Source organism: Paenibacillus plantarum, from assembly GCF_013141695.1.
GTDB lineage: Bacteria > Bacillota > Bacilli > Paenibacillales > NBRC-103111 > Paenibacillus_E > Paenibacillus_E plantarum.
Genome location: NZ_WHNY01000067.1, coordinates 115,344 through 230,686 on the forward strand (window position 1 = coordinate 115,344; position 115,343 = coordinate 230,686).

The 115,343-nt window shown below is 44.9% G+C and carries 84 protein-coding genes and 2 pseudogenes (2 of these 86 cut by a window edge); 74 read left to right on the forward strand and 12 right to left on the reverse strand.

Going from position 1 to position 115,343, the window contains the following annotated elements:
• Both GC096_RS23695 and GC096_RS23700 read left to right on the forward strand, forming a co-directional pair.
• Positions 1–1,505, forward strand: partial view of a TOMM precursor leader peptide-binding protein gene (locus tag GC096_RS23695; protein WP_171633714.1) — the 3' portion only. 439 nt of this gene lie to the left of the window's left edge; the window shows 1,505 of its 1,944 coding nt (coding positions 440–1,944); its start codon lies beyond the left edge, outside the window; the stop codon is at positions 1,503–1,505.
• Between the two features lie 66 nt (positions 1,506–1,571).
• On the forward strand, positions 1,572–3,122 hold the full coding sequence (locus GC096_RS23700; RefSeq protein WP_171633715.1) for a SagB family peptide dehydrogenase: 1,551 nt from the start codon (positions 1,572–1,574) through the stop codon (positions 3,120–3,122).
• A 396-nt stretch (positions 3,123–3,518) separates the two neighbouring features.
• Here the strand turns inward: GC096_RS23700 and GC096_RS23705 are convergent, their stop codons facing one another.
• Complete coding sequence (locus GC096_RS23705; protein WP_171633717.1) at positions 3,519–4,163, reverse strand: DUF1796 family putative cysteine peptidase; 645 nt, start codon at positions 4,161–4,163, stop codon at positions 3,519–3,521.
• 206 nt (positions 4,164–4,369) lie between these two features.
• Here GC096_RS23705 and GC096_RS23710 point away from each other — a divergent pair, with 206 nt between their 5' ends.
• The 7 genes from GC096_RS23710 to GC096_RS23740 all read left to right on the forward strand — a co-directional run bounded on the left by GC096_RS23710 (position 4,370) and on the right by GC096_RS23740 (position 10,345).
• Positions 4,370–4,756 carry a MarR family winged helix-turn-helix transcriptional regulator gene (locus tag GC096_RS23710; protein WP_171634293.1) on the forward strand — a complete coding sequence of 129 codons (387 nt, stop codon included), beginning with the start codon at positions 4,370–4,372 and terminating at the stop codon, positions 4,754–4,756.
• A 37-nt stretch (positions 4,757–4,793) separates the two neighbouring features.
• A complete protein-coding gene (locus GC096_RS23715) occupies positions 4,794–5,402 on the forward strand; it encodes a hypothetical protein (protein ID WP_171633719.1) in 609 nt (202 codons plus the stop codon).
• Positions 5,372–6,328: a hypothetical protein gene (locus GC096_RS23720; RefSeq protein ID WP_171633720.1), complete on the forward strand. Its 957-nt coding sequence runs from the start codon at positions 5,372–5,374 to the stop codon at positions 6,326–6,328. Before GC096_RS23715 ends, GC096_RS23720 begins: the two co-directional genes overlap by 31 nt.
• A gap of 348 nt (positions 6,329–6,676) precedes the next feature.
• On the forward strand, positions 6,677–7,246 hold the full coding sequence (locus GC096_RS23725; protein ID WP_171633722.1) for a dihydrofolate reductase family protein: 570 nt from the start codon (positions 6,677–6,679) through the stop codon (positions 7,244–7,246).
• Positions 7,247–7,504: 258 nt separating this feature from the next.
• Complete coding sequence (locus GC096_RS23730; RefSeq protein WP_171633724.1) at positions 7,505–8,539, forward strand: aminoglycoside phosphotransferase family protein; 1,035 nt, start codon at positions 7,505–7,507, stop codon at positions 8,537–8,539.
• A gap of 223 nt (positions 8,540–8,762) precedes the next feature.
• Positions 8,763–9,647 carry a phosphotransferase enzyme family protein gene (locus GC096_RS23735; protein WP_171633725.1) on the forward strand — a complete coding sequence of 295 codons (885 nt, stop codon included), beginning with the start codon at positions 8,763–8,765 and terminating at the stop codon, positions 9,645–9,647.
• 158 nt (positions 9,648–9,805) lie between these two features.
• Entirely contained in the window at positions 9,806–10,345 is a 540-nt protein-coding gene (locus tag GC096_RS23740) for a GNAT family N-acetyltransferase (RefSeq protein ID WP_171633727.1), read from the forward strand.
• Positions 10,346–10,585: 240 nt separating this feature from the next.
• Here the strand turns inward: GC096_RS23740 and GC096_RS23745 are convergent, their stop codons facing one another.
• On the reverse strand, positions 10,586–11,167 hold the full coding sequence (locus tag GC096_RS23745; RefSeq protein ID WP_171633729.1) for a TetR/AcrR family transcriptional regulator: 582 nt from the start codon (positions 11,165–11,167) through the stop codon (positions 10,586–10,588).
• A gap of 214 nt (positions 11,168–11,381) precedes the next feature.
• Between GC096_RS23745 and GC096_RS23750 the strand changes: the two genes are divergently transcribed.
• The 6 genes from GC096_RS23750 to GC096_RS23775 all read left to right on the forward strand — a co-directional run bounded on the left by GC096_RS23750 (position 11,382) and on the right by GC096_RS23775 (position 15,710).
• Positions 11,382–12,662, forward strand: a complete 1,281-nt coding sequence (locus tag GC096_RS23750; protein ID WP_171633730.1) for an MFS transporter — start codon at positions 11,382–11,384, stop codon at positions 12,660–12,662.
• A gap of 162 nt (positions 12,663–12,824) precedes the next feature.
• On the forward strand, positions 12,825–13,091 hold the full coding sequence (locus GC096_RS23755; RefSeq protein ID WP_171633732.1) for a hypothetical protein: 267 nt from the start codon (positions 12,825–12,827) through the stop codon (positions 13,089–13,091).
• A 566-nt stretch (positions 13,092–13,657) separates the two neighbouring features.
• Positions 13,658–14,080: a hypothetical protein gene (locus GC096_RS23760; protein ID WP_171633734.1), complete on the forward strand. Its 423-nt coding sequence runs from the start codon at positions 13,658–13,660 to the stop codon at positions 14,078–14,080.
• 331 nt (positions 14,081–14,411) lie between these two features.
• Positions 14,412–14,723 carry a hypothetical protein gene (locus GC096_RS23765; protein WP_171633736.1) on the forward strand — a complete coding sequence of 104 codons (312 nt, stop codon included), beginning with the start codon at positions 14,412–14,414 and terminating at the stop codon, positions 14,721–14,723.
• Positions 14,724–14,877: 154 nt separating this feature from the next.
• Positions 14,878–15,396, forward strand: coding sequence for a DUF4275 family protein (locus tag GC096_RS23770; RefSeq protein WP_171633737.1), 519 nt, complete (start codon positions 14,878–14,880; stop codon positions 15,394–15,396).
• A 128-nt stretch (positions 15,397–15,524) separates the two neighbouring features.
• The gene (locus tag GC096_RS23775; protein ID WP_171633739.1) at positions 15,525–15,710 is read left to right on the forward strand and encodes a hypothetical protein; all 186 of its coding nucleotides are present in this window, start codon (positions 15,525–15,527) and stop codon (positions 15,708–15,710) included.
• 132 nt (positions 15,711–15,842) lie between these two features.
• Here the strand turns inward: GC096_RS23775 and GC096_RS23780 are convergent, their stop codons facing one another.
• On the reverse strand, positions 15,843–16,016 hold the full coding sequence (locus GC096_RS23780; protein WP_171633740.1) for a hypothetical protein: 174 nt from the start codon (positions 16,014–16,016) through the stop codon (positions 15,843–15,845).
• Between the two features lie 494 nt (positions 16,017–16,510).
• Between GC096_RS23780 and GC096_RS38845 the strand changes: the two genes are divergently transcribed.
• On the forward strand, positions 16,511–18,049 hold the full coding sequence (locus GC096_RS38845) for an MFS transporter (protein WP_246302921.1): 1,539 nt from the start codon (positions 16,511–16,513) through the stop codon (positions 18,047–18,049).
• Between the two features lie 116 nt (positions 18,050–18,165).
• Here the strand turns inward: GC096_RS38845 and GC096_RS39670 are convergent.
• A pseudogene (locus GC096_RS39670) lies at positions 18,166–18,309 on the reverse strand (transposase); the annotation flags it as partial.
• A gap of 230 nt (positions 18,310–18,539) precedes the next feature.
• Here GC096_RS39670 and GC096_RS23795 point away from each other — a divergent pair.
• A complete protein-coding gene (locus GC096_RS23795; protein ID WP_171633742.1) occupies positions 18,540–18,956 on the forward strand; it encodes a VOC family protein in 417 nt (138 codons plus the stop codon).
• A gap of 450 nt (positions 18,957–19,406) precedes the next feature.
• A complete protein-coding gene (locus tag GC096_RS23800) occupies positions 19,407–19,952 on the forward strand; it encodes an ATP-binding protein (protein ID WP_171633743.1) in 546 nt (181 codons plus the stop codon).
• Between the two features lie 208 nt (positions 19,953–20,160).
• Here GC096_RS23800 and GC096_RS23805 read toward each other — a convergent pair whose 3' ends face one another.
• Both GC096_RS23805 and GC096_RS23810 read right to left on the reverse strand, forming a co-directional pair.
• The gene (locus GC096_RS23805; RefSeq protein ID WP_171633745.1) at positions 20,161–21,363 is read right to left on the reverse strand and encodes an MFS transporter; all 1,203 of its coding nucleotides are present in this window, start codon (positions 21,361–21,363) and stop codon (positions 20,161–20,163) included.
• A gap of 83 nt (positions 21,364–21,446) precedes the next feature.
• The gene (locus GC096_RS23810; RefSeq protein WP_028554769.1) at positions 21,447–21,728 is read right to left on the reverse strand and encodes an ArsR/SmtB family transcription factor; all 282 of its coding nucleotides are present in this window, start codon (positions 21,726–21,728) and stop codon (positions 21,447–21,449) included.
• A 379-nt stretch (positions 21,729–22,107) separates the two neighbouring features.
• Here GC096_RS23810 and GC096_RS23815 point away from each other — a divergent pair, with 379 nt between their 5' ends.
• From GC096_RS23815 to GC096_RS23840, 6 genes are all read left to right on the forward strand, one after another.
• Entirely contained in the window at positions 22,108–22,599 is a 492-nt protein-coding gene (locus tag GC096_RS23815; RefSeq protein WP_171633746.1) for a GyrI-like domain-containing protein, read from the forward strand.
• A gap of 50 nt (positions 22,600–22,649) precedes the next feature.
• Positions 22,650–22,904 carry an NUDIX domain-containing protein gene (locus GC096_RS23820; protein ID WP_171633748.1) on the forward strand — a complete coding sequence of 85 codons (255 nt, stop codon included), beginning with the start codon at positions 22,650–22,652 and terminating at the stop codon, positions 22,902–22,904.
• A gap of 130 nt (positions 22,905–23,034) precedes the next feature.
• The gene (locus GC096_RS23825; protein ID WP_171633750.1) at positions 23,035–23,661 is read left to right on the forward strand and encodes a stalk domain-containing protein; all 627 of its coding nucleotides are present in this window, start codon (positions 23,035–23,037) and stop codon (positions 23,659–23,661) included.
• A gap of 570 nt (positions 23,662–24,231) precedes the next feature.
• Positions 24,232–24,981, forward strand: coding sequence for a class I SAM-dependent methyltransferase (locus GC096_RS23830; RefSeq protein WP_171633751.1), 750 nt, complete (start codon positions 24,232–24,234; stop codon positions 24,979–24,981).
• Positions 24,982–25,278: 297 nt separating this feature from the next.
• Complete coding sequence (locus GC096_RS23835) at positions 25,279–26,085, forward strand: DUF4362 domain-containing protein (RefSeq protein ID WP_171633753.1); 807 nt, start codon at positions 25,279–25,281, stop codon at positions 26,083–26,085.
• 82 nt (positions 26,086–26,167) lie between these two features.
• Positions 26,168–26,647, forward strand: coding sequence for a hypothetical protein (locus GC096_RS23840; protein WP_246302924.1), 480 nt, complete (start codon positions 26,168–26,170; stop codon positions 26,645–26,647).
• 450 nt (positions 26,648–27,097) lie between these two features.
• Here the strand turns inward: GC096_RS23840 and GC096_RS23845 are convergent, their stop codons facing one another.
• Positions 27,098–28,888, reverse strand: coding sequence for a cache domain-containing sensor histidine kinase (locus GC096_RS23845; RefSeq protein WP_171633755.1), 1,791 nt, complete (start codon positions 28,886–28,888; stop codon positions 27,098–27,100).
• Positions 28,881–30,431 (reverse strand): response regulator, encoded by a 1,551-nt coding sequence (locus GC096_RS23850; protein ID WP_171633756.1) that lies wholly within the window; start codon positions 30,429–30,431, stop codon positions 28,881–28,883. Before GC096_RS23850 ends, GC096_RS23845 begins: the two co-directional genes overlap by 8 nt.
• Positions 30,432–30,608: 177 nt before the next feature.
• Here GC096_RS23850 and GC096_RS23855 point away from each other — a divergent pair, with 177 nt between their 5' ends.
• The 17 genes from GC096_RS23855 to GC096_RS39590 all read left to right on the forward strand — a co-directional run bounded on the left by GC096_RS23855 (position 30,609) and on the right by GC096_RS39590 (position 52,387).
• Positions 30,609–31,526: an ABC transporter permease gene (locus GC096_RS23855; RefSeq protein WP_171633758.1), complete on the forward strand. Its 918-nt coding sequence runs from the start codon at positions 30,609–30,611 to the stop codon at positions 31,524–31,526.
• Between the two features lie 70 nt (positions 31,527–31,596).
• The gene (locus tag GC096_RS23860) at positions 31,597–32,487 is read left to right on the forward strand and encodes a carbohydrate ABC transporter permease (RefSeq protein WP_171634296.1); all 891 of its coding nucleotides are present in this window, start codon (positions 31,597–31,599) and stop codon (positions 32,485–32,487) included.
• Positions 32,488–32,538: 51 nt separating this feature from the next.
• Entirely contained in the window at positions 32,539–34,131 is a 1,593-nt protein-coding gene (locus GC096_RS23865; protein WP_171633759.1) for an ABC transporter substrate-binding protein, read from the forward strand.
• A gap of 148 nt (positions 34,132–34,279) precedes the next feature.
• On the forward strand, positions 34,280–38,443 hold the full coding sequence (locus GC096_RS23870; RefSeq protein WP_171633761.1) for a stalk domain-containing protein: 4,164 nt from the start codon (positions 34,280–34,282) through the stop codon (positions 38,441–38,443).
• A gap of 106 nt (positions 38,444–38,549) precedes the next feature.
• Positions 38,550–42,275, forward strand: coding sequence for a stalk domain-containing protein (locus tag GC096_RS23875; protein WP_171633763.1), 3,726 nt, complete (start codon positions 38,550–38,552; stop codon positions 42,273–42,275).
• Positions 42,276–42,505: 230 nt separating this feature from the next.
• Positions 42,506–43,618 (forward strand): o-succinylbenzoate synthase, encoded by a 1,113-nt coding sequence (gene menC, locus GC096_RS23880; RefSeq protein WP_171633765.1) that lies wholly within the window; start codon positions 42,506–42,508, stop codon positions 43,616–43,618.
• 26 nt (positions 43,619–43,644) lie between these two features.
• Entirely contained in the window at positions 43,645–44,598 is a 954-nt protein-coding gene (locus GC096_RS23885; RefSeq protein ID WP_171633766.1) for a carbon-nitrogen hydrolase family protein, read from the forward strand.
• Positions 44,599–44,627: 29 nt separating this feature from the next.
• Positions 44,628–45,455: a GNAT family N-acetyltransferase gene (locus tag GC096_RS23890; protein WP_171633768.1), complete on the forward strand. Its 828-nt coding sequence runs from the start codon at positions 44,628–44,630 to the stop codon at positions 45,453–45,455.
• Between the two features lie 47 nt (positions 45,456–45,502).
• Entirely contained in the window at positions 45,503–46,627 is a 1,125-nt protein-coding gene (locus GC096_RS23895) for an amidohydrolase (RefSeq protein WP_246302925.1), read from the forward strand.
• A 469-nt stretch (positions 46,628–47,096) separates the two neighbouring features.
• On the forward strand, positions 47,097–48,113 hold the full coding sequence (locus GC096_RS23900) for a phosphotransferase enzyme family protein (RefSeq protein ID WP_171633771.1): 1,017 nt from the start codon (positions 47,097–47,099) through the stop codon (positions 48,111–48,113).
• A gap of 197 nt (positions 48,114–48,310) precedes the next feature.
• Complete coding sequence (locus GC096_RS39160; RefSeq protein WP_281366835.1) at positions 48,311–48,442, forward strand: hypothetical protein; 132 nt, start codon at positions 48,311–48,313, stop codon at positions 48,440–48,442.
• 376 nt (positions 48,443–48,818) lie between these two features.
• Positions 48,819–49,508, forward strand: a complete 690-nt coding sequence (locus tag GC096_RS23905; RefSeq protein WP_171633773.1) for an HAD family hydrolase — start codon at positions 48,819–48,821, stop codon at positions 49,506–49,508.
• 184 nt (positions 49,509–49,692) lie between these two features.
• Positions 49,693–50,358: a VOC family protein gene (locus GC096_RS23910; RefSeq protein ID WP_171633774.1), complete on the forward strand. Its 666-nt coding sequence runs from the start codon at positions 49,693–49,695 to the stop codon at positions 50,356–50,358.
• 209 nt (positions 50,359–50,567) lie between these two features.
• Positions 50,568–50,849 carry a YjcN family protein gene (locus tag GC096_RS23915; RefSeq protein ID WP_171633776.1) on the forward strand — a complete coding sequence of 94 codons (282 nt, stop codon included), beginning with the start codon at positions 50,568–50,570 and terminating at the stop codon, positions 50,847–50,849.
• A 330-nt stretch (positions 50,850–51,179) separates the two neighbouring features.
• Complete coding sequence (locus GC096_RS23920; protein ID WP_171633778.1) at positions 51,180–51,590, forward strand: DUF5412 domain-containing protein; 411 nt, start codon at positions 51,180–51,182, stop codon at positions 51,588–51,590.
• A 135-nt stretch (positions 51,591–51,725) separates the two neighbouring features.
• A complete protein-coding gene (locus tag GC096_RS23925) occupies positions 51,726–52,181 on the forward strand; it encodes a methyltransferase (protein WP_171633779.1) in 456 nt (151 codons plus the stop codon).
• Positions 52,182–52,198: 17 nt separating this feature from the next.
• Positions 52,199–52,387, forward strand: coding sequence for a GNAT family N-acetyltransferase (locus GC096_RS39590; RefSeq protein ID WP_376769521.1), 189 nt, complete (start codon positions 52,199–52,201; stop codon positions 52,385–52,387).
• A gap of 60 nt (positions 52,388–52,447) precedes the next feature.
• On the opposite strand, the gene GC096_RS23935 is transcribed toward GC096_RS39590, so the two are convergent.
• Positions 52,448–53,353, reverse strand: a complete 906-nt coding sequence (locus GC096_RS23935; protein WP_171633782.1) for a hypothetical protein — start codon at positions 53,351–53,353, stop codon at positions 52,448–52,450.
• Between the two features lie 211 nt (positions 53,354–53,564).
• Between GC096_RS23935 and GC096_RS23940 the strand changes: the two genes are divergently transcribed.
• Positions 53,565–54,815 carry a hypothetical protein gene (locus tag GC096_RS23940; RefSeq protein ID WP_171633784.1) on the forward strand — a complete coding sequence of 417 codons (1,251 nt, stop codon included), beginning with the start codon at positions 53,565–53,567 and terminating at the stop codon, positions 54,813–54,815.
• Positions 54,816–54,937: 122 nt separating this feature from the next.
• Here the strand turns inward: GC096_RS23940 and GC096_RS23945 are convergent, their stop codons facing one another.
• Positions 54,938–55,855, reverse strand: a complete 918-nt coding sequence (locus GC096_RS23945) for an AraC family transcriptional regulator (RefSeq protein ID WP_171633786.1) — start codon at positions 55,853–55,855, stop codon at positions 54,938–54,940.
• A 120-nt stretch (positions 55,856–55,975) separates the two neighbouring features.
• On the opposite strand from GC096_RS23945, the gene GC096_RS23950 reads away from it, so the two are divergent.
• From GC096_RS23950 to GC096_RS24050, 21 genes and pseudogenes are all read left to right on the forward strand, one after another.
• Positions 55,976–56,809, forward strand: coding sequence for a sugar phosphate isomerase/epimerase family protein (locus GC096_RS23950; RefSeq protein ID WP_171633788.1), 834 nt, complete (start codon positions 55,976–55,978; stop codon positions 56,807–56,809).
• 14 nt (positions 56,810–56,823) lie between these two features.
• Positions 56,824–57,825, forward strand: a complete 1,002-nt coding sequence (locus tag GC096_RS23955; protein ID WP_171633790.1) for a hydroxyacid dehydrogenase — start codon at positions 56,824–56,826, stop codon at positions 57,823–57,825.
• A 264-nt stretch (positions 57,826–58,089) separates the two neighbouring features.
• Complete coding sequence (locus GC096_RS23960; protein WP_171633792.1) at positions 58,090–58,317, forward strand: hypothetical protein; 228 nt, start codon at positions 58,090–58,092, stop codon at positions 58,315–58,317.
• Positions 58,318–58,507: 190 nt separating this feature from the next.
• Positions 58,508–61,813 carry a glycosyl hydrolase gene (locus tag GC096_RS23965; RefSeq protein ID WP_171633793.1) on the forward strand — a complete coding sequence of 1,102 codons (3,306 nt, stop codon included), beginning with the start codon at positions 58,508–58,510 and terminating at the stop codon, positions 61,811–61,813.
• 7 nt (positions 61,814–61,820) lie between these two features.
• Positions 61,821–63,353 (forward strand): sulfatase family protein, encoded by a 1,533-nt coding sequence (locus GC096_RS23970; protein ID WP_171633795.1) that lies wholly within the window; start codon positions 61,821–61,823, stop codon positions 63,351–63,353.
• A 329-nt stretch (positions 63,354–63,682) separates the two neighbouring features.
• On the forward strand, positions 63,683–64,651 hold the full coding sequence (locus tag GC096_RS23975) for an ABC transporter permease (RefSeq protein WP_216626247.1): 969 nt from the start codon (positions 63,683–63,685) through the stop codon (positions 64,649–64,651).
• Between the two features lie 56 nt (positions 64,652–64,707).
• Positions 64,708–65,574, forward strand: coding sequence for a carbohydrate ABC transporter permease (locus GC096_RS23980; RefSeq protein WP_056623712.1), 867 nt, complete (start codon positions 64,708–64,710; stop codon positions 65,572–65,574).
• Between the two features lie 72 nt (positions 65,575–65,646).
• Complete coding sequence (locus tag GC096_RS23985) at positions 65,647–68,007, forward strand: helix-turn-helix domain-containing protein (RefSeq protein ID WP_171633797.1); 2,361 nt, start codon at positions 65,647–65,649, stop codon at positions 68,005–68,007.
• Positions 68,008–68,187: 180 nt separating this feature from the next.
• The gene (locus GC096_RS23990; RefSeq protein ID WP_171633798.1) at positions 68,188–69,744 is read left to right on the forward strand and encodes a type 2 periplasmic-binding domain-containing protein; all 1,557 of its coding nucleotides are present in this window, start codon (positions 68,188–68,190) and stop codon (positions 69,742–69,744) included.
• Positions 69,745–69,825: 81 nt separating this feature from the next.
• Positions 69,826–71,994: a glycoside hydrolase family 88/105 protein gene (locus tag GC096_RS23995; protein ID WP_171633800.1), complete on the forward strand. Its 2,169-nt coding sequence runs from the start codon at positions 69,826–69,828 to the stop codon at positions 71,992–71,994.
• A gap of 265 nt (positions 71,995–72,259) precedes the next feature.
• Positions 72,260–80,932: a cadherin-like beta sandwich domain-containing protein gene (locus tag GC096_RS24000; RefSeq protein WP_171633801.1), complete on the forward strand. Its 8,673-nt coding sequence runs from the start codon at positions 72,260–72,262 to the stop codon at positions 80,930–80,932.
• Between the two features lie 273 nt (positions 80,933–81,205).
• Positions 81,206–84,298, forward strand: a complete 3,093-nt coding sequence (locus GC096_RS24005) for an ATP-binding protein (RefSeq protein WP_171633803.1) — start codon at positions 81,206–81,208, stop codon at positions 84,296–84,298.
• Positions 84,299–84,301: 3 nt separating this feature from the next.
• Positions 84,302–85,399 carry a BTAD domain-containing putative transcriptional regulator gene (locus GC096_RS24010; RefSeq protein WP_171633805.1) on the forward strand — a complete coding sequence of 366 codons (1,098 nt, stop codon included), beginning with the start codon at positions 84,302–84,304 and terminating at the stop codon, positions 85,397–85,399.
• Positions 85,400–85,773: 374 nt separating this feature from the next.
• Positions 85,774–86,162 (forward strand): annotated as a pseudogene (locus GC096_RS24015) ((R)-mandelonitrile lyase).
• Positions 86,163–86,378: 216 nt separating this feature from the next.
• Positions 86,379–87,164: an SDR family oxidoreductase gene (locus GC096_RS24020; RefSeq protein WP_171634299.1), complete on the forward strand. Its 786-nt coding sequence runs from the start codon at positions 86,379–86,381 to the stop codon at positions 87,162–87,164.
• A gap of 154 nt (positions 87,165–87,318) precedes the next feature.
• Positions 87,319–89,223, forward strand: coding sequence for a 1,4-alpha-glucan branching protein GlgB (glgB, locus tag GC096_RS24025; protein WP_171633806.1), 1,905 nt, complete (start codon positions 87,319–87,321; stop codon positions 89,221–89,223).
• 7 nt (positions 89,224–89,230) lie between these two features.
• Complete coding sequence (locus tag GC096_RS24030; RefSeq protein ID WP_312886332.1) at positions 89,231–90,412, forward strand: glucose-1-phosphate adenylyltransferase; 1,182 nt, start codon at positions 89,231–89,233, stop codon at positions 90,410–90,412.
• Between the two features lie 18 nt (positions 90,413–90,430).
• On the forward strand, positions 90,431–91,564 hold the full coding sequence (gene glgD, locus GC096_RS24035) for a glucose-1-phosphate adenylyltransferase subunit GlgD (RefSeq protein WP_171633810.1): 1,134 nt from the start codon (positions 90,431–90,433) through the stop codon (positions 91,562–91,564).
• Between the two features lie 23 nt (positions 91,565–91,587).
• Entirely contained in the window at positions 91,588–92,403 is an 816-nt protein-coding gene (locus GC096_RS24040) for a PPK2 family polyphosphate kinase (protein ID WP_171633811.1), read from the forward strand.
• Positions 92,404–92,432: 29 nt separating this feature from the next.
• On the forward strand, positions 92,433–92,963 hold the full coding sequence (locus GC096_RS24045; protein WP_216626248.1) for a DUF1003 domain-containing protein: 531 nt from the start codon (positions 92,433–92,435) through the stop codon (positions 92,961–92,963).
• Between the two features lie 249 nt (positions 92,964–93,212).
• Positions 93,213–95,492: an FAD-dependent oxidoreductase gene (locus GC096_RS24050; RefSeq protein ID WP_171633813.1), complete on the forward strand. Its 2,280-nt coding sequence runs from the start codon at positions 93,213–93,215 to the stop codon at positions 95,490–95,492.
• A gap of 45 nt (positions 95,493–95,537) precedes the next feature.
• Here the strand turns inward: GC096_RS24050 and GC096_RS24055 are convergent, their stop codons facing one another.
• Positions 95,538–97,778 (reverse strand): helix-turn-helix domain-containing protein, encoded by a 2,241-nt coding sequence (locus GC096_RS24055; RefSeq protein ID WP_171633815.1) that lies wholly within the window; start codon positions 97,776–97,778, stop codon positions 95,538–95,540.
• Between the two features lie 257 nt (positions 97,779–98,035).
• Between GC096_RS24055 and GC096_RS24060 the strand changes: the two genes are divergently transcribed.
• The 11 genes from GC096_RS24060 (at position 98,036) to GC096_RS24110 (ending at position 114,610) form a co-directional block, all read left to right on the forward strand.
• Complete coding sequence (locus GC096_RS24060) at positions 98,036–98,935, forward strand: ABC transporter permease (protein WP_171633816.1); 900 nt, start codon at positions 98,036–98,038, stop codon at positions 98,933–98,935.
• On the forward strand, positions 98,929–99,789 hold the full coding sequence (locus GC096_RS24065) for a carbohydrate ABC transporter permease (RefSeq protein ID WP_171633818.1): 861 nt from the start codon (positions 98,929–98,931) through the stop codon (positions 99,787–99,789). Before GC096_RS24060 ends, GC096_RS24065 begins: the two co-directional genes overlap by 7 nt.
• 40 nt (positions 99,790–99,829) lie before the next feature.
• The gene (locus GC096_RS24070) at positions 99,830–101,389 is read left to right on the forward strand and encodes an extracellular solute-binding protein (RefSeq protein ID WP_171633820.1); all 1,560 of its coding nucleotides are present in this window, start codon (positions 99,830–99,832) and stop codon (positions 101,387–101,389) included.
• Positions 101,390–101,497: 108 nt separating this feature from the next.
• Positions 101,498–103,261 carry a sensor histidine kinase gene (locus GC096_RS24075; RefSeq protein ID WP_171633822.1) on the forward strand — a complete coding sequence of 588 codons (1,764 nt, stop codon included), beginning with the start codon at positions 101,498–101,500 and terminating at the stop codon, positions 103,259–103,261.
• Positions 103,254–104,876 carry a response regulator transcription factor gene (locus GC096_RS24080; protein WP_171633823.1) on the forward strand — a complete coding sequence of 541 codons (1,623 nt, stop codon included), beginning with the start codon at positions 103,254–103,256 and terminating at the stop codon, positions 104,874–104,876. Before GC096_RS24075 ends, GC096_RS24080 begins: the two co-directional genes overlap by 8 nt.
• A 101-nt stretch (positions 104,877–104,977) precedes the next feature.
• On the forward strand, positions 104,978–105,889 hold the full coding sequence (locus GC096_RS24085) for an ABC transporter permease (protein ID WP_376769519.1): 912 nt from the start codon (positions 104,978–104,980) through the stop codon (positions 105,887–105,889).
• 24 nt (positions 105,890–105,913) lie between these two features.
• Complete coding sequence (locus GC096_RS24090) at positions 105,914–106,852, forward strand: carbohydrate ABC transporter permease (RefSeq protein ID WP_312886345.1); 939 nt, start codon at positions 105,914–105,916, stop codon at positions 106,850–106,852.
• A gap of 59 nt (positions 106,853–106,911) precedes the next feature.
• Positions 106,912–108,447, forward strand: coding sequence for an ABC transporter substrate-binding protein (locus GC096_RS24095; protein WP_171633825.1), 1,536 nt, complete (start codon positions 106,912–106,914; stop codon positions 108,445–108,447).
• Positions 108,448–108,499: 52 nt separating this feature from the next.
• The gene (locus tag GC096_RS24100; RefSeq protein WP_171633827.1) at positions 108,500–109,915 is read left to right on the forward strand and encodes an FAD-dependent oxidoreductase; all 1,416 of its coding nucleotides are present in this window, start codon (positions 108,500–108,502) and stop codon (positions 109,913–109,915) included.
• Between the two features lie 47 nt (positions 109,916–109,962).
• Positions 109,963–111,024 (forward strand): SGNH/GDSL hydrolase family protein, encoded by a 1,062-nt coding sequence (locus tag GC096_RS24105; RefSeq protein ID WP_171633829.1) that lies wholly within the window; start codon positions 109,963–109,965, stop codon positions 111,022–111,024.
• A 76-nt stretch (positions 111,025–111,100) separates the two neighbouring features.
• Entirely contained in the window at positions 111,101–114,610 is a 3,510-nt protein-coding gene (locus GC096_RS24110) for a 3-keto-alpha-glucoside-1,2-lyase-like domain-containing protein (RefSeq protein ID WP_171633830.1), read from the forward strand.
• Between the two features lie 87 nt (positions 114,611–114,697).
• On the opposite strand, the gene GC096_RS24115 is transcribed toward GC096_RS24110, so the two are convergent.
• Positions 114,698–115,343 carry the 3' portion of an AraC family transcriptional regulator gene (locus GC096_RS24115; RefSeq protein WP_171633832.1) on the reverse strand. The gene runs 245 nt beyond the window's last position, so only the last 646 of its 891 coding nucleotides appear in the window; its start codon lies beyond the right edge, outside the window; the stop codon is at positions 114,698–114,700.

Genomic DNA, 115,343 nt, shown 5'->3' on the forward strand with positions numbered 1-115,343 from the left:
GGAACGTGCTGCGGAGCATCCGCTCCCGCACGGAAGAGCATGTGGTTTTGGTCAACCTAAAGACGTTGAATTGCTCAAGCCATTTTTTCTTACCGGACCCGATGTGTCCCATATGCGGGAGTCTCCCCGAAGATTCGCGGGATGCTGCCCGGATATCGCTCAGGCCGTCTCCGAAAGTCGGAGAAAACATCTACCGCAGCCGATCGCTCCAAGAGCTGAAAGCTTTTCTGGCACGGGACTATCTCGATTACAAGATCGGATTTCTGAACGGAAAAATGCTGGATCTGATTTCGCCCTTGGCCGATGCGACCGTGAATCTTCCCATGTTAGAGCAGGATGAGGTGACGGCGGGCAGGACGAACTGCTACGCGGATAGCGAGCTGTCGGCTATTCTGGAGGGCTTGGAGCGTTATTGTGGTATGGCGCCGCGCGGCAAACGGCCGGTTGTTCGCGGCAGCTACCGTCAACTGGCGGATGAAGCGCTCGATCCCGTGACGGTCGGGCTTTATGGGAAAGAGCAATATGAGCTGCCTGGATTTCCTTTTAAACCGTTCGATCCAGATGCCGAGACCGATTGGGCCTGGGGGTACTCGTTTGCGCAAGGACGACCGATATTGGTGCCGCAGTGGCTAGCGTATTACAGCTCCCCGTGTCAGCAAGGCTTCGTATACGAGACTTCCAACGGCTGCGCCCTGGGCGGAAGCTTGGAGGAAGCGATCATGTACGGGATGCTGGAGGTCGTGGAGCGTGATTCGTTCTTGCTGACATGGTACGCACAGCTGCCGCTTCCCCGTATAGACCCACAATCCGCCGGAGACCGCGATCTTAAGCTCATGGTTGACCGGCTGCGGGCCGTTGCTGGTTTTGACGTGCTCTTGTTTAACGCGACGATGGAAAATGGCATTCCCAGCATTTGGGCAGTGGCCAAAAATAGAAAGCCTAATGGAGTGAATCTTATTTGTGCAGCCGGAGCACACCCGGACCCGGTACGGGCAGCGAAAGGAGCGGTTCACGAGTTGTCGGGGATGATGCTTACACTAGACCACAAATTCGAGGCGAACCGAGAGGACTATGTACGGATGTTCCACAATCCTTCCTTGGTTCGAGGCATGGAGGACCATTCCTTGCTGTACAGCCTGCCGGAGGCGGAGCCGCGGTTGCGCTTTTTGCTGGAGGAAAACCGGCCGATGCGAGCATTCGCTCAAGAATTTGGGGTCACTCCGAAACACCGGGATTTGACCGAAGACCTGAAGGCGATGATCGGTAAGTTCCTCCAGCTAAATATGGATGTGATCGTGGTTGACCAGTCGACACCGGAACTGAGGCGTAACGGGCTGCACTGCGTGAAAGTGCTAATGCCCGGCATGCTGCCGATGACGTTCGGTTACCAGTTTACACGGTTGGCGGGACTGGAAAGGGCGCTTCGAGTGCCGGCCGAGTTAGGGTACACGGAGCGCCCATTGCGTCCGGAGGAGCTCAATGTTCATCCGCATCCGTTCCCATAAATGAACTGGGTCAATACGGATAATGCCAAATCGCGGTATCACTATAGAGCGATTGGGGGAAGTAGAATGAGTCTGGAAGCGTTTATTCGCCAGCTTCATGCCGACGGCAACGGGGGCGGGCCGCCCGGCTGGGAGGTCGACTGGGACGATGCGCCGCTTGCCTATAAACTATATCGCGGCCTGCCTACTCATACGCTGTCCTCGGATATCCCGATGACGCTGGAAGCTCGGACAACGGCTGTTGAACCGAGCCTGAAAGACATCGGTCATTTTCTTTGGTATGTCTACGGGCTGACGCAAGTAAGCTATTCTCCTGCGGTTCCGATGGAGACGTACCGCAGATTCGTTCCTTCGGGCGGAGGGCGGTACCCGAGTGAATTGTACGTATATCTCCGCACAGAAGCCGGCGTTCCCGGACTGTACCATTACGATGCAGCACATCATCGCCTGGTGCTGCTGCGCGAAGGCAATTACGATTCGTACTTGGCCCGGGCCCTTGGCAACCGCTGTGATCTATCCTCATGCTTCAGCGTTGCCTTTGTATCGACGATGGGTTGGAAAAATGCTTTCAAATACAACACCTTTGCCTATCGTCTGCAAGGGCTCGATTCAGGCGTGCTGCTAGGGCAGCTGCAGGAAACTGCGAAACGGTTCGGTTATGCATCAAGAGTGCATTTCCGGTTTCTGGATCGAGCCGTGGGCCATCTGCTCGGGCTATCCGGCTCAGAGGAGAACGTTTATGCGGTCATACCTCTTTCAGTGCAGAGCGACATCGTTTTGATAGACGATGCCGAAGGTACACCTCAAGTCGCCGCGGATGAGCTGTGCCGCGAGCTTCCGGCGGTGCAGCATGATTATTACATGCGTTCGAGATCCGTCAAGGAGATTCCGCAGCTGACTCAGATGAATGAAGCGGCGGCGCTCAATACGTTATCGCCGTTTCGCCGTTTCGAGCCCCACAATAAAGCGGAAAACGAACTTCAGACTGTTTATTTACCAGTGGTGAAGCGGCTGAGTTACGATCTGGCGGCGACCAGCCGAGCACGGTATTCGCCCGAAAGCGAATTCATCTTGAGTCGTGTAACGGTGCAGCAGTTAGCCTCCCTGCTGCAGGAAGCTTTTGCTTCCTTTGCGTATCGCAACGATTTGGACGGCGTGGTGGAGACTCCTCCGATTCGTGTCGCGTTATACGGGTGTTTCTATAACGTCGAAGGCGTACCGGACGGTGCTTATCGCTATGACGCAGCCGCCCACGCGCTCCGGCGCGAGCTTGCAGGTGATCATCGGCTCTGGTTGCAGCAGGGGATGACCCTGCACAACGTCAATTTGTTTCAAGTACCGATCTGTCTGCACATCGCCGGCGACGACGATCACCTGATTCCCCAATTGGGGTATAGAGGCTACCGCATCCAGCAGATGGAAGCCGGGATGCTCCTGCAGCGCCTGCTGCTGGCGGCGTCCGCTCTCGGCTTGGGAGGGCGTCCGCTGCTTGGCTTTCAGGCCAGATCGTGCGACGAGCTCTACCGGATGTCCATGCATGGACGAATCAGCCTTGTCCAAATCCCGATCGGTCGATGCCTTCCCCGTCCCCGGTTTGAGGGAGGTTTGCACAGCTAGTATATACTGGATATCTCCGAGATGCGGATACGGGAAAAGCTAAAATCAATGAAGCTAATTCAATGGAATTCATTGTTTACCAAGATCGAAGATCAAAGAAAAGAATTCTATGGTGTGGTTTGGGGTGCAAATATGATATAAGTTCTTGTAGTCACCCTCATTAAAACAAAGAAAAAAACGGTCTGTATTTGCATCTACTTCGCGATAGGACCGTTTAGTTTTTTCTATACTAGTGTTGGATTTGCAAACACAAGTTACTGACAAGAGGATTACCAAACACAAGTTACGCATTCCCCTCAAGTAAATTTTCATTACGGTATAATCATACGCTCGGTACATAGTGATTGATTGGACATATGTCAGGTTTCATTGCTCCGAAAAGGACACATTGCAGGGTTAAACTCGACGATGGGACGAAGCTTTCAATTTGAAGCCGTTCATACACGTATCCCAAGCTTGGTTAAATCCTCTCCAGTCTTCTCCTTTGGGTAGGAGAACCGAGCTTATTCCACTCAGCCCCCAGTCCTCGTAAGTCACGACTTTGCTATCTTCCTGGTGGTTATTCACGATCAGAAGGTGGAACTTTCCATGCACCAGCCTTTTTAATGCTGCGTGTATCTCCTGCGCTTCTTTTCTATTAGAATTGGTTCTAATAAAAAGAATTGGTTGACCTTGAATAGTTATCAAAAACCGATCTACGCGTCGATTAAGTTTTTGTTTAAACGCTGGATAAGCTTCCCACCATCGCCCCGCAGTGAGAGAAAGAGGAAAGTCATGGAAAGATATAACGTCATTTGCGTTATCTCTTACAACAAAGCATTCATTGGTAGTGCCAATGAGTTCAAGCTGGCTAAGTTCCATAAATCCGTTGAAACGATGATCTATCAAACGAACTACTCCCCCGATCGAATCGGAAACAAACCAATCTAAGGGACCCGCAAATTTTCGTAAGCCCAGTCTTTTAAGCTGATAGGCTGTTTGACATGTAGAACCCAGACTAATGTAGGCCTTATAACCACCTAGGGAATCGCGCCATTTCATAACTTTCACTCCCGTTTCAACAACCGATCTCCACCACAATGACGAGTAGAATTAAAGTATGCAAAATATTAAAATTGCGCTTGGGCGAATATACGGCGTAATCCGAGAGCTTGACGAATTATGGTTTAGTTGCTAAACTAAAAAACATGGAAAAACAAAAAGCGAATAAACCAAAATCAAGTATCCGAAATTTGAATTCATTTATTATGCAGCTTCAACGGCTGGAAAAAAATCCTCGAACGTTTGGGGATGCAGGTCCTTTGACCCCGAGCGAGATTCATACGATTGACGCGATTGGCATTGAAAGGGGCGTTCTTATGAGCGAATTGGCCAATCGACTCCAAATTACGAAAGGTGCCGTTACTCAACTTATTGTACGCTTGGAAGACAAAAATCTGGTGAAACGAACCCCCAACCCGAGCGATTCAAGAAGCGTCATCGTTTCCTTAACGGATATGGGAAAGAGTGCTTTTCGGGCTCATGAAGAGATACATTCTAATTTTTACAGGGAATTAAGTTCTCAATTAGATGAAAAAGAGATAGAAATTTTCGAGATGTGCCTTGCAAAATTAAGTAGCTATTTACAGAAGTAAGTCGCATCCGTATTTATATTTCGATCAAGAGTGGGTAGTGCGGTTTCGGCTGCAACTTCAGCTGGATGAGCATCTGGCGCGGGAATGGCAGGCTTATGTGGCTAAGGCTGATCGGATGCTGGAGGAATCCTTTACAGATGAGGCGGAGGCGGACGGGGAAGATTCCCAACACGGACGCTACGGGCCGCCGAGCGAGCAGGTTGCCAAGATGGGCACGATACTTGGCCTTGTGTATCAGGTAACGGGGCAGCGGCACTATGGAGAGAAGCTTAGGGATGCGCTTCTTCATTACAGTGGCTATCAGAAATGGTATGGGAAAGGTCTACTGCGAAACGATCCGCCGTGGCATTCAGAGTTGAATACGTCCCGGTTCTGCCACGGATTTGCCGTCGGCTACGACTGTATCTACGATCTGCTTAGCCCTGAAGAACGGACGACCGTTCGCCGGGGACTGCAGGAGCTCGGTATACTACCGACGCTAAACGATTGGGTTTTTGCCGACACACGTATCCATGCACTCGATTCGATGGGTCATAATTGGTGGGCGGTGATGATCGGACTGGCAGGCGTCGGTGTCCTTATCTCCAATATTATGTGCAGAGCGAAGCGCATAACGTGGTGCTGTTTAATGGCGAAGGGCAGCTGAAGTCAGATGTGCCTCGGGGTGTGAAGGAGCCTGGAGAAGTGTACCATCTGGTGGATCACGCCGGCCTTCGTTATGTATACGCGGACGCAACCGGCCCGATGTCACCGCATTTCTCGCGGAATTTCCGTCATTTCCTCTGGGTCGACGGTGTCATCGTTATCATTGACGATGTGCGAGCGCATGAGAAGGGGAACCTGCAGTGGCTGCTTCACTATGAAGGGGAAACGGACATTGCGGAGAATGGCTCTGTGCGGGTAACGAACGGTGATGCTAGTGTGATCGTTAAACATCTGTTCCTGCAGAACCTGACGATTCAGGAAAAAGAGGGCCTTGCCGATCATGCTCCGGATACCAAGGTGACGTATTTGTCATTTGAAACTAGCGAATCGCTTAATGAGGCTAAATTTATTACCGCTGTGATACCGGTGGAGCCGGAGTTTTCACTTCCAGAAGTGACTGCTCTGGAAGGACACGACATGCTCGGTGTGCGTATTCGATCAGGCGGCAAGCAGACGGATGTGTACTTGAACCTCCGGGCAGACGGTCGAATCATGCATCAGAATTGCATCCGTAAGTTGAATGGCTGGGAGACGGATGCCTATCTTGTCGCCGTCACCCGACCTGAAGGCGCCGACGATGAAGACTGGACAAACGTCGAACGCTGCTTTATCGGCTACGGAAGCGTGCTCCGCCATAGCGGGCATACGTTATTCGCTTCGATGTCCAGGGCGACGGCCTGTCTGGAGCTAAGCCCGGCGGAGCTTTCTGTCGCGCTGCGTGGCCAGCCTTATCTTCGCGCAGAGGTACGACCAGCGGTTATGCCGCAGCGCGTGACTGCTGAAGGGAACGCGGAGGTCATTTCGAGTGACAACGGCGTCATCACCGTTGTTCAATCCAGCTCCATGGCGACGCGTCGTCCTGGTTAAGGCATGACGAATGACATAGGATACATGCCAAAACAGCTGATCTTCTTGGGAAGATCAGCTGTTTTTGTCTACCTATAGGAGTGCATAAGAATAGGTTGACAAGAACTTGATCCAATTCCCGACTTGTGACAAGAACGTTGTCCGATTGGCAACATGCAGTAGACTGGCCTGTAACTTACTAAACTAACGGGAGGATTCGCGCAACATTGTTGTCTTCGAAGAAAATTCAGATTTCCACTTGATCCTTACGTAACGTAATGATTTAAAGTGAACGTAAGAGCAGGACAAAACACAGGCCTACTGCCAAAAAATCGAACAACTAAAATCGAAATCGGAGGAGAAGCAAACATGAGAAAACTCGTATTGTTCATGCATGTGTCGCTGGACGGGTATGCGTCGGATTCGAACGGAGGACTAGATTGGATTCCGTACAACGAGGAATTAGAGAAATATGCCGAGGAGGTCGTAGCCGAAGTCGGCTCTCCCGTATACGGACGCACGACGTATCGGATGATGGAGAGTTACTGGCCCACGGTGCTGGACAATCCGAATGCGTCGAGGCACAGTATGGAGCATGCCAAATGGATACAGGATGTTGAGAAGATCGTCATTTCCGGCTCGATGGACGCTGTGGAATGGAACAATACGGAACTGATCAAGGACAATATCGCAGAGGAATTTAAGGTGCTCAAAGAGCAGCCTGGCAAAAATCTCGTTATCTTCGGCAGCCCGGGGGCGGCGAAGACGTTGCTTGAGCTCGGCCTGATCGACGAATTCCGGCTGACGATTTGTCCGGTCATCTTGGGCGGCGGAAAATCAGTATTCCACGGCGACGCTGAGAAAATCAGGCTCAAGCTGCTGTCCAGCCGAACACTCAAGTCGGGCATTATCGCGGCCCGCTATGAGTTGGAGAAATAGTCGTGCCGTACAAAGTGTTCCACTAACGCGAAACTATAGCTCAATAAACGTCAAGAGTAGGCTGCCGACAGCAATGAACGGCAGCCTTCTTAGCTCCCGGGCAGAATAGTTATAACTAAAGTCTTCCCAAAATAAGGGATTACATTTGATATACTCATCTAAGATGCTGGTATAACTCCTGTCGTTTCTCAATACTTGGGTTGTATATCCAGGATAATACGCGCTACCTCATCGACAAAGATGAAAATGGAGGAATAAATGAATATTGAACTTGAAAAGCTCATTTATGCTTTAAAGCAACGGTTCAAGACGAATATCATCTCCACCGACTGCCAAACTATGCCGTTACAGGGCGGAACTGTGGGAAATGTGCACCTAGTAACGGGGATCGCCGAAAGCGTGGATGGCGACAAATTGCCTTACCGTATAGTGCTGAAAATCCAGAATAAATGGGAGCGTTATAGTGATCCGGGCTCATGGCGTCGGGAATATGATCTCTATTCTTCTGACTTGGGAGTGACGTTCTCGCAAGCCCTCCGCTGGCCGATATGTTATCACGCTGAGCTCAATGCCGAAGAAAATGAATACCAGCTGTGGCTGGAATATATCGATGGCGTAACCGGTTTAGACTTGACCGGTGACATGTATGAAAAGGCCGCGTTGGAGTTAGGGCGCTTTCAAGGCAAGATGTATGCGGCGCAGCCCGCCGTGCTGCAAAGTCTGACCAACCTGAGCCATGCGGATCTCATGAAGAATACGTACCTGCATTATCGGTCATGGCCGGTCGTCTACGATTATATACGCTCGGAGGACTGCGGATTGCCTCTGCACGTGCGCCAAATGCTCATCGACATCGATGACCAAGCAGACGAGATATTCGCTCGTATCGAAAAATTGCCCCTCGTGCTATGTCACCGGGACTTCTGGGTAACCAATCTTATCTATGCTGACGGGAATTTCGCGCTTATCGATTGGGATACCAGCGGATGGGGCTACCTAGGCGAGGATCTCGCAAGCCTGATCGCGGATGAACCGGATATCGATCACATGGTCGAACACTACCAGCGATGTATCCCTGCGTATTACAAAGGTTTTTCGGAGTATGCGGATGTATCCCGAATCGCCGATCATTGTGTTTACGAGATTATCCTTCTCGTATTCGGGTACAGGCTTGTGGAGGGGTATCTCCACACAGAGGCAGATGACAAGAAGACGAAGCGTGCCCATACTCTCCAAAAAATCTATGAAATGAAGTCCATAGCCTTGATGGACACATCTGGTTACATAGCCTAAACTAACAGTGAAGTAAGAACAAATAACCAATTCATTATTAATTTGTTATTATTTTGAAAAGGGTATTTAAAAATGAGGATTGTAATCGCTACAGATTTTTGGAGGAGATTCCTATCGAAAGTTCTATTAAAGATAAATTTACAAAAGAAATTTTTTAGAGGCAGCAGGTCGGTTTGGCATTAACTTTACAGATACGATAGAACTTGACGGTTTTCAAAATTTTGTGTTTTTAGGGAAACGTGAATCCATAAATGTGATACTAAGGATTGCTCATAGCACACATAGAAGTAAGGATATAACGCTAGCTGAGATCGAGTTTATTTCTTATCTAGCCGATTCCGGAATGACTGTATCGAAAGCTTTGCTTTCTAATCAAGGTGAATATGCTGAAATTATTGAACATGCTGATAACTGTTTTATTGCGACTGCTTTTGAATTCGCTCCTGGCAGAAGGGCTGAAATTTGCATTGAAAGTGATATCTTTTATGAACGAATCGGCAGGTTTACTGGGAAGATGCATAAGTTATCAAAACAGTTTTCTCCTATTCATAAAAGGTATGATTGGAATGACAATGCAGCTATTACAAAATTTCATAATTATGTACCTTTTGAGATTCTTCAACAGAAACTTGAGTTAATAACAAGTCAAATTCAATCATTGTCAAGAGACAGAGATTCGTTTGGGCTTATTCATGGAGACATTAGCCCGGGGAATTACCTGAATCATGAAGATCACCCGAGCATCATTGACTTCGATCAATGCGAGTACAGTTGGTTTGCTTCTGAAATTGCAACATCGATATTCCATGAAACTCCAATTCCATTTATTATTACAGACGCAAATAGACGCAAGACAATAACAAAACGATTTTTTTTAAACTTTTTCCAAGGATACTCTAAGGAAAATATATTAAGCCGTAGTTCACTAAATGCCATTCCATTATTTATAAATTTAAGACAAGCTATCGTTATCGGTCTCATATACCGTAGTTCTGATATGGGGAACTTCGATAATTGGAGTGATTGGAATAAAGAAGCATTAACTTTTTATATTAATAATATAAAAAATGATATTCCTTATATTGACTTGGATTTCACAAGTCTATGATGTAAATACCCAGTAGAACAGGGTCTATGGTGAGATAAAGAGAGTGACAATGATTATTTTTACACAACATCCATATAGAATTAATTAAATCCGCGAAGTCCTTTTATATACTTATATTGTTTGATATAGCGAAATAAAAGGACTAGGCGGTAGATGTAATGTTAAAAAAACGTGACTTGCACGAATGCCATTTACTGTATAACTTAATGACGGATCCTGCAGTTTTTCCATACGTTCGATCTAAATGCCAATTCTATGAACAATATTTATTCCTAACCAAACAGTTGATCGTTGAAGAAGAGCAAGAGACATGTATTTCTAGAACAATTCTTAACGAGATTGGACATCCCATTGGTACGATTGATTTATATGATATTGTAAATAAAACAGGCTTCTTAGCCACATGGATTGGAACTCCTTATTTTGGAAAAGGTTATAACCAGCGAGCGAAGGAATCCTTTTTTACTGAACTTTTTCTTGAACATAATATTGAAACGGTATTCTTGAAAATCCGAAAACAAAATATTCGATCGAAGAAGGCGGTAGAAAAACTACCGTATGCCAAATTAGCAAATGATATCAACCATCAAATATATAAATCGATAAATCATGCGCAAGAGATCTATGATTTGTATCAAGTGGAGCGGTTAGACTTTTTAGAATGCAGTAAAATCATGCAACATGAGATGGCTACGTAGCAAACTGTGAAAGAACTGACTGTTCGCTAAACTCTATCTAGAAACGATAGCACAAATCAGTATTAAACTATACGATTCTAATCAACAAACACCTAGTCAAAACACCAAAATAAAGTGTTGGACCGGGTGTTTGTTGATTGTACTCTTGTTTCCCGCTAGCACTTCTAGGCATCACGCCCGTTATGCTTTCTTTAAAACTCTGTTTAAGTTCAGGATAGATTATTTAGAACTACCCAACATCTACTTAAGCAATAGAAGTATAATCTCAACGGAATTATCAATAAATGATCGTTCTGGCCGAGATTTCATCATTACGGTAAGTCCGATTAACGATACAACAAGTGTCTGTGCTAATGCTTTTGCGTTCATGTCGGTTTCAAGCTCACCTGATCGTACACCTCGTTCAATCGCTTCTTGAAATATGGCCGAAAGATACATCTGATGTTCTCTTGTAAGAATTTCAAATTTCTCATCATGAGGAGCAAGTTCTACCATCGTATTAATGCAAAAGCATCCCCGATTGCAACTTTCAGAATATCCTTCTTCCACAATACCCTCAAATAAAGTGCGAAATCCTTCTTTTACAGATGAACGATTCTGAAGTTTAGCTCGGATATTGGAAGAGTGATAGTTTGTATATTTCCGCAGCGCGGCTTCAAATAATTCTTTCTTGTCACCAAAGGCGGAGTATATGCTTGGCCGCTGAATGCCCATTCTGGATGTTAAATCACTTAAAGAGGTAGCTTCGAATCCCTTCTCCCAAAATATTTGCATAGCTGCATCTAATGCAATGTCCACATCAAATTCCCGTTGCCGAACCATGAAAGTACCCCTTTCCATATCGTTCAGTATGTTATGATTGTAAGCTTTGAAGGATATGCTGTCAAATCAAAGCCTTCACACAATTATTTTGACAACCATCTCTTGACAGTATGTATTTGTGGCGAGTAATATTTACACAGCATCATAACATACTGATGAGTATAATATATTGATCGGTATGATATCAATTTCAAGAAGAATGGATGTGTGAACAATGGAGACGCTAGAAGAAAAAGCGGCAGTTATTGCCGGAAATGATTGCGATAGAGTAGAGGATACAGCACAAGAAGCATACACAGTATCCGATTCCGTTCCTGTCCCTAAGATCTCTCGATATGTGGCTCTGTTATTTGCAACCGCCTGCGGGCTGGCTGTCGCCAATATCTACTACGCTCAACCGCTGCTGGACGCCCTGGCGAGCGAGTTCAGTATTGCCCATTCATCCGTTGGCATTGTCATTACCATTACACAGATTTGTTATGCACTGGGACTGCTGCTGTTGGTACCTCTCGGCGATCTGCTGAATCGACGTCGGCTGATCCCGGGTCTAATGCTATTATCCGTGTTGGCACTTATTGCGGTTGGCATCGCGCCAAACAGCACGGTGCTGCTCACAGGCTTGGCTGCGGTTGGACTGCTCGCTGTAGTAACGCAGGTTCTCGTGGCGTTTGCGGCGACTTTGGCTGCTCCTGTCGAGCGCGGACGAATAGTCGGCTTGGTGATAAGCGGAGTAGTGATCGGCATTCTGCTTGCGCGAACCTTCGCTGGTGTATTAACCGATCTCGCCGGTTGGCGTTCAGTTTATCTCGTCTCAGCGGCGTTGATGCTCGTCATGGCAGGTGTGTTGTTCCGTGTGCTGCCGCATGATGAACGCGAAAGAGCGTCACTAACTTACCCGCAGTTGCTTCGTTCGGTACTCGCTTTGTTCTTGCAAGAAAGAATCTTACGCGTTCGCGCCGTACTGGCTTTGCTGATTTTTACCGCGTTCAGCACATTGTGGACTTCGCTGGTGTTACCTCTAAGCAGCCCGCCGCTGTCGCTTTCGCATACCGCAATTGGCGCGTTTGGTCTCGCTGGTGCTGCCGGAGCGTTAGCAGCATCTCGGGCAGGGTGGCTCGCCGATCGAGGTTTAGGACAGAGGACTACCGGAGTCGCGCTGACCTTGTTGCTGGTATCATGGTTACCAATCAGCTATACCGAACACTCGCTGCTTGCATTGATCGTTGGAATACTCCTTCTTGATGTGGCGGTGCAAGCCGTACACGTCACGAACCAGAGTTTGATCTATAACGTACGCCCAGAGGCAAGCAGTCGACTCACTGCCGGCTATATGATTTTCTATTCGATAGGAAGCGCCACCGGTTCAATTGCTTCGACCAGTATCTACGCTTACGCTGGCTGGAACGGAGTATGTGTGTTAGGTGCCGCTGTCAGTGCTTTGGCCCTCTTATTCTGGGGATTGACCTGCCGTCCACGGTCTGTTAAATCGAAATAATGATCGTGCCTCGCCTTAGCCCATCTGTTAGTTCACACAATTACGACGACTATGCAGTAGGCGCATTGTGTAGTTGAATAAGTATTTATAACAGAAACTTTTTGGGGATTAGCAACGTCTTAAAGTTAAACTTTATGGTCGCTCATTAAACCGTTTATTTGTGTGGCTAAAGATGAAGAAGGGGCGCAATATGCAGTTGTATTTCGTTCTGCTGAAAAAGTGGATACGACGAAGTTGCCTGTTTCATACGAAAGTATTCTTGCCCGAGTTAAAGAAGAAGTACAACGAGATATATTAAAAGAAAATTTACATGTATTCGAAATAAATAATAAGCTAGTTTGGTCATTTAACGATGGAATGGGGACTATGTATATGGATCTTAAAGGGGAAGTATTAGCCGATCCTTTTACAACAAACCACATAAACTGAAATGAGAGAATGATTTTATTGAGGGGATATTCTTTACAGTATTTTTATGATTTGTGGAATGATAAAGACTAATTTTTAATGGGAAAATACAATGCAAATTCTGTATTTCAAAGGGGAGATTTAAATTTGAAAAAAATTAAGCTTTCCTTTTATTGTTGATTTGTATTGTTCTCGTTTCACTATCCGCGTGTTCTAAAAATAACGTACTACTCCAATCTTCAAATAACACCCAACAACAGATGCTGAAAACAAATAGTCCTGCAACTGAACCTGTCGTTGTCAGTACTTCTAAAACAACAACACCAATACAGACTCCAATACCAACACTTACTGACAATGAAGTAAAAGGAATTCTCAAAGAGCTTATACCAAAGGCAGTAAATGTTTACGGAATATTTAACGGAACTGACGCGCTTAAATTCGATGAAACGAAAACAAACACGAGAAGGCTGCCGACGATTATTGTTCGGCAGCCTTCTCAGCAAACGGGCAAATTAATGGAATGCAACGTTTTTATACACGATACGTCTATATTGTAATACCTATGAAGAAGGGAGATACCCCAATTGTCTAAGAAATATTTCATTGTACTTGCGATATTGATGTTTGCTGTTCTATTGTTCTTTCTCGGGAACACCATAATAAATTCAAGGTTCTACTTACCTGATTTACCAGTCGAGGGCATAACGAAGAAGGCAGCGTACGAGAAGATATCAAATCAACATAATGATATCAGGTATCTTACTAATAATGACAATTTTAATTGGTATATTTATCAAGGAAGTCAAGAAACTTTTGGGAATGAACTCAAAAAACAGTTCAATACATTAGGTGGATTTACTTTTTTAGAGCAAATCGGCTCTGGATATGTATTTGAATCAAAGGGAACAGGAGATAAGCTCATTATTGAATCACAAATGTGGACTGCTAATTACATTATCTTTAAGTTGCCTGTTGAAGTGAGGTTAGAGCATGTAGTATTAAAATGATATGATAGTTATTTCAGTAAGAAGAACAAATTCCTGAGCCTGGTGATATGACCCTTGGGGATTGGGATTTAAGTACTCCGAGATCTTCTAGGGTAAGAGTGTGACTAAAAGGTTGGGAAGATGAAGTAACTTTTACGAACAAATGACCAATGTATATCTTATAACTAACGAATTACGCTAAAGGGAAACGATAGTTGAGCAGAACCATGGGGTAGCTATGGATATTGAATTATTTGATCTGGATACAGATTAAAGATAAATGAAAAAGAGTCATCTCTTGGTTGTACACGACATATTGTTAAGTGTACTTGCTGTTTAGGGGGGGCTCTGAGTGAGATTGCTAATTCTTGTGATGGGTATAATCTTACTAACACTCCTTTGGACTAATCCGGATAACTCCGATTTTAAAAAATGGGTCCTTAAGAAAGAACTCACCAATTCTCAAACATTTAACTCAACGCCAGTTCGTTTTCGTAGCAAGAATTATCTGTTTTTCTCATTGCATGAACTTTCAATTACTAGGAAACAATATGCTGATTTAATTATCGAACAAGAATACTACGCAGGAATAGGGATTCTGGGAATGATATTTCCAATTTCAATTCCAGGAATTGATGATAAACAGTCCCCAATAATTAAATAGTTGGAAAACTCCAATGTACTAAATGGAATATATGACGAGACTGCCGATTTCTATCGGCAGTCTTTTTGAAGTAACGGGCAGTTTGGCGCAACCATTTCTTCCTAGTTTCGTATATATAATTTTCAATTATAGGCTAGCGAAGAGAGGTATTGTAATGGATTTTAGTATGTATAGACAAGAAATTAATCAAATGATAGACAGTTTACCTGATGGAGAATTAGGAAAAGTTTACTGGTCCGTTGAAGTTATCCGCCGAAAATATCTCTTTACTAAAAACATGCTTGATAAAGGGGTAGTTATTTTAACCTTACTGGAAAAAGAACATGGAATTATGGGCCTATGGGATAGCTCATTTGCAAAGAACATTAGCGACGAGACCAAAAGTAAAATTCATTATAATCAGTATAAGTGGCATATTTTTAGTTATAAGAAGCAAGAATGTTTTGAAAAAGAAGAAGCGAGAAACGCATTTGATGCTATGACGAAAAATGAATTATATGTCATGTATCAAAACCTTCCTGATATTGTATTTGAATATAATAACGCTACTGATATTGTTGCATCCGATTTTGATTATGAACAAGATATATATATATTTGATATGAATTTCACGTGGACGTACGTATATACTCATGAATCAATGTGCGGACCATACTTTTATAAAAATGTCTAGGCGTAGTTAAGCTTTTCAAAAAACGGAAATGGGCAAGTTTGTTTAATAAATGGTCAAATGGAAATGTACAAGCTAAATAATGGAAGCAAAGAATTAAATTAGCAGACACATAAGAAAGGGTGGCACATATGAAAAAGTACAATATTATTCGTCCGATCATGCTGATTGTGGTTGCACTCTTAACGAAAAGCTTGGTTACCAATCTTTGCATGTTGCTGGGAATGGAATCCGAGTCAGCCAAAACCATGGGGTTCGGTGCGATGGTAATCGCGGCGCTCGTGGTCTTTTCTAGAAACCGAAGAAGCCCGAAATAGGATTTACACCGCGCTTGGCATTTCGCCCAGGGTGTTCGGGAAATATGTCCCCTCGTTGATGGTTTTAGAATTACTTTTAAGAGCGACTTTCAGAGAAGTATGAGTTTTATGTTTTATTTACTGAACTGGAATTTATTCGTCAGAACCTTTACGGACGACTGTAATGAGTACAGAGGATCGGTTTTCCTCCTCCATCTGCTGAATAATCTCAAGCAAATAAATGGCAGCACTATAGTTTGCCCGATCGATGCATTCGCGGATGAGTTCAATAACGTCTTGCTTGGATGCTAAATAGTATAGTTGCAAAGGACCACTTCCCTGAATGAGTACTTGCAAGATAATTTATGCAAAGCATTCAATCCGGGAATGGGCATCGGCTGACTAAATTTTTAAAAAGCTGAATAATTAGTTACTCAAGTGGTGCCCCTCATGTTATTGAACGTGGAGGGCTCCTTTTGATGTTATGACGATAAACTTCTTCTCACAACATTGAGAGTATTCCGCTAGAATAAGTGTTCTTACCAAACAAATGACTTATCATCAAAAAAAGCCCGTTTTCATTTGAAAACGGGTTTTTTACGTATATGTTTCATTCCGTACGGATTCTGGCTGTGGACATGCCTGAAGTTACATGAGCAGTTTTTTAGCATGTTGGTACTATTTTACGAAATCATAAAAGAACTAAATGTTCGTAGGTTTCTGATTATATACGCCTTTCGAAAAGGGCTCTAAACTTAAGTTCAGTAGAGAGTTGAAAACTAAAGATCATTTAGGTCAGTTCAACAACGGAGGTCATAGGAATGAAAATTTCAGGAGTGCAAAATAGCCAGTTAACAAGGGAAGAGCCAGCTAGTTACGACCTGCTAAGAGCAAAATTTAAGAATCCTCCAGTGGAACATCGCTCCGTGCCGTTCTGGTCGTGGAACGGAATGCTTGCGCAGGACGAATTGGACGCACAGATTGAAGGATTCAAGAAACAGGGAATGGGCGGCTTTATGATCCACGTACGGGAAGGGTTGGAAACGCCATACTTAGGTGATGAATTCATAGAACGGGTTAAAGAGACTGTTGCAAAAGCAAAGAAGGAAGGTGTTGCTGCGTGGTTGTATGATGAAGACCGCTATTCTTCAGGAATGGGCGGTGGCAGGGTGTCCCGATTAGGCGGCGATGCGGTGCGGGCTAAAGCTTTATCATTAACGATTTGCCGCAATTATGAACCCGACGATACCATTCAGGCCGTTTATCAAGCGAGTATTCTCGGTAACGAGTTGTTTAGTTGCAAAAGAATACGCAACTGGAAAAGTCCCTCTAGTTTGCTAGAGGGGGAGGAAGTATATTTGGTCATGCGTCGTCACATCGCTTCGCCAAATGAGTGGTGTCACGGTGATACCTATCCGGACAATATGAATCCCCTGTCGGCCAAATTATTTATCGAGACGACATATGATCGCTATAAGGAAGCCGTGGGAGAGGAGTTTGGGCGAACGGTTCCTGGGATTTTTACGGATGAACCAACCATTCGGGGGTTTCAGGAGCAGTTGAATGAACCAAGGCTGACTTGGATATCTTGGTCGGATCTCTTACCCCAAGCTTTTGCAGATAAGAATGGATATGAGATTTGGGATACACTCCCTTATTTCTTTTTCCATGGCCCCTTCTCCTCGAAGATCCGCCATGACTATTGGAAGACGGTCACCGAAATGTTCTGCGAAGCCTACACGAAGCAGATCGGCAACTGGTGTGGAATCAACGGTCTTTCCTTTGCTGGACATCTCTGTGAGGAAGGAGATATCGTTGACGCGGCTAGGCACTGCGGAGCCGTCATGCCTCATTACCGTTATATGGATGTCCCCGGGATCGATACATTATGTGAGAAAACGGATGAAAGTCTGACAATCAAGCAGGTATCCAGCGTCGCGAATCAATATGGAAAGAAAAAGGTCATTACGGAAACATATGGCGTCATTACAACCATTTTGCTTTTGACGGGAACGATTGGACTTCTTTACGGAAGCACCAATATGATTCTGTTGTGGATCATCATGCTCGGAATTGGTGGAGGCTTCGCCTTTAGTTTGTCCATGATGTTTTTCGGGTTACGTACTGAAAATGCGCATCAAGCAGCGAAACTGTCTGGCATGGCGCAATCGATCGGATATCTTTTTGCCGCAGTCGGTCCTGCTCTTATAGGATATCTGCATGATGCGACCAATAGTTGGAACCTGCCACTTTTCATTCTGCTTGGCGCTGCGATCTTGCTCTTTTTAGTCGGTATAGGAGCAGCAAGAGACCGTTTTGTAGGTAGCCGAAATAGTTACGAGCTGGCACGGAAAGGATGATAAATATGTTTGACGTAATTATGGTGACCATTGATAAAGCTGAAATAACGAACAAACTCCTCGATGCAACCATTGAAATAGCCCGAAACAAATAAACTCAAGTTATCTTGGTTAATATGTACATGAAAGCGATCCGAGATTCGAATCGCGGCAGGAAAGCATTCGCTGATCCAGGTATGATAAACCTGATCCAAGTCCATCACGACCGCCTTGGGGCACAAATGACGGAAGTCTGGGTGTGCGGCGGCGTAGGATCGCAAAGTCATCGACGCCGATTACCAATTCTGGCGTACGCGTAACTCTGGTATGTTGAGAAGTTCGTTGATATACTGGGTTTGCATCTGCTTATTCCTTTTGTTGTGGTTGGGGAATTACAACAATACAGGAGTGGCAGGAATTAAGTAGACCGATGAATTCCCGGATCGGCTTTCGTCTAAATAAACGAAGGCATCAATGACAACAAACCAATTTGACGATGAGGTGTTTAAAAATGGCATTAATGTCCACATTCACGAGCTTCAATCTGCCTGTAAACAACGTAGAACAATCGAAGGCGTTCTTCACCGGACTCGGATTCGAGCTCAACCCGCAATTCCCCGAGAATGAGAAGTCGGTAGCCATCATGCTCGGCGACAACCTGCAGGTCATGCTGCTCACCAAAGAACTTTTAAAGTCGCTCACGCAGAAGGAAACCGTTGATACGGAAAAGTATGCGCAAATGACGATCGCATTGGCCTTCGAGAGCCGAGAAAAGGTGGACGAAATCGTGAATACTGCGGTCTCCTTGGGCGGGAAATCGTACGAAGAACCTGAGGATTATGGATTCATGTATCATTGGGCCTTCGAGGACTTGGACGGCCATATGTGGGCAATCAACTACATGAACACGGATGCAGCTCAAGGTTAAGGATAACGGAGAGCGCACTCATACTTGGATTAACAAGGGAAGACGCCGGGCACTTTCCCGGCGTCTTCTTCGCGATGATTAGTTTTGTTCGGTATTAGACATATATTACTCATTTCCTGATGGTGAATCGGTTCCAAACGAGTGGAAAAGATTAAGGTACATGAAATAGCAGTATGGATTGGAGGTTCCGAATGAAAGACCGTGATTTTGTGGAAATTCAGACAGATAACATCAATCCTAATATTTCAGGGTTTCATTGGCGTAGTCATGGTCGAGGTGTAAACATTTACTTCGTGGAAATGTAAATCTATAGTAATAATATACGATGAGATTAGTCGACTGGTTAGAAATTAATATCGTTCCTCGCATACACTTCGGGATGGAGGAGTTACGACTTTCTGAATATCCGTTATCTGAAAGTAAGACCAAAAACATAAAGGAGCGATTAATATGGACCGCCTGGTAATTATGACGGTTGGAATAACGCATAGTGGAAAAACTACATTCGCTAAAGAATTAGAATCTGTCTTACAACAGGCTATAGTCATAGATCAGGATAATCATGCTGAATTTATTAATAGTCACTATAAGAAACTTCTCCCTATAGAAGGACCCAACACACTAAAATTCTCTATTACCAATGCGATTGTTGAATATGCAGCAGTGCAAAGTAATTTTCATATCATCTTAAGCAATTGTAATTTAAATAAATCAGGACGAACGAATGTACTTAGATATTTTCATGAAAAGGGATTTAAAAGTATTATTGTTTACTTTAATTTATCTATTGAAATACTGAGAGCACGAGTTGAACAAACACAAAGAAGTAAAGCTATTTTCAGAAGTGCATCGAGCTTTTTAGAAGTGTTGGAACGACAAGGAAATTCAGGAGTAATACCGCCTAGTAAAGACGAAGCTAATTATCTATTTGAAATAAAAGATCCCAATAATATCACAGAAATAATACAACAAATCAAGCAATCCTTGATCAACTGAAGCATTTAGCAACTCAGGATTAAACTAACACAGAACGTTTGTTGAATACTCATAGCGGCGCGAATCTAAGGCTAGGTCATGATGGCTGAAGCATGTTTGCGAAAAGAAGCCTAAAGCCTACTAGTCAAAGTGGGACATGAAGGCTTCTTTTCGTTTTGCTGGGGTCTGGCACGTTAGGCGCTGCCCGGTTGACGTGAAAGAGAAATGCTTATGAGTTGATCTTCCCTGCGCGAGCCTCTTTGTGTGCTGCCCGGGAAGCCGCGCCGATGCGGAAGTAACCGAAAGCTGCGGCCGACATGAGCGCGGCGACGGCGACGCCTGCGGCGCCGATCCAGGTGACGGCGGTCAGCGAAGATCCTTCCACGACGATGCCGCCGATGCCCGCACCGGCAGCCATAGCTAGCTGCACAACGGAGCTGTTCAGGCTAAGCATGATGCTTGTCGCTTCTGGTGCGAGCGAGATTAGATGGTACTGCTGCGTCGGACCGGACGACCAGGCGGAGAAGGACCAGAGCATGAGCAGAGGGAACATCAGCCCCGGCGAATGGGCGGCGAACGAAATCACGACCAGCCAGGTTGCGTGGAACAGCATGCCGGTCACCAGAGTGCGCTTGAATCCCCAACGGTCGGTGCTGAACCCGCCAAGCTTGGAGCCGATCAGACTGGCAATACCAAACGCGAGCAGGGCGATGCTGACGAATTTTTCGCTCATGCCCGTAATATCGAGCAGAAAGGGGGAAATATACGTGTAGGTGATGGAATAACCGCCTAGCCAGAAGAACGTAATGATGAGCGCGATGACAATTTTCGGATTCTTGAGTAGTTTCAGTTGGTCGCGCAGCGGTACAGGCTGCTCGCCGTCCGTCTTCGGAATCGTGGATGCGATGAGCAGCAACGCCAGTAGTCCGAGCACTCCGATGCCACCGAAAACCACCTTCCAGTCATAGGCGGAAGCGACTAGCCGGCCAAGCGGTACACCGACGATAAGTGACGTACTGAAGCCCATGACGAGCGTGGCAATGGCACTGCCCTGCTTCTCCACTGGTGCGAGTTTCGCAGCGACCGTGAGCGCCGTGACAACGAATACGCCGCTGCTGAGCGCTACGATAACGCGAGAAACGATGAGTGCTCCGAAGCCAGAGAACAAGTAGGCTGCGGCATTGCCGACGATGAATATCGAGAGCGCGTATAGCATCAGCTTTTTGCGGTCAACTTTGGCAGCGGCCGCCATCAGGAAAGGCGTCCCGAACCCGTATGCAAGTGAGAACACGGTGATCAGCTGGCCTGCTGCTGCGACCGAGACGCCGATATCGTCAGATACTTTATCCAGAATACCGGCAATGATGAATTCGGACGTACCGACGAGAAAGCTGACTAAAGCAAGCATATAAATTTTCAAATTGTAAGACAATCGTTCCAGCTCCTTATCCAATTCTCTCTATATAATATTTTTATATTTCTAAATATATCGAAATATAAGGCAAAAAAAATCGGCTACCCCAGTAGATATGGGGCGTACTTTCGGGCGACTTCTTTATTGACGCTGTAATAAATGTACGTTCCGTCTTTGCGCAGCGTGAGCAGACCGCATTCCGTAAGCTGTTTCAAGTGATGCGACAGTGTGGAACCGGCAACGGACTCGAGCTTGCTACTGATGTCGGAGCAGCAAAGATTCATCTCTTCCGTAAGAAGCATCGCTATTTTGATCCGGGTCGGCTCTCCGAGTGCTTTGTAGACTTTCACTGCCTGTTTGACTTCCTCGTTGTCCTCGACCATGGGTTCTCACCGCCTTTTCAAATGTATTTCGAAAACTATAGAAACAAGAGTAACACAACTAGGCAGCCGTTGTAAATGGGCGATTTGACGAATGGATGGGGTTAGACCCTGAAGTAGAGTTGATAGCTGGAAAGGTAATCGGTTGCCGCGGTTTGTTACGTTAACACAGAACTAAAGTTTAATCACGATATGACGGCAGCTGGCATACATTGGGCTGCCGTTGTTCGTTAATGTAACGGGCAGATTTACTCAAATAAAACTCATTTGAATAAAGGTGAAATATGTATATATGTGGAAGTGAAATTAAAATTAATCATGTCATGGAGGTCATAGGATGGCTATAAAAATCATTGAAAGAGAATAAACCCGTATCATAGGAATGAAACTGGAAACATTACTGCAAGATACTAGAGAGCAAATGATTATTCCAAAACTCCAACAATCTTTCAATGAAAGATTAGAAGAGGTAAGTGGTGCCGTACGATTTCCGATTACATATGGAGTTTTCATTGACCCGCCAAATTACAATCCTAATACTGATCTGTTTACATGGATAGCTGGCGTTGAAGTTAAACATGATGTAGAACCGCCAGTAGATATGATTTCATACGAACTACCTAAAGCGACCTATGCTGTTTTAGAATACCAAGGAGACATTGACAGAGCTGGTGATGCGTATGGGGAGTTGTATGAATGGATAAAGAATTCAGAGTATGAACAAGAAGGAGCTTATGGGTTCGAGATGTATTCGAAGGTACATTCACCATTAGAAAGAGGAAATGCGGATTTTTTGTTACATTTTCCAATAAAGAGGAAGTATTCGACTACTTCCAAGGTCAAATTCATTACGCTAACTTGGAACAATAGCTGAATAACGAGACGAAGGCAACTGGCGGTCAAATGAGAACAGATGTGAACTAGATGGAAAAAATGCGACTTCGTGCGTGTGCATTGATTATTAAGGATGGAGCCATCTTACTTATCGAATACGAAAATGATAATGATAATGGTGTCCATAACAATCTTCCCGCAGGTGGTGTAGAGTCAGGGGCAACCTTTGTTGAAGCTGTGGTAAGGGAAGCAAAAGAAGAAGCGTGTGTCGACGTGGAAGTTTACTCTTCACCCACAGCTCGTAGCTGTGGGTCTCCTTTTGTAATCAAAGGACTGTTTAATTGAATTCTGTGGTATAAAAGTTTTGTAATAGAATTGGAATGATAAGAGCAACTTTTACTTCATCGTACCGTCTAAAATTTATATTGGTAAATAAAGGGTGAGTTTGAATTTTGAAAACGGGGAGTTGAGATTTTTGAGGAAATTTATTCTTGGAATAGTTGTAGGAATGTTTTTATCCATCTCTACTGCGGTGTTTGCTTCAGAATCAGTTCAAACATATTTGTTTCCAGCATTTTTCAAAATCAATGGTCAAAATGTCCCTTTAGATGACAAAGAGTATGCGGTACTTAATTATCAAGGGCACGCTTACGTTCCTGTCCGATTTATAGCTGAACAGTTAGGGGCTTTTGTAGATTACACAGACGAAGGTACATACAAGGACATTACAATTAATCATTTCCCTTCAAATGTCCCCATACTTGAAGATGATAAATATGCCAATATTCACTTTGGTTTGCTCGATTTATACTTAGATGGCGGATATACGGGTATTCGAGGGTTATTAGCTCTAGATCATGACAAGGATTCGATTACCGAACATGACAAGGATTCGATTACCGAACATGACATTGAGTTTAAATTGCATTTTTATGATGCGAACGATAAGCTGATTGGGACGGCATCAGGCACGTCCAAACCTAGTAGCTCTGTCCAAAAGCAGACCATAAGCACGGGGGAAATTAAGTATGTTTCGGCTGGCGAAGTCGGGGATTTCTCTAAATATGCAAAAGTGGATTTTGAAGTCACAGCCTATAAATAATCCTCGTAGGAGGCAACGGCTTTAAGTTCTGTTAATAGAAAAAGTCGTAATATGTGATTTGAAAGGATAGTAAAAATGACAACTATAACCGAAGAAACTTTACATACTGCTTGTTACAATCAGAATATGGTTTTGGTTGAAAAGATATTAATTAATGTTAAGCCTAAAATACTTAATAAAAAACTGACGGATTACTCAAACCCAAAACGGATCTTGATGGAGGAAATTTAGACGCAGCCTGTTGGACTAACACGAAACTTGAATACAGGATGAACAACATTTACAATTGAATTATCTTCCAAATGAGGTGAAATGGATGTCATTCCGTATCGTTCGAAGTAATTAGTTTGCGGGCTGGGTAAAACGCGTACCAGCTACCAAAGGGGATTTTCTGTCCTTTTGGTCTCATGAAACTAATGCTTGAACGGTGTCGGGCTGATATCCAACATATTTATGCCAAGGGCACTTGAAATGATTGAATGACGGAACAAATGAATTTTCGTTTGCTCCTATTCAATCACAACCAGCTCTTGGCTTTTTATTATCTCATTTTAAGATGGAGGACATAGTATGAACAGGTCTGAGTATAAGGATTTTTATGACAAGGTTGGAAAAATAAACGGTTGGGACTTTAGTAAATTAAGAACTACTTCTGAAGGAGAGCAGTGGGATTTTCTTTATGAAGTTACTCAGAGGTGCCAAAAGTCCGATGTATTACTTGATATTGGTACAGGTGGTGGAGAAGCTTTACTATCTATTGCCGATGCTGCATTACTTCTTGTTGGCATTGATCATTCAGAAGGGATGATACAGTCAGCTACTAAAAACTTAAAAAAATCAAATAAAAGTAATATTCGTTTCTTACAAATGGAAGCTGAAGTTATTACTTTTCCTATGTCCTTTTTTAATGTGGTTTCCTGTCGGCACAGTGAGTTTTATGTAAATGAAATTTCAAAAGTGTTAGCGAATGATGGTATATTCTTAACGCAGCAGGTAAGCGAAAGAGATAAATTAAACATTAAAGAAGCTTTTGGCAGAGGACAGGGTTTTGGAACTGATGAAGGGTTCTTAAAAAATAAATATCTTACTGAGTTAGCTGAAGCTGGTTTTTCCGATATTCAGTCGTTTGAATATGATGCAACGCAGTATTTCCAAACTTATGAGGATTTGGTCTTCTTTTTAAAATATACTCCTGTTATTCCTACCTTTGGGCAAACTGATTATGATTTCGAAATACTTCAAAAGTTTATTGAAGCAAATCAAACGGAGAAGGGAATCAAAACCAATACCAAACGCTTCATGATAATGGCAAGGAAATAAATGGGTTGTTAGGCTAGCGGAAATTATAGTTCAATCAGACACGAAGGCAATTTGCAAGTAGAAGATTGATAAATAATATGGTAGAGAAAAAGAATATTTTTTAGAGATTCTAGACACTTTTGAGTTAATACACGAGTGAAATTATGACCCGACAAAATAAAATATCCATTGTGTTAATGGAACAGCAATAGAATCCCACCTATGGGGTTCTATTTTTTTCCTTAATGGTGCCTCTTGATGGAACAAAATGTAAGTTTGACTCGTCAAACATGTATATGTGTAAGGGAGGTTTTAAAATTGCTCAAAAAGTTAATGATCTTTGCCTTTGCTATGAGCATATTGTCAGGTTGTTCACATATAAAAGCCATCGACCAACCCCAAGGAACATTAAAAAATAATGCTGATGTGGTGGATATCCACGGAAGTGTTTCTAACCTCTTCAAAATGGACGACTTTGTGAAAAAAGTTAACGAAAAAGAAAACGTCTCTATTAGCATTTCTCATTATACGATTGAAGGCGACCCTATTTATCACAACATCAAGTACCGCGATGGTAAATTCGAGCTTCAATATGATACTACGCAAGATAAATTCGGAGCAGGCAAAGTAACAACATACTCCTGTGAAAACTTTGAAAAAACTGAAACGAATACAGAAATGAAATATACCTTAAAGGGTTGTTCTGGTGAAGTGAAAAGCATTGATGTGATATACCTTTCATATGACGTATCGAGACAAGACCTGTTCCAATTCCAGCTTAAATATGGTGATAATCAAGCAAATGAGATTAATACGATAGATATGAAATTGGTGAAAGACCTAAAAAATGGTCAAATGCTAGGTGTGAGTGATTTTCAGCTGATGAATGAAGAACGGCAAAAAATATATAAAAAAATGGTGTTATCCAATTATTTAAGTGAAAAGAAATTTGCAACATGCACTGAGAAGCCAGATTTCTATTTAAAAGTTAAAATCAATGGTGCGGTTCGTGAATATAACTGGTCAGATTGCACAAATAATGAGGACAATAAAATAATGACTGATTTGGCTAATACTATTATTGAGATTGTTAATACGAGGTTGGTTGAAAATAAAGACTTATGAAATAAATAACCAAAATTACCCATAATATGGTATGATAATCCAAAATAAATATGCGGAACTAATTCATGTTAGGAGTGAAGAAATGAATTTCAATAAAAAGCTAATGATTTTAGTGAAGTTTTGTTTATTCATGTTCACTTTTCTGCTTGTAAGTGCATGTAGTCATACAGAGAAATATGAAACCATTGAGGTTTTTACAATAGAAACACTTGATGATATTCAAAATGATCAAGGAATCTTTGAACGAACGGGTTACAAAATAGTGAATGCAATAACCACTATTGAGGAAGGGAAAACCCATATGAAATCGGATATTAAATCTATTGAGGACTTTTATGATATGGAAGGTGATTATTTACAAACAGAAATAATCCATTCCTATTCAAACAAATCTAAGCTGTTGCTCACTGAAGAAGGAAATACCCTTAAAGAAACAATTAAAGTACCCTCCACAATCCTAATAACCCCTGATAATGCAAATCATTTAAAGGTTAACAATATGACCCAAGAAGAAAAAGTACAGGTGAAAGAACATTTGTTAGCTTTCATGGTTGGGGGATAGCAATATTTTTCATTATTTTGGCTACTGTGATATTTGGATTAGCTAGAAGAAAAAATTAACATAGCCTTAATAGTAGGATTTTTTGAACAATTGTGTTTCTAGCATTGAGCTGACGAGTAACTATAGAGCTTCACCATGACAAGTTTAAAAGGAGTAAACCAGTGATCTTTCCTGGGGTTATGCAATTGCAGGCTTAGTCGCTGAACGAAGAGGAATAAAGAGGTTTTCATACGGGGATCTAACGAGTAACGTTTGTTCAATAAGAAATCAGAACGAGGCTGCCGGCATGAATCGGCAGCCTCGTTCATGTAAACAATCCTGTTAAGGTTAAGAAATAGCTTTCTCAAAAAATGAGGACCCATTAGTCATCGCATTCATCATGTCTCGACTGGAAAGACCCATGCTGTCAGTGGCGACAGAGGCGAGATTACATCGCTCTAAAAGTGTCTTTCATAAGGAATCCGATTCCACAATTAACGGTATATGCACTTCAACGATCATACCATCTCCGAGTGAACTGAAAAATTGTAATCCGAATGTTTCGCCATAGTATAATTTAATTCGTTCCTGAACATTCCGTATGCCGTAGCCGTTTCCGGAGGGACTCATGATCTTGTTGCCAGATCGAAGTGTTTCCAGATGCTGTTCCTCCATGCCAACCCCATCGTCAATGACAGACAGGACGATCCGATCTGCTTGGCGTTCACAGGTTACTGTAATACATCCCTCACGGTTTTCGCTCTTTAAGATTCCATGAAGAATGGCGTTCTCGATGATGGGTTGAAGAGTTAATTTAGGAATGAGTCCCGGTTGAAATTCCTCACCGACCTGCAAGTTAAGCTCGATGCTTTGTTCGAAGCGAATATTCTGGATTTCAACATAATAGGCAACCAGCTTTAGCTCGTGTCCAATTGCGATGATGTCCTGTCCATCGCTCAGCGTGAGTTTATAGTATCCAGCTAACGAGTGTACAAGGTCGGCGATCTGGTTGTTCATCCCGAATTGAGCCATCCAATTGATTTGATCCAGTATATTGTATAAGAAATGAGGATTGATCTGAGATTGAAGAGCCTTTAATTCCGACTTGATGGCCTGCACTTCTACATCTTTTAATAAAGCCAGCCGGTGCGACATATAATTGTAGCTTTGGATGAGCTCTCCGAGCTCGTCATCCCCTGACGGCTTTAAGATAGGCTCAAGGATTCCTGCCTCCATGGCCTTCATCTTCTGACTCAAGTGAGTAATCCGCCTTGTCATATGTAGGGAAATGAAATGGGCAAGTCCGATGGCCAGCAGTCCAACGGCAAGCAAACTAACCAGGAGCTCGCGTTGGAGGCGTGAGCTTTTGGACACAATCTCCTGATGTGGAATAACCGTAACCATGGTTAGGTCAGTTTCCGGAATTTTCAGTTGGAGGAATTCTAATCTTCTGCCGTTAATAGACTGCGAATTACTGCTGTTGGCCGACAAGAACAATGGAGCTGTTGCGTCTTCAGCTGGAAGATATTGCTTCAGGAGCGCATCGTCCGAGGCGATCAGAACCAGACCATCACTGCTCTGCAAATAAGTTAGACTATTCTTAACCGTGTTAGCACGGGAAACGATTTCTTTTAGCATGGGTTCATCCATATCCAATCGCAGAATGCCGATCATATCGTTATAATGGTCGGGATGGCGGATGAGACGGGCCAGGGATATGACTTGCGTAGAATCAGTGGCTTGGGTCGGATAATCATGTGAGGAGAACCACATGAGCTTAGTCTTCGAAGTGAGCAATTTCGCATACCATGTCGTGTTTAAAGCATCTTTTAAACCGAACATGCTGCTGCCTTCATTCGCAAACAGGAAGCCGTCCGGCAGATAGAGTCGAATTGAACTTACATCCGTGCCGTCGCGGAAAGAAGAAAGTAACTGACTTAGCTTATTTCCGTCCTGCAGCTGGTCGTGAAGGCCGTAATCGGCCACGTTTCGTGTCAGTACACGGGTCATCTGATTCTCGTCTAAGGCGATGAGATCCGAAACATCCGTAATGCGCTTCAACTTATAGGAAAGAAATGAATGCGTCTGTCTAAAACTTTGATTGAGCGAAAAGCTCACCATTTCCTGTATAATGCCCGCCACCTTGCCGGATGCGTAGAACTGGAGATAGAGAATAGGGAGCAGGATGAGCAGCAGATAAGACAGCAGCAGTTTCTGCTTCAATCTCAGTTTAAGAAGAACACGATTGATCACATTAAACATCGGCGATCCTCTTCCTGTATTCCGATGGCTGCAAGTTCGTTATTTTTTTAAATATTTTGCTAAAATATTCGCCATCCCCGTAGCCCACCTGCAAGGCAATATCAAACAGCTTGAGCTCCTTGTTAGCCAACAGCTCTTTAGCCCGATCAATCCGATATTCCGAAAGGAAATGTTTGATCGTCATGCCAGTACCTTCCTTAAAAACGGAACACAAATGGGGGACTGTCACACCCACATAATCACTGATTTCAGTCAAGGACAGCTGGCGATTCCTGTAATTTCGCTCGATATAAGTCGTTACTAGACGGATTATGGAGTTTCCTTTGCGGGATTCCAGATAATCAAAAAGAACATCGAGCTCACCACTTAGCAGCAGTTGTAACTCCTCCAGTGTCTGACTAGCATATAAGCGCTCTACATAAGTCCCCAATGCCATTTCCTGCTTGAATGCGGGAATACCGTTTTCTTTACCGATTTGTTGAACCGTTTGGTAGAGTTGCAAATAGATTCCTTTCGTATAACTAACAAGTGTATCCGGGCGCTTTTGGATGTCAGACATCAACTTGGACAACCAAGCTTGTGCCTGATGGGACCCATCTTGTTGAAGGGTAAGGGCGAAGGCCCCCGAACGGTCATCGTCCAAGAAGAAGCCATCCTTGCGGGAATGGGAAGTCTCCCGTATAACGGAATTCGGCGGCTGGTAGAAGCCTCGTTGAAGATAGACAACAGAGGATAGATAGGAAGCATATAGCTGATCCATACGATTGACTTTTGAGCCAACGGCTAGGTGATAGCCAGGCGATTTAGGTAAACGAGATAATACATCATCGATCCATCGTTGGAGCTTATCGTTGAAGGGGAAACCTTGTTCCGAATGGATCAACAGATGGATAACGAGATGATGGTCGTCCTTCAGTATGCTAAAGCAATCCATGTCGATCTGGTGCGCGGCATCTTCAAGCTCCCCTAGAAGGTGATCAGGCTGGTCAATAGGTTGATGCCATTTGAGAACGGAGCAAACGCAGGAAATCGCGTCTGGCACCTGAAACCCAAGTAAAGGAAGCAACCGTGCAAGCTTTTCAGATGGATATTCGGGGGAAAAGAGCAGAGCGGCAATTTCTCGTTTGATGAGTGGAATGCTCTCTTCCTCTCCCATATCGGCTCGCTGATCGTTCATGACCATAATTGAAGCGTTACGGACTGCCTCGTTCAGCTCATCGGGATGGATAGGCTTTTCTACATAATGGACGGCCTGCAAGGAAATAGCGGCTTTCAAATATTCTTTGTCCGAGAAACCGCTCATGAAGATGATGCGCATCTTCGGACAAAATTTCCGAATGCAACGAGCTGCTTCAATACCGTCCATCCAGGGCATGCGGATATCGGTAAGCAGGATATCGGGTCGGAACTGCTCAGCGATATGAACAGCATCCCGACCATTGTCCGCATGCTTAACTTCATTAATACCGTACTGCTGCCAGTCGGTCTTCATTAGAATCCCTTTGCGAATCAACTGTTCGTCCTCCACTAGCAAAAGTTTCACGATAATCCCCCCGATACACTTTCGTTGATAGATTCATTATAGTATGTTTCAAGCGGATTCCAAATGGAATCTTAATTCTCGACATAAAGTCGAAAGATTGACGGGGACCCGAATGACAGCGGTTCCATTATAATAACGAATATAGAGCGGTGATCAAAGAGAAGGAGGAGAGAAATAATGAAAACACCGTTCATTCGCGATTTGATCAGTTACAGAACCATGCTGCTTATGCTTGTCCCTTCCGTTCTGTTTGTGGCGTTATTCCAATATGTTCCGATGCTCGGTTTGGTAATGGCATTCAAACATTATACGTACAGTAAAGGGATTCTAGGCAGCGACTGGAGCGGTATCGAAAACTTCCGGTTCTTCTTTATCTCAGGAGATGCCTGGAGGGTGACTCGCAATACTGTGCTTTATAATGCGGTCTTCATCGTCAGTAATCTGGTTCTGCAGGTAGGAATCGCTATCCTGATTTCGGAAATTAAAGGCAGATGGTTTAAGAAGATCAGCCAATCCGTCATGTTCTTACCTTACTTCTTTTCTTGGGTTGTGGTAGGCTCAATCGCATACAACTTATTGAATTATGAGCATGGCACGGTCAATACCTTATTGCGTGCATTCGGTATGGAATCCGTCAATTTCTACAGTACAACCGGTGTTTGGCCTTACTTGCTCGTGTTCTTCTCAGCTTGGAAAGCTGTCGGTTATGGCGTTGTTTTCTATCTGGCAGCCATCATGAGCATCGATCAGGAAATGTATGAAGCAGCTGAGACCGATGGAGCTAACGTTTTCCAGAAAGTTTGGCATATTACCGTGCCATGTTTGAAACCAACGATGATCATCCTGACACTGTTGTCTGTCGGTCATATTTTCCGAGGCGATTTCGGACTCTTCTATAATGTGATCGGAAACAACGGCTTATTATTCGCCAACACGGACGTCATTGATACCTACGTTTACCGCTCCTTAGTACAAAGCAATGAAATTGGTATGTCGGCGGCCATCGGCTTCTTTCAATCCATCCTATGCTTTGTCACTATCCTGTTGGTTAACGGAATCGTACGTAAAGCGGATAAAGATTCGGCTTTGTTTTAAACGGAAAGGAGGTTACACTTCGATGAAATCGACATTCAGACACCAAACGGAAGTCGCGGGCTTAAGAAAGATGCACACTCCAAAGATCCAGACAGACCAGTTAATCATGAACGTATTAGCTTATAGTTGTATAACATTTGTAGCTCTGATTTGTATCCTACCTTTTCTACTTATTCTCAGCGGCTCCATAACGGACGAGAAAGTAATCATCTTAGAGGGCTATAAACTATTTCCTTCAAGCTTTTCCTTCGAGGCATACCAGCTTATCTTTAAGATTCCTGAAGAGATTCTCCGCGCTTATGGAGTGACCGTTTCATTGACTCTTATAGGTACAAGTCTTTCGCTTTTTCTGATCTCCATGAGCAGTTATGTGCTTCAACGATCGGATTTCAAGTGGAGAAATGCTTTCTCGTTCTACTACTATTTCACGACCTTGTTTAGCGGAGGATTGGTTCCACTCTATATCCTGGTTGTCAACTATTTGAAACTAAACGATACGTACCTCGTATTGTTGTTGCTCCCTCTTATTAACGTGTTCTATATTTTGGTCATGAAAAGTTTTATGAGGAGCATTCCAGCGGCTATTACAGAATCAGCTAAGATTGATGGTGCAGGGGACTTTACGATTTTCATCAGACTTATTCTACCTTTATGCAAGCCTGCACTTGCTACGATTGGACTGTTTGTAGCTCTCGGATATTGGAATGATTGGTTTAACTCGTTGCTTTTCATTAATAATCAGAAGCTGTATCCCCTGCAATATTACTTATATAAGGTTATTGGCAGTGTGGATGCTCTTAAAAGCGTTGCTGAGAAAAGCGGAATAAGCGTACGGGATTTACCAGGTGAAGGTCTCAAAATGGCTCTGACTATCGTAGTAACTGGGCCGATCGTGCTTCTATATCCATTTATTCAACGCTATTTTGTCAAAGGACTTACGATTGGTGCAGTTAAAGGATAATCCCGGTAAATCCGGTTTATCATAGCATGGCATTTAATAGGGGGGAAGAGCATGAAAGGAATGAAAGCGATGAAGAGTATTCCAAAAAAAGCTTGGATGGGCACAGTGCCGGTCCTCATGCTAAGTATGCTGGTAAGTGCATGCAGCGGAGATGCGGGGGGCAAGTCAACATCATCACCGAGCGCGTCAATGTCAGCGAAGCCGTCCGAAAGCGCAAAAATCACGAAAATAGACACCTCGACACCGGTTAAATTGAAATTGGTTTTGGTTGGTACGAAACAGCCAGATACGGATGAAGTCTATGCGGAAGTCAATAAAATCCTTAAGCAAAAAATCAATACCGAAATAGAGGTCAGGTTCTTGGACTGGAATGAATACAATCAGAAATACCCTCTATTGTTTGCCGCTAATGAGGACTTTGACATGATCTTTACCGGCGACTGGGCGTTTTACAATCAAACGGCCCGTAAAGACGGTTTCCTAGAATTAACTGAAGATATGCTCAAAAAATACGCGCCAAACACGTGGGAAAAACAGGATAAGATCGGCTGGGATCAAGCCAAAATCAACAAAAAGATCTATATGGTGCCGCAAGATACCTTCGAAAGTGGTTTTCAAGTAGGATTGATCCGAGGTGACTTGAGAGAAAAATATAAGCTTCCGGAAGTGAAAACGCAAACCGATTTGGTCAACTATTTGACTACAATTGCCAAAAACGAGAAGAACATGATTGCTTTCAGTGGTCCTCCTGCCAAATTAAGCGCTGTCGGGGTTCCTGTATTCTTCCTCGATATGGAAATGCGCTTCGTCCATGGAGGCGTTCCACTGGTCTATGACTTGAAAAGCAAGAATCCGAAGCTCACGAATTATCTGGAAAACCCGAAAACGCTGGAAAAATTGAACATGTTCTATGACATGGCTCAGCAAGGCGTTTGGACGAAGGATTCGATTGTGTCCAAGACGGATTGGAGAGCGGCATTTAAAGAAGGCAAGACGGCAGCTGACTTTAGTAATGTATCGACATTGGCTGGCTCGATGGACACTGTTCTGAGAACTCATCCGGAGTGGAAGCCCGAGTTAATTGATGTAAATCCGACAGCGAAACAGTTCCAATCCCCACTGATCGGCAATGGAATCGGAATTCACGCAACCTCCAAAAATGCTGAGCGGGCGTTGATGGCGCTAGATCTTCTCCGGTACGACAAAGATTTGTACGACTTAACCTTCTATGGGATCAAAGGGAAGCACTGGGAACCTGTCGGAGATAAAAAGTTCAAAAGTCTAGCCGCATCTACCGGTTATCCGCCTGAAGGTGCTAGTCCTTGGGGCTGGAGAACCCCGAATTCCTTGCAATTGGAAGGGGTGACCGGCGATTTGGTTCAGTCTGTATACAGCAGATGGAAAGCGGGAAATATTATCCACAGCCCGCTTGAAACCTTTGCATTGGATGATTCCAAGATCAAAAACGAGTTGGCGGCACTTGATAATGTCCAACAAACCTATTTGCTGCCGATATACCACGGCTTGATCAAACCAGAAGTAGGTATTCCTCAGGTGCTCGAAAAGCTGAAGCAAGCAGGACTTGAGAAGGTTCAGGCAGAGTTCCAAGCACAATTGGATGCATATATCGAAAGCAAGAAATAAGACTTTGGCGGGCGGGGCTACTCATGTTTCTTTTCTATGAAACGGCAGCCCCGCTTTTTTTGGAAAATAGGTAAAGCGCTTACAAGTGTGTGTGTAAGGAGCTCCGGATGAAGAGATAGTCCTGGCTCATAAAGAAAGGGTGAAGAAAATGACCAGTTTGTTGACTGGGATGATCAGAAAATGGATTGCAATGGTGTTATGTTTGGTCATGGTAGGAGGGGGATTATTCGGATTAGCTCCACAGAAAGTGCAAGCGGCAGTATCGAACGTTAAAGTTCAATTAAAAGATAGCAACGGAAATCCGCTCGAAGGCGCAACCGTTGATTATTACGATGCGGGATGGAAAACATTCGGAACGACCGATGCAGCGGGGATGGCAAGTAAGCCTTTACCCGATCAATCGTATACATTTAATGTCACCTATGAAGGAACTAGAATGGATAAGGTGCAGCATACCGGAACCGATCCGGTGGTTGTATTTCAAACGGTGAATGTGAAGGTGGAGCTGAAGGATAGTCAGGGGAACCCGCTGAGCGGGGGCACAGCCTCCTATTATGCGGATGGATGGAAAAACTTCGGGAATGTAACCGGCGGTCAAGTCAGCAAAGAGCTTCTTCCAGGCTCATATACCTTCAACGTGACATATGAAGGGACTAGAATGGATAAGGTGCAGCATACCGGTACCGATCCAGTGGTTGTATTTCAAACTGCGAATGTGAAGGTGCAGCTGAAGGATAGTCAGGGGAATCCGCTGAACGGGGGGATAGCCTCCTACTATGCGGATGGTTGGAAAACCTTTGGACATGTAACCGACGGCCAAGTCAGCAAAGAGCTTCTTCCAGGTTCTTATACCTTCAACGTGACTTATGAAGGAACTAGAATGGATAAGGTGCAGCATACCGGTACCGATCCCGTGGTTGTTTTTCAGACTGTAAACGCCAGCGTACTGTTGAAGAACAGTCAGAATAATCCGCTGAACGGAGGCATTGTGTCCTATTATGCGGATGGCTGGAGGGCACTCGGCACCACCGCCAATGGCGAAGCGAGCAAGCAATTGCTGCCCGGCTCTTATACCTTCGCGATGAATTATGGAGGAACGACAGCCCAGAAGATAGGCGATCTTGCGGCAAATCCAATCGTATTGTTTCAGGTGCAAACGCCAGGCATCGTAGCTCCCAAACAATCGAATCAGTACGGTCCGTTACCACAACCGCCGATGGATCGACCGCGTGTTTTGGTCAACAAGGAAACGCTTCCGGCACTGAAAGAGAGAATGAAGCTTGCGGCTTTTGACGATGTATGGGCGAGCATCAACACGAAAGCGCAAAGACAGGTGGACGGCAACTTCCCCCCTAGAACAGGAACCGCATACACTAATATTGATGTAAGAACGGTAGAGGTAATGAAAGCCAATGCTGTTCGATATCTAATTCATGGAGATATGGCAGCGGGTCAAAAAGCGGTCCAGATTGCTGTGAATATGGCTAATTCGGCACAATGGAACCCGAATCCGGATTCGACCATCGTATTTAATGTAGGCAGAGAAGTAGGAAGCCTGATCTTTCTTGAATCTGTTGTCTATGATTGGTGCTATGCGCTCATGAATGACGGACAGAAATCAGCAATCCGCCAAGCGCTTGGCACTTGGGTGAGGAATGGTCTTGAGTACCCGTATCCGATGAAAGAGAATGACAAGGTTATTATTGCCGGGCACGCCAACGGTGATGTGCATCATCAGTTTAAGCTTGCCATGGGAATTGCGCTTTATGATACCAATCCTGAGTATTACAATGACATCGCAGACTATCTCTTAAATGTTACCATGCCTGGATTCAATGTACTACTCGATGCGGAGATGAGCTTTGAAGGCCCCGCCTACGGAGACAACAGGCTGAAGTATATCATGATGGGGAATCAGCTTTGGAAGGCCATTGGTGTTGAGCCGCTAACGGAGAAAGTTGGTTTGGCGCTCGACAGACAGGTTTATACCCGAAGATCGGACGGTTTTATCATGACGGAGGGCGATGACTTTAATACGGATTATCAATCGCCATGGGTAAGGTTCATTCAAGGTAACATCACTAACATGATAGCAGGCAGCATTTACAACAATCCGAGAGCGCAGAACGAGTTTTTAAAGCAGAACACCTATCAGGATGAGTTGTATTACCTACTTTTCTTTGACCCGAACGCGCCGTCGCAGTCCGTATATGATACGCCGCTATCCAGATACTTCCCCGCGCCGTATGGCTCCATGGTGGCAAGAACAGGCTGGGATGAAGGACAGGATTCCAAAGCGGTAGTTGCAGTTATGAATATTGGAGAAAGAAACCAAACCAACCACCAGCATTTCGACGCAGGTGCATTCTCCCTGTATTATAAAGGCAATCTGGCGATTGACTCAGGTATCTATTCGGGAAAAAATCCGGTAACGGGAATAGGTATGGAATACGGATCCGAACATGACCTGCAATATCATAAGCAGTCAATCGCGCATAATGTTGTGCAAATCAACGATCCGAATGCTCTTGAGAAGGGAACCTTCTCCCCATCAAATCAGCTCTATAATACTCAAATTCCAAGAACGATCGAGCAGTGGAATACCGACCGCAACTACCAAAGAGGAAAGATGATTTCACACTCCATCGGAGATGATGAGATGTATCCCGATTACTCTTACATTAAGGGTGAGTTGAGTTTGGCCTACGGAGAAACTAGAACTGAGAATTATACGAGAAGTATGGCATTTTTGAATTTCAAGAATGATGAGCATCCGGCTGCGATGATCGTATATGACAATATCAACACGCCGAATGCAAGCGCTGAGAAAAGATGGCTGCTCCATACCGCTTTTGAACCTCTGGTTGAAGGCAACAGATACACGAATGAAGTGACGGGGCGGGGCTACAACGGTAAGCTTGTCACCAACACGCTTCTGCCGAAGAGCAGTGATCTGAAAGTAGAAAAAATTGGCGGCCCTGGACGTGAATTCGAAGTAGATGGCGTGAATAAGCCGATTAAGTCCAACAATGAAACCAACATTGCCAGCATAGATGCGGGTAAATGGAGAATTGAGCTTTCCAATAAAGCTCCTGCTAACCAAACGCAATTCTTAAATGTGATGCAGGTGATGGATGCTGTGTATGGTCCTGCACCGCAAGATGTTTCTTATTCGGAGACGGATGATTATGCAGGGGCCAGAATTCAGGACCGCGTTGTGTTTTTTGCAAAAGGCTTTGATCTGATCGATCAAGAAGCTACGATTACTTTCGATGGCGTGGCGAATCAGACCTATAAGATTTTGGTTACCGACCTGGAAGACGGATACTGGACAGCCGTGCCGGAAGGCGGGACGGCAGTGGTGAAGTATAAAGCGGTCAAAGAAGGAAATTCGATCTATTTTGAGGGTAAACCAGGCACTTATACCTTACGGAAAGCAGATGCAAGTATGCTTCCACTCGCCGGCAAGGTTACGTCAGAACCGGTGGAAAGAAAGATCCGTGTCAGGATCGACTCACAGGGGCAGAAATTGGAGGTTCAACCTACGCTGAACAATAATCTCGTGTTGGTTCCGATGAAAGGTGTCTTTGAAGCGCTGGGCATGGCGGTGGATTGGAATGCTACCACCCAAACGGCAACGGCAACCAAAGGAAGCTTGACGATTGAGCTTGTAACGGGCAGCAATATGGCCAAGGTCAACGGTCAGAGTATGACCATGGACGCACTGGCAACCGGTGTTAATAACCAAATGCTTATTCCACATACATTTTTTTCGAAAAGCATGAATTATAAAGTTACCTGGGATAGTGAAAATCAAGTCGTTGAGATTTTCACCCTACCGCCGGTAGAGATGCTCCAATGGGAGAGGAAAGCGCTTGCACCAGTTACACCGATTCCGATAACAGACCTAAAAGAAATTAAGCATAGGAGCTTCACGGCAACTGTTAGTCCGGAAAATGTTCCGAAATTGTTTGACAATATCCAGTCCAATGCATCACGCTGGGCAGGTAATATTGGATCTCATATTATATTTGATTTCGGAGAAACCATTATACTTGAGAGATTTGACGCAGCGATATATAACGGTCATACGAGATCAAGCAGGATCATGCTCTCTGTTTCGGAAGACGGTGAAAATTGGACACATGTGTACGGAGGAGATACCGTGGGAGACACCAGTGATTTTATTCCTTTCAACTTCCCGTCACCGAAATTCAGATACTTTAGAGTGGCAGTTTTCGGTTCAACAGACGCTCTATCGAATCCGGAATGGATATCATTCTCTGAGATGAAATTCTTTGTGAAGAAGTAGAAAAGGATCTAACTGAATCTATAAAGACTATGACGGGGCTGCTAATGTTTTTTTCTATGAAGCCGCAGCTCCGCTTCTATTAAATGATAAAGAAAGGGTGAAGAGAATGATCGGTTTGTTGACTGGGATGAACAGAAAATGGATCGCTATGATGTTATTTTTGACCATGGTAGGAGGGGGATTATTCGGATTAGCTCCACAGAAGGTGCATGCGGCAGTATCGACCATTATAGTTCAATTAAAAGATAGCAACGGGAATCCGCTCGAGGGTGCAACTGTTGATTTTTACGATGCGGGATGGAAACCGTTCGGAACGACCGATGCAGGTGGGATGGCCAGCAAGTCTCTGCCGGATCAATCGTATACGTTTCATGTCACTTATGAAGGGACCGGATTGGATAAGGTGCAGCATACGGGAACTGATCCCGTGGTTTCTTTTCAGACTGTAAGCGCGAGAGTACTGTTGAAGAACAGTCAGAATAATCCGCTGAACGGAGGCATTGTGTCCTATTATGCGGATGGCTGGAGGGCACTCGGCACCACCGCCAATGGCGAAGCGAGCAAGCAATTACTGCCCGGCTCCTATACCTTCGCGATGAATTACGGAGGAACGACCACTCAGAAGATAGGCGATCTTGCGGCAAATCCGGCCGTATTGTTTCAGGTGCAAACGCCAGGCATAGTAGCTCCCAAACAATCCGCCCAGTACGATCCGATTCCGCTGCCGCCGAACGATCGTCCGCGAGTTTTGGTCAATAAGGAAACGCTTCCTGCTCTGAAAGCGAGGGTAGCACAACCAGCGTTTACGAATGTATGGGCGAGCATCAACACGAAAGCACAAACCCAGGTGAACGGTAGTTTTCCCCCTAGAACTGGATCTGCAACGACCAATATTGATAAAAATACGGTAGAAGTTATGAAAGCGAACGCAATTCGATATCTGATCTACGGAGATGAAGTCGCCGGTCAAAAAGCGGTTCAAATTGCTGTGAATATGGCGAATTCGGTGCAGTGGAACCCGGATCGAAATAATTCCACCATGGTCTTTAATGTAGGCAGAGAAGTAGGAAGCTTAATCTTCCTTGAATCAGTTGTCTATGATTGGTGCTATGCGCTCATGAATGACGGACAGAAATCAGCCATCCGCCAAGCCCTTGGGACTTGGGTGAGAAATGGCCTTGAGTACCCGTATCCGATTAAGGAGAATGACAAGGTTATTCTTGCCGGGCATGTCAACGGCGACGTGCATCATCAGTTTAAACTGGCCATGGCGATTGCGGTTTATGATACGAATCCCGAGTACTACAATGACATCGCGGACTTCATCTTGAATGTTAGCATGCCCGGATTCAATGTATTGCTCGACGCCGAGATGATGTTCGAAGGCCCCGCCTACGGAGACAACAGGCTGAAGTATATCATGATGGGCAATCAGCTTTGGAAGGCCATGGGCGTTGAGCCGCTAACGGAGAAAGTCGGTTTGGCACTCGACAGACAGGTGTACACCCGAAGATCGGACGGCTTTATCATGACGGAGGGAGATGACTTTAATACCGATTATCAAACGTCATGGAATAGATTTATTCAAGGGAATATCACCAACATGCTCGCAGGCAGCATTTACAACAATCCGAGAGCGCAGAATGAGTTTTTAAAGCAGAAGACTTATGAGGATGATTTGTATTATCTTCTTTTCTTCAATCCGAACGCGCCGTCGCAGTCCGTATATGATACGCCGCTATCCCGATACTTCCCCGCGCCTTATGGCTCCATGGTGGCGAGAACAGGCTGGGATGAAGATCAGGATTCTAAAGCGGTAGTCGCAGTCATGAATATCGGAGAAAGACTCCAGACCAATCATCAGCATTTCGACGCTGGCGCATTCTCCCTGTATTATAAAGGCGATTTGGCGATTGACTCCGGTATTTATCAGGGGAAAAACCCGGTAACCGGCGTTGAAATGGGATACGGATCCGAACATGACCTGCTATATCATAAGCAGTCAATCGCGCATAATGTTGTGCAAATCAACGATCCGAATGCTCTTGAGAAGGGAACCTTTTCCCCGTCAAATCAGCTCTATAATACCCAAATTCCAAGAACGGTCGAGCAGTGGAATACCGACCGCAACTATCAAAGAGGAAAGATGATCTCTCACTCCATCGGAGATGATGAGATGTATCCTGATTACTCTTACATCAAGGGTGAGCTCAGTTTGGCCTATGGAAAGAGTAGAGCTGAGAATTATACAAGAAGCATGGCCTTCTTGAATTTCAAGGATGATAACCACCCGGCTGCTATGATCGTGTATGACAATATCAACACGCCGAATGCAAGCGCTGAAAAAAGATGGCTGCTCCATACCTTTTCCGAGCCTTTGGTGGAAGGCGGCAGATACACGAATGAAATGACGGAGCGGAGTTATAACGGCAAGTTGGTTACCAACACGCTTCTGCCAAAGAGCAGTGATCTGAAGGTCGAAAAAATCGGCGGCCCTGGACGTGAATTTGAGGTAGATGGCGTGAATAAGCCAATTATGTCCACTAATCCATCCGACATGGCCACCATCGATGCAGGTAATTGGAGAATTGAGCTTTCCAATAAGGCTCCTGCTAACCAAACGCAGTTCTTAAATGTGATGCAGGTGATGGATGCTGTGTATGGCCCTGCACCACAAGATGTTTATTATTCGGAGACGGATGACTATGCAGGAGCAAGGATTCAGGATCGCGTTGTGTTTTTTGCAAAAGGTTTTGATCTGATCGATCAAGAAGCTACGATTACTTTCGATGGCGTGGCGAATCAGACCTATAAGATATTGGTTACCGACCTGGAAGACGGATACTGGACAGCCGTGACGGAAGGCGGGACGGCAGCGGTAAAGTATAAAGCGGTCGAAGAAGGAAATTCAATCTATTTTGAGGGTAAACCAGGCACTTATATCTTACGGAAAGCAGATGCAAGTATGCTTCCGCTGGCCGGCAAGGTTCCGTCAGAACTAGTGGAGAGAAAGATCCGCGTCAGGATTGATTCACAGGGACAGGAATTGGATGTTCAACCTACGCTGAACAATAACCTCGTGATGGTTCCGATGAAAGGTGTCTTTGAAGCGCTGGGCATGGCGGTGGATTGGAATGCTGACACCCAAACGGCAACGGCAACCAAAGGAAACTTGACGATTAAGCTTGTAACGGGCAGCAATATCGCTAAGGTCAACGGTGTGAATAAAACGATGGACGCACCGGCAACCGGCGTTAATAACCAAATGCTTATTCCACATACTTTTATTCCGCAAAGCATGCGTTATAAAGCGACCTGGGATGTTGAAAAACAAGTCCTTGAGTTTGCCACTCTACCGCCGTTGGTGCCGCTGCAATGGCAGGCCAAAGTTCTTGATCCTGTTGTGCCGATCCCAATTGCAAACTTAAAAGAAATGAAATATAGGAGCTTCAGGTCAACCATTTCCCCGCAAAATGTTTGGAAAATGTTTGACAATGAGCAATCCAACGCATCACGCTGGTCAGGTGATATTGGATCCCAACTTATATTTAATTTCGGAGAAACCATTCAATTGGAGAGGTTGGACGTAGCCATGCATAACTACGGTAAACTGAGATCAAACAAACTCATGTTTTCCGTTTCGGAAGACGGTGAAACTTGGACGCATGTGTACGGAGGAATTACTGCGCCAAATGCTAACGGTTTTCTTCCTTTCAACTTCCCGTCACTGAATTGCAAATACGTAAGAGTAGCTGTTTTCGGTTCACCAGACGCTACGTCGGACCCGGAATATGTATCCATCTCTGAGCTGAAGTTCTTTGTGAAGAAGTAGAAGTCACAATGAATTGGTAACGGAATAAAGGCCAAAATGCCGTACTTGGGGTTCTACCCGTGGTACGGCTTCTTTACTTGAGGATTGCCTTCTGAAGAAGACAATCGCTCCCGTCTTGGAAGAACCTTAATTCAGGACATGAAATCGAAAGATTGATGGGGTCCAAATGAAGAGCGGTTCCATTACAATTATCAATGAAGCGGTGCTACGATGAAAGGAATGGTTGGCAGATGAAAATAGAAAAAATTGAGTTAAGACAGGTTCAAGTTCCCTTAAAGGCTCCATTCGAGACAAGCTTCGGACGGATGGACAAGAAGGATTGTGTGATCGTCAGTGTACATAGCGACGGGATGATTGGGTATGGAGAAAGCGTGGCTTTCTCGGCCCCCTTTTACAATGAGGAAACGACGGAAACGATCTGGTATATGCTGGAGCATTATTTAATTCCAGCAGTAGTCGGCAGAGAAGTGACTAATCCTGAGGAGATTTCAGGAGTACTCGCTCCCATTCGCCGTAATCATATGGCTATTGCCGCGATCGAGACGGCAGTGTGGGATTTGTATGCCAAACAGAATGGAATTTCGTTAGCACATGCACTGGGAGGCAAGAAGCAAGAAATCGAGGTTGGTGTGAGTATCGGTATTGAGCCTACGATTGAACTGGTTGTGCAGAACGTAGAACGATTTCTGGAGCAAGGCTATAAGCGAATAAAGGTTAAGATTAAACCGGGTTTCGATATCCACTTAGTCGAAGCCATCCGCAAACGATTTGGTGAAGATGTGCCTCTGATGGTTGATGCAAACTCCGCCTATACGCTTCAGGATGTGCATATATTGAAGGAGTTGGACAATTATAATCTGATGATGATTGAGCAGCCGCTTGCGCATGATGATATTATCGAGCATGCGGAGTTGCAGCGGGAACTGCGAACACCCGTTTGTCTGGATGAGAGTATTCACACCCTGGCAGATGCTCGTCATGCCATTGACCTTGGGAGCTGTCGGATCATGAATATTAAGATCGGCCGGGTAGGCGGATTGACGAATGCCAGGAAGATTCACGACCTTTGTATGCAACGAGGGATCTCGGTTTGGTGCGGAGGGATGCTTGAACTCGGTATAGGTCGACTCCATAACATTGCACTTTCTTCGTTATCCAATTTCGCAATACCCGGGGATGTATCGGCCTCCAAGCGTTTCTGGGAGCAAGACATTGTCGATCCGGGCATTGAGATGATCAGGCCGGGGGTGTTAGCCGTTCCAAATAACGCTGGCATTGGCCACGAAGTACGTGAACAATCACTTGAACAATTGACAACCAGGAAGCTGACGCGGCACGCTTAGGCGCTGAAAAAAGGGAGAGCGATTGCATGTCCAAGTATGTGAAAATAAGCTGCATGTCACCCCCAATCAAAGAGGTGGATACTGGGCAAGGTTTAGAAGGTGTTGTTCTTCAAATGATTGCCAAATGGGAAGAGCACCTGCAGCATGTGCTGCCGGAGCAGCCTGATTTAATCGTATTGCCTGAGTGCTGTGATGACCCTACCTTCAAAGGCATGGGCACAGAATGGTTGTACGAGTACTATCGGTATCGCGGCAATCGGCTCCTCGACTACTTCGCAAGTGTTGCCAAAACCCACCGATGTTATATTGCTTATTCCGCGATGGTGGAGATGGAGGATGGCACCTTCCGTAATGCGACGCTGTTTATTGATCGTTCCGGTGAGGTTTGCGGTATATATCATAAAAATCATATTACGATTAGACAGAAATCGACATCGGACACCTTATACGGGAAAGAAGCACACGTCATTCAGACTGATTTTGGCCGTGTGGCTTGTCTGATCTGCTTTGATATCAATTTTGATGAATTGTTGCAGCAGTATGTGGAGCAGAAACCGGAGTTGATCGTGTTTTCTTCCGCTTACCACGGCGGCTTGATGCAAGCCTATTGGGCGTACACATGCAGAGCACATTTTGCAGGCGCCATATGGCGTCCCGAGACTTGTACCCTTGTAAATCCCGTAGGTGAAATTGTTGGGGAAAGCACACTCTTTTATCCCTTCGTAACAAGGACAATTAATATGGATAGTGTCGTTGTTCATTATGATTACAATTGGGAAAAGCTCGAGTTGATGAAACGGAAATACGGCTCTAAGGTGTTGATCAGCGATCCTACTCGGTTGAATGCGTTCCTGATCTCAAGCGAAACGGAAGAGTTTACGATTCAGGATATTGTGAAAGAGTTTGACTTGGAATTATTGGATGATTATTGGATAAGATGTCGGGACGATCGCAATAAAGAGGGTCATCTTGAGCCGTAAAGGTAAGCCCTAGGAAGGACTGAAGTTGTATGAGAGAGCATCATGACGGTAGTATTCGGTATCGTTTAGTTACAGATGTCAGAGAGCTTTTTGAGATTGTAGAATTGCAAAGGCAGGTGTGGGGACCTGATTCGCTTACCTCCATGCAGCATATGCGTGCGGCGCTCCTTCACGGAGGAGCGGTGATAGGGGCGTTTTGCGAAGAGGTGCTCGTTGGGTTCTGTTATGGATTCATCGGTTATGACGGTAAGGAACCGTACGTAGGTTCGCACATGATGGCGATTCATCCCGATTATCGCGATAGGGGGATAGGCATGCAATTGAAGCTCGAGCAGCGGGTGTGGGCAATGCAGGCTGGGTACAGCAAAATTGTATGGACCTTCGATCCCTTCGAATCGCGGAACGCTTACCTCAATCTATGTAAGCTCGGTGGAACGGTGTCCACCTATATCTCTGAATTTTATGGGATGGATACCGCTGGCTTCCCCACAGATCGCTTTCTTGTGGAGTGGATGTTGTCATCTGAACGTGTGACACGCGCAGTCGACGGGCGATCGAAGCTAATTGACGACGTGTCCGGTTATCCTCGACTGCTTGCAGTTGAATATACGGATGCTCAGGTGACCGGCATTGGGGATGTAACCCAAAAGCATCTGATAGGCGAGTCAAAGGGGTTGAGGCTGCCCATCCCACGGGCCGTATCCAAGCTAAAGCATACACAACCTGATCTTTTTAAGGTTTGGCAGCGGCAATTTCGAGAGCTAGCCACGACTGCTTTTGCTAAAGGCTACGAAGTTGTATCCTGCCAACAGCCGGAACCTGAGGTTCAAGACTATGTGCTTGAAATGAAAGTATGAAAGAAGCAATAGTGACATGGCTCCACGCACATCGCCATGAGTTAAAGATGACCTATGAAGAATTGCATGATTTAGCGGAAGCAAGCTGGCAGGAGCACCATACGACTCGATATTTGCAGCGAGTTTTAAATGAGATGGGGGTAGAGTTCGAGGGTTTCTCGACTCATACTGGCCTTGTAGCTCATTGGAATGGAAGCACGACATCATCGCTTGATGATGAGAAGAAAGGCTCAACGATAGCGCTTCGTACGGATATCGATGCCCTATGGCAGCAAGTAGATGGAGTAGGCAGAGCAAATCATTCTTGTGGTCATGATGCACATATGACCATGGTATTGTTCGCATTCAAGGTATTGCAAGCAGTTGGGTTCAAGCCTGCTGGAGAGCTGAGGCTGTTGTTCCAACCTGCAGAGGAAGTTGGGGAAGGTGCGCTCAAGCTGCTTGAAGCAGGTAGCCTAGAAGACGTAGACTACTTGTTAGGGATCCATTTGAGGCCGGCCAAGGAGCTTTCATATGGTCACGCCTCTAGCGCCATCTATCATGGAGCCTGTGCCGTCATGGAAGGGAAGGTTATAGGTGCTCAGGCCCATGCATCCCGACCAAATGACGGATTAAACGTGATTGAGGTGTTGGCTGACATCATACAGGCGGTTCGTGCTGTCTCTACAGACTATGCGACTGTCCCGGTTTCCTTTAAATTGACTAAGCTTCATGTTCCAAATGAAAGCAGCAATATTATACCTGACTTTGGAACCTTCACCATTGATGTACGCGCACAGACGAATCTTGCGATGGATATTTTACTTCCTAAGTTAGAAGCTGCTGTTTACTCAGTTGGCAAGGCATACGGCATCTCTATGGAGCTTCGTACTACGGCCCGTATGGTGGCAGCACGACCTGATCCCTATCTTGAAGCTCTGGTTGGAGATGTAATATCTGAGCTCCTTGGAGTTGCTGGTTTGGCTCAGCCTCCAGTGTCGCCGGGTGGGGAAGATTTTCACTTTTATCCCTTACACAAGCCAGAGCTTCACGCCACCATGATCGGCCTCGGCTGCGGATTACTGCCCGGACTGCATCATCCGCAGATGCAATTTAATCTAGATGCATTGGAGATTGGGGCAGGGCTTCTAGCCTTGTCTGTAGTTAGGATAAGCTCAGGTTTATCTAATTGAATTGAGCCACTCTCGTGCTACCTCCATAAATGAGTAACTTCCCATCCTCTCAGTCACAAAATAAGCGGGCCTCATGGCCAATGTCATTTAGTTAAGGCGCAAAGCCTACAATCAAAAAAAGAGCTGGTTATCGAAAAGATAGCCCGCTCTTTTTTTGCGTATATGATAAAAAACACTACAAGTAGGGGGTGAACAGTATAGTTGACGGGATCACGGTCCCACGGGCAGTGACGTTCGACCCCGGCTACCGTTACTTAACCTCTTAAATGCAAAGAGGTCAACCAGTAAAAAATGGCTGACTTCATAATACGAAGGGCAGTTTAGTTCCAATATATGTTAAGATTAAATTGTCGGATGACAATAAATTAAAAAGGGAAATCACAGGTTATTTAATTGAGGGTTGTTGATAAGAACGCAAATAATGAAGTTTACTTGGGGGAGTTTGATTGCGTAAAGAAGGTATTGTTTCATGATACGAGAAATTAAAGAGCAATTCACTGAAGAGATCCTTACCGAAGCAATAAAGCGATATGACATTAATAATGACACTGTTCGTTCATTGGGCGGTTATGAAAGCTTTGTTTATGAATATCAGAAAAACAACGCATTTTTCATATTAAAAATCTCACATACAATTAGAAGATCAAGAAATAATATACGGGGTGAAATTGAATTTTTAAATTTTTTGTCGAATAAAGGACTGACAGTTTCAAATGCTGTTCCATCGACTAGGGGTAATATGGTTGAAGAAATTGCTGCAGAAAATGGTTCGTTCCTAGCCATTTCATACGAAATGTCTCTTGGAAAAGAAGTGTCGGAAGAAGATTGGAATGAATCGCTTTACGAAAAATGGGGCGAATTTCTGGGTAAAATCCATCATGCCACAAAGGGTTATGAATGGAGTAATCCGGCGTTTAAACGACAAGCCTGGGACCAAGAAGTGCTATTAAAGGCGGAGAAATACTTGCGACCTGATGATGTAATGATTTCAATTCTAAAAGAAAGATTAACAAAACTTACTTCTCTGTCCAAGTCCAAAGACACATACGGTTTGACTCATACTGATTTTCATCAAAGTAATTTTTATCTCCATAACGGAGACATTTATTTGTTCGATTTTGATGATTGCGGTTATACGTATTTCGTAAACGATATTGGGATTACATTGTATTATGCACTTTCTTATCCGTTTAAGGAATTTGAAAATAAACCGGAATATTATAAATTGTTTTTCCGCCATTTTATGAAAGGATATCTGAAGGAAAATACAATCCAAGAAGAAGAAATAGTATATTTACAAGATTCTATTAAACTTCGTCATGCATTGCTGTATATTTATTTTCATCAAGCAAACGATGTGTCAAATTTGGATGAAAAATCAATGAACTGGTTAAAAGAGCTTCAACGAGTAGCAGCTTCGTATGACCCTATGCTGCCGATTGACTTTGTTAAAGAATTTAAAAGCATTTATAATCGTATTCATTAACTTGGAAGCATCGTATCGTACTGTCGGTTGTCAAGAACTTGATCCGATTCCCGTTTCATGACAAGAACATTGTCCGATTGCCGACAAGAAGTAAACTGTCCTGTAACTAGCTAAACTAACGGGCAGATTAGTGTGGTGATAGGCAAGCTAAATATGGTATAATATTCCATGTTTATTGAGTTGAAAGGGGATTTGGAATGAGCACAATTAAAATCCACGAAACCCATTCGGAGCAGGAAAGATTAAATAACAATGATAATTTTGTCGTTGAGGACCTTCGTTCTATTCAAAATATTGAGGGTGGAGGACCAATTAAAAAATTGATTTAAATTCAATGCCACGTCCTCTAAAGGCATTCGGATACTTCTTCTTCTCTATATTAGTGTTATTTGGTGCGACAGCAGTTTTAATCAGTTTTTTACGTTAAATACGACTACCAACATTACTGATACAACAGGTTTGGCACACCAATTATCAACATGTAACCAGTCTTGCGATTCAACTATCGGATAAGAGACTTCAATCTGGCAGCTGACCTTAATGGTACGGCTGCCTTTTTTCAATATAAGGGCAGGATAGTGTAATTGTAGAATCGAAATTATTTAATAACTTATTTCTTCAGTAACACATTAGTGGCCCGTTAGGGTGATCAACGGCGCGTGATGGCACGCATGGTTGCCTCAGCTGACAAAGGAGAACGAAACAATGAAAAAGTACATACTCTTCGATCATGATGGTGTTCTGGTTGATACTGAATTCTGGTATTACAAAGCGGGTGAACGCGCTCTGGCTGACATTGGATTTACATTGGATAAAGACCAATACCTCCGCGACATGACCCAGTCATTGGGCACTTGGTCCCAAGCTAGAGCGGCAGGTATTGATGAACAGACCATTAGCAAGCAGCGTGAGGTCCGCAACGTCTATTATCAGGAATATCTAAAAACAGAAGCCATAGAGATTGAAGGCGTAGTTGAAACTCTAGCCGAACTGTCAAAGTATGTCCGCATGGCCATCGTGACGACTGCAAAACGTGCGGATTTTCAACTTATTCATGAAAAGCGCCAGATAAGACAATTCATGGAATTCGTCCTTGTTCGCGAAGACTACGAGCGCACCAAGCCGCACCCGGAACCATACTTGACCGGCCTAAAGCGCTTCGGAGCTACTAAAGAAGAGATTCTGGTTGTAGAGGATTCAAACAGAGGGTTGAACTCAGCCGTGGCGGCTGGTATCGACTGTGCTATTGTCCATAACGACTTCACAAAAACACATGACTTCTCACAGGCCAGCTATCGAATCAAAACTCTAATTGAACTAAAGGACATTATCCTGAATGTAACCGGAGAGAGTATTCGCCCCGTGTCCCGTACTCACTTTAAAAGTGAAGAGTAGTGCGGGAGGCACGGACTCACGAATAAACAGTAATGAGAGGCTGCTGGCAGGACCGGTAGCCTTTCGCTCACCTAACGGACAGATTAGCTCAACAGAGAGTCCCTGATCCCCTTCGTTGCATAATCTATTTTATGTTAAAATAGATTATTAAAATTGCATGCTCATAAGAATGGAGTGATAGAATTTGATTTTTGAAGAAGTTAAATTTAAGACTAGCTTGCTGAAGGAACTGAAAATTTTCTATGTTCAGAATTTAGGCATAGGTTTATTAAAAGAAGATGATAGTTCGTTCACATTAACGGTTGGTGAAACCAGTCTTACATTTATACAAACAGATGAAAAGGATGACAGACCATTTTACCATTTTGCTGTTAATATTAATGAGAGCCAATTTAAACTAGCTAAAGAATATTTATCAAAAAGGGTAACTTTATTGCAAAATGAATCCCATGATGAGTTTGAATTTATAGATTGGAACGCACATGCTGTTTATTTTTATGATCCCTCAGGAAACATCGTGGAATACATTGCACGCCACAATATTAAAAGTACTGCTACTGATGAATTCACTAACAAAGACATTCTTTGTATAAGTGAGGTTGGATTGCCTGTATTGGACGTTTCAAACGTAGCATCAACGTTAGAATCAGAAATTAATCTTCCAATATGGAAAGGAAATGGAAAATCATTTCAGCCTGTTGGTGACGAACATGGGCTTTTTATTTTAGTAGAAATAGATCGTGAATGGTATCCGACAAATGATAAGGCACAAATATTCCCAGTCATGGTAAAAATCAAAGACAGCGATAGACAATACTCATTCCCACATTTGCCGTATTATATAGTGTAATGATTTTTATGTGAACTTTAATCAGCTATCCATTGAACTAACGGATAACGATAGCGGAACAGCGGATGCCGATGCATCCGTTTTTTGTTCGCTCAGCTAACTGGCAGATTAGTGAAATAGCATGCGAGTAAGAATGTTATAGAATGGAAACTTTTTACTTAATCCCTTCGTCTTATTTTTAAAGAACTAAATGTTGGGAGGATAATACAATGATGTCGAAGAGAAAACAGATTTGGATTATATCCATCACATCGTTGTTAGTGATTTATTTACTTTTCTTTCCCAATCTAACGGCAGAACTAGCGGTAAGGAAGCATTTATTCTTCACTCTCCATCCAATAAAAGCCTTCAGTGTTCAAGTTAAGGGGAATGGTAGCACTTCTTTTTGGGGAGCAAAATTATACTATGTTAACGAAATATCCAAATCATTTATTTGGGTGAAGAAAAATTGGTTAGGTTATCGTGTGATTACTGATGGAACTGGACCATGATTTATACGAACGCACTGAAGTCCAATACCCTGTTCAACTAACGAGTATCCTTGTATATACTTATGGAATTGCAGAGGATATAGTGCAGATATGGAAGGCAATAAAGACGGCTGAAGCGGAAAAAGAATTAGATTATCTCAAGAATCTTAAAACGATAGGAAGGGATAAAGTTTTGGGGTTTTATAGGAGTTACTATGGATTCAGCTAACGGCGAACGTTAACTAAAACAAATGAAGTCGACAGCCAGATTCAATCCCCTTTTTTCTTCGCAATAGTAAAATGAGGCTATACTTTAAGAATATTAAATTAGGTCATTATTAGTGGAGGAATATGGAGCAATCAAACGATGAGCAAAACATTATTTTTGAAATTAAGAGAACCAAAAAAAATGTGCTTGGATTTTTGCTTTCAATTGGATTGTTGTTCTTTGGTTTAATTTGTTATGGGATTTACTGGGCTTTCTTTGACATGAATCGGCTCCCCACAGGTGAATTAATTGAACAGTCAAACTCCCCAAACGGCAAATATACAATTAATGCGTATGTTTCAAGTGGAGGAGCAACGACTGATTTTGCTGTAAGAGCAGAACTTGTTTCCAACAAAAACTCGAAGAAAAAGAATATTTATTGGAATTATAGAGAAGAGAACGCATATATCGTATGGATTAACGATGATACTGTTAAAATTAATGGTCATGTTTTAAGATTGCCAAATGAGAAATACGATTTTAGGAGAGAGTGAATTTTCTATTCACGGAATTCAGCTAACGGATAACGATATCGGAATCAAGGTTGCTAACTGCAACCATTTTTTAGTTCGGTCCATTAACGGGAGAAATTGTATTTTTACAAGTCCAAGTGTAAGGATGAATCATTCATGATAAAGTTGATTCGTGCAGTTTTATTACTGTTAATCAGTGTCCAAATTTTAATGGCTTGTTCAAAAGATACCACTACGACCACAAAAACTATTAATTATGTGAATGAGAAGTATAAATTCGGCCTTACGTTACCATCCAAATGGAAAGACAATTATGATGTTGTTGAACTCAAGCATGAAGATATTATGGCGTTCAGATTACTTACAAAGGTTGGAAAGGGCGAATTATTTAGAGTTGAGGTTTGGCCTAAAGAGCAATGGGAAACCAATGGGATCGAACTAGCTAAAATTATTCGCATTTCTAAAATTGGTGAGCTAGGTGATACTGTTTATGCATTTGACACCCCAACGGATGTGCAATACGATCCCAATAATCAGAAAGATAAAGAACAATACACATTGTTGGTAAGAGATGTCGAGCAGATAAAAGTTAGTTTTGAGGTTAAGAAATAATCCTTGAATTTTCTTCTATCAGGACTGAACGATTAAACTATTGGCGAAAAGGTTACATGTCTGAAATATTGAAATGCTTAATTTCTTATGGATTTGATACAATGGGACTATATCGAATAGAAGCATTTACTAATGTAGATGCTATTCAATCCATAAGTTTATTGAAAAAGTTTGGTTTTAATGAGGAAGCATTAGAATTTACTTAACCTAAACCAATTCCTATTATAAATTTTTTACTAACAAATTTACTTTAACGCTTCCCTCTTTTAATGGACTCTCTCCAGTTTCTCTTGTGAATATCGATAACTCGCCAGAACGGAATCAAATCTTTCGTCATTAATATAGAATTCGAAGGATGGCGGATCCAAGTTTTTGGAAATTTTGACGTATAGTTTGCTTTTGTAATCGGAAATATCAGCGGACCAGCTGCTCTCTTCTGCTAACGTATCAGCAAAGGCCGCACTTCGTTGAAGGTTGCCGTTATGCATAAGGATGATCATTACGTCCGGCAACTGCAAATGCATGCCTTGAAACTCAATGACGAATTCATTTTGTCCATCGGCGTCGAGATCCTTAAAAGACGGGCTGCCCCATTGATCAAAAGTATACCAAGCTTTTTGCGAGAAATCGTAGACGATGTAGAGCATGAGTCCCGGACCGTTCGCAAACAACTCAATCCCGCCTAAGAAATAATAATCCTTTGAACCGGACGAATAGGTTTGGTTGAACACGACTGTGTTATTGACGGCTTCTTTATCTAGTAGATCGAGGGAAACGTTGCTAATCAGGTATGTTTTTCCTTGGAGGTTTATTTCAATGTCCAACTGTTGCGGTAGAAGCGAAGCTTCGTCTTTCGGTTGTTGATAGATGGTCAACTCGATTGGCTTTCCTTGGAAAGCGCCGAACGAAAGGCTACGTACGCTTGCCCATTCTGCTTGTGGCTTACCGATCTGTAACTGGCTCAGCTGAATAGGTTGAAAGGACAGATTTACTGTTTGAGGGAATGCCTCCGCAACAGGTGGAGCTGTGTTTGACAGCTGGTTGGGCTGAACCGATGCGACATTCGGTTGGAGAGTGCTTGCAGGCTCGCGTACAGTTACCTGATGGCCTGATGAGCAGGATGCAAGAAGTATGTTTAAACTAAGGATGACGAAGACAAGAAGCTTCATCATGATTGGAACCACTCCTTTACATATTTAGCATCCATTTTTCATTTCTTTCCAACAAATTAGACGACTCTTCAAAATAATAGTTGCATAGAAAATGAAAAAGAATCTCTATGTAGATTTTGTGAAGTATATTTGTTATTAGAAATAATTGGTATAATTACCAAGTGAAATTATTTAATATATTCGAATTTTTATCTGAGAAAGGTGTGTGTGCATGAAAAAGGCGGCTAAGTATGCACTGGCGATGTCAGTATTGTACGGTGGGTTCAGTTTTTTAAGCACCTCAGCTACGGCGACAATCGATTTGATGTCAAATAGACAGTTGGTTGTTCTATCGGAGACGAATCTGCTGGATGACTATAGAAATCCAAATTCTATCGTTGGCTCGATTTCTGGTATGCAGATGGTAGAAGTGGCATGTACTCTGAATGAACCGAACTGTTTAGCAAGCATCCAAGGTAAAGATTATATACGTATAAAAACCTGGATGGGAGAAAAATGGATCGAGGATGATAACAAAATTACTGCTGGCGGCTATTGGGAAAAAGAAAGAGACATTACCCTTGTTGACGATATGAAGTTATATGACCAACCCGATGTCGGTGTTTATTCCAAAGCCGAACCACCTAAAGAGATAATATCACCACAAAAAGTGCATGTAACAGCCGTATATAATTATTTATATAAAGGGGCTCATACAGGAAAGGCAATGTTGGAAGCTCCAATGTGGTATCGAATTTCTACTAAACAACAGGGGCAGAAGTGGATTGTCGATCCATTTATCCCTGAAGACTTTCAGCATGTGGAGAGATCAACTGACAGAGTCGTTAAAATGACTGGGAACGAGTTGCTTTATGATCATCCCTATGAAGTTAAGGGAAAAGGAGTGAAAGCAACTCCTGGAATAGTTCAAGCGGTTGCAAGCTCCATTTTCAACATAAAGACTCAAATTTATGGATGGTTCAAGATTCAATTACAGGATGGAACTTTTAAATGGGTTAAATCGTTTCCCCTATTTGAATCTGAGAGTGGTCCGATAATGCAATCCGACTTAGATAACGAAAAGATCACCCTGCGAACCGCCACACGTTATTTCGACATCGACGGTGACGCAAGTATTAGTTTACAAAATTGGCTACAGCCGGGAACATATGTAGCTGACAAAATAAATGAAGGTTGGGCACGGATCCAAACCCCATTCGGTTGGAAAGTGGTCAATCTGGATAGAGCACCATTTGAACGACCTCAGGGCATTACAATCACACAAGAGAAAGTAAAATTAACCTCAGAAACAAAAACCTACTATTTTCCACGAACAGGAGAAGTTCTCCATCAAGCAGGCACCTTCAAAGATCAGGAAGTCCTATCTTTTGAAAAGTGGATTTCCCCAGAGGGAGTCAATTGGTATCATATTTCAACTTACAGTGGCATCGTTTGGGTACCGGATAAACCGTTACAGGAATGAACAAAATACGGATTGGTTCATCCTAATTTGTAGGAGTGAACCTTGGCCAACAGGTTACCCTTACAACAATAAAGCCCTTGCCTTAGTTTGAAAGGCGAGGGCTTCTTTTGGCTAGCATCTTCTTATGACGACATAGGATTCGAAGCTTGCTGCCGGGAATGTTTGCGGTATTCGGAGGGAGTTAGCCCAGTTTTGTGCTTGAACATCCGATTGAAATGCCCTACGTTGTTGAAGCCGACCCTATAGCTAATGTCGGTTATTTGTTGATCCGAGCCTACTAACAGCTCGATTCCTTTGGAAATCCGGATATCGTTGACATATTCGATGAAGCTTTTTCCCTTGAGCAGCTTGAACGTGCTACTAAAGTAGGAGGGAGACATGAAGGATTTCTTGGCCAACTCCTCTAAACGAAGCTCATCCATATAATGAGTATCGATGTACTCGATTGCTTCATAAAAGGCTTGGCGGTGAACATTTATGGACGGTTGCCCTCCACTTGCCGCGTGGTAATTACGGAATTCCCTGCCCGCTAAGACCAACAGCTTTAATAAGTCGGCTTTGATGGACAGCATATAGCCGTCTAATTCCGCAGCAGACTCTCGCTGCATAGAAGAAATTAATTCTTCAATTCGTCGTTGGTTGACGGGGGTGACGTTCAGTTTGGGGAGCAATTCGTTACCGATGCTTACCAAGGGTTGAATATAGGCAAAATCAAAGAAATGCTCCATATGAGATAAACTCTGCATATTCTCATTAATAATCGAAGGCATAAAATCAATTTCCACCACTTCAAAATCCTTGCCTTCTCTAGGCAGCAAAATATGCTCTAGATACGGAGGAATCGCGAAGAAATCTCCTTTTACAACGATGGAATGGTTGTTTCGGATATGATGGATGCAACTTCCTGATGCTACGTAGCTTAATTGAAAATGTTCATGAGCGTGAACAACCGTATTGTAATTTTCCACATTTCTCGTACGAATTCGAAAGGGGAATTCTTCTCCCAGAAACTCCCGGTATCCATATATGGGGTAGCTCATATTCGCTTTCCTCCTTATTCAGCATCATCATAAGAAACGTTAAGAATTCAGTGAAAAAGTGCAAGCCGTTTACTTGAAAAAGGGTTACGCTTAATCCAGCACTGGTGAGGAGGAAAAACGATGAGGTCATATGCGTTCAGCACATTACCCTGCAGCAACTGGTCAGTGGAGCAATTGGTCGAAACTTGCGTTACCCTTGGTTTTACGGGAATTGAGCTGCGGGAAGAAGCCGGGTCACTTATTTCCCTGGACATGGATGTTTCTGAAGCGGTTAAGGTAGCTAGATTTTTTCATACAGCAAGTATTCAAATAACCAATATTGGAAGCGGTATCTGTGTGAAAGGGACCGAGGTTGACCATCAAGCACTCAACCAGTTAAAAGATGCTGCCAGATTAGCAAGCTACATGAATGCGGGAGGGGTGCGTATTTTTCTGGGAAACTTCGCCCAGAGGCGGGATATTCCGTTGCAGCCCATCGATCATGCCGGCATCGTCCATTGGTTGCAACAAGCGTGCACCATCGCAGAAGCGTATGGAACCGAAGTATGGGTGGAGACACATAATGAATACGCTGTCGGGTCCATGCTGCGCAAGCTGTTGGAAGATGTGAACCATCCAGCCTGCAAAGTCATTTACGATATTATACACCCTCTGGAGGATGGTGAACATCCCGCCCAGACGATTAAACTGCTGGGAGACCGTTGCGCTCATATCCACATCAAGGATGGTGTTCCCCCTCAGGATCCTTTGCAGCATGACTGGATTTATACCAAGGTGGGAGAAGGTTCGTTGCCGATCGGAGAAATTGTGCAGACGTTAGAGCAAGAAGGCTACCGTGGCTTCTATTCCTTGGAATGGGAGACCAAATGGCGTAAAGAACTACAGCAGTTGGCCATCGAGCCTGAGATCATTTTCCACCATTATATCGATTTCATGAACAAAATAAGTAGATAGCAGGAGGGAATAGGATGAAAACATTCATTGCAGTAACCAATCCCGATTTGCGGAAGTTGCTCTTTGGGAGTGAGACCATGGCGGCGCTAGAGGCGTTCTCAGAAGTGGAGTGGGCGGATGATCGTATTCCTTTCAATAGCGAGCGGTTAGCTGAAGTAATTGGAGAGTATGATGCGTGTATCACAACATGGGGATCCCCGAAGTTTACGCCGGAAGCGATTCAAGCGGCAAAACGGCTGAAATTCATTGGCCATGCGGCCGGTTCGGTTGTTGCCATAGTTAACTCAGATATCTATGATACGGAAATCGTTGTTACCAGCGCTAACAAACCGTTGGCCTATTCCACAGCTGAAGCTGCAGTGACACTTATGTTGTCGGGCGCTTGGCGATTAAATGAGTTTAGCAGTCGGATCAAGGCAGGGGGCTGGTCCGATAACAGCAAAGAAACGGTGCTAGGCCTGACCGGGCGTACAGTGGGATTAATCGGGCTGGGGGAAATTTCCCGCCGGGTCATGAAACTTTTGCAAGGCTTCGGTGTGCATATTCTGCTCTATTCCCGCTATTGTACGGAGTCAGAGGCCGCCTCCTTGGGGGTAGAACTGTGCAGTTTGGATGAACTACTGACAAGAAGCCATATTGTCTCGCTTCATAATACATGGACGCCTGCGACGGAAGGGATGATTGGATCTCGAGAGCTGAAATTGATCCAACCCGGAGCCCTACTGGTGAATACAGCAAGGGGAGCGATTGTGGATGAAGCGGCCCTAGTAGAAGAACTTCAAGTAGGTCGATTTAGCGCTGTGCTGGATGTATACCGGTATGAGCCGCTTCCTGCGGATCATCCTCTTTTGCAGCTTACGAATGTGAGCTGCATGCCTCATATCGGCGGATTTCACGGCGATTTGAAGCAAAACCTCGGCAGATTTGTCGTCGAGGATTTGAAGCGTTTTATCCATGGACAAGAGCTGGAAGGCAGGGTTACGGCAGATTCCTACAAGCGGTTAACCCCCCATTAATGCATATTTTGACCCCATAGCTACAGCTGATAGCACCATATTCTGTGAAGCCAGACTTTGCGGAAAATGGTGCTGTTCGTTATTCTGTTACCTGAATCGCCTCTGCGGTCGTGGTGCCAAAGAAGCGACTTGCCTATGAAGGCAGTGCCAAGATTCCCTTCATACTCAATGATCCTACGGGGATGCTGCGGGTAGAGAAAGGGAAAATGGTAGAGAGTGTAGTTGAACTTCGCGATATCATGCCAACCATATTAGAAGCAGCTAATGTTGCCATTCCCACTTCTGTGGTTCAGGTACTCTCAAACGGGAAAGGAACAATATATCGATCTTGAGCGTGAACCGAATGAGTTGAGTAATTTAATTAAGTCTGATGACTATGAGGTCGAGATTCAGCAATGGAGAAACAGTTTGATCAAAGAATTATTTGGAAAAGAAGAACGTTACACAGATGGGAAGCAGTTGCTAGTGGGAAATCGCCAACAACCTGTTTGAATCATAACGTCAAACGACCGTGATTTATCTTGATTTAGCTTGATTTTGCAAGGATGTGCAAACCAGACAAGATAGTTGCAGGCGGAAGAGCACGTGATCAAAATAGTGCGATTGTTAGGGCAAAGTGACTTCCTATATAGTGCTTATATAGAAGGAAGTAGTTATTCACTTATCGAGGAGATGAGCTTACATGGCCCAGTTTACAATGCAATCTTTTGCACAGCCGGAAGCGACTTACCGGATTCATCCATTTTGGTTTTGGAATGGTGATATGAACGATGAACAGATTCGTTACCAGATCGATGAGATGGCGGACAAGGGGTTGGGGGGATTTTTTGTCTGTGCGAGACAGGGGCTTGAAGTACCTTACTTATCCGATGCTTGGTTTCAAAAAGTTCGCGTAGCGGTTGAAGCGGCCGAGCGCCGCAAACTGCAGGTGTGGCTCTATGACGAGTACCCCTATCCGAGTGGGATCGCCGGCGGTGAGGTGACACTGGAGCACCCGGAGGCTAAACACTATACACTCGAGCATCGAGCGGAGCGTGTGCAAGGTGGAGCGCACTTGTCCATGGAGCTGCCGTGGGCGCGCATTTTATATGCAAAAGCGATTCCGCTCAGTCCGGAGGGCGCTAAGCTGTGGCATGAGGCGATAGACGTCCGTTCGTCGATCGGGAACTTTCAGGCGGAGCCGATTTTTCAGAAAGCAGGCTTGACGGCTTACAACCAAAAGCGGTTCTTTACGTACCGTACCGTTCAGAAAATGGAATGGACAGCACCCCCAGGCGATTGGGAAGTACTGATTATGCAGGAGAAGGAAATCGAAGATTTCAAATACTACGGTACGTTCGTCGATCCATGCAATCATGAAGCGATGGCAACATTTATTCGATTGACCCACGATAAGTACGCACAGCATCTAGGCGAATACTTCGGTGGTACGATTAAAGGCATGTTTACCGACGAGATCGGGCTGTTGGGCAAGCTGCCCTGGTCTCCGAGGCTGCCGCAATTTTTCCTGGAACGCAATGGCTATGATTTGAGGGAGCACCTTCATGCGCTGTTGTATGAAGAAGGGGAACAGTCTGCCCGTATTCGTTATGATTATTATCAAGCCATTCATGAGCTGCTGCTCAGCACTTACCATAAGCAGGTACACGATTGGTGTGAACAGTACGGTTTGCAGTATGTGACCGAGGTACCTTCCGTACGGCATACGACACAGCGGTACAGCCATGTGCCCGGAGGCGATACCGCGCATGAGAAGCTCGGACGTTCGCTGGATTGGATTTTGAATAATCAGGCGGAAAGCTTTCGGTCGAGTGCCAAAATGGTCAGCTCCATTGCCCGTCAATTCGGCCGTGAGCGCAACTTGATTGAGTGTTTCCATAGTGTGGGATGGTCGATGACGCTCCAGGATGCCAAGTGGATGATCGACCGTATGGCTGCGCAAGGCACGAATTTCTTTAATTTCCATGCTTTTTTCTATACGCTCGATGCCTTGATGAAGCATGACGCCCCGCCGTCACAGTTCTTACAAAATCCGTATTGGCCGCATTTCAGACAGCTCGGCGATTATGTTGGACGGATCAGCTACGTCATGAGCTGCGGCGAAGCAGACATTCGAACAGCGGTGCTTCAACCGACAACCTCGCTGTGGGCAAACATGGGCAATCCCTTCCACCATTTTGATTACGGTGGCAATAACGCCGATGAGAAGCGTAAGCTTAGCGACTTGAAAGCGTGGTGGACACGCATTTGCAACGAGCTGACCTACAGTGGCAGGGATTACGACCATTTGGATACGGAACTGCTAGCGGAAGCCGTGGTAGAGAACGGTCAGATTCTACTTGGTAATGCCAGCTATTCAATCGTGATTGTGCCGCCAATAACTAATCTAGAGAGCGGCGCGTGGGCGAAGCTGGATGCGTTCCTTGCGCAGGGTGGAACGGTGATTAGTATGGGGCAATTGCCGTACCACGCGATTGAAGAAAACGGCTGGGACTTGGCGACGTCAGCGAGCACCTTCGGTTTGCCAGAGCCTGTCGCCGAGCATTTCTGGAACGAAGGCACCGAATCGGCGTTGTCATGGTCCAGAGGCACAGGAAGCGCATATCACTTGCCGTTCGCGGCGTCGGCTGACGAAGCTGCGACGCTGGGCAGCATGTCAGCGCTCCTTGAGGAGCTACAGCCGCTGGCTGTGAAACTGAGTCCGGCATACGGCGGGCGCAGTATTCTTATGCAGACGCGCCGGATTGACGCGGACAGCTTCCTTGTTTTCGTAAGCAATCAGGAAGAGGCGGAACGTGATTTGTCTTTACAAATTTCCACCGCTCTTTGGGACGAAAATGACGTGAATGCCGCTCAGTTTACTGAGCTATCCTTAGATCGCGGTGACGAGGCACCTGTTGAGGCTGAGCTCTTCGTCAACGGCTGGACATTGCCGGTTCTGCTCGTCGCGTATCAATCCAGACTGTTCCGCATTACGCGCAGCCCTAATGCCGTTGCCGTGCAAAACAAACCATGGACTTTCCAAATCGATGCATCCGACTCCACTTTATGGACGATGCAGACCGATGAAGATAATGCGGTACGCTTGGATGCTTTCCACCTATCCGTGCAAGGTGTGAACAGCGCGGAAGCAGGTGCTCAGGACACACTTCCACAGGTACAAGTGAAGACATTCATTGATCAGTGTGCCGACCTTGCTGATTCGACGAAACTGCCAGTGAACATGAGCCAGTTGTTTGGGACTCCGATGCGCATTCAGCTAGCGTATCCACTACAGGCGAACTATACGGCAACCTTTGTTATGGAGAAGCCGCTCGACCGGGTTCACCTAGTGATGGACCAAGGCGCGATCTCTGGTGAGGGATCGATTTTGATAAACGGCCATCGTATCCATAAGTCGGATTTTACGCGACACCATGTGTATGACTTTATGAACGTGGGCTGCGAGATTACCGCTTATTTGAAGCCTGGTGTCAATGAAATCGCGGTAGAGGTTACGATTGAGCAGGATTGGAACGGCCTGATCGATGCGCTGTATGTAATAGGGAGCTTCCAAACTGGCTTTGACGCGGAACAGCGTCCTATCTTAAAGCGTCCGATTGTTCAGCAGCAGCCGCTCGCTGCGAGTCCATACGCGGGTTATCCGTATTTTGCCGGAACGATGAGCTTTAGCCGTGAACTGAAGCTTGAACGATTGCCTGTGGAGGAGAATTTCGAACTTGTGTTCGGAGGACTGGACAGTGAGTTCCACGACGTGGCAGAAGTGCTGGTCAATGGTGTTTCCCTTGGCGCGCGCACATGGATGCCCTACCACTTCCGTGGCCAGACATCCATGTTGACGGAAGGTATGAATCGTATTGAAGTGCGCGTGACCAATACGTTAATCGGCTTACTGGAAGGGAAGTATTTCGATTATGCGAAACACGAACTGAAGCCGGTGTACGCTGCTGAACGCGTGCGAGCCTACAAGAACCGGGAAGGGGAGTGAGACGTCCATGACACACAACACAGAACCTGCTGCGTCTAAACCTAACATTATTTTTTTCATGACGGATCAGCAACGCTGGGATTGTATTGGTACATACAACTCACATATCCATACCCCGAACATCGACAAACTGACTGCGCAGGGCATCACTTATAGCCAGGCGGTATGCCAGGCGCCGATGTGCGTGCCGAGCCGCACTTCGATGATGTTTGGCTACTATCCCTCGCAGCTCGGGGTGCGAACAAATCACGGCGGTTTGTACGATGAGGATAAACTGCCAAGCGATCCGCTCCCAGAATTGATGCGGCAAGCGGGGTATCAAACTGCAGGCTTCGGGAAAACGCATTGGAATCACGGCGTGAAAACGGAGGTCCCGTCCACCCGAGGCTTCGAGGTGCGGGCCGTCGGGCTGTCCCGTGACAGTGGACACTACGAAGATGGTGCCATCATGATGGGAGATGTCGAGCCGGAGGGACTCGCTGCTTATTATGAAGAAACGAAAGAGTATGGCGGTGGCGAGGAAAATTCGAAAGGTTACATCGGCTGCACGAGTCAAGTGCCGACGCCTTGGCACCGTGACGGCTGGGTAGCGGAGCAATGTTTGAATTTCATCGACGAGGGGCTGGATGAGTCGCGCCCGCTGTTTCTATATCTTTCCTTTCTAAAGCCGCATGCCGGCTTCAATGTGCCGAAGGAATTCGAGGATCTCTACGATTTGAACGAGATCCCGGATATCCCGCAACCGCCATGGGAGCTCGAGCAGGATACACATCTAGCCGCGACGGACGCTGTTAATGAGAGCAGTCAGATCAACTATTGGGAGAAACGGCATGTCTGGGAAGCGATGACGCCGGAGGAACGGAAGCGGACGACGCTTCGCTATTGGGCCAATTGTTCCTGGCTCGACGATTATTTGGGCCAAGCATTGGAGAAGTTGGAGCGGCAAGGACGATTGGACAATGCCCTGATCGTCTTCGTCTCCGACCATGGCGAGATGATGGGCGAACGGCAGCACCGCTTCAGCAAATACTGCTTGTACGAGAGCAGCGTCCGAGTGCCGATGATCTTGGCCGGCAGCTATTTGCCGCAAGTGGCCCACGACACGGTGGACGATCGTCCGGCTGAGCTGGTGGATCTCGTACCGACTTTGTCGAAGGTAGCGGGCCTGCCACGTAATCCACAGCTGCCCGGACTTGATTTACTAGGCGAGACCAAGCGTCTTGGGACTTTCTGCGAGTTTCATGGCAAAGGGACGGAACCGCATCATTCGGCTCCCGCTTTGATGTGGAGAAAGCAGGACTACAAGCTGATCATGTATATGCCAGGCACGCTTGGAGGGGCGATCGGCCGAATCGGCGAGTTCCAAGGGGAGCTTTACGATCTGGCTGCGGATCCGAATGAATGGCACAATGCGTATGGCGATGAGAAGTATGCGGCGATCCGTGAACGGATGACCGGTGAGCTGCTTATGCATCTGGCCTGCGTTTGGTCCCGCGGCCCGGTCTTTTATGACCGGCATGGGCTTGCAGCGTTGGAATAATCTTGTTTTTTGAACGTCTTCAATGAAAGAAGGGGCTGTCCCAAGCGTCGATGACGAGGGGGATTGCCCCTTTTCATTTGGACGGGAGCTCAGCGTTAAAGAGTGGCAGTCTCCAGCAGTAAGGCCCTCCTTGCACGCGATTTTTCCCGTCATGACGCCATTCTTAGGCCACCGTACAATATTGTCTCAATCGGCAAAATAGTCGCAATCCCCATTCCAGTTGCGACAAAATTGCCTCGTACCCAAACAATATTGTCTGATTGTAAACGGTACGAAACTAGTCTAAGTTGGTAACATTCGATAACATAACTGGAAAGGGGAATGAGAGGATGGCAATGGTACAACCAGAATCTGCAGCATCCGGCAATTCTGCGAAATCCCGAACTGTGCGCAAGGGAGGTCTTTTACGGGATTTAAGGCGTGACAAATATTTATATGTACTGGCGTTGCCAGGTGTGTTGTTTTTTCTAATTTTCAAATTTGTCCCGATGTGGGGCGTCGTGATTTCATTTCAGAACTTTTCTCCGTTTGCCGGCATTACCGGCAGCGAATGGGTAGGATTCGAGCACTTCCAACGGTTTTTCACTAATCCGGACTTTATGCTGCTCTTCCGCAATACCATGGCGATAAATCTAATGAATCTCGTCCTCTTTTTCCCGCTGCCGATCGTCCTCTCGCTGCTCTTGAATGAGTTGCGGAGCGTGTTGTATCAACGGGTGATTCAATCGATCGTGTATATGCCGCATTTCTTGTCGTGGGTCATCATCTCTGGCTTAACATTCCTGTTGTTTGCCAAGGGAGAAGGTTTGGTCAACAAAATGCTGGAAGGCTTAGGCTTTGCTAGAATGGACTTTTTAACGAATCCCAATACGTTTTGGGCCATGCTTACTGTTCAATCCATCTGGAAAGAATGTGGTTGGGGGACGATTCTGTTCCTGGCGGCGATGGCCAGCATTGATCCTGGGGTTTATGAAGCAGCCAAAATTGATGGAGCGGGACGTTTTCGCCAAATGTGGCACATTACGCTCCCAGCGATTCGTACGGTTATTATCACGCTGCTCATATTGCGGCTTGGACATATGTTAGATGTCGGTTTTGAACAGGTATTTCTGATGTACAATGGCGCTGTTTCACAAGTGGCTGAAGTGTTCGATACGTATGTGTACCGGGTTGGGATTCAGCAAGGTGAGTTTAGCTACAGTACCGCTGCCGGTCTGTTTAAATCGATAGTCGGCTTAGTATTGGTTGTCATAGCGAATTGGATTTCTAAAAAGATGGGCGAAGAAGGCGTATATTAAACGTTACTTCTTATCGATAAGACGTAGCTATAGCAATGTCCTTAGGAGGGAATTATATGAAAGTAGGGCTGAGCAACCGGTTGTTTAACATAGCAAATATTGCTGTGCTGGGGCTGGTCGGTATCATCACTTTTTTTCCATTGTATTATGTGTTTGTCGTTTCTTTTACCGATCCGACGGAATATCTGAAAGAAAGCTTCGTGCTCTTCCCGAAGACGTGGTCGCTGGAATCGTATAAATTTCTAATGGCGACGGGCGCTTTCCCGAGATCGATCGGTGTGAGTGTCTACGTAACCCTTGTCGGTACGGCACTGAGCTTGGTCGTTACCGCTTCACTAGCGTATACTTTGTCTAGAAAAAGGCTTCGCGGAAGACGATTCGCTCTGCTTGCGATTCTCATCACCATTTTGTTTAATCCCGGTATGATCCCGAACTACATGTTGGTTCGTGAGCTGCACCTGATTGACAGCTTATGGTCGTTGATTTTACCGGCACTTGCCAGTGGCTGGAATGTGATTTTGATGAAAGGCTTTTTTGACAGCATCCCCGCTGAGCTGGAGGAATCCGCTTCGATGGACGGGTGCAACGATCTGTCGACGTTTTTCCGGATCATTTTGCCGCTGTCGCTTCCTTCGTTGGCCGCATTCGGATTGTTTTACGCAGTCGCGTACTGGAACCAGTTCTTTAATGCACTGATTTATATTAACGATGCAAGCAAATGGCCGCTTCAGGTTATGCTGCAAAACATTTTGCTCAATGCCAATAATGCGGATCTTCGGATGGATGTTTCAAGTGTTCCGCCTCCATCTGAAACGTTAAAAATGGCAGCAGTGATCGTCGCGACGGTTCCGATTTTGCTGGTTTATCCTTTCTTGCAGAAGCATTTTGCCAAAGGAGCTATGGTAGGCTCGGTCAAGGGGTAGCAGTCTGAGGGGAGGGATTCCAGTCCAAGATGTCGAAGCGTGTAGAATATTAGTGATTGGAAGGTGAACATCTTGGCTGGAATCTTCAATAATGTACTCGGCTATATTCAGAAATATAAATATAACAAGCGGTTTTTCCGGAAGAGCCTTGTCATGATACTCATTATGGCAAGTATTCCCGGGTTGATTATCGGTCTGAGCATTTATTGGATCGCAACGAATAACGTGGAAAAAGAACTGCAAGGGCTCCACCAGAATCAAATTTCTAATCGGGCGGCCAATATTGACGATCAGCTTGCATTTCTGGAAATGACCGTATCGCACTGGGCGTTCGATTCCAAGTTTGATGAGAAGTTGAAAACGATAAATTTTGCGTATAATTACGACACGGTTCAGGATATGTACCGGACCCTCTTGTCGCTGGAGAGCGCACATCCTTTTCTGCAAAAGGTGGAGTTGTTTCTGGACAAGCCGCGTCCGCTTGTGTTCTCAACGGAACGATACACATTTCTCAGCAATCAGTCCGATATCGAAAATTATGAAAACTTGCTCCAGCATGATAAGTCGATGTTCTGGATGTTGCGGAAGCCGCAAGGAACAGGTAAACAGGGACTTGCTATTATTAATAAAATCCCCGGCGACAGCACCGAGCCCTTCGGTGCTCTTGTTGCCACATTGAATCAGGATAATCTGTTGAAGGTGCTGAAAACGTTGACTCCCTATGATGAGGGGGTCACAATGCTGTTCAACGAGAAAGACGAATGGAATTTATCAAGCAGCGGAGCCGGAGGATCGGAATTGGATCTCGTGCTCAAAGAGGCTTACGCGAAGCATCAAATGGAGCTTGGCGAAGCGGCCGTAAAAGATGCGAAACCAGAATCGTTTTTATTTGACTACAACAAGATTTCGTACTCGGTTTCTTACGGTCATTTTAATCGGTTGGGTCAAAAATGGGTTTATATCTCTGCTGCGCCGCTATCGTCCATTACCGCGCCAGTCATTGCCATTTCCAAATGGATCTTGGTGATTAGCGTCTCAGGTTTGCTCTTTGCATTGCTGCTTTCGTGGTTCGTATCCCGCCGGATCTATCATCCCGTGCAGCGTCTGATGACGCTGTTGTCTGGTGAAAAGAACGATGAGGTGAAAGACGAATTCGCCATGATTGAGAAGCATTGGCAGCATATGTCCAGAGAGAGCGAAACGATGCGTCATAAGCTTGAGGAGCAAATGCCGCTTTTGCGTGAAGGCTTCTTCTTGCAACTGGCACAAGGTTACTTGATTTCCCTGCAAGAGAACGACATGAAGGAACGGATGAAGCGATATGGTTGGGAAACGGAGGATCGTCAATTTGTTGCGTTGGTGTTTCAATTGACGGGTTTCGCAAACCTCGAGGGAAGGTTCTCTCAAGGGGATGAGAGTCTTGTAACTTTCGCCGCGTCCAACATTATCGATGAGTTGATTAGGAGCCAATATGAGCAGGCAGAGATTATTAATTTCCATAACTTTTCAATTGGGGTCCTGCTGTCTTTTCCGTTATCCCATCCGACGACATGGCTCGAGGACGATTTGGAGCAGGTGTGCCAAGAGATCATTCGGGCCATTAATGGGATTCTAAAAATGCAGGTTACGATATCGATCAGTAAATGGGTCCACAACGTGAAACAAATTCCACATTTGTTCGAGGAAGTGAAGCAAGCGTTGGTCTATCGGGATCTGCTCGATGAGAATCAGATTATTAAGACGGAACAGCTTTCCAAGTTAAACGTTTATAAGGAAACAGGCTATCCCTTCACCTTGGATAAAGAAATTATTAATGCGATCCGCAACGGCCAGGAATCAGGTGCCATCGACCTTATTGCTCAGTTCATGAAGGAGTTGGCTGCCAATGGTTCTACGGAATTCATGCTTCAGCAAGGCATGCTTCAGCTTCTGGGGAGCATCCGATACGCATCCCTGCAATCAGGGATGAACCCGGTGCAGTTGTTCGGCAGCGTGAATTTGTTCGAGCAGTTGGCGCAGATTAAAGAGCCAGAAGAAATGCTCAAGTGGTTCCAGCACAAAGTGATCGGTGTTTTCGTGCAGGAGATGATTTCCCGGCAGGATTATCACTTCAAACAAATCATTGAACAGGTCATCGTTCATTTGCGCGAGCAGTACATGACGCAGCTGTCGCTGGAATCGTGCGCAGATTTATTTGGCACCAGTCCCTATACATTAAGCCGCGCGTTCAAGCAGATCACAGGCATTAATTTCATTGATTTCTTGACGAACATTCGAATCAGCAACGCCAAGTCGCTGCTCATTGAAACGGATATGAAAATCAATGAAGTCGCCGATGCCATCGGCTATCAGCACAGTTATTTTAACCGGCTATTTAAAAAGTACGAAGGCATTACACCAAGTCAGTTTCGCGAGCTAAACCGCACGGAATAAGGGTTTTTCTGGCTTTATGCATCGATGTGCAAGCTGCAAGATAGTCCTAAACCTGCTGAAATGGCCGTACAAAAAAGTCCGATTGTCGATCAAAGCGGAATGTACTAATGTCTACCTTGTGCTCTGTTGGAGCGATTGATACGAAGAAGTTCAGAAGTTCATAACAAGGGAGGATCACTCATGAAAGTAAGAAAAAGCAAAAAAGTTGTCCTAGGTTCCATGGTTCTTATGTTGGCGATTTCTAGCCTCGTTGCAGCATGCGGAAATAAGAGCACGACAGGAAACAGTGCAGCAGACGGAAAAGAAGCACCGCTAGACGTCAGCATCATGACGATCTTGCTTACGCCGTCTCCGGCAGCAGATGATAACAAGATTAAGCAGGAGATTGAGAAAGCCACGAACTCTAAAATGAAAATTCAATGGGTATCTGGCAACAACTATACAGATAAGCTGAACGTGACGCTGGCTTCCGGCGATATTCCGGATTTGATTACGATTAACGATCCGTTCACGCCAGTGTTCCGCAACGCAGTAACGCAAGGTGCTTTCTGGGATTTGACTCCCTATATCAAAGACTACCCTAACTTGAGTACCAAGGTTTCCAAAACAGCCTGGGATTTGACCAAAATGCAGGATGGCAAAAATTACGGCATTCCGCGTCCGCGTCCAGCTGAAGCTGATTCTTTCTTCATTATTCGCAAGGATTGGCTCGACAATCTGGGACTTAAGGTGCCGACAACAACTGACGAGCTGTACGATGTTATGAAAGCCTTTGCGGAGAAAGACCCGGATAAAAACGGCAAAAACGATACAACTCCGCTCGCAGCCTTTATGACACCTCCAGCCGATATGGGCACGCTGGCTACAATCGAGAACAGTTTTACAGGCGCAAACGTGAAAAATGACAAGTGGAAATTGGTTGACGGCAAAATTGTAAATACATCGCTGCTGCCGGAAACTCGCAAGTCCATTGAATATTTGACTAAAATGTACAAAGATAAGCTGCTTCCGGAAGACTTCGCATCATTGAAGCTTTCCCAGGCCTCTGATTTGTTTAACGGCGGTAAAGCAGGCATCATCATGGATAAAGCGGGTACGATGAACGATCATTATGAACTGCTCAAAAAAATCGATCCGAATATGAAGCCGACTGATTTCTATCCATTGACCAACATGAATGGCTACAATCCGAAAGGTCCTGGTTTTTCCGGGATGGTTTCCATTCCGAAATCCGTACCTGAAGCTAAAATGAAGCGCATCTTGAAAATGGTAGATACGTGGATGAACGACGATGTGTTCGCGATTCAACAATACGGTATCGAAGGTGTGGATCATACGGTCAAGGATGGTCAAAAAGTAATCAACACCGAGCAATTGGCAAAAGATAACGGTCCTGACTTTAACCAAATCGTTTATGTCGCGGATCCTTATGCCAGCTCCACGAAGGTATATTTCCCGAAAGAAGCTAACGATTTGTTCATGAAAATTCAAGACGAGCGTGCCAAAACAAGTGTCGCCGATATCAGTATCGGTCTCTACTCGCCGACGGCGCAAAAGCTGTTGCCTGAATTTGAGAAAAAGGTGCAAGATTTGAAAACGAAGATTATTCTTGGACGCGAGCCGATTACAGCTTGGGATGATTTCGTTACCAAAGCGAAAGCAGATGCAGATTTGGCGAAAATGAGCCAAGAAATGACGGAAGCGTATCAAAAACGCAGTGGCGGCGCTGCAAAATAAGATTTAGTTGTGCGAATGAATTCTAGCAAGGGGCGGGGAGACTCCGCCTCTTTATTTATTGAAACGGGAGAGGGAGCGACCATGACGGAGCGTTACATCGACATCAACGAAAGCATTTTTACGAAATGCGGAGATCGTGTAAGCGAAATTTTAGCTACAGTAGCTGACAGATATGTAGGAAACAACCCGCCTCATCCGATGGCCTACCGGGCTTTTTGTGCCAACGGGATTAGGAAGAACCACGATTACAGTTATGATTTTAATTTCGTAAAACAGTTCCCCGAACTGCAGAACGGACAGATCGTCTATGCATGGTCGCAATATTGGAGTGATGTGGAAACGCCGCTCAATTTCATATTGCATTGCTACGGACCGCTCATGTTGTATGCGAACGGGCAGCCCATTTATAAAGCGAATATCGCAGACGAACTAAATCCGAAACGAAGAACGGTCGTTACGATTCCGATGCGTAAAGGCTGGAATCACTTGGTTTTCCAGTTTACCAAAACGGAAGCAGGGTGTGGAGGCTCTCTAGGGCCAGGTTCTTATAAAAGTAATCCGGTACATTTCCTAGCACCTTCACCCGAGCGATTCGGCCACGAAGGTTGGATCTACTCTGCGCCGCAGGATCAAGTGTGGAGTGAGCTTCCTGGCGAGGGAAGTACGGAAGCTGATCGCGCTTGGTATCCCGAGTTGGCGTGGAACGATGACGAGCAGGCGAAGACCTCTGTTGCACGCATCTTCGGAGAACTGAAAGGCAAGTATGCAATGGCTTGGACGAAGCTGCGTTCATTCTCGTCTGGACTGCGGAAGGTTGAATTAAGCGGTCATGCGGAAGGAAGCCTAGCGATTTATGTGGATGGGGAACTGCAAGCCCGAATCGACCAAGCAGGCGCTTTCTGTGTTGGACTGCAGTTAGCATACGGCGAGCATAACCTTGTCATGCAATGCTTTGGAACGAACGGGGGCGCAGGCTTTCGTCTGGATCCGCTTTCGGTTGGCGTTCAGCTCGTGGAACCATATCCTGTACATGGGGCTAAGGATGCTTGGCTATATTTGGGTCCGTTCCTTGCAGGTGAAGCCATCCCTGATGTGGAGGATTCGCTCTTTGCCTTGGTGGAGACGCAGGAGGGCGGAACGTTTTGGCGGCTGGATCAGCCGAACACGTGGGTACGACCGTTCACGGAAAATGCGTTATTCGGCAAGTGGAACTATCCGCTTGGCGTAACGCTGTATGGGATGCTCCAGACCGGAAAGCTGCTTGGTCGTGACGATTTGCTGCAGTATGTGTATAAGCATATTGAAACATGCACGCGGCTGTACACGTATGCCAATTGGGATAAAGAGCAATATGGCGCTTCGGGTGTGTTGAACACACTTGCTACGCTGGATAGTCTGGATGACTGCGGCTCGTTCGGTGCAACGATGCTGCTTGCGCTACAAAATCAGCCGCTTGAAGGCGCTGAGCGGATTGCGGATGTGATTGCGGATTATATTAGTAACAAACAGGATCGGCTGCCTGATGGTTCCCTGTACCGGAAGCCGAAGCATGTTGATTTCCCGAATGCGACGTTGTGGTGTGACGACTTGTACATGAGTGTGCCGTACTTGTGTCGCTGCTACCAGCGGACTGGAGAAATTCGTTATCTGGAGGATGCAGCCAACCAATTCATCCAGTTCAAGAAAAAATTGTACATCCCTGAGCTGCAAATCATGTCTCACGTCTATGACTTCGGTATCGACAAGCCGACGAAGATCGCTTGGGGCCGCGGCAATGGCTGGGTCATTTTCTCATTATCAGAATTGCTTGCTGTGCTGCCAGAAAGTCATGAGCAACGGGGCGAACTGCTGGAGTTCTTTAATGAATTGAGCGAAGGCTACTTGCGTCTGCAAGGGGAGAACGGACTGTGGCACCAAGTGCTGACGGAGCCGGCTTCGTATGAGGAAACTTCGTGCACCTCGATGTTTTTGTATGCGTATGCGCGCGGTGTAAGATATGGCTGGATCACAGATACAGAGAAGTATATCGCAGCGATCCATAAGGGCTGGACCGGCATGGCCCGCATCTCTATCGATAAGTTCGGCAATGTGTATGGTGTGTGCCGCGGTTCAGGCTACTCGTACAGTGTTGGTTATTATAAGGATGATCTGTCATGGCTGCTTAACGATACGCATGGTATCGGCATTGTTTTGCTTGCTGGCATTGAAGTGCTGCAGCTGGAACGCCATTTGGTAGCAGGGGAGGTCTAGGTAAAACTGAATATACGATAAGTGAAGCTGGCCTTACGAGAAATCGTGGGGCTAGTTTTTATTTCTAGTCAAGGTAAATAGCAGGAGACCTTTGAACAAACCTAGATTCCATCTTGTTCATTTTTTGTTTATCCGACATTTGTATAATAATCCCGATTACTGTCGAAAAGTTTCGTGAAGTTAGGACTAGAGGCCGGGGGTTGGTAGGTCTATAAGCTGCTATGCCTACGGATACTGTTGATGAAAACTAGGAAAAGAGGGATGAATGTTGAATAGACGTCGGAAAGCCGGATGGGCCAAACTATTAATTGCTGCATTGCTAATCCAGTACATACCGTTTCTATACGGCGGTTCGAGTGTAGCTCAAGCTAAAGATGTGGCTCCCGGGACTAACACAGTGCTGCAGAATACATACGGTCCTGCAACCAAAATTACGGATTATACTTGGCAGAGAGTAACAACGAATCTTTCACCTGGTGCAAGACATGGTGCAGCCATGGTCTTTGATGAGATGGCTGAGAATGTGGTCATGTTCGGAGGTCAGGGTAACAGTGGCCTTTTCGATGAGACTTGGATATGGGATGGCTATGAGAAAACTTGGCGGGAAGAATTGCATCTTGCTTCCTCTCCGTCCAAACGCAAAGGCGCAGCCATGGCTTATGATCCATCCACTGGAAAAGTTCTTCTATTCGGAGGCGAGGGTCAGTCCGGAGCGTTGCTAGGTGATACTTGGCTGTGGGATGGCATGGATGCCAAGTGGGAGCAAGTTCAAGGGCTTACGGACTCCCCGATAGCTCGCGGAGGCGCTCAGCTTGCCTATAACGGCGATCAGTTGGTTCTGTTCGGCGGATATTCAGGCAGCGGAAGTTCTAAGCATCTTCAGGACGATACTTGGCTGTGGAATGGAACTGGCTGGACTCAGGCTACGCCTGATGATAAGCCACCTGCAGCGTATGGCGGGCAAATGGCTTTTGACGGCAAAACGGCTGTGCTGTACGGTGGAAATGCAGGCTCTATTACGAAAGAGTATACGAGTACAGGTACGGAAGTAACGAAGACAGTCACGCACGACGACAGCTCTCCGTTATTATGGAAATGGGACCGGGAAGCAAATAACTGGAGTTCGACAGCTGGTCCAGAGGGCTACGGACGCTGGGGACAGGCGATGGCCTATGATGGACGACGCGTTGTCTTCTTTGGCGGAGAACGCGACTATGTTCATAATTATAATAACGAATTGGTTTCGAAATTAAAGCTGCCATCGAGCACGTATCCACCTACGAGGGGGAGTATGGCTTATGGCTGGAATGGAAGTAAATGGGAAACCTCTCCGTTGAAATTCTCCACCGGAGTTATGTATAAAAGTAATATGGATAAAGACGGAAAGGTTTTTGAGGTCCAAGGGCAACCCAATCAGGTACCTTTTCCGTTAACCAATGCGAACATGGCGTTCGATGGTAAAAATTTTGTCATGTTTGGCGGAAATCGCGACGAAATTATGATCATGGATAAAGTTTTCGGCGCTAAAGTCGGTGCTGAACCTGCAGCTATTATGAACGAAACTTGGCTGTTCGGGTATACGCCTCCGACGGCGCCTGGTGTTAAGCTTACGGTTGATCCGATGGAATTGATCGAATTTGATCCAAAGCACATAGATGACATAATAAACGTAGTTACAAACGTCTATGATGATGGAACTAAAGAAATTACCGCACGAGGAGTAGAGTACCGAGAGTATCCAAAGGAAGGAGAAAAAGAAGAGGATTTCGGCAAATGGATCCAAGTCCCTTACACAGCTATAGAAGAAGGAACAAGTACCTTTACAGTTGTATTAAAGGGACTGATATGGCAGCAAAGATATCAGGTTCGCGGCTATGCAGTCAACGAAATAGGTAAGAGTTACACGGAAGCAGTGCCGATTATCTTGAATGATGATGATCAGACTATAAAAACACCTGATGTGCTTCATTACGACCGGATCGGTCCTTCGGTTCTGCATGTGAAAGACAAGAAGCGATTGGTTGCGGTAGGAATAGGTATCCCTAATCTATATCGTAAACCTGTAGGGGATATTCATTACTACTTACAAGGCAAGGATGGTACCCAATATAACCTTAAATCCAATATTATAAATGAGCGCCAGTTAGAGTTGTACTGGGATGAAAAAGAAACGGTTGTGCCTCCAGGTGAATATGATATACACCTTGATCATAAATACTATGGCAATTACGTATTCCCAGACGGTCTTCTAATAACAGCACTAGACTTCTACAAACCAAGAAACTTCGCTAGAGTAGATGTGCCGAGCTCGTCTGCTAGCAACGAGGCAAACAGTCTTGGTCTGCAGGGGCCGTTTACGGAGAATCCGAATAGTGCTGGTCTCTATACACTTAATGACACTACCGAACCGGTAATCATTAACGACTCGGTCATGTTCAAGGGAACAAGCCTTGTTGTGAACAAAAGAGTAAATCCAGCCACAATAACAGGCGATGGTCGCTTATATGTCAACGGCGGTGGAGCACTCGGTTCGAATGTGTCTTACACGATTCATGAGGGGCCGTTTACCATCACGTCAGACAAGTTCGCTTTGGATTTGAGCGGCTCGCAAGCGACGGACTACTTGAACATGGATATGCCCGTCAAAGCTAGCTCGTTTATTTTTACAAAAGATGGTCTCCGTCTAACTGGTGATCTGGAAATCGGTTTGCAAGTAGGAACTCAAAAGGTTAAGGAAACGGTGCCGTTTGAAGGTCTGCAATTCCGTAACAACCGCTTTGATTTGTCGGGTACTTACACGATGAAGAATAGCTTCCAGGTGGGCCCAATCAAAGCAAGTGATACGAAATTCGTTGTGGAAAGCCGCATTCCTTATGTCGGTGTTCAGGGAACAGGCAGTTTGCCAGATACGAACTTAAGCTTCGATTTGAATATGAAAACTAAACAAGGACGTTTGGATGCCGTAAGTTTTGGCATGTACAAGAAAGTGAAGCTTGCTTCGACAGGTCTACAAGTCAATTATTTATTCGGTAATGTGGACAAACTTGCAGAGAAGTCGCAGATTCCTCAGAAGTTCAGTGTCACTGGATCTGTGAACGATCTGATTGTTCCTGAAATGAAGCATCCGCAGGCCAATTACAAGTTTAATCTAATCGGTACCGATTCCATTGATATGAATCTATCGAACTACGGCTTTAATGGCAGTGGAATTGAATACTACTATTGGCTGCCGGTGAAGAACATGGACATGCAAACAGTAGTGAATCCAGCAACCGCTGGAATCAAAGGATTTTCTGCACCGGGCTTTGCAACGAAAGGCGACATCAACCTTTTCGAAGTCGTCAAAGGAGCAATTGGCACGTACTCTTTTAATCAAAAAGGATTCAACGGTGCTATTAAAGGAACAGTGTATGTTCCAAAAGGGATTCCGCGTATTGGCGGAGCGACGGTGAGTAACGTTGCACTTAGTGTAAATGAAAAAGGCATTAGTGGTACTTTCAGACATAACGGGGTAGGCGCTAATCTGAAGTATACGTTCAATAACAATACCATTCTGTTCGAAGTGGAAGCAGAGCCGCCTAAGAAGTCTTGGTGGGAAAAAGGTCTGGATTTCGTGAACAATGTTTCTGATTTTATGGACGCAGCAGAACCATGGCTGGACATTGCGGAAGAATTGTTCCTAAGGAATACAGATTCGGGCAAAACATTGAATGATGTTAGAATTGCTGCGGCCAATCCGCTGAAACGAGTCTTTGATCTAACACCGGTTAGTTTGTCTTTCCAACCGGATGAGTCAGTTCATATCGATGCGAAAGCGCGCATTGTGAATGGACAGCTCACGTCAGTGGATCAAACACCTCTGATTACAACTGAAACGAATGCTTCAAGCGGGAAGTCGACAGCTTCTTTCACGGTGGATCATTCCTATACGGCACTTATTGCCTTAACAGGAGATCAACGGACTGCTGCACTGAAAAGTACTGCATCCAAACAAAGTTATGAGCAACTTGCTTATCCAGAAATCAGCTATGATGCTGACAACCAAATGACCTATATGCGTGTAGCGTTGTTTGCAGGCAAATGGAGTCTGACAACAAGCGGTAATAGTCACATTCAAGTGAATGAACTGTTATTTGCCAGCGAGTCGCTGAAGTTGGATGAATTGGCGAAGCTGTGGTCGCAAACACCAGATCGCTCGGTTACTTCTCTTACAGTGAAAGAGCGTGGAAGCTACGTCCTTAAAGTTGGTGAAGCTCAAGGTGATATTATTGTCTATAAGCCAGATGGACGGCCTTATAGTTTACAGATATCACAGAACGAACCAGATTGGAATGCTTTCAAAGATAAGGGTTACGTGTACACGTTGGTGGATGCGGTTGAGGCAGGAACTTGGATGATCAGCGCAGGCACAAGTCCAAGCGCCGTATTAAACAGTGTTCCGTCCAAAACAAAAATAGAGGATGTCATGCAGTGGGAACAGGATCAAGTTTACCCTACCGTGTTTGACATGACTCAGACAGACAATGGCCAAGCAATCGTAGAGATTTATGGCGCAAATGAACAGACAAAACTGTATACGCCCAAAGGTGATCTTTATAAGCTTCAACCTAATACGGGTCTGCCAGGAATGAATGTTCTGTATGACGAATCGCAGCAGAAGAAAACGATTTTCCTAGACGATGTTGATTTGAAGGGACAGTGGAAAGTTGTAAGCAGCTCTTATACAAGTGTTATTGCCTACAAGTCTACTAGGAAGTTCAAGTCAATTAAACCATTGGCGATGGAAGGCCGATTCAGCAAATATCTAGAAATTGCTGAGAATGGCAATTACATGCTAACGGTTAGCGGCGGCAATGCTAATACCGTCATTACAGCACCTGATGGTTCACCGTACACACTGAACTTTGATGCTCCTGATGGCAACGCCTATTTACAGCCGGCGTCAGACCGAGTGGCAAGTTCAAACTCAGGCGGAGATCCGCTCCAACAGACGAAGATCTCGACTCCAAATCCAGTGAACGACGGTAGGGATACCCTATATGTATCGCTCCTGAATGCGCCAGCTGGCAAATGGATGATTCAAAATGCAAAAAAAGTTGATCTGCAAATTCAGAAATTAATTCCTCTGCCTGAGATTAAAGCTTCAGTAAATGCTGTAGCTGGCGTGGAAAATCGTATTCAAGTAACGTGGTCTATGGAGAATGCATCGTCTGATGCGCAAGTAACCATGATGTTAACAGACAGTGCTGATCAATGGGTTGGAGAAGTCATTCAAAGCGGTTTGCCATCATCCGGCAGTAAAGCTATTGATCTTCCGACTTCCTTGCTGCCTGGAACTTATTATCTTTCTGTTGTAGGAGAAAGTGCAGATCAAGCACCGATCCATGCCATTACGGATGCAACTGTAGAGGTGACTGCTCCTATTTCGCTGGATACACCTGGGCAACCTGAGGTGCTTTCTACTGGAAATGGAGAAATATCCTTGCGCTGGTCTTCTATTGCAGGTGAAGTGACAGCTTATCGCATTTGGGCTAGTGAAAACGCGAGTGGTAAAGCTGCAGTTCCAATCATGGATCTGCCTCCTCAAGCGGGAAGTGAGCAGAATGCTGTTATTACCGAGTTAACTTCTGGTAAAAAATACGATATCTCTGTCTCAGCAATTGGTCATGAGCAAGGACGTATTGTGCTCAGCCCAACGTCTGCGAGTGTTTTGACAGATTTGCCAGTTCCACAACCGCCAGCGTTATCTGTGGCGATTGACGCAGGCGCAAATGCAGTCATTGAACAAGGGTACACGTCCTACGACGGAAATAAAGAGAAGCTGATGCTTACAGCAGCCGAACAAGCCTCCTTGAAGGTGACTGCTGATCAAGATGCTACTGTGACTTTGTTCGTAAACGGACAGCAGCTTGGCAGCAATGAGCAAGTAACAGCAGGAGGAACTGCCACATTTGTTCTGCAAGATCTGCTTCAAGTTGCCGTATTGAAAGAACGGGAATATAACGTGTTAGTTGAATCTGTGAATGCGCGCGGTGACCGCTCTACGGCATACCGCAAGGTGTTCATTGACCGCACTGGACCGATGTTAATCGCTTCAGGCGGCGATGACGCGCAAGGCAAGCCGATCTCACTGAATGGTATTGTCACAGATATTAACAGAATGTATATAACCGGCCAAACAGATACGGGAGCTAAACTCGTTGTTAATGGTACAAATGTTCCATTGGATGACAAAGGGAAATTCTATTATTACGCACCATTGCCATGGGGAGCTTCAACGGATCGCGAACAGATTACGATGACGGCTACTGATGGCGTTGGCAATAAAACCGAGTATGGATTTGAAATCATTAAAGGTGTACGTGAAGCAATACCGGCAACCCCTAGCGATCTTGCTGCATTGACAACGGGCAATGCACAGATGAGTGCTCCGTATCAATTCGGTACATCTGCTTATCAGGCATTAGCTTATTCAGACAATGTTCGTGTGTATGCAGTTCCGATGGCTGCTACTTCGGTCGTGACGATCGACGGCACAACAGTTCCTGAGAGCGGTTATGTCGATGTCGCAGTACCTGCTACTGGGAAATCGGTATCCATCAAAGTTCATTCTGCTAGCGCAGGTGATAAGTTCTACACACTTACTCTTGATGGAACTGGTTCCAGCGAAGCCTTATTGACTACATTGAAGCTGAACAATGCCACTGCTTCCCAACCGGGAGATGTACTTCCGGCGAAAGCTTTCACAGGGACGGAAGAAAACTATGCCGTTTATGTGGATAATACCGTGGATACAGTAACTTTGACACCTGGTGCAATCAAAGCCGGTTCAGGCATTAAAGTTAAAGGTCAATCCGTTCAGGGCGGGCAAGCTTCTCAGGCGATTCAGCTGCAAGTTGGCGAGAATCAAGTGCCTGTGGTTGTGACCTCACCAGACGGATCGGAAACACGCAACTACCAAGTAACTGTAGTTCGAGAACTAAGCGGTAATGCACAACTGCAAAGCTTGGGACTCGCTACTGACGGAGCTCAGTTGTTAGCTGACTTCAACCCGGCCGTATCCAATTATGAGGTTCTTGTACCTTATACAGCTGGTGAGTTTAAGCTTCTGCCAGTTGCTGCTCAATCGGATGCAGTCATCTATATCAACGGTCAAAAGGTAACGAACGGAACAGTCTTGTCACTTCCCTTTACGAAGGATGCACAAACCTTTGCCATTGAGGTAAAAGCTCAAGATGGTACTTTGCTCACATATACCGTTTCTGTATTGCGTAAGCAGACAGTGCCTGGACAGCCGCCATTACTGGCGAGTTTGCAGGCAGATACCATCTTGGACGGTGCCTTTACGCCATACAAGCTTAAATACGGAACGATTTCAACAACCGAAATCTCCAACGTGGCAATCCAGGCAATCACCAATGATCCAGAGGCGACAGTAAGGGTGCGGAATGTAAAACTTAAAGGCGGCGGCACTTTTACACCTGCTATAGAAATTGGAAGCAATACCATTATCGTCAATGTGGAATCAGCTGATCTTAAGTCATCACAGACGTATTCCATCGATGTGAAACGTGTAGAGGAATCAGGTACAGGTCCTAAGGTTCGCCAAACGACAGTTGAAGGAAGTACCGGAGGCTGGACATTCGAAACCAACATCCTGCGGACCCAATCGTCAATTGGCAAAACGCTGGATACGGTGAAGTTGAATGCTACGGATGCACGTACAATCTTGGAAAAAGCTGCAGAGAATAAGGATCATGTTGCTCGCATCTATGTAACGGACTTGCCGGAAGACCCGGCAGATGAGCGAATTGTCAGCATAAATGCCGAAACGGTAAGCTTGCTTGCAGATGGAGGAATGTCACTGCAACTGGTGCTGCCTGATGGGCAAATTACAGTATCGGCCGAGTCTCTACAGCAAATGGGTAAAGACGGAAAAGATGCCTACTTCCGAATTGTTCCTGTCCGTGCAGAGGCTGAGCGCAGTGAAGTAACAAAACGCGTGCAATCCGCTGAGCTTGTACTCAAAGATGCAGAAGGTAGATCGGTCATCGTAATCGGTCAACCGGTTAAGATTGAGACCAACTATTCGGGATACAAGACGGAAGTCGTGTTCCCACTGAATAACTTGAGTTTGCCGGCAAACGCAGCGGCGGCCAAACAAATTTTGAATGAGCTGGCTGTGTACATTGAACATAGCGACGGCGAAAAGGTGCTTAAGCAAGGAGAAATCCGTTATGATGCGGATGGCAAACCAATCGGTATTGCTATTGAGATCAGTAAATTCAGTACATTTACCATTATTCAGAAAAATGGAGCGGGAGCGCTGAAACCTTATTTGTCCGGTTACCCAGACGGCACATTCCACCCATCGCAAGCCATTACGCGTGCGGAATTGGCGACAATTTTGAATCGTATTGGAGCTGCTAAGTCCAATAATGCTTCGGTTTCGGCACAACCTAGTGGTTATCCGGACGTTGCCAAAGGACATTGGGCTGCTGAAGCTATTGCCAACATGCAACGCGCAGGAGTGATGCTCGGAGACGATACCGGCTTCCGCCCTAATGATGCGATTACTCGCGGCGAGATTGCCAACATTGCTGCTAGACTGCTTCCAGTTGGAACAACTGGAAACACTTCTTATGCAGGTTACAGCGATACGCAAGAGCACTGGGCTTTCGAAGCGATTAAACAAGCTTCGCAAGCAGGCATTTTGCAGGGCTATTCCGACGGCACCTTCCTGCCGAATAATCAATTGAATCGTGCGGAAGCAGTAACGATATTAAACCGATTGTTCGGGCGACCGACAGCCGACATGAAGTCATCAAGCTGGCCGGACGTTCCGCAAGAACATTGGGCACTTCGGGAAATTGAATCAGCCTCGGGCACTGTACAAGTGTTGTCAGATGGCAGTGTTTATGTGGTACCTAATCATTAATAAGTTTTAAACATGACAGCCAATGAGCTGGTCATACCCTTGTCAAGTAGACAGATGAAAAAAGCTATGCTGTGAGCGCGTGCCGATACTCAATTGGCGCGCGCTTTTAAGTTTGAAGCGGTTTTATTTTCATTTTAAGCCGCATACCGAATAGGAATTCACGATGTCGACAACGAAATAGTTTATATCATTAAGTAATTGTCTAGGGAAGAGGAGGCGAACCTGATTCGAAACGAAAGAATATCTTGGCTTGCAAGGGTCTTGCTTGTCTTAATGATCGGATTGATCGGTTTTTCGCTTATACCTCTTTCTGGAAAGATTACAGGCGGCGAGCAGCAAAGCCAATGGATCGTTCAGCATGGCAACTTGGATCTTGAGCGGTGGAATCCCGAAATCGATCCAGTTATCCCGTTGGACGGAGAGTGGGAGTTCTACTGGAACCAGTTGCTTACGCCGGATGATTTCCGACAGCCATCGAAATTGCCCGATGCCAGCGGTGTTTCTTATATGAAAATCCCATCCCCCTGGAACGGAAAGCAGCTTAACGGCGTTAAGCTGCCGGTTTACGGAGCGGCTACATACAGGATGGTGTTGACTGGGCTTTCCTATGCCGGAGAGTTGGCGCTGAAGAAACCGAATATTCGTTTTGCCAGTGAGATTTATGTGAATGGAGACAAGCTGCTGGCTGATGGGCAAACGTCCACTGACAAATCGGGCTATCGCTCGGGTAACCGCCCACAGCTTGGCGTTTTTTCCGCGAAACAGGGGCGCATCGAAATTATCGTGCAGGCGGCCAACTACGATTATGTAAATTCAGGTATCGTCGACTCGCTGCGCTTTGGGCTTGCCGATCCATTAATCTCTGAACGGCAGTTAGCGCTCAGTAAAGATTTTTTCGTATTGGGCATTCTTGGTACTCTGACGCTGATTTATTTGATCTGTTTCGCGGCTGCCTCCGCTTATCGCATCAGAGACCATTCACTCTTGATGTTGGCGTCGATCTGTCTGATGTTTGGGCTGTATCACGGACTAATGGGAGAGCGATCGCTTTTCTTTTTGTTGGAAGGCCGACTATCTTTCGAAATCCTATATAAAATCAAGGATTTCGTTTCGGTTTCCGGTTGTTTGGCATTAGCGCTTTTTTACCATCATTTGCATAGAAGCAAGCTGTCATTACGTATTACACAAGCGGTAACGTTCGTGCTGATTGGATTTATGATCCTTATTCCGATGCTATCCATCCGGGCGTATACGCCAATTCAGTTCTATATTGTTCTCCTGTACCAAATCGTTCAATTTTGGAATTTTCTCGTATCTGCCCAATTGTTCGTGAAAGGCGAGCGAGGAACACGGTTTAAATTACTGATGCTGTGTGTGGCTGTACTGATGATTAATATGTATTCGCTGGATGTAATATTTTTCGCACTTGGGATCCATAAAACCGCCTGGCTGGCACAGTTTTGCATCATTATTTTTAATGCCGTGATGGTACCTGTTGTCGTACTGCGATTTTTTGAAGCTTACCAGACGGTCGACAGGATGAAAGACCAATTGCTGCGGCTCGATAAAATCAAAGACGACTTTCTGTCGAATACATCTCATGAATTGCGGACACCGCTGAATGCGATCGTTAATATTTCCCAATCACTGCTTAAGGGAGTGGAGGGGACACTGACAGACAAACAGGCTCGCAACATGTCCATCGTGGTTGACAGCGGCAGAAGGCTGATGATGCTCGTAAACGAATTGCTCGATTACTCAAAGCTTAAGCACGGTGATCTGGCGTTACAAAGAAGAGCAATCGATGTGAAATCGTATGTCGAATCGGTTATCCAGATTCACAGCTTTTTGCTAGAGGGCAGAAGCACGAAGTTGATCAACAGCGTGCCGGATCATTTGCCTCTTGTTTATGCGGACGGTAATCGACTCATTCAAATTTTGCACAATTTAATCGGTAATGCGATTAAGTTTTGTAATCAAGGGACCGTCGAAGTGAGCATCGAAACTAGGGGAGAATGGATGGAAGTGCGAGTGAGAGATACCGGGCTTGGGATCGCTGCAGATATGCGCGAACGCATTTTCCAGGATTTCGAGCAAGACGGAGCGGCCGATTACGGCGGCACCGGGCTTGGGCTCAGCATTACGAAGCGTCTGGTGGAGCTGCACGGCGGACATATCGAAGTTGATTCGGAGACTGGCAGGGGGGCGACTTTCCGCTTTACACTGCCTCTAGCAGATGATAATTTGAAACTGGACGGCGACGGAAGGATGGCTGAATCAGTCGAATTGCCATTGTCCGGAACTGTCAGCGTGCACTCTCCTGAGTATCCGCTATATGTTGCGGGTAAGGAAAAGGAGCCGATCCTGCTGGTGGATGACGATTTTGCGAATCTGCAAAGTATGATGAACATGTTCAAATTGGAAGAACGCACCTTCATCGTTGTTGACCGAGGGCAATTAGCTTTGGAAACGTTGTTCAGTTATCCGGATATTTCTCTTGTCGTGCTGGATCTCATCATGTCGGACATGTCCGGCTACGAAGTTCTAGGGCGCATTCGGGAAAGATTCTCGCCGTTCGAACTGCCAGTGCTCGTGTTGACGGCCCGAAACAGCAGCGAAGATATTCGAATCGCGTTGGAGAACGGAGCGAACGATGTCGTCGCGAAGCCGTTCGAATCCGAGGAACTGATGGCCCGCGTAAGTAATTTGACCGAGCTGAAATCTTCGGTCAAGTTAGCCAGGAATGCAGAGATCGCTTTTCTACGTTCGCAGATTAAGCCGCATTTTCTGTATAACGCGCTTACGGCGATCGCCGAACTGTGCGTGATCGATGCCGGACAGGCAGAGCAGCTTACGCTTCGATTGTCGAGCTATTTGAGAAGCAGCTTTGATTTCAAGCACCTCGAAGCCTTGACTACACTCGAGAACGAGTTGGAGCTTGTCCAATCTTATGTAGCCATTGAACAGGCGAGGTTTGGTGCTAGGCTGCAGGTGGACTACGTTTTGGAGGCGAATCTGGGGGTAATGATTCCCCCTCTCGTCATTCAGCCGATTGTGGAGAATGCGATTCGACACGGCGTTATGTCCCGCTCGAAAGGGGGGACGGTGAAATTGACCGTCATCGAACGGGCACAAGGTGATGTATTGATACGAATTGAAGACAATGGCTGCGGTATGAAAGAAGGTCAGTTGGCGTCAGTTATGAAGCCCGATACGGCAGTCGGAGGCATTGGATTGTGGAATATTAGCCAACGCCTGCGTTTGCTGTATGGCACAACATTACGCATCGACAGCCGAGAGGGTGAAGGCACGCGTGTGGAGATGGAATTGTCGACAAGACACATGTTAGAAAGAGGGGAGATGTAGCGTATGCTGCGATTGATGATCGTAGACGACGAGGAAATGGCGATAAGGAGACTGAAGCGTCTCTTGTCGGAAATCGGTGGAATCGGAAGTATCGAGACATTCTTAGATCCCCAGGATGGATATGAATATGCCAAAGCGCATGATATCGATGTCGCCTTTCTCGACATTTCCATGCCCGATATTAACGGAATGAGATTATCGGTGTTGCTCACGGAAATGCAGCGAAATATCGATATTGTGTTAGTGACAGGTTCCGACGAGTATGCGGTAAAGGCCTATGCGATTAACGTGCTGGACTATATCGTAAAGCCTGTTACGTCGGAAAGGCTGGCTATCACCATGGAGAAGGTTCAAAGGGTTCGACGGCAGGATGATCCCATCCCGAACCTGGAAGTGCAACTGTTTGGAGGTTTTAAAATTATAGGCCGTACGACGGAAGGGAAGAAAGAAGCGATTCGATTGCGGACTCCGAAAACCGAGGAATTGTTTGCTTTCCTGGCTTGCAAAAGAACGGTTGCTCGGGAAGAAGTAACGGAAACGTTGTGGCAGAATCTAGCCCCTGACAACGCATTGAAGAATTTGAATTCGACGTTGTACGCTATCCGCAAAGCGGTCGGATACGACCGGTCTGGCGGCGGGATTACAACGACGGGAAACGAGATACGCTTAGAAACCGATGATCTGAGGTGCGATCTGTATGAGTTCGAGCGGTTGATCAAGGAGATTAGACGAGCTCCAGGTGAACGTGCAGGTTTGTTGGAACAGGCGGAAGCTCTGTATAAGGGACCGTTGTTGAAAGGCAGGTCCTATGAGTGGGCTATCGAGATGAGTCGCTCGTTGGAGCAACAATACATTGATTTGTTGGAGTTGACCGCTCAGCATCACTGGACACATGACCGTCAGCAGCAAACGCTGCATTACTACGGTGAATTGTTGAAGATCGATGCGATGAGAGAAGACATCCATTACAAAATGATGCGATTGTATGCTGATCTAGGCCGGAAGAACGAAGCGATGAAGCAATATCGCGAATTGGAGCAACTGCTGCAGCGAGAGCTTGGAACATCGCCTGATCTTCGGCTGGAGGATGTGATTTCATAAATAAAGACAAGCTCTTCACTCAAAAGGGAAGGGCTTGTCTTTGCTCGATTAGATGGATTTTATACAGCTAAATTTTGATTGTTTCTGAACTAATGTAGAATAAATGGATAACCTACAGTTAATTTTAACCATAATAACCGATCTGAACAAAAGAGGCGGTTTTAGCTACATATTTTACAGTTAAATCGAGATTTCGATCAAATTTCGCATAAATAGCTGTATATTTTCCAGTTAATAGAAATTCGACGGAGTATGTGTCCATTAAACCGCGCGATATGTGCCAAGGAGAATTCAATTCAGCCGTCCCTTTTGGTATCATTATAAGTACCACAACGCGAAAACAAACTCACAACATTAACGGAGGGATTTAGTAAATGGAAATTAAAAGAGCAGGATCCCAACCTTCGGGTAAAGGCCCATCTGATTATTTTACGGGAACGGTTCGGATCGATCCATTATTTGAAGCAGCTGAGCCCGCACGCGTAGCTGGTGCAAGCGTTACATTCGAGCCCGGCGCACGGACAGCATGGCATACGCATCCGCTGGGTCAAACGCTGATCGTAACCGCAGGGATAGGACGGGCTCAACGATTGGGAGGTCTGATCGAGGAAATTCGCCCCGGTGATGTGGTCTGGTTCCCACCTGGTGTGAAGCATTGGCATGGTGCTTCTCCCACCACAGCTATATCGCCATTCAAGAACTTCTTGACGGCAAGGCGGTCGAATGGTTGGAGCAAGTCACTGAAGATGAATATCAGTCCTAAGTCGTCGGGGATATTTGGAAGGATCTTGAGCCTCATATCGATAAATAAAGCCCTGCGATTGGGGCTTTTATTTTTTGTAGTAACGATCGATTGAGTTTGAATGATGCGCAGCATGGGTATAGTAACTTTAATAAGTAGAAGGATCAGGTTTATTTGAGTCTACTAATATAGGTTAGGAGTGAACCCACTGCCGTGCAAACATTGCAGAAATCGTTGATGGTACTACCCGATATAAAGGACAAGGTTGCCTTGATTACCGGAGCAGGATCCGGTATTGGGCGTGCTGCAGCCGTGCTGCTGGCGCAGCAAGGAATGAAAGTATGTCTTGCTGATTTGAAAGACGACCGGCTTGAGGGGACGAAACAAGAGATAGAAGCAGCAGGCGGTCAGGTGATAACAGCCGACGTCGACATCTCAGACCCGAACCGAGTTCAAAAGGCGTTCGAGCAAACGGCAAAGACATGGGGGCAGATACATGTTGTCTTTGCCAATGCCGGTATCAACGGGGTTTTGGCGCCGATTGAAGATATGAAGCCTGAGGACTGGGATCGTACACTTTCTGTCAATCTAAAGGGGACGTTCCTCTGCGTTAAATATGCAATCCCTCATATGAAAGAAAGTGGCGGCAGCATCGTCATCACGAGTTCAATTAACGGAAGTCGCACCTTCTCCGGGTTCGGGATGTCGGCCTATAGCTCTTCCAAAGCAGGGCAAGTTGCCTTTGCCAAAATGGCCGCGTTAGAATTGGCCCGGTACAAAATACGCGTCAACGCCATCTGCCCGGGCTCAATCAAGACCAATATCGGTGAGAATACCCAGCCGACACCAGAGCTCGACAAAATTAAAATTCCAATTAAGTACCCGGAAGGGAATCAGCCATTGGAACATGCGCCTGGACAACCTGAGCAAGTTGCCAATCTAGTAGCTTTCCTGGCTTCAGACGTATCTAACCATATTACCGGTACAGAACTGTTCATTGACGGCGCGGAATCGCTGCTATAACAGCAATAGCGATTTACAAAATTATTGTCCTAAAAACACGAGCCAAACTGGCATCGTGTTTTTTTGTACTACAAAAAGTTATCAATTTGTTGTTTCAATCTACCCATATGTGTGTAATTAGCATTAAATTCAACAACGCAGGGGAGGAAAGAACATGACAACAATCGCCTCGAAATCAAATACGGACGCGTTCTATTTGCTGCATGAAGGCACACAGTATCAAAGCTATCAATTTCTTGGGGCACATTTAAAAGAACGCGATGGCCGCAAAGGAGTCAACTTCGCTGTGTGGGCACCGAATGCCAAGCAGGTGAACGTATCCGGCAGCTTTAACGGTTGGGATGGCAGCCATCATGCGATGACGATGCAGGAAGGCATTTGGACACTATTCATTCCCGAGCTTGATGAAGGCACTTTATATAAATATGAAATCGTTACGCAGGACGGGGATCATTATTTGAAGGCGGATCCCTATGCGTTTCAAACGGAGTTCAGACCGGAAACCGCTTCCATTATTGCTTCGCTTGAAAATTATGAATGGCAGGATGAAGACTGGTTGACGAATAACACATCGAATCAACACTTGCAGCAGCCGCTTCTTATCTACGAAGTGCATTTGGGCAGTTGGAAGCGCAAGGAGGACGGCGGATTTTATAGTTATGTGGAATTAGCTGATGAACTCGTCGATTACGTTCACGAGCGAGGGTATACCCATATTGAGCTCATGCCGTTAGCCGAGCACCCGCTTGACTCCTCGTGGGGCTATCAGGTAACCGGTTACTATTCAGTGACAAGCCGTTATGGATCACCGAAAGATTTTATGTACTTTGTGGATCGTTGTCATCAAAAGGGAATCGGCGTGATTATGGACTGGGTCCCTGCTCATTTTTGCAAAGATGCGCATGGTTTATCCCGATTTGATGGCTCCCCGCTCTATGAGTATGCGGATAGTCGCAAAGGTGAGAATCCGACTTGGGGAACGTATATTTTCGATTATGGTAAGCCGGAAGTCGTTAGTTTTTTGATTTCGAATGCTCTGTTCTGGATGGATATGTATCATGTAGATGGACTAAGAGTCGATGCCGTCTATAGTTTGTTAACGTTGAATTTTAATCGTCCAGAAGCGGAATACATTCGGAACGAACAGGGTGGAGAGGAGAATCTGGAAGGGATTGCATTCCTACAGAAATTAAATGCAGTCGTATTTTCCAGGTATCCTAATGTGCTCATGATTGCAGAAGACTCCAGCGCGTATCCGGGTGTAACTACACCGGTTGAGTATGGCGGACTAGGGTTTAATTACAAATGGAATTTAGCTTTTACCTCCGATACGCTGGCATATATGAAGAAAAATCAAAGTGAACGCGGCGGACAGGAAGATCGGCTAACCCGGTCACTGCTGGGGACGAGGGATGAGAACTATGTCTTGCCTTTTTCTCATGACGAAATGGATTATCCGAGCAAATCCTTGCTAGGTAAAATGTCTGGGGAAGATAATTGGCAGCGTTTTGCTAATCTGCGTGTGCTTTATACCTATATGATGGGACACCCGGGTAAAAAACTGCTTTTTATGGGTACTGAATTCGGTCAAATGGACGATTGGAATGCAGAAGATTCCTTGGCTTGGGGATTGTTGGACATTGAAGAGCATCAGCATTTTGCGGAATTTGTGAAACAGATGAATCATTTTTACATAGAAGAAAAAGCATTGTGGGAACTTGATTTCGAGTCGAACGGCTGCACCTCACTGGTTGCGGAAGAGAAAGAGGATGGTCTGGTGACGCTCTTGCGAAAATCGAAGACGAACAATGAACAGCTTATTATCATAAGCAATTTCAAGCCTGAAACGCATGAGGGATATCGTCTTGGGGTTATGGAGCCTGGGCGGTATCAGGAGGTTTTTAACAGCGATAAGTTGGAATTTGGCGGTTCAGGAGTAACCAATGACTACCTGTTGGATACCGAGGAGTGGTCTTGTCAAGGGTATCCGCAAAGTATTTCAGTTAACATACCGCCACTTGCAGCAGTTATCCTCAAATATAAACCTACGGAAGGATGAGATTAGGGTGAAGAAACAGGAATGCGTAGCTATGCTATTAGCTGGTGGTGAGGGCAGTAGACTTAGTCCGTTGACGAAAAATATCGCAAAGCCAGCTGTTCATTTTGGTGGAAAATATAGAATTATTGACTTTTCATTAAGCAATTGCCGCCATTCGGGCATTGACACGGTAGGCGTGTTGACGCAGTACAAACCTGCTGTTCTGCATGCTCATATCGGAAGCGGGGAAGCATGGGGGATGAAGCGTGAGCGAGGTGGGATCTCTCTGTTTGAAAGACAAGTTGGTGCGCCCAATGCTTACTCGGGGACAGCGGACGCGATCTATCAGAATTTGGCTTTTCTGCGGGAACAGAATCCAAGCTATGTCTTAATTATTTCCAGCGACCATATCTATAGCATGGATTACCGAGCGATGATCGAGCATCATAAGGCTTCTGGCGCGGATGTTACCATATCCGTTACCCCTGTGAAGTGGGAGGAAGCGAGTCGCTTTGGCATTATGAGCACGGATGAAGATCACCGGGTCACAGCTTTTGCAGAGAAACCGCTGAAGCCTGATAGTAATCTCGCTTCTATGGGCGTGTATTTGTTCAATTGGGATGTGCTTCGGTCATCTTTGGAAAAAGATGCGGAAGATCAAGCTTCGAGCCATGATTTTGGACAAAATATCATTCCGGGACTGCTGGCTGAAGGCGCCCACTTATCGGCATATCCATTCGAAGGATATTGGAAAGATGTAGGTACGATTCAAAGCCTATGGGAATCCCATATGGATTTACTTGGATATACACCTAAATTGCAACTGGAACAGGAATCGTGGCCTGTACTGACCAAAACGAGGAATCTCTCGCAAACGCACGTTTCCTTAACAGCGAGAGTAAATAATGCGATAATCGGTGATGGTTCGACGATATATGGAAATATCAGTCATTCCGTGGTATTCGATAATGTTCGTGTTGGAGGAAATAGCAGAGTACTCAATAGCGTCATCATGCCAGGTGTGCAAATTGGGAAAAACGTGCTCATCAGTAATGCGATTATCGGAGAAGGCGCAATCATTAAGGATGGAGCTGTTGTTGGTCAGCTAGACGGGGCAGAGATCACGACAATTGCGGAGAGAACAACGGTAAGACGCCAGTATCCAGCAGTTATTCCGGCCAAGCTGACCAATCAGGTGTATTTCGGATAATCCGAGGAGGCGTATAGGATGAAGGATGTTCTTGGGCTGATCAATTTGATGAATGAACAAGATGACTTATCTACACTTACACGTAATCGATGTGTAGGTGCCGTACCTTTTGCCGGACGTTATCGGATGGTTGATTTTGCGCTTTCCAATATGAGCAATTCGGGTATTCAGAAGGTTATGCTATTGGCGAATGACAAAGCGGACTCCCTGCTTGAACATGTGGGTGACGGGCATCATTGGGGCTTAGATACGACCGCGGAAGGCGGCGTAACTGTGCTCTCTCCTAGTCATCTCGCTAAGGATATGCGTGGAGATCTATTTCATCTATACAGCCATCTTGATGTATTGAAAAATTGCACCGAAACGTATGTGCTGCTTGCTCCTAGCAGTGTGATTTATCATATGAATTTTGAAAATATGATCGATTACCATCTGGGCAACGATGCTGATATGACGATTCTCTATAAGCATTTAACCGAGATGGATCGCCATGCGCATATTGGTCATGCCTATAGCCTGGAAATGAACGAACAGGGCAGAGTCGTCTGTGTTACGCCAACGTACCATGCGTTACCAAGCTTAAAGCCGCAAAATATCGATTTGGATACGATGGTTATCAAACGGAGCCTGCTCATTGAGCTGATTGAGCAAAGCATGATGCTTGGCAGTGAGAGATACCTGAAAGAAGTCATTTGGAGCCACTTAGCTGATATTCATGTTCAAGGCTATGCCAATCATGGATATGTGGCAATTATGGATTCGATCGATAGCTACTATGCCCATAGTATGCACCTTCTGCAACCGCATGGATGGCATGAATTTATGATTAACCATGAATCTGTCTATACTAGGCATGAAGAAGAACTGGAAACGGCCTATCATGACCAAGCGTTGATTCGTAACTCATTTATCGCTCATGGTTGCAGTATTGAAGGCTATGTAGAAAATAGCATTTTGTTTCCAGGTGTGAAGGTGAATCGAGGCGTTAGCATCAAAAATAGTATCGTGATGCATCAGTGTGCGATCGAAGCGAATGCTTATTTAGATCATGTAATTTTGGACAAACAAGTGGTGGTGGAACAAGGAGCTATCTTGCGCGGCGAGTTCGCCCACCCCATTGTGGCAGAAAAAAGGGTTGAGATCAGCCAATGACAACAAGGTAGAGGAGGTCAAGTATGCCTAACAGCCATTTTCGATGGGAACCTGGTAAAAAAGTGCAACTATCGAACTTAGATCCCAACGATACGAATGCTCATCATGACAGAGAAGAAATCGAGCCGAATATGGCACGTTTAAAGGAAAGATTGCAAGAACTTCAAAATATGCTTTATGCAACAAAGCAGCGGTCTGTTCTGTTCGTCATTCAAGGCATGGATTGCAGTGGTAAAGATGGTGTCGTGAAACAGGCGCTCGGATGCTTGCATCCGCAAGGGTTCCAAGTAACGAGTTTCCGAACGCCAACCGAAGAAGAGGCATCCCATGATTTTCTATGGCGTGCGCATAAGGCGACGCCTGCCAAAGGCATGATAGGAGCTTTCGTAAGATCCTACTATGAAGATGTACTGATCACACGTATACATCGATTAATTGACGATTCGGAAGCCAAACAACGGTTCAAGCACATCAAACATTTTGAGAAACTGCTGGAGAGCAATGGTGTGAAAATCGTAAAGATTTTCTTGCATATCTCGCAAGATTTTCAGCTAGCCAAGCTTAGAAATCGACTCAAGGATCCAACAAAGCGTTGGAAATTCGATAAGAATGACCTGGTTGAACGTGAATCATGGGACGAATATCAAGCTGCTTATGAGGATGTGATCAAACAGTGCAGTTCGGAGTCAGCACCTTGGTATATTGTTCCTGCCAACCATCGCTGGTATCGGGATTGGGCAGTTCTACAAATTGCGGTGGCAGCGTTAGAAAGCATGGATTTAACGTATCCGGAATCAGACAAGGAGTTTGATGATAAGCTGCTTGCCACATTGGAGTAAGATTGGCAGAAGGAAGAAGGGACAAGAAAATGGGGAAAGACATGGAAGGGGCTCAAGTAGAAAGTGAATTCTCACCGGAGAAGTTGTTTCATGAGTTAGATAATGATCCTAACTTTAAACTGGACAATGACCAATTAGAACGCATTGCCGCTATAGTAAATGCGTATAAAGGGAACATTAAGTCCCATTTAATTGAGCAGCAGGAGAAGAAAACTTCTTGGGCTGATCGGCTTGCTGATGACATTGCAACATTCGGGGGAAGTTGGGCGTTTATTCTGCTTTTCAGCTTGTTCTTAGTCATTTGGATGACGATTAATTGCTTGAGCTTCGCCTTCGATAAACCCCCGTTCATCCTGCTTAATCTTATTCTCTCTTGTATTTCAGCCTTCCAAGCTCCAGTCATTCTCATGAGTCAGAATCGACAAGCTTCCAAAGATAAGCAGGAGGCGATCCTTGACTTCGCCATTAATTATCATGCGGAGCAGGAAAATATGGAGCTCAAGGCCCTGCTGGAAAAGCTGGATCAAAGGCTTGAAAGAATCGAGCAACAAGGGCGGTAATTGGTGTCTTGTAACACGAATACATAAGTAGAGAAGAAGAGGCTCCTTCATGGTGCCTCTTTTTGCCATTTATAAGGAATAATCCCGATTAAAGTCATCACCACCAACGATTCGTTGTTATCAGAACTAACATAAAACTGAGAACTATACATTTTAGTAATGAAGGATTAGAGTATCCCATATCAGCGGATTAGCTTTTGAAGAATGCTGTGGGTTTTATGAGTAAAAAGAGTAATAGGAGGGAAAAGGTTGCAACATATACATGATTCTTTTGATGTGATCGTATGCGGCGGTGGATTAGCTGGTATTTGTGCTGCAATTGCAGCAGCAAGGCAAGGTGCACGTACCTGCATTGTGCAGGATCGTCCTGTATTTGGAGGAAACAGTTCTTCTGAAATTCGCGTATTTCCACAGGGAGCGGCGAATTACAATGCTTATGCACGAGAGACAGGAATTATTGCGGAATTGTTGATTGAAGAACGTGTGGTGAATCATGAGCCCAATAGCGAAAATGGCAGAACAAATAGTGTCTGGGATCTGATACTTTATGACAAAATTATAAGTACCCCCCATCTATCTCATTATTTAAATACGTCCGTGTATGCATTGGAAATGGGTGATGCCAAGGAGATCAAGGCAATTCACGCAAGAGTTGGAAACGCTGAGACGGAACTTACCCTACATGCGAATGTATTTATTGACTGTACAGGGGATGGTATTTTGGCTGAATTATCTGGTTGTGAGTGGCGAATGGGTACAGAAGGACAAGCGGAATTCGGTGAGCACCATGCGCCCCCAACGGCAAGTTCTGAAGTAATGGGAAGCTCGATTCATTTTCGTGCGAAGGATATGGGGAAGCCTGTACCGTTTCAAGCGCCTGCCTGGGCATATCACTATGATAACCCAGATGTATTCTATAAGGGGGGGCGCGTTCCGTATGATCCGGAGGGAGGGTTTTGGTGGATTGAACTAGGTGTACCTTGGAATACGATCACTGGAAACGAAATCATTCGGCATGAGTTAACGCGGCATGTGCTTGGCATATGGGATTTTATGAAGAATAAGGATCCTAATTTGATGGACAAAACGAAGCATTATGCGCTTGATTGGATTGGGCAAGTTCCAGGTAAGCGGGAAAGCAGACGGATCATGGGGCAGTATGTTTTAACGGAAAAAGATTTAGTAGGTCAGACTGTCTTCGAGGACGAAGTCGCCTTTGGCGGCTGGTACATTGACCTGCATAAGTCAGGCGGCCTGCTTGCCGAGTATAGTGAACAATCCGTCGCAGAGGGTGAGAATTCGGATTATATGAAGAAAAGCTACATCGCGCCTTACGGGATACCGCTGCGAAGTCTGGTTGCTAAGGATGTAACTAACTTAATGATGGCAGGGCGAAATATAAGTGCATCGCACGTGGCATTAGGCAGCAGTCGTGTCATGGGGACGACTGCACTGCTCGGGCAAGCGGCGGGGACGGCTGCTGCTGTTGCGCTTAGCCGAGGGGAGAGCGTGTCGGGCTTGTCGGTAAGTACAATCACGGCAATTAAACAAAGGCTTCTAAGAGATGATTGCTTCTTACTGCATGAATCGAATGAGGATCCGTTAGATTTGGCGAGAATGGCAATTGCTACGGCTAGTAGTGAAGCCAAATTGGGTCGCGTGGAGCCGAAGATGACGTTGAATGAAGTTCAGGGGCTAAATGAGAGTGAGCTCCTAAATGAGAAGCGTGGTCAGTGGATTGCCATGAGCACAGAGCAAGTAGATGCTCTTTCTATTTGCTTAAGCAATCTTACAGAGCAGATACAGTGGGTGGAAGCTTCCGTTGTTGCTGCCCGTCATATCTGGGATTACAAAACGGATATCGAGCCCAAGCTGGCTCAAACCACGCTCGCAGTCCCCCCTGGTCAATGCCAATGGATACGCTGGGAATTAAATGTGCAGGTGGAGCGTGAACCTGATCAGTCTACATGCTATATCCGCTTAGACATCGGTCCTCATGCTCAGCTCTACTGGCATAAGGCTGCAAGTATTATACCAGGTATGGTTGCCGCAGCGGATATGGGCAATGGGCTCATGAGAAGGTATGAAAACGGTGAATCGTTGGCTTTCCATATCGAACCTGAGCAATGCAGCTATCCAGTTAAGAACGTACGAAGCGGCGTGACACGACCTTATAGGAGAACGAATCTTTGGCGGTCAGCCCCGTCGGAAGCGATGCCACAGTGGGCTCAGTTAAATTGGCGCGAGGAGCAAGTTGTTTCGCAGGTAGAAGTAACCTTCGCAGGAAATTTGCTGCGTGATTATCGCTTTTACGCGCCGCTTAGCCAAGACCCGCAATGTGTGAAAGCGTATGAGCTTCAAGCATGGATGGCGGATGAATGGATTACGTTGGAGCGAGTAAACAACAATTATCAGCGGAAACGAATTCATCGTCTCGCTCAAGCCGTTCGAACGACACAAGTACGAATCGTTATTACGGAGACCAATGGTGATCCTAGTGCCGCCATATATGAAATTAGGGTATATTAAAAAAAGTGGAAGGCGTCCTGTTAGCAGCAGGATTCCTTCCACTTTTTATATCTGCGCATGCTCCTCACGATACTGATTCGGCGTCATACCCGTAGCCTTCTTAAAAGCAGTGAAAAAATGGCTCTTCGACTGGAAGCCTGACTGTGATGAGATTTCAGCAATCGACCACTTCGTTTTGAGCAGCAGTTCTTTCACTTTCTCGATGCGTCGTTCTAGGATGAAATCGGAAATTGAGATATCATTTTGCTCTTTAAATATGACCCGAAGATAATTGACGGAAAAATTAACATGATTGGCGATATCATCAATGGTCAGCATGGCATCGTGAAGATGGTTGGAAATGTATTCGGCAATTTCAGGGAAAATGTCTTCTTTCTGCGTGCGTCGAGTGGACATTTGTTCGATTAGATTCATCAGCGTTTCCTCGACCCACAAATGGACTTCCTTCAAATTGTTATATTGATCCAACTGGTTACGTATGCCGACCATACCCCCTGGTGTATTTAATTGTTTAAATGACTTTTGTAATACATACAGGAGTTGGATGAGCTGAAGTTTGCTTTCGTCAGCGGGTAAGTCTTGCAGCTGATTGAACAAATGCTGAAGTTGTCGCTGTAAGGCATCGGTATCGCGTATACGAATCGACTGAATAAAGGCGGTTATTTGCTCGGTATCCAACCCGTCGAACTGGCCATCTATGTATGTTTCCTTTCTATCTTGCGGTGAATAGATGGCGCTTTCTCCAGTGATAAAGGAGATTTCGGTTAACTCATACGTCGTTTGATAGATATGATGAATATTCTCCGTTGGCGCAATTGCGTCACTAAGACCGATAGAGACAGAGACTTTAATCCATTGCAGGACGTGATGCTTCGCATCTTCCAGCATGGCTAGGAGTTCGGGTTCGCTCAGCTTTTGCGTATCAGAAACGGAGAGCACAATAACGATATGATCGCTCCCGAGATCAGATGTTTCTGCTTTTAATCCGTAGGTTCGAATGACTTCTTCAACGACATTCTGAATAGCAAATTTCATTAATTTCCGAGATTGAAAATTGTAAGTTTGACAGAAGGGGATATAATCCTCAATCCGACATACAGCTAAACGAACCGGCTTATCTAGACTAATTGCCAGCTTCTTTTGCAGGTCTTCCCGTAAGGAGGGACCTACCGAACCGCTTAAAATCCACTGCCTCAGAAGCTCATCTTTGACAATAGAATCACTGTTTTTAAGCGAGCGATTTTGTTCCTCAATACGATGAACTAACGTATCAATCCCTAATTTAAATTCCGTATGGATAGAGGAAATAGACAGTTCATTCTCTGGCAGGTTCACACCTGTCGTGTAAATACGAATTTTACCCAGAAGTTCCGTTAAAGGTTTGTAATTTTTTTTGGACAGGAAATAAAGAATAACTAATAAGAAGACGATCATAAGGAAAAAAGAGCCTAATACTTTAAAATTCAGCACCAGCAGTTTGTTTTTCCAGATACCTTGCGGGGATAGCAGGAATAATTGCCAGCCCTCATCCGAAAAAGTAATGGATTGAACGCCCCAATCTTGCCCATTGGACCTCCACTGATTTCCCGCATGTATGATGTCACCAGCGTTAGATGGATTGACATCCCCCATAAGCAAGTTATGGTCTTTATCGACCACGAGCCACTTTCCTTCAAACTCATTATTGCTTAGAAGAAGATCCTCGGCGAGGAAAGTCTTATCTAAAACGATCATAAGGCGGCCATTGGGCGTTTGGTCGATGCCACCATTAGGAAGAGATAAAGTCAACTCCGTCTGCCCCATGAAGGTCACTTTAGAGAAATTAAGTGGTTGCATCGTTTGATTAACAACTTGCTGAAGCATAACCTGATCGGGAAAATCAGTGAAAGGTACCGGTCCGTTTTTTGCCGAGAAGACTTCACGGGTAGAGAGGTTGAACAGGTACACATCCTGAATGAGCCTCTCCGTACTTAGGAATTCACCAATCTTTAAATCAACGAGATGATTCAAATAAGAATCCTTCGAGGTTGCCGTGAGCCAATAGCCAATATTCCGATCCTGGTAGAGCTGAATACTGCTTACTTTTAACTTTCGCAGCGTGATCTCCATCGTGCTCTTAAAATGATTAAGCTTAACAGCCGTACTTCCGTTCACTTCATTTATCGCATATTTCGAAATTTGATTGGAGAGGAAAAGCGAGTAAAGCAGAGCCATACCGACAAATACCAACCCTATGATAAAGAAAATACGCATGTACAATTCTTTGAAATGAATACGTCTTAGCATTGCTGACAGCCCCCATACAAGTCTTCTGATATCTTGCGCGCTAGTTCCATTGTCTCAGCAGTCCTATCAGAAAGCAATCATCTAGGCGGGTTTCATGAGATTGAAAACCTAGTGTGAAAAGGAGAACTTGACGTTACGTTATTCTCCGAACTGTCTTCAAACTAAGAACTATACAACTTCTAACGGAGAGCATAAAGTAAGGCGTATCAACGGATCCGAAGCATGCAAGCAAGATTAAGCGAAGAAAGGTGAGTCCCATGTACAAGCGAATCATACTTCATAAAGTACACTACTTCATGTTGCTGCCAGGCCTTATGTATTATTTTATTTTCAAATATGTACCGATGGGAGGCGCCATTATTGCGTTTAAAGATTTCAATATATCCGGTGGGATTTGGAACAGTCCCTGGGCAAATCCCTGGTATAAGCATTTTAAATATTTCTATGATTCACCGTACTTTACGCAAATTATGGTCAATACGATGCTCATTAGTGTATATAAGCTCTTCTGGCTTGTACCGCCTGCCATTATTTTAGCCATTCTATTATCGGAGATCCGATGGAAGGCTTTCAGAAACGTCATTCAATCCATTATGTACATGCCGCATTTTATTTCGTGGGTCATTATTTTCGGGATCTCTTTGGCCTTATTCTCGGAAGCAGATGGACTTATGAATATGATTTTGAAAAATTCCGGAATGAAGACGATTCCCTTTCTTACATCCAATGAGTGGATTCGATCCCTAATCGTTGGGACGGATATTTGGCAAAATCTAGGGTGGGGTACCATTGTTTACTTGGCAGCCATCGCTGGCATTGACTCAACCTTATATGAAGCAGCAAGGGTAGATGGCGCAGGACGGATTCGGATGATCTGGCACATCACGTTACCTGGTATCCGCAATGTCATTATTCTAATGTTAATCCTTCGTCTCGGAACCATTTTGGATGCCGGATTCGAACAAATCTACGTGATGTACAACATTCAGGTGTATGAAAAAGTCGATATTATCGATACCTGGGTATTCCGCACAGGCTTAGAGCAGTTCAATTTTAGTTTAGGTGCAGCCGTAGGACTTTATAAATCAGTCATTGCACTGGTCTTAGTCCTTGGTGCAAACACGTTAGCCAAGCGAGCAGGTGGAAGCATATGGTGATGGATTGGAAGGAACGATTTTTTGAAGGGGTCATTTATGTCATTCTCTTACTGATGGCTGTCTGTTTTATATTTCCTTTGCTATACGTGTTATCGATGTCATTAACACCATTCAGCGAAGTCATGAAAAATGGTGGTTTCATCATCATTCCGAAGCATATCTCATTCGAAGCGTATGTACTATTTCTAAAGGATGCAACGATCCCGAGAGCTTTTGGCGTTTCCCTTTTTGTAACAATCGTTGGAACCGCATTAAATGTCTTACTTACGGTGCTCATGGCCTATCCCCTAAGTAAGAAAACACTGCCTGGGAGATCAATGATTCTCTTTCTGATCTTGTTCACGATGATGTTCAATGGCGGAATTATCCCGACCTATCTCATCGTCAAAGAGACTGGATTGTTGAATTCCGTATGGTCGATGATTATCCCATCAGCAGTAGGAACCTTTTCACTCTTAATCACAAAGACCTTCTTCGAGAATATTCCGGAGGAAATTCTGGAAGCGGCCAGAATAGATGGAGCCTCTGAAAGCAAAGTTTTGGTGAGTGTTCTGTTGCCAATGTCCGTACCCGTGGTTGCAACAATCAGTACCTTCTATGGGGTTATGCATTGGAATGAGTTTTTCAGCTCTATTTTATATATTACGGATGAATCTTTATATCCGCTGCAAGTTGTCTTGCGAAGCATTTTGACCTCATCCATGTCAGCTGAGATTAATTTGGAGAATACAGTTCCCTCCACAACCTTGCAAATGGCAGGAGTTATCCTAACAGCACTTCCGATTGTAATTGTTTATCCGTTCATCCAAAAGTATTTCACCAAAGGAATGCTTATTGGCGCAGTGAAGGGATAACAGTTAACATATATGTAAGATCATAAGGGGAGATGTTTCTATGAAAATTTCATTCAAGCTATGTGCAGTAATCGGTTTGTCGTTCAGTATCGTAGTAAGTGGCTGTGGAAAAACGGAGTCTGTGACAGAAGGTGGTACAACAGCACCTAGCAGTGCAACTGCAGCGCCAGCAGCATCCCCCAAATCAACGACGCCAGTTAAACTAAGTGTACTAATTGGCGGAACGGGATTAAGTGATGTCGATAAGAAAATTCAAGCTGAAATCGGCAAAAAGCTCGGTGTGGATTTCGATTTCAACGTGATGCAAACCAGCAATAACAATGAATACGCCAATCAAATCAACGTCCGAATTGCCGCTGGGAATGTACCGGATGTTTTCACCGTCAGTAATGACCAAATGCAGCAATTTTCCAAGCAAGGGGCGATTCTAGACTTAACCAGTTACATGGATAAGATGCCCAATGTTAAAAAGGCCTACAGTGCCGCTGATTTAACGAAAGGTAAAGTCGATGGTAAACAAATGACGCTTCCTAAACGGGCAGCGGTTCCTTATCGGACCCTAATGCTAAGGAAGGATTGGCTGGATAAACTCAATTTGCCGATCCCTAAGACGCTGGACGAATTGGCGACAGTCATTAAAGCCTTTCATGATAAAGATCCAGACGGGAACGGCAAGCAAGACACCTACGGACTGACGGGTACTGGATTGGATGTGTTTGCACCCTTCTTCGGAGCTTTTGGCGCTAGCTATGGTACAGCATCATCAGCGGAAGGGAATCTAACGGTTAAAGACAATAAAGTAGTTTACTCCACCTCCCAGCCGGAAATGAAGCAAGCGCTCAAATTTATCAATGATCTATATAATTCTGGTGCCATCGATCCTGATATTCTTACCAACAAGGGGAATGCGGCATCTACCAAAGCTCAGAAGGGTCAAGTAGGTGTTATTTACTCGAATTGGTCGGATATGTTCAAGGATGAGTTTGTGAAGCTTACCACAGACACGAATCCTAACGCCAAATTCATAACGATAGAGCCGCCAGTTGGACCTGGAGGTAAGTTTAACGGAGCGTTTGACAACAGTGCAGCCGACTGGCGCATTGCTCTTCCAAAAGCGCTCGAGAAAACGCCAGAAAAATTAGAGAAAGCGTTGGCGTACCTAGACTTCATCACAGGTGCAGGCGAAGGTCAGAATTTGGTCATGTTCGGTTTTGAAGGTACGCACTATACCAAAGAAGGCGATGTAATCAAACCGCTTCCAGCCGTGTCTGAGCTTGGAACGACGTTCCAGTTACAGTTGACCGGCCGTGATGAGCTGCCCTACTTGTATACGAAATTCCCGAAACAGAAAGAGTACATCGATTTTGCTATTAACCTGCCGTACATCAAAGTGTATAACAATTTCTCCAAGATTCCTGACGGTTTAAACAAATCCGATAAGGATCGTTTCGAGAATGAAGAAATCATTAAATTTATTTATGGAAAACGTCCCATTGACCAGTTCGACGATTTTGTAAAAACGTTGAACACGACGTACCAATTACAGAAGTATGTGGATGAGGCTGAAAAGGCTTTTAAGGAAAAAGGATTGATTAAGTAATAACGTTATAAAAATGAGAAATGATAGGGTGACTTGGAGGCACTATCCCAGAACGCGCGATTTCTGTGTTGGACGGGTTAGTGCCTTTTCGGCAGGAGTTGAATAGTCATGAGCAATTCATTGAGAAAAAAGATTATTATTTGGTTTATTTTAACAACAGCTCCGCTAGTCATTTTTCTGTTCTATAGCAATTATTACTCGATGACCGTTTTACACAATCAAATATCCAATTCCAAAAGCAGTGTGCTGTACACGTTTGTTTTGCAAGCGGATAGAGCTATGAAGGAAGCTAGTAATTATATCTATAAGTATCTCGATAAAGAGCAAGATATTTATTTATTGAAAGATTACGCGAAAGATAGCGATGAATATGTCCTGAACAAAGTTAGTATTACCAACAAGCTTACGAAAGATATTGGCTTTTATAATACAATTGATGCTTTCTTTGTGTATTCCCAGAAAAACCAAGACTTAATATTCGCTGTTCAAGATACCTCGATGGAAATCACGAGAGTTATTAATCAGGAGCTCCCTCGTTTCGTTCAAAACATCTCCCCACAACAATTGAAAAGTTGGCAGGTGGTCCAAACGACCGCCGGATTTGCCATCGTTAAAATGGTGAGCGTAAATGAAGACATCTATATGGGATCTTGGATTAATGTAGGTACGATGATGGCGCCATTGCAAGACAACAATGGGAACGTTGATGAAAGGTATTACATTGTATCCGACGAGGGACAAATTCTCTCTAACGATGAGTGGCTTATTTCCAAGTCAGAAACGCTTCCTAAGATGATGGCAGAACTGGCCGATAAATCGTACCAGATCATTAAGGATAAACAAAACAAACAGAATTACCTTGTTATTGGCAGCAAGTCCGAATGGGTACCGATCTCCTTTGTTTCTGTCATTGCAGAGAAATCCCTACTTCAAAACCTTCCTTTTTTTCAAACAGCGCTTTACTTTATACCGATTGGAAGTCTTCTCATTCTCTCCGTTTATTTATTGTTTCTGCGCAGAGCTTTTTTTGTACCGATGGCCAACTTAATGAATGGTATGCGGAAAATCGCGCAGGGTGATCTTGAGATTCGATTGAAGGAAAGCCGGGTTGATGAATTTGCCTCTTTAATCGGATCATTCAATGATATGATTTCCCAAATTAAATATTTGAAGATCCATGTCTACGAGGAAAAGCTACGAGCTCAAACCGCAGAGATGAAGCATCTGCAAATGCAGATTAATCCTCATTTCTACTTGAACACGTTGAATATCATTTATTATTTGGCAGCACTGAAAGATTATAAAACGGTGCAGAAAATGACGATGCATTTAGCCGAATATTTTCGTTTTATCATGCGGAACAATCGGAACTTCATTTCGCTCGAGGAAGAGGTCAAGCATATCCGCAATTATTTGGAAATTCAGCAACTGAGGTTTCCTGACGTATTGGAGACAAGCATACAAATTCCCGATGTGTATAGGAGCTTTGAAATTCCAGCCCTTATTATTCAACCATTTGTTGAAAATGCGATCATTCACGGATTTCAGAAAAGAGGAGAAAAGTTTCGCATCCATATTACGGCAGCACCGGATCCCATAGATCCAGAGCTGTATTTTGATATTCATATTCAAGATAACGGGGTTGGATTCGCAGATGAGATGCTAACCTATTTGTTGTCGAGTGAGGCCAATATGGATGTTGGAGACGAAAACCATATTGGGATATGGAACGTATGTCGTCGATTGAAGATCGTTTACAACGGGCAGGCTCGAATCAAGCTATGTAATGGCTCGGATGGTGGCGCAACGGTGCAAATGAGGTTTCCTTTAATAAAGGAAAGTCGAAATAAAGGAGAAGATGAACGTGTATAACCTTCTGGTAGTGGACGACGAAATGTATACCGTAAAAGGCATCACGCAGTCGATCGATTGGTCGGGGTCCTTTGCTGCTGTGTTTGAAGCGTATGATGTTGAAACAGCCATTGACATACTGAGTCAGCACCCCATTCACATCATGATTTCAGATATCGATATGCCCGGAAAAAGTGGCTTAGAATTACTCAAATGGGTGAAAGAACACTCGCCATTAACTAAAACGATTTTCTTATCCGGTCATGCCAACTTCCAATTTGCGCAACAGGCGGTGCATCTTGGCAGCTTTGAATACTTGCTTAAGCCTGTCGATAATGAACATTTGGAGCAGGTTGTAGGCAAAGCCCTAGGTGTTGTTCGCGAAAGCAATGAGCAGAAGCAATACGGTAAAGTATTGGAAAAGTATTATAAAGAGTGGTTTGTTCAATTACCGTTAATGGTTGAGCGATTCTGGCAAGATGTGCTGAACGAGCGTATGCCATTATACCCCGAGCGTTTAGCAGCTGCATTTGATCTGTATCAGCTTCCGCTTTCCCCAACGGATAGGATAATCCCGATTATCATCAATATTGAATACTGGAAAGAAGAGATGAGTGTACGTGATGAAGAAATTATGGGGTACGCCGTGCGTAATGTTGCTGCGGAAATTTTGTTAAATCATCGAAATGGCCATGTTATTCAAGACGGCAACGGTGGCAATGTGGTATTGCTTTACGATAATGGTCAAGTAGGAGTATCACACGATGAGCTGCAGCGCTGCTGCCAGCTTTATTTGGATGCGTGCTCACAATATTTTGAATGCAGTATGTCATGTTATGTCGGTGATGCCGTAGCTTTAAATAAGCTAGCAACCGAGTATCGTGATTTACTGAAGCTGGAGCGCAATAATATTATGACTGTAGGCTGCGTCGTATTTAAATTTGAACACATGCGCCGTGATGTTGTTACGGTCATACCGCTGCTTGATTTTGGTGAATGGTCCTTGTTATTTGAAACAGGGAGAAAGACCGAACTATTTAACAAGTTGGATCAAGTTGTGGAACGATGGAAACATGAAGTAATCCCACCTGAATCGTTAGAAGCGTTCTATCACGGATATATCCATATGATCTATAACACCGTTCATAGTCAAGGGTATTCTATACACACGATTTATTCCCTAAAGGATCTGAGCAGCGAATCCCAAGCCATTCGCTCGATGGTCCATTTCAGTCTGTGGGCGAAACGTATCGCGGCTATAGGAATGGATTACTTCAATCGAGAGAGCCATAGCGACAATGGCGGAGTCATTGCATCCGTTAAGCAATATATGGAATTAAATATTAGTTTGGAATTTACGCGTGAAGACATTGCTCAGTATGTGCATTTGAATCCAGCCTATTTATCACGGCTGTTTAAGAAAGAAACAGGGTTATCACTAGCCGACTACATTTTGCAGATCCGCATCGACAAAGCCAAAAGGCTTTTAGAAGAAACAAGTCTGAAAATCTCTACGGTGGCGGAGGCAGTCGGTTACTCTCACTTCTCACATTTTGGAAAAATGTTTAAAAAGTTGACCTCTTTCACGCCGCAAGATTATCGCAAAATGGTGAAATCATCGGATGATATAGACTAACCAAGAATGTCATGAAAGTGTTAACCAACAGGTCATGTATCGGATAGTTTCACAAGTTGCCTCCTCCTATAATTAAGCTATCAACCAGCAGCACAGGAGGCATGCCAGTGAAAACATTTAGAGCCTATTGGGTATTTTACTTGATGCTACTGCCAGCATCGGTAGTCCTACTCATCAACAACTATCTCCCTATGTTCGGCATTATCATTGCTTTTAAGAACATTAATTTGACGGATGGCATTCTAGGAAGTCCATGGATAGGATTGGATAATTTCACGTATCTGTTTAAAACGAACGATGCATGGATTATTACGCGGAATACTTTGCTTTATAATGCGCTATTTATTGTTCTTAATATCGTAATCGGCGTTTCGTTCGCCATTATGTTGAATGAATTAAGAAGCCGTCTTCTTTCGAAATTTTTTCAAAGTACAATGTTCCTCCCTTATTTTTTATCTGCTATTGTGACGAGTTATTTAGTTTTTGGCTTCTTAGGTACGGAGCACGGGTTCATTAATAACACGCTGCTACCTTTTATTGGGTTGAAACCGATTTCATGGTATAGCGAGCCTCAGTACTGGCCATATATCTTGTCATTTGTTCATACTTGGAAAACGATTGGTTATTCAACGGTGATGTACTTAGCTGTCATCATTGGCATCGATCATGAATATTACGAAGCGGCCACACTGGATGGAGCTAGTAAATGGAAACAAATGATTCATATTACGCTCCCATCGCTCGTCCCAATCATCATTATTCTAGCGCTGCTAGCCATTGGAAGAATTTTTTATACGGACTTCGGATTATTCTTTCAGGTACCCCTGAATTCAGGTTCTTTATTTTCCACGACGAATGTCATCGACACCTATGTATATCGCACGTTTATTACGTTGGGAGACATAGGGATGTCCACTGCAGCAGGACTCTACCAATCCCTTGTCGGTTTCGTCATGGTATTCTTCTCTAACTATATTGTTAGAAGAATTAATAAAGAGAACGCACTATTTTAAATAAAGGAGGTGGCATGCTTGGAAGTGATCGAAACGGTTAAGCCCCATAAGGCTCCGTCATTTAATCCCATTAACGCAATATCTCGTAAGGCGAACATCATCATTAGCTTGTTTTTTTGGGTGTACAGCATTTGTTGTTTATTGCCTATCATCCTTGTTCTTTCGGTATCCTTCTCAGAAGAAAAGTCAGTCCTGACGGATGGGTATCGATTTATACCTTTACACTTCAGTTTAGAGGCTTATAGGTTCATGTTTCTGGACATCAATCAGATTGTGAAATCCTATGGCATATCGGTCCTTGTTACCGTGGCAGGTACTGCTATTAGTGTGATTATTATGTCCTTGTTCGCGTATCCCATTTCACGTAATGATTTTCCTCATAAAAGGATATTTACGTTTTTCATGTTTTTTACCATGCTCTTTAACGGTGGTCTGGTACCCTGGTACCTTGTCTACACGCAGTTCCTTGATCTAAAAAATAGCATCTGGGCGTTAATTATTCCTTTGCTGATCTCACCCTTTTTCGTACTGGTTATACGTACGTTCTTTCAAACGACAATCCCACCTGCTTTGATCGAATCGGCAAGGATAGATGGTGCTGGTGAAACGACTATTTTTAGCCGCATTGTGATGCCGCTTTCCTTGCCGGTACTAGCCACTGTTGCCTTGTTCAGCACGCTAAACTATTGGAATGATTGGTTTCTAAGTCTTGTTTTTATTACGGATAATACAACGATAAGCATCCAGTACTTAATGTATAAAGCCATGCTGAATATTCAGTTTATGACGACAAATATCCAAGCGCAGCAAGGATTCACACAAGCAGGTGGAAGCATGAATTTACCAACCGAAAGCGTGAGAATGGCTATGTGTGTCATAGGCGTGGGTCCGATTGTGTTTGCGTATCCCTTCTTTCAAAGGTTTTTTATTAAAGGTTTGACCGTAGGCTCTGTAAAAGGCTGAATCTAGCCTAGACTACGTAATTCATATCAAATTGTATACAAACAAAAGGGAGGATTCGCATGAAAAGGATTCAAAAAGCTAGTCTGTTGGCCGTATCTGTTAGTATGGTTCTCGCGATTTTTTTGACGGGGTGCAGCACGAATAAGGAAACATCATCTTCGGCCGCTCTATCCTCATCCAGCCCTACGGTAGAACCTCAACTCTCACCCTACACAATAAAATTGATTTACCCTGGTGAGGTTCAAAAAGATCAAGCCCTTGTTGTAGCAGAAATGAACAAATATTTAACTAAAAAAATCAATGCAACGATTGATATTAACCCGATTTCTTCAGGCTCCTGGGGAGATAAGGTTAATCTGATGATTGCCTCTAGTGAACCGATGGACATTCTGTTCGCAGCCAATTGGAACTCATATGCCACGAACGTAACCAAGGGAGCTTTCGTTGACCTGGAAGAGAAAAATTTACTTGATAAATATGGCAAGGGCATTAAAGAAACACTTGGTCAAAGTGCGCTCGATGGTGCGAGAATTAAGGGCAAAATTTACGCTGTTCCCACAAATAAAGAAATGGCCACTTCAGGTGGATTCTTACTGAGAAAAGACCTAGTGGAGAAATATAAAATGGACCTTTCAACTATTAAATCAGAAAAAGATTTGGAGCCATTTCTCAAGATTATTAAAGAGAATGAACCGAACATGACTCCGTTGTATCTCGACGCTGGCAACAATCTTGTACAGCATCTAAACACATGGGATTACATGGGAGGGGCTACTTCCTTCGGGGCTATTGATGGAACGCTTCCGAGTACGAAGGTTGTACTCACACAGGAGCAACAGAAAGATAAAGAACAATTAGATTTGACGCACGACTGGTTCTTGAAAGGATACATCAACAAAGACGCGCCGACGACGAAAAATTCGCCAGAAACACAAGTAAAAGCTGGGAATGTATTTGCCATTGTTACACCACTAAAACCAGGTAAGGATGCAGAAGTTAGTCTAGCCTCAGGCTATCCGTTTGTGCAGGTAGAGACGATGAAGACATGGACCAGCTCATCAACGGCTTCTGGCTCGATGCTCGCGATTTCAAAAACCAGTAAAGACCCAGAGCGCGCCATGATGTTTATTAATTTGCTGCATACGGATAAATACTTACTGAATTTACTCGATTTCGGTATCGAGGGCGTGCACTATGTGAAAGTAAACGATAATGTCATTGATATCGCACCTGGTAACGATCCGAAAAGCAATAAATACTTGCCTGGTGCAGCATGGATGTTCGGTAGTCAGTTCTTGAATTACTTATGGAAGAACGAAGATCCAGAAAAGTGGAATAAATTCCGCGAATTCAATAAGAAAGCCGCTGTTTCAGTAGCTGTAGGATTTACATTTGATACGGCTGCTGTTAAAAATGAAATTGCTGCAACGACTTCTGTGAAAGTTGAGTTTTCTGGTGCTTTAAATACCGGTGCTGTTGATCCGAATACGATTCTTCCGAAATATCTCGAGAAATTGAAGGCTGCTGGTGTTGATAAAATTCTTACTGAGAAGCAGAAGCAGTTTGATGAGTTTCTCGCTACAAAAAAGAAGTAATCAAACGTAACTAGTCGCTGAATAGTGGGTAAAAAGGAACTGAGCCAAGCGAATGAGCTTGGTTCAATTCTTTTGCTTACTCATTCATGCCTATTTAAATATGGAGTTGGAGTTGAAGGAAATGCTATTGCGTGAGGAAGCAAGGGAAATTCCTATCTTTTATGAAGCGGATATATGTGTATTAGGGGGAAGCTGTACGGGAGTATTTGCTGCTGTGCGTGCTGCTCGTCTGGGAGCCCGTGTCGTTATTATTGAGAAACAGAACGCTTTCGGTGGTGTAGCGACATCGGGCTTGGTTAATATTTGGCATTCACTGCAAAATACGGAATTTGATCAACAGATCATTGCCGGCTTAACGCTGGAGACCATCGAGCGGTTGGACCGCGTAGGCGGGGTCATCGAGGAGAGGAAGAATCATTCCGCGGGGTATATGCTCAACACGGAAGAACTGAAGATTGAGTTAGACCGGCTTATTCAGGAATCGAATGTGAAGGCATATTTACACACGATGTTCGTATCTCCCCATGTAGTAAATGGCGAACTTCAGGCTGCTATTGTTGAAAATAAGTCAGGTCGCGGGGCGATTAAGGCTAAGTTATTTATTGATGCGACTGGGGATGGGGATCTTTGTGACCGATTAGGAGTCGCACAGAGGCTTTCCCCTCATTTTCAACCTTCCACAGCGTGTGCAAAGATCAGCGGATGGGAGCAAGGGACAGAAGGGATCGACTTACCGTACTTGTTGCTGAAACATAAAGATGAATTTGGGATTCCAGAAGGTTTTGGATGGGGGACTCAGGTTCCGGGATCTACTGATGTCCATATGTATGCAGGTACGCGTGTATACCATGCCAACAGCGCAGATGGCGAGGCATTGACCTATAGCGAAATGGAGGGGCGTCGGCAAGTGAGGGCGATTATGGATCTTGTCCATACGTATGGTAGAGGTGACAGGATGTCACTCGTATCACTTCCGTCCTATATAGGGACACGTGAAACCCGCCATATCGCATGTCACTATCAGTTGACGGGAGAAGACGTTCTTTATGGTCGAAGATTCGATGACGCAATTGCGAATGGGAGTTATCGTATCGATATTCATCATCAGGATAAGCCAGGTCTTACCTTCAAATATTTAGACGGTGAGCAAGCCTATATCCGGCCTGGTTATCCGAAGGAGATCGGAAGATGGCGGGAGATGACGGAGCATAATCCTACTTTTTATCAGATTCCGTATCGCAGTTTACTACCTGAGGGTCCATACAGGAATGTGATTGTGGCAGGCCGGATGTTGGACATTGATGAGGAAGCTTTCGGCGGTGTGCGAGTCATGGTCAATATGAATCAATTGGGCGAAGCGGCGGGTGTTGCGGCTTACATTGCCCTTACCGAAGAGAAGGGATTTGCCAATGTGGATGTGCAGTCATTGCGTCATCAGTTACAAAGTGGAGGATCTATTGTTCTGTAGTGAACGGCAGAGAGGGCATGAATATTGAGGACAGTGGAGGATAAGGGATGATCAACGGAGTGGCTTTTCACAACATTTGTGAAATGGAGGAGAGAGAAGGCATGCCTGGCAAGCAATTGCAACGATTTCCTCAGTCGGTGCGTACGGCGATAAGCGGCTGGGGACGAACCAGCGCAGCATTGGCCAGTGGTTGTGAGCTGCGCTTTGTTACCGAAGCAAGCCGGGTTCAGATCAAGCTTTCTTCGCTTGAAACAGAGGGGAAGGTCATGATATTCCAAGGCAACTTTTTTCATTCTGTTCAAACCTTGCTGCCAGGTATAATCAGCACCTTGGACTTAGTTAGTCGAGAAGAATTCACTGAGGTTGAACCACGATTTCTAGAGAGTAATACGTTTTCCTTTCGTGTATGGCGAATCTGTTTCGATGGCTTCAGGGCAGTTCTTCACGGAATCGATGCAACCGATTATCCAGTGGTACTGCCACAGCCTGGAGAGACACCCGAGTTAAAGATGATTGCTTACGGTTCCTCCATTACTCAGGGGGAGGGAGCAAGTAGCAACTATAACAGTTATGTCCAACATGCAGCGCACCGCCTAGGCTTCGATGTGCTGAATCTTGGTTTGAGCGGGTCGTGCCTGTGTGAACCGGAAGTTGCTGATTTTATTGCCGAGCGGAACGATTGGCAGATCGCATTTTTCGAGCTTGGTATCAACATGCGTAAGGTCTATACCGTGGCTGAGTTTCGTGATAGAGTCAGCTACTTATTGGATCGCGTAATTACGATGCATCCGTATGATCCAATCTTTATAACGACCATCTATCCAAACAAATCAACTTTTCTCAAGGATGGCGACAATCTATTAGCAGTTCGGGAAATGGAATTCAATGAAGTGTTAAGGGAGTATGCAGCACGAAAAAACCATCCTTATCTATATGTAATAGAAGGAAGCGATGTGTTGACTGATTTTTCCTCATTGACCGCGGATTTAATTCATCCATCTGATTATGGGCATATACGGATGGGGGAACACCTTGCAAAGTTGATGCAGCCGGGTATTAACACATTTCGTAATCTGCGTCCCGAACGTCGGAAGGGTGGTGATAGGTAAGAACCTAGAAAGTAAACAAATTAAAGGATGGGATGAATAGAGATCATACTTGATAAACATACAAGGAGGAAAGAAAATGAAAACAAAGTTGGCTGGCATGTTAATCATCATGCTGATGTTCATGTTTAATCCTTTCACAGAGCAGGCTGAAGCGATGACGCAATTGCACATATCACCCATTTCTTTACCAGCTGGGACGGATATTGATGCATTGACAACAACTCGCTATGACACGCCTTGGTGGGTGCAATACCATATGATGCCTCAAGAGCAAGCGGCTATCGGGTATAAAGGTGGAGAGGCCGCGCAAATGGTCTATGCGATGGCCGTTTCTCCAACAAATCCACAGCATTTACTTATAGGAACAGATACTTCAGGGATTTGGAAGAGCGAGGACGGAGGTGCAACGTGGAAATCAAGCAATGAGGGATTTGGTTTGATGGGGACGATGGATATCGCCTTTGATCCTGATAATGAAAATATAGCCTACGTAGCAGCTTCGCCGCATTCCTCCACCAGTACTAATCTTGAATCTAATTTGGCAGGTATATGGAAAAGTACAGACGGCGGCGCGAGTTGGAGACAGGTATTAACCACATCGTTTTATCGAAAATCTACCAATAAGCTGATTCGTTTCGGAGGGATCGAGAGTAATGGCAACAGAGCGATCTACGTGGCCTCACATAGTAAGGGAGTTTTCAAATCTATGGGTAATGGTGAGAAAGGTACTTGGACTAATATCGGTCTAATCGACCAAGCTATTAGTGATTTATTTGTAGATTCGGTTAGCGGAACCGTCATGGCGGCGACATATGGAATTGGCATTCAAGTCAGTTCGGATGACGGTGCGACATGGGTGGCGAAAAATACGGGATTTTCCGGATTAGAAACGGCCAGCATTACGGAAGATCCGACCAATGCCAATCATTGGTTCGCCATTGCAGATGGCAAAGTGTATACAAGTACCAATGCAGGCACTGCATGGACGGACTTGCAAGTGCCTAGACTCGATGTTGCAACAGGCGGGAAGTTTACCAAACTTCTATTTGGAGCACCGGATGCCTATGGTCATGAAAGATTATATCTCTCCATTAGAAATTCACAGTATAGTTTGAGATACAGCACAGATATGGGAGTAACATGGCACACTTCCACTGTTAATAATGGCACCGCTTTCATGAGAGATAACTGGGGATGGTTTAGTGAAGCCTTTACTACCCACCCTACAGATCCGAATATCGTATGGGTTCCGCTGGATAACGAGATTTATAAATCCAAGGATGGAGGAGAAAATTTATACCCGTCCAGCAGCGGTTTCTCAGGCCTACGTGCCAGTGGATTCCTATTTGATCCTACGGATAATCAAAATATCTATATTGCAGCCATTGATCGAGGTCTTGTAAAATCCAACGTATATGGTACAGAAAAGTATCCGATGTTTCAATACTTGATGGAAGATCGCTTTGAACCCAGGTATGAGGGGCAAAGGACTGTCCATGCGATCGCACGCGATCCTCAGGATTCGGAGCATTTGTTCATCAATATCGGGGATTGGGGCTCGCATACAATCCTATCAGAAAGCCATGACGGCGGGCTGAATTTCACACAGATTCCAGGAACACAGATGACTTCGAAAGCTCGCGTGATTATGTACCACCCGCAGAACAATAACATAATTTATGCAGGTAAAAATAAAAGCATAGACGGTGGCCTTACTTGGAGCCAATTAGATAAAGGGATTGCCGCTGTGTCTCCATTCAATGGAGATGTAGTATGGTCAGCGGATGGAGGAGTTATTTCAAAGTCAACGAATGGTGGTTCGCCAATAAATGGTGTTTCCTCATGGGTAACGATTACTTCCTCAATCAGCGGTATTCAGAATATCGTACCGGATCTATTTGTGGCGGACCGGCTTTGGATAGGCAGCTTTGCATCGGGGCTATATCGTCTTGATGGAAGTACGCTAACGAATATAAATGAATCGAATGGCTTGGTCAAAAGCTTGAGTGGCTCTTTACCTATTTTTGATATCGCACAGGATCCTAGTAATCAACTGCATCTCGTAGCAGGAGGGACAGATAATCAAGGTTTAACGCCTAGCGCAGGTCTATTTGAAACATTGGACGGCGGTCAGAACTGGCGGGTCGTCGAAGGGCTTAAAGGCACCAAGGATATATGGAAGGTAGCCTTCCACCCCAATTTGTCAAGGGTATATGTAGGCACTTCCTCTGGTACTTGGGTCTATGAATATGATAAGTATTATGATCGCAACTTGTTTAGTGATAATTTTCAAGATGGAGACTCCGCAGGATGGGCCTCCTTGCTAGGAACATGGAATGTAGCGCCGGAGGGCTCTAAAGTGCTCAGTATACCATCTGTAGATGGTCAGATTGCAGCAGGTGACTCGAACTGGACGAATTATTCGGTTCAAGCGAAGGTTAAAATGACAGGCCAGGGAAGCGGGGGAACGGGAGCAAGTCTCATTTTCCGATACCAAGATGCTAATAATATGTATGCCTTTCAACTTAATAAAGCGGATGGTCAAATAAAAGTCTTGAAAAAACAAGCGGGCACTTGGACAACAATAGGTACACCGGTATCTCAACCGATTGAACTGAATCAATGGTACATAGTTAAGGTATTTGTTAATGGATCCTCAATCATCTGTTATCTAGATGGCGTGGAGAAGATTAATATGACAGATACGACATTTAGCATGGGTAAAATTGGATTTAAGGCTTACAACATCTCTTCTGTTTACGATGATGTAAGTGTAAAAGAACTTTCAGGCACGAGCCTTTTCAGTGATAATTTTGATGACGGAGATTCCGTTGGTTGGACTCAAGTGCTTGGTACTTGGACGGTTGTGACAGATGGCATCAACAAGCTGTTGGCAGCCAATTCAAATTCTGGGGAAAATTTAGTATCAACCGGGAACACGAGTTGGAACAACTATGCCGTTCAGTCGAGAATCAAAATGACCTCGGAAGGTCCGGGAAGTTCAGGAGCAGGCCTGGTGTTCCGATACCAGAACGGTAATAATATGTATTATTTCCAACTAAATCGAGCAAGCAACCAGTTGAAAATATTGAAAAAACAAGCTGGTAACTGGACCATACTGGCGACCGTATCCCAAACGCTCAGCTTAGATACTTGGTATGCGGCTAAGATCTTGGTGAATGGTTCTACGATTAAAGGCTATCTGAATGGGGATGAGAAAATTTCAGTCACAGATACTGCGATAGGAAACGGAGCCATTGGATTCAGAACTTATTACACATCCGCTTTATATGATGATACATTGGTGACAATGTATGTACCTGTCACAGGCATAACGCTTTCTGTGACAAATGCGACATTAGATACCGTAACGAATAACGTCTATCATCTCCAAGCTACCGTTATGCCGCTTGAAGCGAATAATAAAAAAATGGTGTGGACGTCGAGTAATCCAACAGTTGCGACCGTGGATCAGACGGGCAATGTGACGGCTTTAAGTGCTGGGGTAGCGACAATTACAGTAGCGACGGCGGAGGGTGGGGTTCAAGCTACTACCAGCCTTCAGGTAAATACTGTATTACCATAGCGATTCGTTAGCTGGATTTGATAAAATAAGGAGCTATCTAGTAGTTGAATTTCTACTAGACAGCTCCTTATTTCTGTTGTACCACGTCTACCCCATCGGCTCTTTATTCCGATAATGCAGAGGAGCGACACCTTCGATCTTTTTGAACATACGGCTGAAGTAAAAAGGATCCGGATATCCCACTTCACTGGCAATTTCCTGAACACTTTTATCTGTAGTGCGCAGCAGATGTTTGGCGCGTTGGGTTTTGAGTTGGTGGATATAATTGTGGATGTTCGTTCCGGCATACTTTTTGAACACCTGACAGAGATATTCATATTTGCGATCCATCAATCGTTCTAATGTCTCTTTGGAAATGTCCGAATCGTAAAAATTATTCAAGTAATTGACTAGATTGCGAAATGTAAGGTAGGAAGCGGAGAAAGCGGTGTCCAATTGGCTTTGCTTCAAAAAATCATTGGCCATAAGACGAAGGATTTCACCAAGTAATAAGGTGGCATGAAAACGAAAATAGCCCGTCGGTTGTTTCATTGTCTCGACTAGCTCTTCAAACAAGCCGAGCAATTTAAAACGTTGCAAAGAACGAAACTGACGTGGGATAACAAGCAAATCTTCATGCAGGTTTTCCGTGGTTCTAAGTTCGGTTCGTTCGGCATGGACAATATTAAGCTCAGCGGCTCGATCCAGCACGAATTCATTAAGGGTAGGATTGCAGGAAAATTGCACCCAAAAA

Bases quoted from the DNA above. Each gene is read 5' to 3' on its own strand.
- GC096_RS23955 (WP_171633790.1), top strand. From the start codon at position 56,824: ATGAAAACATTCATTGCAGTAACCAATCCCGATTTGCGGAAGTTGCTC.
- GC096_RS23700 (WP_171633715.1), top strand. From the start codon at position 1,572: ATGAGTCTGGAAGCGTTTATTCGCCAGCTTCATGCCGACGGCAACGGG.
- glgB (WP_171633806.1), top strand. From the start codon at position 87,319: ATGACAACAATCGCCTCGAAATCAAATACGGACGCGTTCTATTTGCTG.
- GC096_RS23900 (WP_171633771.1), top strand. From the start codon at position 47,097: ATGATACGAGAAATTAAAGAGCAATTCACTGAAGAGATCCTTACCGAA.
- GC096_RS23725 (WP_171633722.1), top strand. From the start codon at position 6,677: ATGAGAAAACTCGTATTGTTCATGCATGTGTCGCTGGACGGGTATGCG.
- GC096_RS23965 (WP_171633793.1), top strand. From the start codon at position 58,508: ATGGCCCAGTTTACAATGCAATCTTTTGCACAGCCGGAAGCGACTTAC.
- GC096_RS38845 (WP_246302921.1), top strand. From the start codon at position 16,511: ATGAAAATTTCAGGAGTGCAAAATAGCCAGTTAACAAGGGAAGAGCCA.
- GC096_RS23865 (WP_171633759.1), top strand. From the start codon at position 32,539: ATGAAAGGAATGAAAGCGATGAAGAGTATTCCAAAAAAAGCTTGGATG.
- GC096_RS23895 (WP_246302925.1), top strand. From the start codon at position 45,503: ATGACCTATGAAGAATTGCATGATTTAGCGGAAGCAAGCTGGCAGGAG.
- GC096_RS23945 (WP_171633786.1), bottom strand. From the start codon at position 55,855: ATGAGCTACCCCATATATGGATACCGGGAGTTTCTGGGAGAAGAATTC.
- glgD (WP_171633810.1), top strand. From the start codon at position 90,431: ATGAAGGATGTTCTTGGGCTGATCAATTTGATGAATGAACAAGATGAC.
- GC096_RS23800 (WP_171633743.1), top strand. From the start codon at position 19,407: ATGGACCGCCTGGTAATTATGACGGTTGGAATAACGCATAGTGGAAAA.
- GC096_RS23925 (WP_171633779.1), top strand. From the start codon at position 51,726: ATGATAAAGTTGATTCGTGCAGTTTTATTACTGTTAATCAGTGTCCAA.
- GC096_RS24095 (WP_171633825.1), top strand. From the start codon at position 106,912: ATGAAAAGGATTCAAAAAGCTAGTCTGTTGGCCGTATCTGTTAGTATG.
- GC096_RS24065 (WP_171633818.1), top strand. From the start codon at position 98,929: ATGGTGATGGATTGGAAGGAACGATTTTTTGAAGGGGTCATTTATGTC.
- GC096_RS23885 (WP_171633766.1), top strand. From the start codon at position 43,645: ATGTCCAAGTATGTGAAAATAAGCTGCATGTCACCCCCAATCAAAGAG.
- GC096_RS23940 (WP_171633784.1), top strand. From the start codon at position 53,565: ATGAAAAAGGCGGCTAAGTATGCACTGGCGATGTCAGTATTGTACGGT.
- GC096_RS23915 (WP_171633776.1), top strand. From the start codon at position 50,568: ATGATGTCGAAGAGAAAACAGATTTGGATTATATCCATCACATCGTTG.
- GC096_RS23970 (WP_171633795.1), top strand. From the start codon at position 61,821: ATGACACACAACACAGAACCTGCTGCGTCTAAACCTAACATTATTTTT.
- GC096_RS23775 (WP_171633739.1), top strand. From the start codon at position 15,525: ATGAAAAAGTACAATATTATTCGTCCGATCATGCTGATTGTGGTTGCA.
- GC096_RS23710 (WP_171634293.1), top strand. From the start codon at position 4,370: ATGCAGCTTCAACGGCTGGAAAAAAATCCTCGAACGTTTGGGGATGCA.
- GC096_RS24005 (WP_171633803.1), top strand. From the start codon at position 81,206: ATGATCGGATTGATCGGTTTTTCGCTTATACCTCTTTCTGGAAAGATT.
- GC096_RS23795 (WP_171633742.1), top strand. From the start codon at position 18,540: ATGGCATTAATGTCCACATTCACGAGCTTCAATCTGCCTGTAAACAAC.
- GC096_RS24110 (WP_171633830.1), top strand. From the start codon at position 111,101: ATGAAAACAAAGTTGGCTGGCATGTTAATCATCATGCTGATGTTCATG.
- GC096_RS23830 (WP_171633751.1), top strand. From the start codon at position 24,232: ATGAACAGGTCTGAGTATAAGGATTTTTATGACAAGGTTGGAAAAATA.
- GC096_RS23870 (WP_171633761.1), top strand. From the start codon at position 34,280: ATGACCAGTTTGTTGACTGGGATGATCAGAAAATGGATTGCAATGGTG.
- GC096_RS24010 (WP_171633805.1), top strand. From the start codon at position 84,302: ATGCTGCGATTGATGATCGTAGACGACGAGGAAATGGCGATAAGGAGA.
- GC096_RS24055 (WP_171633815.1), bottom strand. From the start codon at position 97,778: ATGCTAAGACGTATTCATTTCAAAGAATTGTACATGCGTATTTTCTTT.
- GC096_RS23960 (WP_171633792.1), top strand. From the start codon at position 58,090: ATGTTGCCATTCCCACTTCTGTGGTTCAGGTACTCTCAAACGGGAAAG.
- GC096_RS24040 (WP_171633811.1), top strand. From the start codon at position 91,588: ATGCCTAACAGCCATTTTCGATGGGAACCTGGTAAAAAAGTGCAACTA.
- GC096_RS23855 (WP_171633758.1), top strand. From the start codon at position 30,609: ATGAAAACACCGTTCATTCGCGATTTGATCAGTTACAGAACCATGCTG.
- GC096_RS23890 (WP_171633768.1), top strand. From the start codon at position 44,628: ATGAGAGAGCATCATGACGGTAGTATTCGGTATCGTTTAGTTACAGAT.
- GC096_RS23920 (WP_171633778.1), top strand. From the start codon at position 51,180: ATGGAGCAATCAAACGATGAGCAAAACATTATTTTTGAAATTAAGAGA.
- menC (WP_171633765.1), top strand. From the start codon at position 42,506: ATGAAAATAGAAAAAATTGAGTTAAGACAGGTTCAAGTTCCCTTAAAG.
- GC096_RS24100 (WP_171633827.1), top strand. From the start codon at position 108,500: ATGAGCTTGGTTCAATTCTTTTGCTTACTCATTCATGCCTATTTAAAT.
- GC096_RS23935 (WP_171633782.1), bottom strand. From the start codon at position 53,353: ATGATGAAGCTTCTTGTCTTCGTCATCCTTAGTTTAAACATACTTCTT.
- GC096_RS23815 (WP_171633746.1), top strand. From the start codon at position 22,108: ATGAAACTGGAAACATTACTGCAAGATACTAGAGAGCAAATGATTATT.
- GC096_RS23990 (WP_171633798.1), top strand. From the start codon at position 68,188: ATGAAAGTAAGAAAAAGCAAAAAAGTTGTCCTAGGTTCCATGGTTCTT.
- GC096_RS23730 (WP_171633724.1), top strand. From the start codon at position 7,505: ATGAATATTGAACTTGAAAAGCTCATTTATGCTTTAAAGCAACGGTTC.
- GC096_RS23740 (WP_171633727.1), top strand. From the start codon at position 9,806: ATGTTAAAAAAACGTGACTTGCACGAATGCCATTTACTGTATAACTTA.
- GC096_RS23810 (WP_028554769.1), bottom strand. From the start codon at position 21,728: ATGGTCGAGGACAACGAGGAAGTCAAACAGGCAGTGAAAGTCTACAAA.
- GC096_RS23705 (WP_171633717.1), bottom strand. From the start codon at position 4,163: ATGAAATGGCGCGATTCCCTAGGTGGTTATAAGGCCTACATTAGTCTG.
- GC096_RS23860 (WP_171634296.1), top strand. From the start codon at position 31,597: ATGCACACTCCAAAGATCCAGACAGACCAGTTAATCATGAACGTATTA.
- GC096_RS24020 (WP_171634299.1), top strand. From the start codon at position 86,379: ATGGTACTACCCGATATAAAGGACAAGGTTGCCTTGATTACCGGAGCA.
- GC096_RS23750 (WP_171633730.1), top strand. From the start codon at position 11,382: ATGGAGACGCTAGAAGAAAAAGCGGCAGTTATTGCCGGAAATGATTGC.
- GC096_RS23820 (WP_171633748.1), top strand. From the start codon at position 22,650: ATGGAAAAAATGCGACTTCGTGCGTGTGCATTGATTATTAAGGATGGA.
- GC096_RS23840 (WP_246302924.1), top strand. From the start codon at position 26,168: ATGAATTTCAATAAAAAGCTAATGATTTTAGTGAAGTTTTGTTTATTC.
- GC096_RS23980 (WP_056623712.1), top strand. From the start codon at position 64,708: ATGAAAGTAGGGCTGAGCAACCGGTTGTTTAACATAGCAAATATTGCT.
- GC096_RS24060 (WP_171633816.1), top strand. From the start codon at position 98,036: ATGTACAAGCGAATCATACTTCATAAAGTACACTACTTCATGTTGCTG.
- GC096_RS24045 (WP_216626248.1), top strand. From the start codon at position 92,433: ATGGGGAAAGACATGGAAGGGGCTCAAGTAGAAAGTGAATTCTCACCG.
- GC096_RS24000 (WP_171633801.1), top strand. From the start codon at position 72,260: ATGTTGAATAGACGTCGGAAAGCCGGATGGGCCAAACTATTAATTGCT.
- GC096_RS24070 (WP_171633820.1), top strand. From the start codon at position 99,830: ATGAAAATTTCATTCAAGCTATGTGCAGTAATCGGTTTGTCGTTCAGT.
- GC096_RS23770 (WP_171633737.1), top strand. From the start codon at position 14,878: ATGGATTTTAGTATGTATAGACAAGAAATTAATCAAATGATAGACAGT.
- GC096_RS39160 (WP_281366835.1), top strand. From the start codon at position 48,311: ATGAGCACAATTAAAATCCACGAAACCCATTCGGAGCAGGAAAGATTA.
- GC096_RS23875 (WP_171633763.1), top strand. From the start codon at position 38,550: ATGATCGGTTTGTTGACTGGGATGAACAGAAAATGGATCGCTATGATG.
- GC096_RS23745 (WP_171633729.1), bottom strand. From the start codon at position 11,167: ATGGTTCGGCAACGGGAATTTGATGTGGACATTGCATTAGATGCAGCT.
- GC096_RS24105 (WP_171633829.1), top strand. From the start codon at position 109,963: ATGATCAACGGAGTGGCTTTTCACAACATTTGTGAAATGGAGGAGAGA.
- GC096_RS24085 (WP_376769519.1), top strand. From the start codon at position 104,978: ATGCCAGTGAAAACATTTAGAGCCTATTGGGTATTTTACTTGATGCTA.
- GC096_RS23995 (WP_171633800.1), top strand. From the start codon at position 69,826: ATGACGGAGCGTTACATCGACATCAACGAAAGCATTTTTACGAAATGC.
- GC096_RS23950 (WP_171633788.1), top strand. From the start codon at position 55,976: ATGAGGTCATATGCGTTCAGCACATTACCCTGCAGCAACTGGTCAGTG.
- GC096_RS23905 (WP_171633773.1), top strand. From the start codon at position 48,819: ATGAAAAAGTACATACTCTTCGATCATGATGGTGTTCTGGTTGATACT.
- GC096_RS23845 (WP_171633755.1), bottom strand. From the start codon at position 28,888: ATGTTTAATGTGATCAATCGTGTTCTTCTTAAACTGAGATTGAAGCAG.
- GC096_RS23975 (WP_216626247.1), top strand. From the start codon at position 63,683: ATGGCAATGGTACAACCAGAATCTGCAGCATCCGGCAATTCTGCGAAA.
- GC096_RS24075 (WP_171633822.1), top strand. From the start codon at position 101,498: ATGAGCAATTCATTGAGAAAAAAGATTATTATTTGGTTTATTTTAACA.